The 112242-nt window shown below is 62.5% G+C and carries 105 protein-coding genes, 1 tRNA gene and 1 pseudogene (1 of these 107 running past the window's edge); 36 read left to right on the top strand and 71 right to left on the bottom strand.

The features are described 5' to 3' along the window. The first annotated feature begins 143 nt into the window (after nt 1-143). A complete protein-coding gene (locus AC0J5Z_RS20505) occupies nt 144-344 on the top strand; it encodes a hypothetical protein (RefSeq protein WP_475036038.1) in 201 nt (66 codons plus the stop codon). 538 nt (nt 345-882) lie between these two features. On the opposite strand, the gene AC0J5Z_RS20500 is transcribed toward AC0J5Z_RS20505, so the two are convergent. The 17 genes from AC0J5Z_RS20500 to AC0J5Z_RS20420 all read right to left on the bottom strand — a co-directional run bounded on the left by AC0J5Z_RS20500 (nt 883) and on the right by AC0J5Z_RS20420 (nt 14047). After that, complete coding sequence (locus AC0J5Z_RS20500) at nt 883-1965, bottom strand: hypothetical protein (protein WP_475036036.1); 1083 nt, start codon at nt 1963-1965, stop codon at nt 883-885. 567 nt (nt 1966-2532) lie between these two features. After that, on the bottom strand, nt 2533-2859 hold the full coding sequence (locus AC0J5Z_RS20495; RefSeq protein WP_475036034.1) for a hypothetical protein: 327 nt from the start codon (nt 2857-2859) through the stop codon (nt 2533-2535). Between the two features lie 20 nt (nt 2860-2879). After that, a complete protein-coding gene (locus AC0J5Z_RS20490; protein WP_475036032.1) occupies nt 2880-3581 on the bottom strand; it encodes a hypothetical protein in 702 nt (233 codons plus the stop codon). Nucleotides 3582-3636: 55 nt separating this feature from the next. Continuing rightward, nucleotides 3637-5019: an MFS transporter gene (locus tag AC0J5Z_RS20485; protein ID WP_475036029.1), complete on the bottom strand. Its 1383-nt coding sequence runs from the start codon at nt 5017-5019 to the stop codon at nt 3637-3639. Between the two features lie 2 nt (nt 5020-5021). Then, nucleotides 5022-5684: an HAD family hydrolase gene (locus tag AC0J5Z_RS20480; RefSeq protein ID WP_475036027.1), complete on the bottom strand. Its 663-nt coding sequence runs from the start codon at nt 5682-5684 to the stop codon at nt 5022-5024. After that, complete coding sequence (locus tag AC0J5Z_RS20475; RefSeq protein ID WP_475036026.1) at nt 5668-6600, bottom strand: pseudouridine-5'-phosphate glycosidase; 933 nt, start codon at nt 6598-6600, stop codon at nt 5668-5670. The genes AC0J5Z_RS20480 and AC0J5Z_RS20475 overlap by 17 nt, the downstream gene beginning before the upstream one ends. A gap of 278 nt (nt 6601-6878) precedes the next feature. Further along, a complete protein-coding gene (locus AC0J5Z_RS20470; protein ID WP_475036024.1) occupies nt 6879-7313 on the bottom strand; it encodes a DMT family transporter in 435 nt (144 codons plus the stop codon). A gap of 34 nt (nt 7314-7347) precedes the next feature. Next, nucleotides 7348-7668: a DMT family transporter gene (locus AC0J5Z_RS20465; protein ID WP_283532125.1), complete on the bottom strand. Its 321-nt coding sequence runs from the start codon at nt 7666-7668 to the stop codon at nt 7348-7350. Nucleotides 7669-7681: 13 nt separating this feature from the next. Further along, a complete protein-coding gene (locus tag AC0J5Z_RS20460; protein WP_475036023.1) occupies nt 7682-8197 on the bottom strand; it encodes a nucleoside deaminase in 516 nt (171 codons plus the stop codon). Beyond that, complete coding sequence (locus AC0J5Z_RS20455; RefSeq protein WP_475036020.1) at nt 8194-8817, bottom strand: DsbA family oxidoreductase; 624 nt, start codon at nt 8815-8817, stop codon at nt 8194-8196. The genes AC0J5Z_RS20460 and AC0J5Z_RS20455 overlap by 4 nt, the downstream gene beginning before the upstream one ends. Nucleotides 8818-8906: 89 nt before the next feature. Beyond that, the gene (locus tag AC0J5Z_RS20450; protein ID WP_475036018.1) at nt 8907-9389 is read right to left on the bottom strand and encodes a MarR family winged helix-turn-helix transcriptional regulator; all 483 of its coding nucleotides are present in this window, start codon (nt 9387-9389) and stop codon (nt 8907-8909) included. Nucleotides 9390-9421: 32 nt separating this feature from the next. Further along, on the bottom strand, nt 9422-10195 hold the full coding sequence (locus tag AC0J5Z_RS20445; RefSeq protein ID WP_475036016.1) for a maleate cis-trans isomerase family protein: 774 nt from the start codon (nt 10193-10195) through the stop codon (nt 9422-9424). Nucleotides 10196-10209: 14 nt separating this feature from the next. After that, nucleotides 10210-10875 (bottom strand): transglutaminase-like domain-containing protein, encoded by a 666-nt coding sequence (locus AC0J5Z_RS20440; RefSeq protein WP_475036014.1) that lies wholly within the window; start codon nt 10873-10875, stop codon nt 10210-10212. Then, on the bottom strand, nt 10872-12005 hold the full coding sequence (locus AC0J5Z_RS20435) for an acyl-CoA dehydrogenase family protein (RefSeq protein ID WP_475036012.1): 1134 nt from the start codon (nt 12003-12005) through the stop codon (nt 10872-10874). The genes AC0J5Z_RS20440 and AC0J5Z_RS20435 overlap by 4 nt, the downstream gene beginning before the upstream one ends. A gap of 10 nt (nt 12006-12015) precedes the next feature. After that, nucleotides 12016-12390, bottom strand: a complete 375-nt coding sequence (locus AC0J5Z_RS20430) for an ectoine synthase (protein WP_475036009.1) — start codon at nt 12388-12390, stop codon at nt 12016-12018. 19 nt (nt 12391-12409) lie between these two features. Further along, nucleotides 12410-12667, bottom strand: a complete 258-nt coding sequence (locus tag AC0J5Z_RS20425) for a hypothetical protein (RefSeq protein ID WP_475036007.1) — start codon at nt 12665-12667, stop codon at nt 12410-12412. A gap of 3 nt (nt 12668-12670) precedes the next feature. Further along, on the bottom strand, nt 12671-14047 hold the full coding sequence (locus AC0J5Z_RS20420; RefSeq protein WP_475036005.1) for an AMP-binding protein: 1377 nt from the start codon (nt 14045-14047) through the stop codon (nt 12671-12673). A gap of 56 nt (nt 14048-14103) precedes the next feature. Between AC0J5Z_RS20420 and AC0J5Z_RS20415 the strand changes: the two genes are divergently transcribed. From AC0J5Z_RS20415 to AC0J5Z_RS20405, 3 genes are all read left to right on the top strand, one after another. Next, nucleotides 14104-14865: a 4'-phosphopantetheinyl transferase family protein gene (locus tag AC0J5Z_RS20415; RefSeq protein WP_475036003.1), complete on the top strand. Its 762-nt coding sequence runs from the start codon at nt 14104-14106 to the stop codon at nt 14863-14865. 333 nt (nt 14866-15198) lie between these two features. Beyond that, nucleotides 15199-15795 (top strand): hypothetical protein, encoded by a 597-nt coding sequence (locus AC0J5Z_RS20410; RefSeq protein ID WP_475036001.1) that lies wholly within the window; start codon nt 15199-15201, stop codon nt 15793-15795. 143 nt (nt 15796-15938) lie between these two features. After that, entirely contained in the window at nt 15939-16094 is a 156-nt protein-coding gene (locus tag AC0J5Z_RS20405; protein WP_475036000.1) for a hypothetical protein, read from the top strand. Between the two features lie 261 nt (nt 16095-16355). On the opposite strand, the gene AC0J5Z_RS20400 is transcribed toward AC0J5Z_RS20405, so the two are convergent. From AC0J5Z_RS20400 to AC0J5Z_RS20345, 12 genes are all read right to left on the bottom strand, one after another. Continuing rightward, on the bottom strand, nt 16356-16832 hold the full coding sequence (locus tag AC0J5Z_RS20400; protein ID WP_475035998.1) for a heme-degrading domain-containing protein: 477 nt from the start codon (nt 16830-16832) through the stop codon (nt 16356-16358). After that, nucleotides 16825-17856: a Gfo/Idh/MocA family protein gene (locus AC0J5Z_RS20395; protein ID WP_475035996.1), complete on the bottom strand. Its 1032-nt coding sequence runs from the start codon at nt 17854-17856 to the stop codon at nt 16825-16827. Before AC0J5Z_RS20395 ends, AC0J5Z_RS20400 begins: the two co-directional genes overlap by 8 nt. Nucleotides 17857-17859: 3 nt before the next feature. Further along, entirely contained in the window at nt 17860-18744 is an 885-nt protein-coding gene (locus tag AC0J5Z_RS20390) for a TolB family protein (RefSeq protein WP_475035994.1), read from the bottom strand. Between the two features lie 12 nt (nt 18745-18756). After that, a complete protein-coding gene (locus AC0J5Z_RS20385; protein ID WP_475035992.1) occupies nt 18757-19758 on the bottom strand; it encodes a sugar phosphate isomerase/epimerase family protein in 1002 nt (333 codons plus the stop codon). Between the two features lies 1 nt (nt 19759). Next, on the bottom strand, nt 19760-20974 hold the full coding sequence (locus AC0J5Z_RS20380) for a Gfo/Idh/MocA family protein (protein WP_475035989.1): 1215 nt from the start codon (nt 20972-20974) through the stop codon (nt 19760-19762). A gap of 21 nt (nt 20975-20995) precedes the next feature. Further along, entirely contained in the window at nt 20996-22117 is a 1122-nt protein-coding gene (locus AC0J5Z_RS20375) for a Gfo/Idh/MocA family protein (protein ID WP_475035986.1), read from the bottom strand. Then, nucleotides 22114-22890, bottom strand: coding sequence for a sugar phosphate isomerase/epimerase family protein (locus AC0J5Z_RS20370; protein WP_475035984.1), 777 nt, complete (start codon nt 22888-22890; stop codon nt 22114-22116). The genes AC0J5Z_RS20375 and AC0J5Z_RS20370 overlap by 4 nt, the downstream gene beginning before the upstream one ends. A 90-nt stretch (nt 22891-22980) precedes the next feature. Beyond that, nucleotides 22981-23820 carry a carbohydrate ABC transporter permease gene (locus AC0J5Z_RS20365; protein ID WP_475035982.1) on the bottom strand — a complete coding sequence of 280 codons (840 nt, stop codon included), beginning with the start codon at nt 23818-23820 and terminating at the stop codon, nt 22981-22983. After that, nucleotides 23813-24826 carry a carbohydrate ABC transporter permease gene (locus tag AC0J5Z_RS20360; RefSeq protein WP_475035980.1) on the bottom strand — a complete coding sequence of 338 codons (1014 nt, stop codon included), beginning with the start codon at nt 24824-24826 and terminating at the stop codon, nt 23813-23815. Before AC0J5Z_RS20360 ends, AC0J5Z_RS20365 begins: the two co-directional genes overlap by 8 nt. Nucleotides 24827-24889: 63 nt before the next feature. Then, a complete protein-coding gene (locus AC0J5Z_RS20355) occupies nt 24890-26218 on the bottom strand; it encodes an ABC transporter substrate-binding protein (RefSeq protein WP_475035978.1) in 1329 nt (442 codons plus the stop codon). Nucleotides 26219-26263: 45 nt separating this feature from the next. Continuing rightward, nucleotides 26264-27406 carry a Gfo/Idh/MocA family protein gene (locus AC0J5Z_RS20350; protein WP_475035975.1) on the bottom strand — a complete coding sequence of 381 codons (1143 nt, stop codon included), beginning with the start codon at nt 27404-27406 and terminating at the stop codon, nt 26264-26266. Beyond that, complete coding sequence (locus AC0J5Z_RS20345; protein WP_475035973.1) at nt 27403-28143, bottom strand: sugar phosphate isomerase/epimerase family protein; 741 nt, start codon at nt 28141-28143, stop codon at nt 27403-27405. The genes AC0J5Z_RS20350 and AC0J5Z_RS20345 overlap by 4 nt, the downstream gene beginning before the upstream one ends. A gap of 182 nt (nt 28144-28325) precedes the next feature. On the opposite strand from AC0J5Z_RS20345, the gene AC0J5Z_RS20340 reads away from it, so the two are divergent. Next, nucleotides 28326-29543 (top strand): ROK family transcriptional regulator, encoded by a 1218-nt coding sequence (locus tag AC0J5Z_RS20340; protein WP_475035971.1) that lies wholly within the window; start codon nt 28326-28328, stop codon nt 29541-29543. 86 nt (nt 29544-29629) lie between these two features. Further along, nucleotides 29630-30823, top strand: coding sequence for an MFS transporter (locus tag AC0J5Z_RS20335; protein WP_475035969.1), 1194 nt, complete (start codon nt 29630-29632; stop codon nt 30821-30823). Between the two features lie 231 nt (nt 30824-31054). Here AC0J5Z_RS20335 and aceB read toward each other — a convergent pair whose 3' ends face one another. Beyond that, entirely contained in the window at nt 31055-32707 is a 1653-nt protein-coding gene (gene aceB, locus AC0J5Z_RS20330) for a malate synthase A (protein ID WP_475035967.1), read from the bottom strand. Between the two features lie 242 nt (nt 32708-32949). Continuing rightward, a complete protein-coding gene (aceA, locus tag AC0J5Z_RS20325) occupies nt 32950-34266 on the bottom strand; it encodes an isocitrate lyase (protein ID WP_475035963.1) in 1317 nt (438 codons plus the stop codon). Between the two features lie 145 nt (nt 34267-34411). Between aceA and AC0J5Z_RS20320 the strand changes: the two genes are divergently transcribed. Together AC0J5Z_RS20320 and AC0J5Z_RS20315 are read left to right on the top strand one after the other, a co-directional pair. Next, nucleotides 34412-35926 carry a helix-turn-helix domain-containing protein gene (locus AC0J5Z_RS20320; RefSeq protein ID WP_475035960.1) on the top strand — a complete coding sequence of 505 codons (1515 nt, stop codon included), beginning with the start codon at nt 34412-34414 and terminating at the stop codon, nt 35924-35926. A 140-nt stretch (nt 35927-36066) separates the two neighbouring features. Then, a complete protein-coding gene (locus AC0J5Z_RS20315; protein WP_475035958.1) occupies nt 36067-37371 on the top strand; it encodes a serpin family protein in 1305 nt (434 codons plus the stop codon). Here AC0J5Z_RS20315 and AC0J5Z_RS20310 read toward each other — a convergent pair. Then, complete coding sequence (locus tag AC0J5Z_RS20310; RefSeq protein ID WP_475035956.1) at nt 37368-37982, bottom strand: TetR/AcrR family transcriptional regulator; 615 nt, start codon at nt 37980-37982, stop codon at nt 37368-37370. The genes AC0J5Z_RS20315 and AC0J5Z_RS20310 overlap by 4 nt on opposite strands. Before the next feature lie 302 nt (nt 37983-38284). On the opposite strand from AC0J5Z_RS20310, the gene AC0J5Z_RS20305 reads away from it, so the two are divergent. Continuing rightward, nucleotides 38285-39214 carry a cytochrome b/b6 domain-containing protein gene (locus AC0J5Z_RS20305; RefSeq protein ID WP_475035954.1) on the top strand — a complete coding sequence of 310 codons (930 nt, stop codon included), beginning with the start codon at nt 38285-38287 and terminating at the stop codon, nt 39212-39214. Here AC0J5Z_RS20305 and AC0J5Z_RS20300 read toward each other — a convergent pair. The 5 genes from AC0J5Z_RS20300 to AC0J5Z_RS20280 all read right to left on the bottom strand — a co-directional run bounded on the left by AC0J5Z_RS20300 (nt 39211) and on the right by AC0J5Z_RS20280 (nt 44672). Next, nucleotides 39211-40044, bottom strand: a complete 834-nt coding sequence (locus tag AC0J5Z_RS20300; RefSeq protein ID WP_475035952.1) for a hydroxymethylpyrimidine/phosphomethylpyrimidine kinase — start codon at nt 40042-40044, stop codon at nt 39211-39213. The genes AC0J5Z_RS20305 and AC0J5Z_RS20300 overlap by 4 nt on opposite strands. 44 nt (nt 40045-40088) lie before the next feature. After that, nucleotides 40089-41078: a TAXI family TRAP transporter solute-binding subunit gene (locus AC0J5Z_RS20295; RefSeq protein ID WP_475035950.1), complete on the bottom strand. Its 990-nt coding sequence runs from the start codon at nt 41076-41078 to the stop codon at nt 40089-40091. Next, nucleotides 41071-42486, bottom strand: a complete 1416-nt coding sequence (locus AC0J5Z_RS20290; RefSeq protein WP_475035948.1) for a sensor histidine kinase — start codon at nt 42484-42486, stop codon at nt 41071-41073. Before AC0J5Z_RS20290 ends, AC0J5Z_RS20295 begins: the two co-directional genes overlap by 8 nt. After that, complete coding sequence (locus AC0J5Z_RS20285; RefSeq protein ID WP_475035946.1) at nt 42483-43145, bottom strand: response regulator transcription factor; 663 nt, start codon at nt 43143-43145, stop codon at nt 42483-42485. The genes AC0J5Z_RS20290 and AC0J5Z_RS20285 overlap by 4 nt, the downstream gene beginning before the upstream one ends. A gap of 117 nt (nt 43146-43262) precedes the next feature. Next, complete coding sequence (locus AC0J5Z_RS20280; RefSeq protein WP_475035944.1) at nt 43263-44672, bottom strand: MFS transporter; 1410 nt, start codon at nt 44670-44672, stop codon at nt 43263-43265. Nucleotides 44673-44982: 310 nt separating this feature from the next. Here AC0J5Z_RS20280 and AC0J5Z_RS20275 point away from each other — a divergent pair, with 310 nt between their 5' ends. Next, nucleotides 44983-45549: a methyltransferase family protein gene (locus AC0J5Z_RS20275; RefSeq protein WP_475035942.1), complete on the top strand. Its 567-nt coding sequence runs from the start codon at nt 44983-44985 to the stop codon at nt 45547-45549. Here the strand turns inward: AC0J5Z_RS20275 and AC0J5Z_RS20270 are convergent. Genes AC0J5Z_RS20270 through AC0J5Z_RS20260 form a run of 3 tightly spaced genes read right to left on the bottom strand, consistent with a single transcriptional unit; the run spans nt 45459 to nt 47557 of the window. Next, entirely contained in the window at nt 45459-45938 is a 480-nt protein-coding gene (locus tag AC0J5Z_RS20270; protein WP_475039851.1) for a hypothetical protein, read from the bottom strand. The two genes, AC0J5Z_RS20275 and AC0J5Z_RS20270, sit on opposite strands and share 91 nt — an antisense overlap. Nucleotides 45939-45983: 45 nt before the next feature. Further along, on the bottom strand, nt 45984-46898 hold the full coding sequence (locus AC0J5Z_RS20265) for a TIGR01777 family oxidoreductase (RefSeq protein WP_475035938.1): 915 nt from the start codon (nt 46896-46898) through the stop codon (nt 45984-45986). After that, on the bottom strand, nt 46895-47557 hold the full coding sequence (locus AC0J5Z_RS20260; RefSeq protein ID WP_475035935.1) for a TetR/AcrR family transcriptional regulator: 663 nt from the start codon (nt 47555-47557) through the stop codon (nt 46895-46897). Before AC0J5Z_RS20260 ends, AC0J5Z_RS20265 begins: the two co-directional genes overlap by 4 nt. A 254-nt stretch (nt 47558-47811) precedes the next feature. Here AC0J5Z_RS20260 and AC0J5Z_RS20255 point away from each other — a divergent pair, with 254 nt between their 5' ends. Further along, a complete protein-coding gene (locus tag AC0J5Z_RS20255; protein ID WP_475035933.1) occupies nt 47812-48522 on the top strand; it encodes a queuosine precursor transporter in 711 nt (236 codons plus the stop codon). Between the two features lie 72 nt (nt 48523-48594). Here the strand turns inward: AC0J5Z_RS20255 and tgt are convergent, their stop codons facing one another. From tgt to AC0J5Z_RS20230, 5 genes are all read right to left on the bottom strand, one after another. Beyond that, nucleotides 48595-49866 carry a tRNA guanosine(34) transglycosylase Tgt gene (gene tgt / locus AC0J5Z_RS20250; protein ID WP_475039817.1) on the bottom strand — a complete coding sequence of 424 codons (1272 nt, stop codon included), beginning with the start codon at nt 49864-49866 and terminating at the stop codon, nt 48595-48597. Nucleotides 49867-49985: 119 nt separating this feature from the next. After that, nucleotides 49986-50696, bottom strand: coding sequence for an SRPBCC family protein (locus AC0J5Z_RS20245; protein WP_475035931.1), 711 nt, complete (start codon nt 50694-50696; stop codon nt 49986-49988). 60 nt (nt 50697-50756) lie between these two features. Further along, nucleotides 50757-51794, bottom strand: coding sequence for a DUF6707 family protein (locus AC0J5Z_RS20240; RefSeq protein ID WP_475035929.1), 1038 nt, complete (start codon nt 51792-51794; stop codon nt 50757-50759). A 73-nt stretch (nt 51795-51867) separates the two neighbouring features. Continuing rightward, a complete protein-coding gene (locus AC0J5Z_RS20235; RefSeq protein WP_091465301.1) occupies nt 51868-52407 on the bottom strand; it encodes an NUDIX hydrolase family protein in 540 nt (179 codons plus the stop codon). Nucleotides 52408-52484: 77 nt separating this feature from the next. Beyond that, nucleotides 52485-53207: a hypothetical protein gene (locus AC0J5Z_RS20230; RefSeq protein WP_475035927.1), complete on the bottom strand. Its 723-nt coding sequence runs from the start codon at nt 53205-53207 to the stop codon at nt 52485-52487. Nucleotides 53208-53306: 99 nt separating this feature from the next. Between AC0J5Z_RS20230 and AC0J5Z_RS20225 the strand changes: the two genes are divergently transcribed. After that, nucleotides 53307-53912 (top strand): YdeI/OmpD-associated family protein, encoded by a 606-nt coding sequence (locus tag AC0J5Z_RS20225; protein WP_475035923.1) that lies wholly within the window; start codon nt 53307-53309, stop codon nt 53910-53912. Here the strand turns inward: AC0J5Z_RS20225 and AC0J5Z_RS20220 are convergent. Then, nucleotides 53909-55072, bottom strand: coding sequence for a glycoside hydrolase family 76 protein (locus AC0J5Z_RS20220; RefSeq protein WP_475035921.1), 1164 nt, complete (start codon nt 55070-55072; stop codon nt 53909-53911). The two genes, AC0J5Z_RS20225 and AC0J5Z_RS20220, sit on opposite strands and share 4 nt — an antisense overlap. Nucleotides 55073-55163: 91 nt before the next feature. On the opposite strand from AC0J5Z_RS20220, the gene AC0J5Z_RS20215 reads away from it, so the two are divergent. Beyond that, nucleotides 55164-55970: an SDR family NAD(P)-dependent oxidoreductase gene (locus tag AC0J5Z_RS20215; RefSeq protein ID WP_475035919.1), complete on the top strand. Its 807-nt coding sequence runs from the start codon at nt 55164-55166 to the stop codon at nt 55968-55970. Then, complete coding sequence (locus AC0J5Z_RS20210) at nt 55967-57268, top strand: acyl-CoA dehydrogenase family protein (protein ID WP_475035915.1); 1302 nt, start codon at nt 55967-55969, stop codon at nt 57266-57268. Before AC0J5Z_RS20215 ends, AC0J5Z_RS20210 begins: the two co-directional genes overlap by 4 nt. Before the next feature lie 24 nt (nt 57269-57292). On the opposite strand, the gene AC0J5Z_RS20205 is transcribed toward AC0J5Z_RS20210, so the two are convergent. From AC0J5Z_RS20205 to AC0J5Z_RS20195, 3 genes are all read right to left on the bottom strand, one after another. Then, nucleotides 57293-58120, bottom strand: coding sequence for a DUF1684 domain-containing protein (locus tag AC0J5Z_RS20205; RefSeq protein WP_475035913.1), 828 nt, complete (start codon nt 58118-58120; stop codon nt 57293-57295). Between the two features lie 247 nt (nt 58121-58367). Continuing rightward, nucleotides 58368-59723, bottom strand: a complete 1356-nt coding sequence (locus AC0J5Z_RS20200; protein ID WP_475035911.1) for an Ig-like domain-containing protein — start codon at nt 59721-59723, stop codon at nt 58368-58370. A 104-nt stretch (nt 59724-59827) separates the two neighbouring features. Then, nucleotides 59828-60586: a hypothetical protein gene (locus tag AC0J5Z_RS20195; protein ID WP_475035909.1), complete on the bottom strand. Its 759-nt coding sequence runs from the start codon at nt 60584-60586 to the stop codon at nt 59828-59830. A gap of 149 nt (nt 60587-60735) precedes the next feature. On the opposite strand from AC0J5Z_RS20195, the gene AC0J5Z_RS20190 reads away from it, so the two are divergent. The 4 genes from AC0J5Z_RS20190 (at nt 60736) to ppc (ending at nt 66605) form a co-directional block, all read left to right on the top strand. After that, on the top strand, nt 60736-62352 hold the full coding sequence (locus AC0J5Z_RS20190; RefSeq protein ID WP_475035905.1) for a sigma-70 family RNA polymerase sigma factor: 1617 nt from the start codon (nt 60736-60738) through the stop codon (nt 62350-62352). Nucleotides 62353-62641: 289 nt separating this feature from the next. After that, nucleotides 62642-63301, top strand: a complete 660-nt coding sequence (locus tag AC0J5Z_RS20185; RefSeq protein ID WP_475035903.1) for a glycosyltransferase family 2 protein — start codon at nt 62642-62644, stop codon at nt 63299-63301. A 49-nt stretch (nt 63302-63350) separates the two neighbouring features. Next, a complete protein-coding gene (locus AC0J5Z_RS20180; protein WP_475035901.1) occupies nt 63351-63689 on the top strand; it encodes a hypothetical protein in 339 nt (112 codons plus the stop codon). A 117-nt stretch (nt 63690-63806) separates the two neighbouring features. Further along, on the top strand, nt 63807-66605 hold the full coding sequence (gene ppc / locus AC0J5Z_RS20175; RefSeq protein WP_475035899.1) for a phosphoenolpyruvate carboxylase: 2799 nt from the start codon (nt 63807-63809) through the stop codon (nt 66603-66605). 74 nt (nt 66606-66679) lie between these two features. On the opposite strand, the pseudogene AC0J5Z_RS20170 reads toward ppc, so the two are convergent. Continuing rightward, nucleotides 66680-67908: pseudogene (locus AC0J5Z_RS20170) on the bottom strand (IS110 family RNA-guided transposase). A 263-nt stretch (nt 67909-68171) separates the two neighbouring features. On the opposite strand from AC0J5Z_RS20170, the gene AC0J5Z_RS20165 reads away from it, so the two are divergent. After that, nucleotides 68172-68477 carry a hypothetical protein gene (locus AC0J5Z_RS20165; RefSeq protein ID WP_475035897.1) on the top strand — a complete coding sequence of 102 codons (306 nt, stop codon included), beginning with the start codon at nt 68172-68174 and terminating at the stop codon, nt 68475-68477. 9 nt (nt 68478-68486) lie between these two features. Here AC0J5Z_RS20165 and AC0J5Z_RS20160 read toward each other — a convergent pair whose 3' ends face one another. Further along, nucleotides 68487-69131: a DedA family protein gene (locus tag AC0J5Z_RS20160; protein ID WP_475035895.1), complete on the bottom strand. Its 645-nt coding sequence runs from the start codon at nt 69129-69131 to the stop codon at nt 68487-68489. A 54-nt stretch (nt 69132-69185) separates the two neighbouring features. On the opposite strand from AC0J5Z_RS20160, the gene AC0J5Z_RS20155 reads away from it, so the two are divergent. Beyond that, a complete protein-coding gene (locus tag AC0J5Z_RS20155) occupies nt 69186-69740 on the top strand; it encodes an O-acetyl-ADP-ribose deacetylase (RefSeq protein WP_475035893.1) in 555 nt (184 codons plus the stop codon). A 17-nt stretch (nt 69741-69757) separates the two neighbouring features. On the opposite strand, the gene AC0J5Z_RS20150 is transcribed toward AC0J5Z_RS20155, so the two are convergent. Together AC0J5Z_RS20150 and AC0J5Z_RS20145 are read right to left on the bottom strand one after the other, a co-directional pair. Then, complete coding sequence (locus tag AC0J5Z_RS20150) at nt 69758-70417, bottom strand: hypothetical protein (RefSeq protein WP_475035891.1); 660 nt, start codon at nt 70415-70417, stop codon at nt 69758-69760. Nucleotides 70418-70493: 76 nt separating this feature from the next. Further along, nucleotides 70494-71423, bottom strand: a complete 930-nt coding sequence (locus AC0J5Z_RS20145) for a pseudouridine synthase (RefSeq protein ID WP_475039814.1) — start codon at nt 71421-71423, stop codon at nt 70494-70496. A gap of 151 nt (nt 71424-71574) precedes the next feature. On the opposite strand from AC0J5Z_RS20145, the gene AC0J5Z_RS20140 reads away from it, so the two are divergent. Then, nucleotides 71575-72210 (top strand): ArsR/SmtB family transcription factor, encoded by a 636-nt coding sequence (locus AC0J5Z_RS20140; protein ID WP_475035888.1) that lies wholly within the window; start codon nt 71575-71577, stop codon nt 72208-72210. Continuing rightward, nucleotides 72203-72895, top strand: coding sequence for an SRPBCC family protein (locus AC0J5Z_RS20135; RefSeq protein ID WP_475035886.1), 693 nt, complete (start codon nt 72203-72205; stop codon nt 72893-72895). The genes AC0J5Z_RS20140 and AC0J5Z_RS20135 overlap by 8 nt, the downstream gene beginning before the upstream one ends. A 9-nt stretch (nt 72896-72904) precedes the next feature. On the opposite strand, the gene AC0J5Z_RS20130 is transcribed toward AC0J5Z_RS20135, so the two are convergent. Continuing rightward, nucleotides 72905-73480: a TetR-like C-terminal domain-containing protein gene (locus tag AC0J5Z_RS20130; protein ID WP_475035882.1), complete on the bottom strand. Its 576-nt coding sequence runs from the start codon at nt 73478-73480 to the stop codon at nt 72905-72907. Between the two features lie 88 nt (nt 73481-73568). On the opposite strand from AC0J5Z_RS20130, the gene AC0J5Z_RS20125 reads away from it, so the two are divergent. Then, complete coding sequence (locus tag AC0J5Z_RS20125; protein ID WP_475035880.1) at nt 73569-74096, top strand: DUF4188 domain-containing protein; 528 nt, start codon at nt 73569-73571, stop codon at nt 74094-74096. Between the two features lie 65 nt (nt 74097-74161). On the opposite strand, the gene yczR is transcribed toward AC0J5Z_RS20125, so the two are convergent. After that, nucleotides 74162-75616, bottom strand: coding sequence for a MocR-like transcription factor YczR (yczR, locus tag AC0J5Z_RS20120; RefSeq protein ID WP_475035878.1), 1455 nt, complete (start codon nt 75614-75616; stop codon nt 74162-74164). A 61-nt stretch (nt 75617-75677) separates the two neighbouring features. On the opposite strand from yczR, the gene yczE reads away from it, so the two are divergent. Continuing rightward, nucleotides 75678-76307: a membrane protein YczE gene (yczE, locus tag AC0J5Z_RS20115; protein WP_475035876.1), complete on the top strand. Its 630-nt coding sequence runs from the start codon at nt 75678-75680 to the stop codon at nt 76305-76307. Nucleotides 76308-76316: 9 nt separating this feature from the next. On the opposite strand, the gene AC0J5Z_RS20110 is transcribed toward yczE, so the two are convergent. The 10 genes from AC0J5Z_RS20110 to AC0J5Z_RS20065 form a co-directional block, all read right to left on the bottom strand. Continuing rightward, the gene (locus AC0J5Z_RS20110) at nt 76317-77147 is read right to left on the bottom strand and encodes a DNA-formamidopyrimidine glycosylase family protein (protein WP_475035874.1); all 831 of its coding nucleotides are present in this window, start codon (nt 77145-77147) and stop codon (nt 76317-76319) included. Further along, nucleotides 77140-82086: an ATP-dependent helicase gene (locus AC0J5Z_RS20105; protein WP_475035872.1), complete on the bottom strand. Its 4947-nt coding sequence runs from the start codon at nt 82084-82086 to the stop codon at nt 77140-77142. Before AC0J5Z_RS20105 ends, AC0J5Z_RS20110 begins: the two co-directional genes overlap by 8 nt. Nucleotides 82087-82141: 55 nt before the next feature. Then, nucleotides 82142-82783 (bottom strand): DUF4232 domain-containing protein, encoded by a 642-nt coding sequence (locus AC0J5Z_RS20100; protein ID WP_475039809.1) that lies wholly within the window; start codon nt 82781-82783, stop codon nt 82142-82144. A gap of 103 nt (nt 82784-82886) precedes the next feature. After that, nucleotides 82887-83621 carry a YcnI family copper-binding membrane protein gene (locus AC0J5Z_RS20095; protein WP_475035870.1) on the bottom strand — a complete coding sequence of 245 codons (735 nt, stop codon included), beginning with the start codon at nt 83619-83621 and terminating at the stop codon, nt 82887-82889. 122 nt (nt 83622-83743) lie between these two features. After that, nucleotides 83744-84364 carry a hypothetical protein gene (locus AC0J5Z_RS20090; RefSeq protein ID WP_475035868.1) on the bottom strand — a complete coding sequence of 207 codons (621 nt, stop codon included), beginning with the start codon at nt 84362-84364 and terminating at the stop codon, nt 83744-83746. Nucleotides 84365-84512: 148 nt separating this feature from the next. Then, the gene (locus tag AC0J5Z_RS20085) at nt 84513-85061 is read right to left on the bottom strand and encodes an SRPBCC family protein (protein WP_475035866.1); all 549 of its coding nucleotides are present in this window, start codon (nt 85059-85061) and stop codon (nt 84513-84515) included. A gap of 36 nt (nt 85062-85097) precedes the next feature. Continuing rightward, entirely contained in the window at nt 85098-87080 is a 1983-nt protein-coding gene (locus AC0J5Z_RS20080; RefSeq protein ID WP_475035864.1) for a serine/threonine-protein kinase, read from the bottom strand. Between the two features lie 52 nt (nt 87081-87132). Beyond that, nucleotides 87133-91443 (bottom strand): FtsK/SpoIIIE domain-containing protein, encoded by a 4311-nt coding sequence (locus tag AC0J5Z_RS20075; protein ID WP_475035862.1) that lies wholly within the window; start codon nt 91441-91443, stop codon nt 87133-87135. 57 nt (nt 91444-91500) lie between these two features. Next, nucleotides 91501-92844 carry a type 1 periplasmic-binding domain-containing protein gene (locus tag AC0J5Z_RS20070; RefSeq protein WP_475035860.1) on the bottom strand — a complete coding sequence of 448 codons (1344 nt, stop codon included), beginning with the start codon at nt 92842-92844 and terminating at the stop codon, nt 91501-91503. After that, complete coding sequence (locus AC0J5Z_RS20065) at nt 92841-95702, bottom strand: hypothetical protein (protein WP_475035858.1); 2862 nt, start codon at nt 95700-95702, stop codon at nt 92841-92843. Before AC0J5Z_RS20065 ends, AC0J5Z_RS20070 begins: the two co-directional genes overlap by 4 nt. 228 nt (nt 95703-95930) lie before the next feature. Between AC0J5Z_RS20065 and AC0J5Z_RS20060 the strand changes: the two genes are divergently transcribed. The 3 genes from AC0J5Z_RS20060 to AC0J5Z_RS20050 all read left to right on the top strand — a co-directional run bounded on the left by AC0J5Z_RS20060 (nt 95931) and on the right by AC0J5Z_RS20050 (nt 102536). Then, nucleotides 95931-96212 carry a pyrophosphorylase gene (locus AC0J5Z_RS20060; RefSeq protein WP_089593717.1) on the top strand — a complete coding sequence of 94 codons (282 nt, stop codon included), beginning with the start codon at nt 95931-95933 and terminating at the stop codon, nt 96210-96212. Between the two features lie 181 nt (nt 96213-96393). Further along, nucleotides 96394-102021, top strand: coding sequence for a DUF6531 domain-containing protein (locus AC0J5Z_RS20055; RefSeq protein WP_475035855.1), 5628 nt, complete (start codon nt 96394-96396; stop codon nt 102019-102021). Continuing rightward, complete coding sequence (locus AC0J5Z_RS20050) at nt 102015-102536, top strand: Imm26 family immunity protein (protein ID WP_475035853.1); 522 nt, start codon at nt 102015-102017, stop codon at nt 102534-102536. The genes AC0J5Z_RS20055 and AC0J5Z_RS20050 overlap by 7 nt, the downstream gene beginning before the upstream one ends. Before the next feature lie 89 nt (nt 102537-102625). On the opposite strand, the gene AC0J5Z_RS20045 is transcribed toward AC0J5Z_RS20050, so the two are convergent. Further along, nucleotides 102626-102883 (bottom strand): hypothetical protein, encoded by a 258-nt coding sequence (locus AC0J5Z_RS20045; protein ID WP_475035851.1) that lies wholly within the window; start codon nt 102881-102883, stop codon nt 102626-102628. 88 nt (nt 102884-102971) lie between these two features. Here AC0J5Z_RS20045 and AC0J5Z_RS20040 point away from each other — a divergent pair, with 88 nt between their 5' ends. Continuing rightward, on the top strand, nt 102972-103829 hold the full coding sequence (locus tag AC0J5Z_RS20040) for a hypothetical protein (RefSeq protein WP_475035849.1): 858 nt from the start codon (nt 102972-102974) through the stop codon (nt 103827-103829). Beyond that, nucleotides 103820-104251: a hypothetical protein gene (locus tag AC0J5Z_RS20035; RefSeq protein WP_475035847.1), complete on the top strand. Its 432-nt coding sequence runs from the start codon at nt 103820-103822 to the stop codon at nt 104249-104251. The genes AC0J5Z_RS20040 and AC0J5Z_RS20035 overlap by 10 nt, the downstream gene beginning before the upstream one ends. A gap of 178 nt (nt 104252-104429) precedes the next feature. On the opposite strand, the gene AC0J5Z_RS20030 is transcribed toward AC0J5Z_RS20035, so the two are convergent. The 4 genes from AC0J5Z_RS20030 to AC0J5Z_RS20015 form a co-directional block, all read right to left on the bottom strand. After that, the gene (locus AC0J5Z_RS20030; protein ID WP_475035845.1) at nt 104430-104561 is read right to left on the bottom strand and encodes a hypothetical protein; all 132 of its coding nucleotides are present in this window, start codon (nt 104559-104561) and stop codon (nt 104430-104432) included. 4 nt (nt 104562-104565) lie between these two features. Continuing rightward, nucleotides 104566-104739, bottom strand: coding sequence for a hypothetical protein (locus AC0J5Z_RS20025; protein WP_475035843.1), 174 nt, complete (start codon nt 104737-104739; stop codon nt 104566-104568). Between the two features lie 435 nt (nt 104740-105174). After that, entirely contained in the window at nt 105175-105336 is a 162-nt protein-coding gene (locus AC0J5Z_RS20020; RefSeq protein WP_475035841.1) for a helix-turn-helix domain-containing protein, read from the bottom strand. A 243-nt stretch (nt 105337-105579) separates the two neighbouring features. After that, on the bottom strand, nt 105580-105714 hold the full coding sequence (locus AC0J5Z_RS20015; RefSeq protein WP_475035839.1) for a hypothetical protein: 135 nt from the start codon (nt 105712-105714) through the stop codon (nt 105580-105582). A gap of 65 nt (nt 105715-105779) precedes the next feature. Between AC0J5Z_RS20015 and AC0J5Z_RS20010 the strand changes: the two genes are divergently transcribed. The 3 genes from AC0J5Z_RS20010 to AC0J5Z_RS20000 all read left to right on the top strand — a co-directional run bounded on the left by AC0J5Z_RS20010 (nt 105780) and on the right by AC0J5Z_RS20000 (nt 108569). After that, nucleotides 105780-106235, top strand: coding sequence for a hypothetical protein (locus AC0J5Z_RS20010; RefSeq protein ID WP_475035837.1), 456 nt, complete (start codon nt 105780-105782; stop codon nt 106233-106235). A 665-nt stretch (nt 106236-106900) separates the two neighbouring features. After that, nucleotides 106901-107980 (top strand): alpha/beta hydrolase, encoded by a 1080-nt coding sequence (locus AC0J5Z_RS20005; RefSeq protein WP_475039806.1) that lies wholly within the window; start codon nt 106901-106903, stop codon nt 107978-107980. Nucleotides 107981-108071: 91 nt separating this feature from the next. After that, nucleotides 108072-108569, top strand: coding sequence for a hypothetical protein (locus AC0J5Z_RS20000; protein WP_475035835.1), 498 nt, complete (start codon nt 108072-108074; stop codon nt 108567-108569). Nucleotides 108570-108910: 341 nt separating this feature from the next. On the opposite strand, the gene AC0J5Z_RS19995 is transcribed toward AC0J5Z_RS20000, so the two are convergent. Then, nucleotides 108911-109000: transfer RNA gene (locus tag AC0J5Z_RS19995), tRNA-Ser, on the bottom strand. A 138-nt stretch (nt 109001-109138) separates the two neighbouring features. Between AC0J5Z_RS19995 and AC0J5Z_RS19990 the strand changes: the two genes are divergently transcribed. The 4 genes from AC0J5Z_RS19990 to AC0J5Z_RS19975 all read left to right on the top strand — a co-directional run. Next, the gene (locus tag AC0J5Z_RS19990; protein ID WP_475035833.1) at nt 109139-110140 is read left to right on the top strand and encodes a zinc-dependent alcohol dehydrogenase; all 1002 of its coding nucleotides are present in this window, start codon (nt 109139-109141) and stop codon (nt 110138-110140) included. 3 nt (nt 110141-110143) lie between these two features. After that, nucleotides 110144-110542, top strand: coding sequence for a 6-pyruvoyl trahydropterin synthase family protein (locus tag AC0J5Z_RS19985; protein ID WP_475035831.1), 399 nt, complete (start codon nt 110144-110146; stop codon nt 110540-110542). A gap of 178 nt (nt 110543-110720) precedes the next feature. Next, nucleotides 110721-111539, top strand: a complete 819-nt coding sequence (locus AC0J5Z_RS19980) for a glycosyltransferase family 4 protein (protein WP_475039803.1) — start codon at nt 110721-110723, stop codon at nt 111537-111539. Between the two features lie 2 nt (nt 111540-111541). Continuing rightward, nucleotides 111542-112242, top strand: partial view of a winged helix DNA-binding domain-containing protein gene (locus AC0J5Z_RS19975; protein ID WP_475035829.1) — the 5' portion only. It continues 343 nt past the right edge of the window; 701 of the gene's 1044 nt are visible here — the first part of the coding sequence; its start codon is at nt 111542-111544; its stop codon lies off the right edge, out of view.

The raw sequence follows: 112242 nt of genomic DNA, 5'->3' as shown, positions 1-112242 counted from the left end.
GGTTCACTCAGCAATTCATCGTCATCGCGGCTGACATGACTGGATCACTGATTCGCGGATGGATCCGCCCGTCATGCGTGGCCCAGGAACTGGCGCTGCGCTGCCTCTACGACCAAGTCGAAGTCATTTAGGACCTCTATGACTTGGACCTTCCGGACGGCTGGCGGGGCCGACTCGAAGACCACACGCTTGAGCACACAGACAGCGAAATGCTCTACCAGAACGCCACGGACGGCTTCGAAAACGACATCGAACTGAACCTGCAACTGGGCCTGGCACCCATGAAAATCGACGATTGGTTCGAGCCCTTCATCGAAGCCACCGTCCCTCCGTACGTTCGCTGAAACGGCCCACGGACCCTACGCCGCAGCATTGCTAAACGCCGATAAGCACCCATATGTCGGGCTGGACCGCAGGCAGGAGGTTTGGATCCGAGAGCGTGTCAACGCCTGTCCATGACGAGCGCTTCCGACCCTACCTGGCAAGGGTTTCGTTGCTAACCCGACGTCAACCGGGTTGCTCTAACTTCCGAAGAACTCATGGGCGGTGCACGGCCTGGTCCTGTAGCGTTGTTTCCGCCAGCAGGCTCAGAGCGCTTGTCCTCACTGTTAGGCGGAATTTTTAGCCTTCTGAGCGGAGACGCAGGCCGCCGTTCCTGGCCTGGTGCAAACCCTTCAAGGCCTTTCGTGCGGCCATCGCTAGAGCAACGAGACTGAAACTGCTGCCTAAGGCTATGAAAAGAAGCCTCTGACGGAGCGTTCGGTGGTGTCGGCGCCATCTGGAGTGCTTGGGGCATGAAGTGCCCGTACACCTGCTCAGTATCGGTCCTGTTTCTGGTCCGATTCTGGCAGTTGAAGTGGGAGGAACGCGACGAACGACTGGCTACCAACGGCTGACGGCAAGCCACATGATCAATATTATTGCAGCCAGCCCAATGGCACAGAGCAGGTAAACAACGATTACAATTTGGTGCCGCAACAGGAAGCCTTGGACTGCCTGAGCAGGGATGCAGACTGCGCGGGCAACTTTCTCGCCCAAGTGTTTCATGGGGTGCCGTTGGGTCCTGGACATCCAGGGACCCGGACCGATGCGAAGCTTGATGAGGCGTCGAGATAATCTGCGGGAGCCGGCATCGAGCACTATTCCGCGACCCTGCTTGCTCTGTCTGGTGAACCATACTGCGGCATATGGCGGCAGGAGAGAGACCGCCAAGTAGAGTGCAACGAACCTCGGCACTGAGGTGGCCCGTATCTCCGGAGACTTGTCAAGCAGCTCGAGCACCGCGAGAGTAAACACCGAGGCGAACAGCAGCCAGATTAGTAGGTCGAAAAACACCCCACCAACGACCCGCCATCGTTTTCCTGAATGCCAGCGAATGCTGGCAGTGCTCATTCGTCCAACCGCGCGCAGCGCCAGAATTGCAGCTCCGGCTGCCGACACGAGTGCAGCGGAAGGGTTAAACAGCAGCAGCGCAAGGAGCCCGCATGTCATCGGCACGGCCGCATAGAGAAGGATGCTTTGAAGTCGGCGTATGGCTGGTGACGGTTTACCGAGCGGAAGAGCGGCAGCTGCTGCTCTCATTGTGTCGATTTCCAATTGTTTGAAGCCCTGCTTCTGAGACTTTAGCAAGTCTGCTTGGGCTGCGGCGTCGCCTGCGAAAGCAGCAATGATTCCCGAAAACCCTAAGGTGCCGAGAACCAGTATCACATCGATCGTGGGCGGATTCGGCCACGGATTGACCTTGATTCCGGCCGAGGCCCCAACCATGAGAAGCCCGGCATCGAGGACGAGGAGCATGGCCGATATCCAGCCGATGAAGGCCGTCGGTCCCGGTCTGCGCATCTTCTCCTCGTTCTTCAGCGAACGAGCCAGAATTTGTACCGCCACCACCATCGACGCAAGAACGGCGAAACCACCAAGCAAGGAAGTGCCCGAAATCGAACGCACCCGGTAATGGGAGAACATTGCGCCGTTCGTGGCTACAGTGAGTGCTGCCAGCCCAAAAAGGAGTGCCCCCAGTCCAAAAGACCATCCGATATGTATGAGGACAGCCCGTGCGTAGGCCCTCACTTCGGCGGGAACCATCCCTGGGCTCGGGCCCTCGGTCGATCCTGCACCAACTTGCCTGGTGGCGAGGTCCGAGATCAAATACATCCCCCTTGTTCTTAGTTGCTATCTGATCGGTTTGATCCATGCTCGAATAACCCTGTATGAAAACGGCCACGTCGCATGCGGAGTTCCTCCGCGCAGAACTGTCCACACAGACACGAAGGACCGGTGGCATGTTTTAGAGAGCCACCAGCAACAGAGACTCCAACAATTCCGGGCGGCCTGGAGACTTGTCTCTGAAAAACGTGGGCTGCCCGGGCCGCGGCATAGTCCTTCACATCCGAGTGTGGGTCGTCCCAAGTCAACGGATTTGTTGAAGGTCCCGGCAGGACCGGTGAAAAAGCAAGCGTTCGGGTTGGGCATGAACGGTGGTATAGCCGATGCTTAGTCGCCCTGATGAATGATTGATCGACCCGTCGCGTGCTACATGGCCCAGGGCGAATCGGCCCCTGAGTAGGTGATGTGGAGGATTTCAATAGGCTGGTTTGCCTCCAGTAACAGGGTTTTCTCGCCGTTCGTTGGAGTGAGTACAACACCTGGCGCCAGAGCGTACCGGACCTCGCCTTCCCGGAGAGATGCCCATCCTTTCCCGTTAAGACAGTAAAAAGATGTACCGGGTAATAGTGATATCTCGGCGGTCGTATTTTTTGGGACGCGCACTTCGGCTACGGTGTAGCCGGTTTTGTGGTGGCTTGAGATGACCATTCCGGTGTCGGAGGCGGCCCGATCTGCCGTTGTTGAGTGCAGCATTTTTGGTTCCCTTTCGTTCCCTAATTTGCTTGGTGGAGGAGCTCGTTTAGGAGAGATTTGTTGGCGCTGAAAAGGGGGAGCGGGGGCTGGGCTGGGTTTCTGCTGAGGAGGTCCAGACTGGGGAATCCGCTGCCCGGAATGAGTACGGAGTCAGCGCCCATCAGGTTCCGGGAGTGCAGATCCTCGACTAGCTGGCGAGGCTGAATTTCCCATTTTGCTCCTAGGTCGAACCGATCTTGGCGCGGGTAGGCGTCCCATGCCGGCCCTAACTCGTGCTGGTGAAATCCGGGAGATCCTATGCCGTAGAGCTTCAGATAGGACATCAGGGCGTCGACGGTCGGACTTGTGAACCACGGCGGCACAACGATGTAAGGGCTGTTGGCACCCTTACGTTCCATGTCAGAAATGATTGCTCGTGCTGCTGTGGCAATGTTCCAATCTCCGTTGATCTGCAGCGCAGCGTCAATGAAGGCTTTGTCGAAAGTTTCCGGGTCGAAGATGCTGCTGCTGGTAAAGCAGAGACCGACAGCGTCAACTCCGATTCGGTTGAGTGTTTCTAAGGCGGCAACGAGGTGCGCTCCTGGCTGTTGCGTGGGGGCCTTGTCGCCGAGAAACTCTTCTCCGGTTTCCCGAGGAAGCCTGAATCGGCTGACATGTATGGATACCCCCGGCGGTGCCAGTCGGTTGATCTCCATTTCCGGAACTGGATCGTTGTCGACCACAACGATCCCTACCCGGTATCGGTCGTGTTGTCCTTCGGGGGTTTCCGGGGTGTTGTTAGGTGGCAATGGAGCGATCCTTAAGGGTGAGTGCCAAGACAACACCTATCAGGGCAAAGGCTGCGTTTATGCCGAATGCCAGCGGATAGCCAAGCTGGGGACCTGTCAAAGCTATGACGAGTACGAGCAAGGCAAGGCTTATGCCGCCCGCTACGTATTGAGATGTCGTGATCAGCGAGCCAGCGGAGCCTTGGCTCTCTTGCGGAGCGTCAGAGGTGCCGAGCACGAACATCGCGGTGTAGATGAGCCCGTGACCGAAGCCGCTCAAGAGGAATCCTGGCAATAGTCCTAACCAAAAGTTGTCGATTCCGAGGGAAACTGCGAGCAGTAGCAGTCCCCCGGCTGAAATTGCGAAACCCAGACCAAGGACGCGTTGGACACTGTTGCTGACGATGAGCTTGCCGGCAACCACATTGCCAACGGTAACCATGGCTGCGAGGGGGAGGAAAGCAATACCGGCGGCGAGGGCTGAGTAGCCTCGTTGTTCCTGGAGATAGAGGGTTACCAGGAAAAACTCGGTGCCGACACTGGCCATGTAGAGAGCTGCAGCGATTGTGCCTGCTCTCAATGCACGTAATTTACGCAGTGGCCTCTCTATGAGTGGTGAGCCGGAGCGGCGTTCGTTGAACAGGAATGCCAGGACGGCGAGGACGGCCAGGGCAGCCACTAACCAGAAGAGCCCCGCTGATGTTTCTGGGTCCGCCAGGAGAGTGAGGGTCAGTACGACAAAGAGTATGGCGGAAGTTCCGGCGATGCTGGACATCATAGGAATGGTGGTGGGTTCTGTCTGGGGGTTCCTACTGCGGAAGGTCTTAACGGCACCGATCACGCAGATGACAACGAGCGGGATATTGATCAGGAAGGTCCATCGCCAGGACAGCGTGGTTAGCAGTCCGCCCAAAACGACGCCCGCGGCCAGGCCTGAAGCTCCCACCGCGCCCCATATGGCGTAGGCATCGCTGCGCAGTTTACCGCCGGGAAAGGACTGGCTGAGCAGGGCAAGAACAGAGGGCAGTAACGCTGAGGCGGCAATGCCTTGGAGCGCTCTGGCGAGAAGGAGGAGGGTGGCGTTATCGGCGATACCGCCTAAGAGGCTGGCGAGCCCAAAAAGCAGGACGGATCCGATGAAGATACTCTTGCCGCCGAATTTATCAACGATTCGTCCGCCGAGGAGAAGGAGCCCGGCGAAGAGAAGTGCGTAGGAGCTGACCACCCACTGGAGTGATGCATCGTTCATTGCCAGCTCGGTTCCGATGCTGGGTAGTGCGACATAAACGATGGAGTAGTCCAGGGCGATGATGAACTGTGCAATCGATAACACGATGAGGGTCAGGGTTTGTACGCCCGTTCGCTTTTCGACAGGCGTGCTAGTCGTAGACAAGGTCAGACTTCCTTAGTGGTGAAGTGGCTGGGGAGAAGGGAACTGGGAATTTTGGTGGGGTCATCCCAGATAAGAGAAGCGCCTGCTACGGATAAATCGTGAGGCGTGTCGACACCCCAGGTCACTCCAACACCGGTCATTCCTGCGGAGACGGCCATCTTCATGTCATGGACAGAATCTCCTATAACAGTGCATGAATCTGGGGTGACGCTGAGGCGGCTTGCGACAAGCAGAGCCATGTCAGGAGCTGGTTTGGGGTTGGGGACGCTGTCAGCGCCGAGCACGACGTCGAAGTACTCGCGGATCCCCGCTGCTGTGAGTATTTCTTCGGCGCTCTGGAGGACTTTGCTGGTGGCGACAGCGAGGCGATGGTCCGATGTAAGAGCTTCGAGGGAGCGCCTTATTCCTTGAAAGACCAGGGATGGGGCCATGCTTACGACGTGTTCGGAGAACAGGGATCGGAAAGTAGCGAGGGATTGTTTGGACGTGGAGGCTGGCCAGCCGAAGGAGATGAACATCTCTTGGAGAGGTTTGCCGATCATGGCGCGAACGGCCGTGTCTGATGGGGCAGCAAGGCTGAGTTGTCCTGCAGTCAAGTTCACTACTTGGATGATTCCCTGTGGGGTATCCAGCAGGGTTCCGTCAAGATCAAATATGACTGCCACTGAGAACCCCAACCTGCAGACTGTTTGCTATTTCCGCAGCGGCCGCTGCTGTTGAGACGAGAACGGCCCTGTTAGCGTCCACGCTTGCCCCGTCGGTTGCCGTTGAGATGGCGGACAGCACCACGGGGGTCAGGGCCTGACCTTTGACGCCCTGTTCCCGCGCTTGGGCCAATGCTGCCTCGACTGCGTCATTGAGTATTTCCGGCGGTAGGGCAGCTTCGTCAGCAATGGGCTTGGTGACGAGGACGCCTCCGGGAAGGTTCAACGACAGATGCAGGTCGATGAATTTGGCCACTTCATCGACGCTATCTAATGTCCAGGGGACCTCCTGCCCGGAGGAGACTCCATAGTAGTTCGGGAACATCCGCGTTCCCAGTCCGACCACTGGAATGCCTTTGGTTTCCAGATACTCGAGGGTGAGTGCCGGGTCCAGGAGTGATTTGGCTCCGGCACAGACAACAGCAATCTGTTGCCGTGCCAATTCCTCAAGATCAGTGGAGATGTCCAGGGAGGTTTCGGCTCCTCGGTGGACGCCTCCAATTCCTGCGACGCTGAAGACCTTAATGCCGGCGCTGGCCGCCACAATCAGGCTGGATGAGACGGTTGTGCCGGCGGTCAGCTTCGTTGAGAGGGCCGCGGCAATGTCGCGGGTGCCGACTTTACGAGGGGAGTTTTCCTGTGCGAGACGTTCGAGTTCTCCTGGCGTTAGGCCTAGCTTGATCCGACCATCGATGAGAGCGACGCGTGCCGGTGCCGCTCCGGCTGCGTGGATGGCGTCATCGACGTCCTGGGCGGAGGAGAAATTGGTTGGATACTTCCCCCCGGAGACAACTGAAGTCTCCATCGCCACGACGGGTCTGTCCTCAGAAAGGGCGGATCGCACTTCATCAGAAATGTCTGTGTAGTCATTTAGCATTGTGAATTCCTAGGGTTTCTGCGGAGGCCGATACCGCTGCAGCGGTGGGTACAAGGCCCGTTTCATTGACTGTGAGCAGTGGCGTGTCTATATGAGGGCCACTAAGGACTCGTAGGACGGACAGCGCGGAATGTAAATTTGCGTAGGGAACGACATTTTCCACCGTGATTTGATTTCTGATGGATAGAGTCAGTGACAGCATTGAATTTGCTGACTGAAGCCCGTCCGCAGCGGCTGGAGTGCCGAGCACGCCGTGGGTCGAGGGGGAATTCTCTTCGTTACCGAGTTGGTTCAGGAGTGGTTTTCCCGGTGGTTTGCTTCCTGGCTTCGAGCGCGGGGCTGTCGGCGAGTTTGAGCCAGACGACACCCCCGATGATGACTGCCAGCCAGAACGCCTTGGTCAAGGTCAGAGTTTCGTCGAAGAAAACAGGGCCCAGAAGTGCGGCCCCCACTGCGCCGATCCCTGCCCAGACTGCGTAGCCGATCCCAACGTCGATTTTCTTTAGGGCCACGCTGAGGAAGAAGAGGGTGAAGAGGAAGAACACAATTGCAATCAGAGACCATGTGAGATTGGTAAACCCCTCGCTTCCGTTCACGCTGAGTGCGTAGCCGACCTCGAATACTCCGGCTAGCAGCAGGGCTGCCCATGGGCCTGTTTTCTTCTCGGCTGCAATCTTTGCCGAACTGTTTGAAGTGCCTGTTGTGGTGGTCATGTTAGGAGTCCTTTCAGGATGTGGGGAGTGGGGATCAGGCGGCGGCGCTGAGGTTCAGCCCTACGACACCGGCGATGACGACGGCGATGCCGATAAATTTCTTCCAAGTCAGGCGCTGGGAGAGGAAAAGGGCGCCGATGATGACAATCCCGACGCCTGCGACGCTGGTCCAGATCGCGTATCCCACTCCAACGTCGAACGTCAGGAGGGCAAGGCTGAGGAAGAAAGTAGCGATTGCGCCGCTGATGAGAGTGGCGATCGTCCACCAGAGTTTGGTAAAGCCTTGTGCTTTTCCGGCTAGGATGCCGACGGCAACCTCGAAGATGACGGCGATGCCCAGGTAGAGCCAGTTCATGATGGTGTTCCTTTCAGTTCAAGTGGTCGTGTGAGCGCAGATCTTTGCGCTCGGTGAGTCCTGGCGTATGCAGATGGCGTATGAATGGCTCGTTGCCATGCTCGACGGGGAGTGGATGGTAAAGCCCGGCGCGACGTTCATCGGATACCTCCAGTGACGAGTAGCTGGAGCGATAGTCGAAGCCCCACTCGGCCACTGTGTCGCGGTCGATGGCGACGTAGATGGTTTCGATGCCGTGGTCGATCGCGAACCGGTAACAAAGCCCGCACGGCTCGCCCGTTGCCAACAGCACTGCCCCGGTCAGGTCCGTGCGTCCCTGAACCGACATTGCGTCCCGCATTGCGACAATTTCGGCGTGCGCGGTCGGATCACGGGTCTCCCGAACCTGATTGACGCCAAACGTCGAAATGACGCGCTTGTCATCAACGACTACTCCCACGAAGGGCAATCCGCCGGCCTCAACGTGGGTAACGCAGCGCGCGACAGCTTCCTCCATTACTTTCAGCAGCTCTGGAGGATAGGTCTTCATGACTGAACCCCCGGAACGTCAGCGATAAGTCCGGCAAAGCTGTCAACCGCCCTCTTCAGTCGGTCAGCATCGGGAACGCCGCTAAGCAGGATTCCTTCGATCATGATTCCCGGCACTGAAGTGATCCCCACAGTGTTCACTGCATGATCCTGATCGGCGCGGTGTCTGGCGCGGCGTTCGTCGCTGTTCAGCGCCGCTTCCACCTCAGCTTTGGGGAGTCCAACAGAAACGGCGACGTCAGTAATGACAGCATCATCACCTATGTCACGATCGTCCTGGAAGAACGCTCTATACATGGCGTTGGAGTACACCTCCGCCTTGCCCGCTTCCTGCGCCAGTTGCAACACCATGAACGCTTTCTCCGTCCGCGGCTGTGGAGAGATCGAAGGGAGCCCAATGGGAACTCCTACACGGTTGGCCATCGGGTAGACCGAGGCATTCCAGATGCGCGGCAGGTAGTCGTCCTCCGGTCGTAGTGTGGGGACCGGGGTGGGCCTCAACTCGAACGGACGGATCCGCACCTCGACATCACGATCTCGTTTCAGTTCCTCAATCGCGTCCTCGGCCAGGAAGCAGAATGGACAGACATAGTCCACGAAGACATCTACCTTTGTGCTCATCGGAACGGTCTCTCTTTCTTTGTTGTTCCACATCATAAATCTGCATGTGCATACATGTATCGGATTAAAAAACCCCGCAGGGTTCGAGATCAGGAAATCAACTTACCGATCGTTTCGAAGGTGTGGTCCAAGTCCACAATGTCGAGTTGCGGGTAATGCTTTGCTGCATTCTGCAGCAGTTCACAGATCTTGGCCTCGTAGGGCTCGCGGATTTCCTTGATGGCATCCAGCCCCCGGTCAGTTATAACTGCATAGACACCCCTCCCATCGTCGGGACAGGTGTCGCGGACGACCAGATGCTTGCTCTCCATGCGACCCACCAGTCGAGTCACTGAGCTCTGAGTTAGGCCGACCCTGTGTGCAAGCTCCGTGATTCGCAGCTCTTTGCCCGAGGCCCTGCCGAGGAGGAGTGCTGCGCGGTACTCGGTAAGGCCGATACCGTAGTTTTCCGCGAGCCACTTACCGAGGGTAGTGTCTACCGCAGCCACTACCGCGGCAACCTGGCACCAGTCTGCGCTGAGGTCGCGCGTACGGACCCCCCCCGGCGAATCAGAAGAAGAATCCATGTACATGCATGTAATCATATCATATAGGGGTTCCTCGGTCACCCTTCCGTGAAGAGCCGCCCGTAGCCCGTGACCTTGTTTTGCAGGTTGGTACCAGCCAGAGTTGCCCACAGGAGGACCTGATTTGCCGTCAACACTGTGATGCCGAGATGGCGTTCGAGGTGGTCGATCGCACCAATGGCCCGCTGCCCATTGCCGGCTATGAACACCGCTTGCGCGCCGGTTGTATCGACAAGTTCCTTGACCGCATGCGCCGTGGCCTCCGCTGTGATTGCTCGAGGACCTCCGACCGGGCCGCTCGGTGTCGCGGAAATCACGTCTATTCCCTGGTCTACGAAGTAAGCAGCCCCCTCACGGCAGAGCTGATCATCGAACCAGGATGGCGCCATGACGGCGATCGAGGTCAAGCCAAGGTGTCTTATGGCTGCGGTAGCCGCTGTACCAGTAGTTTCCAGTCTGATTCCGTGGCTGACGGTGGCCAGCCGTGCAAGCAGCCCCTGCTCCCGTTCCGCACCGATTTTGAATGAAGAACTGGTGAATGCCAGTCCGATCGCGTCCAGGGGTGAGTGAGACAGGCTCTGAACGGTGCGGTCGATTACCTCTGGATGGATGAACCTCAGGACTGGATCGTGTGCAATTTTTTCGTCAATGGTTCCTCCCGGATGCATCGGGCTGAAGTCAGCCCGTGCACCGTGGACAGTTGCCCGAAGGCCGGAGAGCATTGCTTGGGCTTCCGCTTCGGGGCCAACGTCCGCGTGTGGCGTCAAAATCCCGAGTTTGAAATCGGATTCCCAGCCGTCGTATTTCCACATGTTGTTCGGCCTTTCTAGTTGGCGATTTTCGCCCCGGTCAGAGTGTGGGAAGCCGGGGTCCGTCCGGTGTCGCTAACCATTCTTGGGTGCTTGTCCCGGATGACCTGGATTAGTTCATCCATCGATGGATTCGGGTAAGAGTGCTGCTGGCCGCTGTAGATCATCTTCGAGCTGCTGCCGTTGCGTTGCTCAATGGAGTCCCCGACGGGGTTGAAGCGCAGGACGTCAATGCCGTAAATCATGCACAACAGACTGTTGAAGATTGGAGCCGCCTTGATCCATCGCCCGTTGAGATAGATCCGCGCGTACCAGTGCAGGAACTCTTCGCCGCCGACAAGTTCGAGCATCGCGGCATCGGCAACGTGATTGGTCACGACGTCCGAGCACAGCAGCGCCGGCACCCCCAGCTTCCGGCAGCCTGCGACGAAGAGAATGCTTTTATGCAGGCAGAAACCCGAAGATTCGGAAATAACTTCGGAGGCGGTGAGCCCTGGGTGGAGGGAGACGTTGAATACGTTGTAGTCAATGGTGTCGCGGACCTCATCGTGGAGCCTTTCGATCGCTTTGGCGATATTTGGCTCCACGTAGCAGCCGGAGTCCTTGATGAACTTTAAGACTGCAGGGTTCTCGAAGTCGAAGACTTGGGTTGAGTTGGTCAGGAGCGGGTCGATACGACTCATGTTGCCACTCCCAGCAGGGTGGCGATCTTCGTGCGCAGCAGGTCGTTCGAACCTGAATAGATCGCCCCTGGTACCGCATCTAGAAGATGAGTGGCAAGTGGAGAGGTCCTGAGATACCCGTTTCCACCGTGAACCTGAAGTGCATTGATCACGGATTGGACGTTGGCCTCGCTGATGAAGATCTTGGCCGCGGCAATGGGAATCGTCACGTCCTCGAACCCATCAAGGCGGTCAGTTATTGAGTTCAGTAGAGCTCCGCCGAGCTCGATGGCGATCTGTGTTTCAACAATGCGGTTTGCCACCAGCTGGTTGCTTCCGATCGTGACACCGAACTGTTTACGTTCGTTGACATACCGCACGGCATCGGCCACGACTTGTTCCATCTCTCCGAGGTTTGCGGCGAAGGCAAGGAGGATTTCACGTTTCATGACCTGATCGAGGATGAGCAATCCGGCGCCGGTGTGGCCAATCCTGTTCCCTACAGGCACCCTCACATGGTCCATGCTGACCGTACCAATGGGTGAGGTCCGCAGCCCCGCTGTTGGCATGGCGCCGGTGGTGTCCATTCCCTGCCACGACGTCTCCACAAGGAAAGCTGAAAGGCCCTTGTCAGCGCCATCCTCCTCAACGGTTTTGGCGTAAACCACCAGCGTCGAGGCCACCGGGGCGTTCGTGATAAATCGCTTCGTTCCCGTTAGGACGTAGTGGTCACCGTTCCGGGTCGCGGTAGTGGACATGTTCATCACGTCGGAGCCCGCCTCAGCTTCGGAGATCGCGTGGCCGCTGATGGCGGTTCCGGCCTCGGCCGCCGGAAGATAACGTTCCTGGAGGTCGCGGTCCGCGAAGGAGCGCAGGCAGTAAATTGTGCTGGCCAGTTGAGTTACCGCCGAGAATGTCAGCCCACGGTCCGGGCTTGTTCGTCCTAGTTCGCGCATGCGGCCGACAGCCGTTTTCAGTCCGACATGCTCTGTGTCGGCCTCGGCCAGGGTCGCGAAGACTCCGCTCTCGGACAACCGTGCCCATGCATCAAAGGCAAGACCATCGCTGCGGTGTTCAGCATCATCGCTGCCTGTGGCACCAAGCGCTTCAATGAAGCCGGACCATCGTGTGTTCGTCATCGTTGTTGTCATTGCCGATTCCTTAGTAGGTACTGAATCCGCTGTCGCTGAGAGTGTGCTTCTCATCTCCGCGGATCGGCGGGTTGAAGATGCTGACGAGTTCGAGGTCTTCTCCCTCGGATGCGCGCAGGTAGTGCGGTTCGTTGCCGTCCAGGGCGTAGACGACACCGGGGACGATCTCGAAGCGGTTGCCCTCGGTGTCCTCGATGTTGCCGGAGCCACGAATGCAATAGCAAGCCTCGAGGTTTCGGCGGTATTCCAGCCTGGACTCAGTGCCTGCTCTGACAACGGTGTGGGCGACCGCGAAGCCCATGTTGTCCGCTTCAACCAGCAGACGATGGCTGGTCCCGTTACCCCATTCGACGGGAGTGATTTCATTCTTTGACCGGGTGAACATGGTGAATTTCCTCTTCGGGTTAAGCGATTGCGTCAGTACGGTTTGACTCGATGAAACCCGCGATGCCATCGGGGGTTTTCAGGTCCTCAGGGTTGATGGAAATGGAGTTAATGGGGATCCTGTAAGTCCTCGCGCACCAGCCGAGCAGTTGGACCGTGGTTACGCTGGTCAGGATCCCGGTTGACAGCAGATCAATGTCCGAGGGCAATTCGTCCGGGGCGATGTCGGTGGCGAATTTGTCGACAATGTATTGCTTGACTTCCGTGACTGTGGACATGTCCTATTTGCTCTCTATTAGGGTCTTGATTGCGGGCAGGTCTGGCTTGCCGTTCCCGTTGAGCGGGAACGGGCGGTCAAAGGGATGCAGATGGTTGGGCATGGAAAAAGCGGGAAGGAGCTGGCTCATCTTCATCCGGAGCTGAAGTCCGGACGCCGGCGCTGTACCGCGCTCAAGTGAGGTGTAGGCAAGATGCAGTTGCTGCGTCGATGTGGATTCATCGAGCCATGCGCAGGTCATTGCCGTCAGATCCGTCTGACGTGCGGCATGTTCAATCTCGTCAAGATTGATGCGCTGGCCTCGCAGCTTGACCGTTCGATCGCTGCGCCCTAGGTACTCTAAACATCCCGCGGCCGAAATGGCCCTGTCTTTCATCGGGTAGAGAGCGCCGTAAGCATCGACCTGGGTGCGCGGCAGGGGTTGCAGCTCGCCCTCGGTGATGTAACCCAGCGCCATCCACGGTGCGCGGACCAACAGTTCACCCTCGCCGTCCTCCATCAATGGCGTTACCGGTTGAACTACACCGTTTGCCCTCAGAAAGATCTCACAGCCAGCAAGGGGGATCCCCAGGGGAAGGGTCTCCGATGAGGCGAACTGCTGAGCCGACATCGTCGCAATCAGGCAGTCATTGACCTCAGTTGCGCCGTAGACGTTATGAAAGGTCGCTGCGGGAAATAGCCGTGCAGCTACTGCACGGGTGGCTCGGGAGGCCACTCCACCCGTGAGCACAACGTTACGGACTGATCCGCAGACATCATCACCGGCTGCCTTGATCAGCGCGTCAAGGGTGGAGGGTACAACTTGGACGAAAGTTGGCTGTTGTTGCCGCAGTAGGCCCGCCAGATACTTGGTGTCGTGCAACCGTGAAGACTCTACGGGGACGACCGTCCCGCCTGCTGCCAGTACCGCCCAAGTGTCCAATAATGAGACATCGAAATTCCAAGGGCTCAGGCTGAGCGACACTGCTGAGCTACTGAAATCAAAGTAGTTCTTGCCCCAATCGAGGAACTGAGCGATGCCTCTGGCTGGAATAGCTACGAGTTTGGGAGATCCCGTTGAGCCGGAGGTGGGAAGCGCGAGGATCCCTCCGGCCTCGGGGCCAGAAGAGACCAAGTGCGCTCGGGCGAATTGCTCGACCTGGGTCGCAATCGTATCCAGGTAAGCATCAGACGCCGAAGTCGGCACGAGCGCAGCCACGCCGCCCTGGCTGATGACCTTGAAGCATTCCAAGAGAAGCTGCGGGTTCTTCGTGGCGCGGTATGTTCCAAAGCTTCTTTGAAAGCCGCCGCTAATACTCGCCTCGGGTCCCTCTCTGAGGCGATCTGTTGACAACGCCAGGTGAAAGGTTTCGGGGCCGCCCTTCAGCGCTGTTGCGATCATGGTGCTCCTTTCTGAACTTGTCCTCGGCGAAGGCGCCGAGGTCACGGCTGGGCTTCATGCGAGTTCCTTTGATGTACATGCATCAATTTAGAATACTGCATGTGCATACATCAAATCGGCGGAATACTCCGCTCGGAATCCGGCATGGCGCCGCACCTCCCGCAGCTTCGCTCTACACGATAAGCACGATGGCCGGGGACACCTCACGGCTCATCCAAGAAGTCTTGGGTCCTGAAGCGCTTGGTCACTACCGCAGTTCGGAACGGGTTTTCCCTTTACGACATGGCGACAAATGTTACTCGGTGTCCCATACCAGCGATGTAACCGTCCTTGCAGTAGCCACCACCTTGATAGGTGTTGATGTCGAGCGCCGGCTGTTTAGGGAAGCAGCGGCCGACCTCGCATGGGCACTATCACCCGAGGAGCGTTTCGAGGTTGCGATCAGTGAAGAAAGTCGCCTAACGGAGATTTGGACGGCGAAGGAAGCTTCGGGCAAAGCGTTAGGAGTGGGACTCGGAGCTGCTCCACGCCAGATCCTTACTACTCCCGTGCCCGACATGCCAGGCTTTCGGATAGCAGAGCTCCCTGGGCCTGACTTAGGCGTCACGCGGGTGCTGAGCTACGGATGGTGGTCCGGAAAACATCACGTCCGCCTCGCATGGCCCACGCCCCGCCCATGGAAGGACCGGCAAAGACCGAGCATGCTGGAAGGAGGTGGGGGCTGTCCGGATTGCGACTGGGTTTTCGGCGGGACACCGAGGCGCGCTGCGGCCGAAGCCTTTCCAACCCGGTCCTTCAATTGTCACTGCCAAGGATGAGTCCTTGAATTGATCACTCAGTGGCATCTGCGCCGCTCGGCAGCCGACTACGGCGTGATGCTAGGTTAGTTCGTTTCGGGCGAGTCCTTGGCAAGCTGCTGACGGTCCGTTCGTCCCACCGAGGTCGGCGGCGTCGACCATGGGATCGGCTGCGTCGGTGAGGCGGTCGCTATGACCGCCCTATTCCAGGAACGGGCTCTGGTCTGAAGACAGAGGCGTAATTCTCAGCTGGTGCTGGTGGCGAGCAACATTCGAAAGTCCTATTCGTGATCGATTGCCTACCCTGCGTGGGTCCACCTGAATCAATTGCTTTTCGCTACCTAGAATCAGGGCATGACCTTCGAGCAAATCTGGCCGGTTGCTGCGTTTCTCCTTGGTGTTCTCAGTACTCTGCTGGTGGAGTCATTCAAGTCCCAGAGAGCTCGGGGTGAAGAGACCAGGAAGATGTCGGCGATGCGCAGCCAGTTCTATCAGGATCGACGTGAGGCTTTCGAACTCGATCACCTGCTTAAGGTCAACGAGGCCCTTAGCGAGCTAACCCGCGCCAGCGTTGCGGCTCAGAATGCTTATCAGAGAACAGGAGAGGTTTCGCTCGAGGCGCTGCAAAGGATCGAGAGCGCGAACGGTGGAGTGGTGGCCGTTCGACACCTAATTTTGGACGATGAATTGCGGGAGAAGGTCAGAGCTGCTCACGGCGCACTCTTGCGAAGTGGGCGACGAGCTGGACAGCCGGACGAGAGTGCGTCGGATACTGCCGCTGATGCGCTTCGCATCGGGCGAGGGAATCGCCGTCCGGATACGACAGATCTATTTGCGGGCGCCGAACGTCGGACCAGACGAATCTCGAGCCGTCGGTCTGTCCGGGCCGGCTCGCGGCGGACCCGGGGGGACTTCCTGACCGCCCTCGGCGATATGCGGATGCTCCAATGAACAGTTTTTGCCTGCCGGAGTCCGGGCGCAGAGCGTCCATTGGGACCTACTACGTCTAGCTGGTGTGAGAAGGCAGTATTGACCCATGGGCAAGTTGAACCGGGAATGGGCAATCAAAGAGATTGGCCATTCGGAATCCTGGGATGCATCAACCCCAGGAAAGCGCCGGCGGTGAAGAGCAGCTTGCACTCGAGCAACTGGCGGCCTTCAGCCTGTTGGCTCATGGATTGATCAAGCCGAAGTCGAGGGTCGTGAAGATCCAGAATCTGTTTCTCCTGCTCTTCAAGCTGAGCCGGTAGAAATCAGGCGCGGCTTTCACCCATCTAATGCGGCACGGATCGAACGCCGATAACGAATCTTCCGTCAAGCTGTTTCGAAATCGCTGCCAAGCCGTCTGGGGGCTTCTCGCCGGGGGCTTTGTCTCCTCCCTTGGCCCGTGAGGAAGTCTGTGTGCCTCGCAGGTGGGACGGCATCAGATTCACCAATGCACCCCATGAAATCGTCCAATGGATCTGGGTGGGTGTCGCGGCAAAAGGTGAACGCCGCTGTCGATCCCGTGCCTAAGCGCCCACCGTCTTCAAGTAGTTCCGGATCCCATCCACTACCAATTGGTGGTCCTCATCCGAGGTCAGTCCGGATACCGTGATCGCCCCGATCACGCCTGCGCCGCGGACCCGAATGGGGAACGAACCGCCGGCCAAGGTGTAGTCCTCATGCGCGAGCCAGCCCCCGCCGAGGGGGCTGTGACTGCGCGCCGAAAACTGCTCGGACAGCAAGGCTGTGCTGTGCTCAAACCGCAGAACCGCGGCCGACTTCCGGCGGATCCACTCTTCCTGGTCAGACGTTGCTCCCGGGAGGACGCAACGGAAGAGCACGAGGTTGTGCCGGCGGATGTCGATCGCCACCCCGAAATCGGAAGCAATGGCGTGGTTGGCGATCAGCGAGCCGAGCCGCCAGGCGTCGTGGTTGTCGAAGCTGGCGAAGACCAGCTCTTCCTCCAGCTGGCGGAGTTCGGCGTGGCGCGGGGAATCAGTCATTGTCGGTTCCTTCCAGGACAGCGTCAGACTCGTAGCTCAGCCCGATCTGCCGACGGATTTCATCCATGGCCGCCATGATGGCCACGGTCTCACTAGGCGGCAGGATGGTGCCCGCTGTCTCGCCAGCGCGGACGAGGCGTTCCAGCTCGGCTGCCTGGTACTGCATTCCCCGGCTGTTGACGGGCTGCTCGTATCGTTTCACCACTTCACCATCAACACCGAAAACGGTGAAAGGCACCGGGTTGTACCAAGTGGACTCGATGTCGATCCAGCCTTCGGTTCCGATGACCATGGCGCGGTTGGCGCTGGCTGCGTCGAGTTCACAGTCCACCAATGCCTGCTGCCCGTCCGGGTAGTCAAAGATGGCTGCAGTTTGGCGATCCACGCCCGTTGCGGTCATGGAGGCACTCGCCCGCACAGCGGACGGAGTACCCAGGATGTCGAACGCGAAGGAAATCGGATAGATGCCCAGGTCCAGCAGGGCTCCACCGCCCAGGGCAGGATCGTTCAGCCGGTGGGCCGGGTCTTTCGGGAGGCTCTGGTTGTGGCTGGCCACCACCTTGCGGACCTCACCAATGGCACCGGCAGCGATGAGTTCGCGGAGGCGGACCATGTGCGGAAGGAAGCGGGTCCACATGGCTTCCAGTGCCACGAGCCCCTTGGACTCTGCGAGCTCAACGACGTCCTGTGCTTGGCGCGCGTTCATGGTGAACGCCTTCTCCACCAGCACGTGCTTGCCCGCATTCAACGCCAACAGGGCGTTCGCGTGGTGGAAGGGGTGGGGCGTGGCGATGTAGACCACGTCAACCATCGGGTCAGCCACCAAATCTTCATAGCTGCCGTGAGCGGTGGCCACTCCGTACTGCTCGGCGAACGCCTTGCTCGAGTCCAGTGAGCGTGAACCAACAGCCTGCACAGCAAAGCCGTTCTCGTTCAGGTCCTGCGTTTGCAGCCCCGCGATGAATCCGGTGCCGAGGATGCCCCAGCGGATCGTTCCGTCGGAGGTGCCATTGCTGAGGGTCACGTGCTAATCCTTTGTCGAGTCAGTGAGCGGGTACGCCACAAACGCAAAGCGCTCGGAATCCGGCGACCAGCTGTTGACGTTGAGGGTACCTTGGCCGCCGAAGAGTGGCCATGTATGGAGGGGAGTGGTCCAGTCCTCGGTCGAAACAAGGACGACGGCGACCGGCAAGTCGGCGGGGTGGCCAACAGTACCGCTGGGGAACCGAATGAACGTGGCGTAGCGGCCATCAGGGGAAAGGTGCGGGAACCAGTCGACGGTTTCTGAGCTGAGAAGCTGCTCGAATCCACGGCCGTCCACCTGCACACGGGCAAGCTGGGCGTGGCCCGGAAGGGAGCTGAAGGACTCTGTATTGAGGTAGAGCCACCTGCCATCCGGTGAGTACTCCGGACCGTCGCAGTGGCCGGATCCGACATCAACGCGGGCGCTAGCGCCGCCGTCGGACGCTATGGTCATCAGCCTGCCGGGCTGCGTGAAGTCGCCCGCCTCGATAGCGACGTAGGCGAGTTCCTTGCCGTCCGGGCTAACGCCGTGGAGGAAATGGAAGGAGTCGTCGTCCTCGGTGATGCGCGTGGCAGGTCCGCCTTCCAGCACAGCACGGTAGATATGGCCATCGTTGGCGGAGAGGAAGATGCTGGTGCCGTCGGGTGCCAGGACGTGGTCGTTGTTCAGCTTGGGAATGCCGTCGAGGGGGACCTCCCCGGGCTCACCACCGGACACGTCCAGCGTCCACAACTTCCCGTCCCCGTTGAGGACGAGTGCGGCGCCGTTGAGGGTCCAGTTGGGAGCTTCAAACAGCACACGGTCGGAGCTGTAGAGCAGCTCAGCCTCGCCGGTCACCGACGCGATCCGCACCTCACAGCGCTGGCCGGATTGAAGGGCGCGGATCACGTCGGTCCTTGCCTAGTCCTTGCTGCTGAAGGCGGCGTCGAAGCTGGTCTGCGAGGCGGGGAAGTCGAACTTCTTCAGGGCCGCAAGAGCTTCGGGGGCGCCGTGGAGGCGGTCCATGCCGGCGTCTTCCCATTCCACGGAGATGGGTCCGTCATAGCCGATTGCGGTCAGGGCGCGGAAGGACGATTCCCAGGGCACGTCACCGCGTCCGGCGGAGACGAAGTCCCAGCCGCGGCGCGGGTCGCCCCAGGGCAAGTGGGAGCCCATGACGGTGTTGCGGCCGGTGGGGCGGAGCTTGGTGTCCTTGCAGTCCACGTGGTAGATCCGGTCCTTGAAGTCCCAGATGAAGGAGACTGGGTCGATGCCTTGCCACATGAAGTGGGAGGGGTCCCAGTTCAGGCCGAACGCGGGCCGGTGGCCGATCGCTTCGAGGGTGCGGACGGTGGTCCAGTAGTCGTAGGCGATCTCGGAAGGGTGGACTTCGTGGGCGAAACGGACCCCGCATTCGTCGAAGACGTCCAGGATGGGGTTCCAGCGGTCGGCGAAGTCCTGGTAGCCGGCCTCGATGACTTTCTCCGGGACGGGCGGGAACATGGCGACGTATTGCCAGATGGAGGAGCCGGTGAACCCGACCACGGTGTCTACGCCCAACGCGCGGGCAAGGCGGGCTGTGTGCTTCATTTCCTCGGCGGCGCGTTGACGGACGCCTTCGGGGTCCCCGTCGCCCCAGACCTTGGATCCGACGATCGCTTCGTGGCGGAAGTCGATGGGGTCATCGCACACGGCTTGGCCCTTGAGGTGGTTGGAGATTGCCCAGACCTTCAAGTTGTACTTCTCCAGCACGGCGAGTTTGGATTCGACGTAGCCGGGTTCGTCCCAGCGCCAGGCGTCCAGGTGGTCTCCGGAGACGGCGATTTCCAGGCCGTCGTAGCCCCAGCCCGAGGCAAGCTTGGCGACTTCCTCGAAGGGGAGGTCGGCCCACTGGCCGGTGAACAGGGTGTACGGGCGGGGCATGTCAGGCTCCTTCAGTGGATGTGGTGTGCAGTTGGATCAGTGAGCTTTTGGCTGCCGCGGATTCTTCTACGGCCGCGAGGATGTGCTGGACCTTCAGGCCTTCTTCAAACGACGGCGACGGAGCCTCGCCGGAGGCGATGGCAGTCAGGAAGTCCCGGATTTGGTGCGTGAAGGTGTGCTCCCAGCCGATGATGTGACCCTGCGGCCACCACGCCTCAAGGTAGGGGTGCTCTGGCTCGTTGACCAGGATCCGCCGGAAACCCTGCTCACGGACTGGCACGGTGGCGTCCAGGAATCCGAGTTCGTTCAGGGCTTCGAGATCGAAGAGGATGGTGCCCTTGTCGCCGTAGATTTCGAGCTTGAGCGAGTTCTTCTGCCCCGTTGCCACGCGGGACACTTCCACAGAGGCGATTGCTCCGGAGGCGAGGGTCAGCGTGGCCCAGGCGGCGTCGTCGACTGTTACATCTTCCGGGCCGTCCGGTCCGGGCCGGCGGTCCACGAAGGTGTGCAGGCGGCCGGAGACCTCGGTGACGGTATCGCCCAGGAGGAACAGGACCTGATCGATGGCGTGGGAGGCGATGTCACCCAGCGCACCCGAGCCGGCGGTTTCCTTGCGGAGCCGCCACGTCATGGGGGATTCCGCGTCGGAGAGCCAGTCCTGCAGGTAAGCGGCGCGGACGTGCCGGACGGTACCGAGACGTCCTTCGGCGATCAGTTCGCGGGCCAGCGCCAGGGCCGGGACGCGGCGGTAGTTGAAGCCGATCATGGACTGCACGCCGCGCTCGCGAGCCTCTGCGGCAGCTGCCGTCATGGCTTCGGCTTCGGCAATGGTGTTGGCGAGCGGCTTCTCAACAAGGACATGCTTGCCCGCAGCCAGCGCGGCGGAGGCGATTTCGGCGTGCATCCAGCCGGGGGCGCAGATATCGACGATGTGGATGTCGTCCCGTTCGATCACGGAACGCCAGTCGGTGGAGGACTCGGCCCAACCGTACTTGGCTGCGGCTTCAGCTACCTGGGTGGCGTCCCGGCCCACGAGCACTTTCTGCTCGAAGGCCGGGACGTCGAAGAAACTGGCCACGTTCCGCCACGCATTCGAGTGTGCCTTCCCCATGAAGGCGTAGCCGATGGCGGCCACGCCCAGAGGGCGCGAGGCCAGTGAGGATGCCGGGCGGCTGGCCAGGGAAGGTGTCTGGTCAGGATGGGCGGGGGTGGTCATGTTGTGGTTCCTCGCTGTTTCTTAGAGCGTTGCGGTTTCCGGTGCCCAGTCCTCAGGAAGGGCGGCCGAGACGGGTGCGTTGCTGGTGACGTCCACGAACGAGCCCGATTCCACGGACTCCGCGATCGAGACCATGCTGTCCAGCACGTGGTAGGCGAGATCGCCGGTGGCACGGTGTGCGGTTCCGGCACGCAAGGCCCGGGCCATATCCAGCACACCCAGGCCGCGGCCATTGGCCGGACCGGTCGCAGGGATGATCTCCGGTTCGTCCGCGCCCGGACGCCACAGCTTCAGGTCGCCGTCGAAATAGTTCGGATCCGGCAGTGACAGCGTAGCCTCCGAGCCCGTGATCTCCACGAAACCCATCCGCAGGCGCGGCGACTCGAAGCTGAACACGCTGTGGGAGGACTGGCCGCCCTCGAACTGCGCCATCGCGGACACATGCGTGGGAACCTCGACGGCGAATTCCTCGCCCGCCTTGGGACCGGAACCAATGACGCGGGTCGCCTTTGCGGAGGAGCCGACGGCGGCCACCTTGCGGATCGATCCAAACGTCTGGATCAGGGCGGTGAGGTAGTACGGGCCCATGTCGAACAGGGGGCCGGCGCCGTGTTGGAACAAGAACGCCGGGTTCGGGTGCCAGGACTCCGGTCCGGGGGTCTGGAACGTTGTCATGCCGGTCAACGGGGTGCCGATGTCGCCGCGCTCGATGATTCGCCGGGCGGTCTGCAGGCCGGCACCTAGGAACGTGTCCGGGGCCGTGCCTAGGCGGATACCCGCCGCGTCCGCTGCCTTGAGCAGGCCAAGTCCGGACTCGCGGTCCAGGGAGAAGGGCTTCTCGGTCCAGACGTGCTTGCCGGCGTTGACCGCTGCGGTGGCAACCTCGACGTGCGCTGCCGGGATGGTCAGGTTGACGATGATTTCGACGTCGGGGTGGTTCAGAGCCAGCTCGGGTGTGCCGAATTCGGGGATGCCATATTCCTTGGCCCGGGCTTCGGCGGCCTCGACGAAGAGGTCCGCGATCACCAGGACCTTCAGGTCCGGGAAGACCGTGAGGTTGTCCAAGTACTGCTTGCTGATGTTGCCCGCGCCGATGACGGCGACACCGACGGGGCCCTTGCGGGTGGATGGTGCGAAGCTCATGCCCCTGCCTCCTCGGAAATAGTTCCCTCGGCTGCCTGAACGCTTGCCGCTGCTGTCAGATACCTCAGGCTTTCCGTGATGCCCTCAAAGATGTCGCCAGAGTAGTCATCGAACTCCACCACGCCGACTTCCAAGGACTTGGCCGCGGCAATCACATCCAGGACCGCGAGGGTGCCCTGTCCGGCAGGCTGCTGTGCCTTGGTATCGGTGTTGGCAGGGCCGTCCTTGATGTGGATGAACTTCACGCGGTCACCCAAACGGGCCAACAGTTCCACTGGATCCTGGCCGCCGACGGCAACCCAGTAGGTGTCCACCTCAAGGACTACTTCAGGATCCAGCAGTCCCTCAAAGTACTCCAGTGCGGTCTTGCCTTCGATGGTGGACTCCAGCTCCCACGCATGGTTGTGATAACCGACGCGGATGCCGTACTCAGAGCCCTTCTTCGCCGCTGCGTTCAGCTTGGCTGCGGTGCCTTGGATGGTCTCGGCATCCTGCCAGTGCTCGGCCGGAAGGAACGGATCGATGACCGTGGTGATGCCGAGTTCCTTGGCAGCGGCGAAGATCTCGTCTTGGTCCTGGCTCAACAGCGGGGCATGGCCTGAAGGGGCAGTGAGGCCGTTTTCCTTTAGGGCCGCACCGAGCTCCGTGGCGGTGGCCACGAAGTTGTACGGTTCAACCTGCGTGAAGCCGATCTCGGCAACCTTCTTGATGGTTCCAGGCAGATCCTCCTGGATGGCGTTGCGAACGGTGTAGAGCTGGAGTGAATACGACATGGATTCCTTCTGGGTGGTCGCCCGGATAAGGGCGTTGCTCGTACATGGCTGTTGCTTCCAGTTAACTGTCTATTCCACTTAACAGTGAACCTACTTAACTGCTCCTGACGACAGTCCTGCCACTAAGTGTTTTTGCACCAGGATGAATCCGATCAAAACGGGCAGGCTGACCACAACGGAAGCGGCCATGAGTTGGTTCCAAAACACATCGGATTCGCTGGCGTATGCCTTGAGCCCCAAGGACAGCGTTTTTGTGGCTTCGTTGGTCAGCACGGAGGCGAACAAAACCTCGCCCCATGCGGAGATGAATGAATATACGGCCACTGCGATGATGCCTGGTTTGGCAACCGGAAGGATCACACGGAACAGCGCTCCCATCCTGCCCGTTCCATCGATCATTGAAGCCTCTTCCAGTTCCTTGGGAATCGAGGCAAAGTAGCCGCTCAGCATCCAGATAGCGAAAGGCAAAGTGAACGTCATATACGTGATGATCAGCCCGAGGTAGGAGCCCTGCAACTGCAAGCCGGTCATATTGCGGATCTGGGTGAAGATCAGGTAGAGCGGCAGGAGGAACAGGATGCCGGGGAACATTTGCGTGGACAAGACAGTCAGGCTAAAAGCCCGCTTTCCCTTGAACTGCAGCCGGGCAATGGCGTACGCAGCCAGGACGGCAACCGTCACTGAACAGGCAGTCGCGCAGATGGTGATGATGAGGCTGTTCTGGAAGTACTTGGCCAGGGGCACTGTGGTCCAGATATCCAGGTATGGAGAAGCGGTAATTTCGCGGGGGATCCACTGGAACAGCCCGGAAACGTCCTTGAGCGGTTTCAGTGAGGTGGAGACCACCACGAAGAGCGGAACCGCCACCCAGAGGGACAGGATGGTCAGGACCACGTTCCTGAGGATCCGGAAGTTGCGTGTCTCAATCATTGTCGGCTCCCTTTGGCAGCACCATGCGGATGTAGAAAACGGAGGCAATGAACAGTGCGATCAGCAGCAGCACACTCATTGCGCCGCCTAGACCGAAGTTCCAACTGCCGAAGGAGTTTTGGTAGATCAGAGGGGAAATAAGGGTGGCTTCCTTGGGAGACGTGGCTCCGAACAGGACAAAGGGGACGTTGAACTGGTTGAAGGTCCACAGCGACATGACCATGAGCAACACACCGTTGGCAGGCCGGACCATGGGCAACGTGATGCGCCGGAACTGCTGCCAGAGTGATGCGCCGTCAATGGCCGCTGCCTCGTAGACGTCAGTGGGAACGTTCTGCAGGGCTGCCATCAGCATGAGGAACGCGAAGGGCCACAGCTGCCACACGTTCACAACCACCATGGCTCCGAAGGAGTTCTCGCCCAGCAGCCAGAAGGGGCGTTCGTCGCCGAAGAGGTGAAGAGTGTCCACCAGAATCTGGTTAACGGCACCGTCGCGCTGGTTGAACATGAAGGCCCAGGCGATGGTTCCGACGTATGCCGGGAGTGCGTACGGGACCAGGAAGAAGGTGCGAAGAAGTGCCCGTCCCCTGAAGTTGGAGGACAGGAAAACCGCGCCTGCCATGCCGAGCACCCACGAGAATCCGACCACCAAGATGGTGTAGCCCAGCGTGCGGCCCACCGTGCTGAAGAAGGCCTGCCCGATGGTGCTGTCCGGGTTGAGCCCGTTGATGAAGTTCTGTAGCCCCACGAACGGCGCGTTGAGCCAATTGGTGAGGTTGAGCTGCGTCAGGGAGATGAACGCGATCCAGATGCCAAGGATCATCGGCCCGATATGGATCAGGAGCTCAAGGATCGCGGCCGGAAGGATCAGGCCATAGGGGAGGAATGAGCGACGCCGTTTACGTACCGGCGGCGTGCTGCCGGCCTTTAGTTGGCCGGGCTCAGGATCAACGGCAGCAGGGCTGCCTGCAGCGGCCGGGCCGCTGTCCAATGCTGAATGGGACATGGAAACTCCTTTGCCGGAGCGGGGACACCACTTTGTGGTGGAGTCCCCGCTCACTGGGCCTGGTTACTGGGCCGCGGCCATCTGGTTATTGGCGTCCTTGAGGGCCGCCCGGATGTCGTCTTCGGAAACAGTTCCCGTCGCCGCCTTGGCAAAGAGGTTCTTGATTGCCGTGCCGGTAAGGGTCTCCATCTGACCCTCCTTTGCGATCAGCGGCATGGGCAGGGAGTGGTTGGCCAGGGCGTCGTTCTTGGCCTTGACTTCTTCAGTCTGGAAGGCTGCATCGCTCGACGCCGCGGTGACTACCGGCAAGGAGGAGTAGGCCTTGTTGAGGGCGACCTGCTCTTCGTCGCTGGTCAGGAAAGCTGCCAGCTTGATGGCGTTTGCCTTGTTGTCGCTGTTCTTGAAAACGCTGAGGTTGATGCCTGCGACGTGGCTTTGGGTGCCACGGTCACCGGTTGCGTCCGCCGTCATCATGGGGATCGGGGCTACGCCCCAGTCCTTGAAGTCGCGGGCGGCGAAGTTCTTCAGCGGGCTTTGGTCGAACATCATGGCTGCCTTGCCGTTGATGACGTTGTCCACCTTCTGGCTGCCTTGGCTAAGTTCAGCGTCCGACGGCGACATCACCTTGTGCGTGGCCATCAAGTCCACGAACTGCTTGACTCCCTCTACTTGGGGATCGCTGTCGAAGGTCGGCTTTCCGTCGTTGTCGAACAGCGTGCCGCCGTTCTGGAGGCCGCGAACGAATGCCTGGTGGGAGTTCGCCGACACGGATGCTCCTGCTGCCGTGAAGCCCCACTGATCGGGCTTTCCGTCGCCGTTGGTGTCCTTGGTGAGCTTCTTTGCGGTCTCAACGAATTCGTCCCAGGTTGTGGGAGCCTTCTCGATGCCGGCTTCCTGGAACATCTTGGTGTTGTAATACATGTTGTACGCCAGGCCGTACAGCGGTACGGACGTAGGGGTCTTGCCTTCGGCGCCGCCTGTGGACCAGCTGGTCTTCAGGAAGCGGTCCTTGCCGCCAACGGCTTCCAGGAGTTCACCTTCCACGGGCTCGAAGGCCCCGGTCTCCTGCAGGGTCACGGCCCAGGTGTTTCCGATGTTGAGGACGTCGGGACCGTCGCCGCTGGTGACTGCGGTGAGGATGCGGTTGTAGAGGTCGGTCCAGCTGATGACCTCAAGCTGGACCTTTACTCCGGTCTTTTCCGTGAAGCGGTCCAGTGTTGGCTTCAGCTTGGCAGCGGTGTCGTCCAGGCTGTTGCCTTGGTCCGATGCCCAGTAGGTGATGGTGTCGCTGCTCGCTTGGGGTGTGCTGCCTCCGCCGCCACAGGCGCTGAGGCTGAGTGCCAAGGCTGCGGTTGCGGCAACTGCAGACAGGACTTTCAAGGGATTTCTCATGATGCTCCGGTTTTCTCGTCGTCGAGCTCGGCTGGTGCAGGTGAATCAGGCTGTAAGCGTTGCTGCCGTGGGATCCCAGTCCTCAGGCAGGGCAGGGACCTTTGCGGCTGAACTTTCCACATCCACAAAGGCGCGGTTGTCGATGGATTCAGCGATGGAGGCCATGGTGTCCAGGATGTGGAAGGCGAGTTCGCCCTGGGCGCGGTGCGGCCGGCCCTCACGAATGGCGCGTGCCATTTCCAGCACGCCTGCACCGCGGCTCGCAGTCGAACCGACCGACGGGACAGTAGTCCAGTCATCGGAGCCGAGCGCGCAAATCCGGACGTCGCCGTCGAAGTTGTTCGGGTCCGGGAAAGCGATGGTGGCCTCGGAGCCGGTGATCTCCACGAATCCCGCGCGCTTGAGCGGGGAGTCGAAGCTGAAGATGCTCTGCGCCGACTCGCCGTTCTCAAACTCCAGGATGGAGCTGACGTGCGTGGGAACGGTGACCTCGAACGTCTCGCCGGCCTTGGGGCCTGAACCAATCACTCGGGTTTCGCGGGATTTGGAACCGAACGCGCCCACCTTGCGGACGCTGCCGAAGGTCTGGACGAGCGTGGTCAGGTAGTACGGGCCGATGTCGAAGAGGGGTCCGGCGCCGTCCTGGAAAAGGAAAGCAGGGTTCGGGTGCCACGATTCCGGGCCGGGGGACTGCATGAGGGTCAGGGCCGTGAGTGGAGTTCCGATGTCGCCGCGCTCGATCATCCGGCGGGCCGTTTGCAGCCCTGCGCCAAGGAACGTGTCCGGTGCGCAGCCGAGCCTGACACCGGCCGCATCCGCAGCTTTCAGCAGGCCCTGTCCGCTTTCGCGGTCAAGGGAGAACGGCTTTTCGCTCCAGACGTGTTTGCCGGCGTTGACCGCCTGGGTGGCTACTTCCACGTGCGCCGCGGGGATGGTCAGGTTGATGACGATCTCCACCTCCGGGTTGCCAAGTACAGCGTCTACCCCGCCGTGGACGGGGATGCCGTACTCCTGGGCGCGGCTGGCAGCGGCCTCTTCGAACAGATCGCCGATCGCAACGACGCGGATATCCGGGAAGCTCGTGAGGTTGTCGAGGTACTGCTTGCTGATGACACCGGCACCGATGATGCCCACACCTACGGGGCCGGACCCCAGCGGACCGAAGGCGATTCCTGCTGCGTGGCTCATGCGGAGACCTTTCCGGCGCTGAGGTAGTTGAAGCTGTCCTGCACGGCGTCGAACATGTCGCCTTGGAAGTCGTCCAGTTCAACGACTCCTGCTTCGAGGAAGTCAGCGGCGTTCAGGACATCCCAGATGGGCATCCGGCCGTCGCCGACAGCGAGTTGGCTGGACGGATCAGACGTGAGAGGACCGTCCTTGATGTGAATGAACTTCACGCGGTCGCCGAGCCGGGCCAGGAGGTCCGGAACGTTCTGGCCTCCAACAGCGGCCCAGTACGTGTCCAGTTCGATGACGACCCCGGGGTCGAGGTGGTCTGCAAGATGTTCGATGGCGGTCCTGCCGTCGATGACGGACTCAACTTCCCACCAGTGGTTGTGGTAGCCGACGCGGACACCGTAATCAGCGCCCTTGGCTGCAGCTGCGTTGAGCTGCCGGGCGGTTTCCTGGATGTCTTCGATGGTGTTCCAGCGCTCGATGGCGACGTGCGGATCAATGACCGTACCGATGCCCAGCTGCTGCGCGGCGGCGAAGATGGCGTCCTGGTCATCGCTGAGCAGGGGAGCGTGACCGGAAGGTGCGGTGAGATTGTTCTCTGCCAGGGCCTGCTTCAGTTCAGCAGCTTTGGCGACGAAGCGGTACGGCTCAACCATGGTGAAGCCGATTTCCGCCAGGCGCTGGATGGTTCCAGCCAGATCCTCTTCAAGGGCCTTTCGGACCGTGTAGAGCTGGATCGAATATGACACTGTCTCTCCTCGTCGTTGTGGTTAGAGCGTGATTGGCGCGGTGGATACTTCGCATTGATGCGAGCGATGTGGTGCTCCTCACAACCTAGGAGGACTTTTGTCGAGCGTCAAGCAAAAGTTGGAATATTGCCGACAAACTTCTGTTGCATGACACGCATAAGCAATCGTGCTTCACTAATGACATGAATTCAGCACCCGGAAACGACGCCGGAAATCCCGCCGCCCAGGAGGGCGGAAACCTTTCCCGTGCTGGTGACCTCTTTCAACTTCTCCGTGACGGCCAGGCCCGCACGCGCGCCGAGCTCGCCGTTACCACGGGACTCGCCCGTTCCACCGTCGCCTCCCGCATTGACGCCCTGATCAGTTCCGGACTCGTAGGACCCGCAGGCGAGGCGAGCTCCAGTGGTGGCAGGCCGCCGTCGCGCTTTGCCTTCAACCCCGCCGCCCGCGTGGTCCTGGCGGTCGACGTCGGAGCCACCCACGTGATCGTCGCCGTCACTGACCTGGGTGGCAGCATCCTCGCCGAGCGGCGCCTGGGACAGGAGGTCGCCGACGGCCCCGAAGTGGTGCTGGGCCGTGTGATTGCCGCGGGCCGTGAGCTCCTGGCCGAAGCCGGACGGAAGCCCGGCGACCTCGCCGGCATGGGGATCGGCCTGCCCGGCCCCGTTGAGCACGACACCGGGCGGCCGGTGAAGCCGCCGATCATGCCCGGTTGGGACGGATTCGACGTCGTCACCTACGTTCAGCGCTCGCTGCCCGTTCCCGTCCTGGTGGACAACGACGTCAACATCATGGCCCTCGGCGAACGGACCGCCTACTGGCCGGACCACCACAACTTCCTCTTCATCAAAGTGGCAACAGGCATCGGTGCCGGCATCATCAGCAGCGGTGAGCTGCAACGCGGCGCGAACGGCACCGCCGGCGACCTCGGGCACGTGCGGGTCCCGCGCGGCGATGACGTCCTCTGCCGTTGCGGCAACTACGGGTGCCTCGAAGCGCTCGCGTCAGGTCCCGCCGTCGCACGCCAACTCAAGGCGCAAGGGCTGGAAGCTGCCACCGGCGCGGACGTCCTGCGGCTTGTGGGCGAGGGAAACCTGCAGGCCATCCAAGCGCTGCGGCAGGCAGGACGCGACGTCGGCGACGTGCTGGCAACCGTGGTCAACCTGCTCAACCCGTCCATGATCATCATCGGCGGAAGCGTCGGGGAGGCCGGCGAGCACCTCGTGGCCGGCATCCGCGAAGTGGTCTACCGGCGGTCGCTGCCGTTGGCCACCACGCATCTGCGGATCGGCATCTCCATGGCCGGCGATCGCGCGGCCATTCTTGGGGCCAGCCAGATGGTCACCCATCACGTCCTGTCGCCGGCAGTGATTGAGGCCACGCTCCAAGCGACGGGCTAAGGGCTTCTTATGGCCTTTCGCGGGGTGGGGGCGTGATAGCAATGAAAGTGATGAAAACGCTTCCTGTCACTTTTCGGTCTGTCCCGATGAGCCAATTCCTCGCCAAAGTTCCCCGCGGCTGGCTGATCCTCGCATGCATCGGCCTCATCGCCCTCAATATGCGCGGGCCCTTCGTTGCCGTGGCGCCAGTGGTGGACTCCCTTCAGCAGGACCTCGGTTTTTCACCGGTGGAGCTTGGACTGCTGACCGGCATTCCCGTCCTGTGCTTCTCCCTTGCTTCGCCTTTGGCTTCACTGGCTGGACGCCGCCTCGGGGCCGAATTCGCCGTGATGCTCACGCTGCTTGGTGTGCTGGTGGGTGTGATCATCCGCTCCAGCGGCGGCGGCGTTTCGGTGATGGTGGGCACGGTCATCATTGGCGTGGCCATCACTATCGGCAACATCGCGGTGCCGCTGATCATCCGGCGCGACTTCGCACCCCGGCGGCAGGCAACCGCGATGGGCGTGTACACCGCCGCGCTCAACATCGGCTCGTTCCTCACGTCCGTGGCCACCGCACCGCTGGCTGAGCTGGTGGGTTGGCGGCTTGCTTTGGCCGCGAGCGCGTTGTTGGCCTTGGCTGCGATCCTGTTCTGGGTGCCCACCGTTGGTGCACGCAGGGCCTTTGTGCCGGCGGCTGTGCCCGCGCCTTCTTCGTCCGTCAATGGCCGGGTAGCCGGCGTGGGGTGGCTGACCGTGGGGCTGACACTCGGCTTCGCGGGCCAGGCCTTCTCCTATTACGGCGTCACCGCGTGGCTGCCCAGCTTCCTGTCCGACGAACTCGCCATGGGTACCGCAGAAGCCGGCGCAGGCTCCTCGCTGTTCCAGATCTTCGCGATTGTGGGCGGCTTGGGCGTGCCGCTCCTGGCGCGTTTCGCCAGTACGACGACGGTCGCGGTCACCTTGAGCGCGCTGTGGCTGACGGTTCCTGTGGGCTTGTTGCTGGCGCCCTCGCTGTGGTGGTTGTGGTCCGCGCTGGGTGGCATTGCCCAAGGCGGCGGCATCACGGTGATCTTCATTGCCATCATCAAGTTCGCGCAATCGCAGGCTGCCGCCGGGAAGATGTCTGCCGTAGTGCAGGGCGTGGGGTACTGCTTCGCCGCCCTGGCTCCGACTGTTGTGGGATACGTGCACAGCGTTACCGGCGGCTGGACTGTCCCGCTGCTCGTGATCCTCGGCTCGGTGCTCGCGTTCTGTGTGTGCACCACGTTGTCCGTGCGCTGGGTGGCGCAGCAGCGCTAGCTGAGCTTGAGACGGTAGGAGGGCGCCGCCGTCGTGCGTTGCCCGATTCGGGGGTTCCCTGCGGAACGTGCCGTGCGCACGGCATGCTGCGCAGCGGGCCATCGAAATGGAGGCGGGCCGGGCATGGGAAAGCCCCGTTGCTGGGCTGCCTCCCCGACGGTCGGGGTCACTTGTTGCGAAGAGTGCAGGCAGCCCAGCGTCGGGGCTTGATTGTGTCGCTACCCAGTAAATCTAGGCTGCGACGAGTTCCTCCTCCGTGGCCTCTTCACGGGCCTCGGTGAGGAAACGGGCGTACGCGGGGATGGTCAGGAAGGTGGGGAATTCTTCGGCCAAGGTGACTTCCTCGAAGATGGCGCGGGCGTCAGCGAAGCGGTCCCCGTCGAAGCGTTCCAGGCGCGCAAACTCCTCGTCCAGCATGTCCTCCACCCATTCGCGGGTGATGATGTCGCCGTGGTCGGTGATGGCGTGGGAGTGGATCCACTGCCAGAGCTGGGAGCGGGAGATCTCCGCGGTGGCGGCATCTTCCATGAGGTTGTGGATGGCCACAGCCCCGTTGCCCCGCAGCCAGGACTCGATGTAGCGGATGCCTACCTCGATGTTCAGGCGAACGCCACCTTCGGTGATGGTGCCCTCAGTGCTGGCAATGTCGATCAGCGCGCGATCATCGGGGGTGACATCCTCGCGGGAGCGGTCCAACTGGTTGGGACGGTCTCCCAGAACGGAGTCGAACACTTCGCGGCATACCGGCACCAGGTCCGGGTGGGCCACCCAGGAACCGTCAAAGCCGTCGTTGGCTTCGCGGGTCTTGTCCGCACGGACCTTCTCGAACGAAGCTTGGTTGGCGGCCTCATCCTTGCGGTTGGGAACAGCGGCAGCCATGCCGCCGATCGCCATGGCACCACGACGGTGGCAAGCCCGGACCAGCTGCTCGGTGTATGCACGCATGAATGGCTGGGTCATGGTCACCTGTCCGCGGTCCGGGAGCACGAACCGAGGCCCGCGGGTGCGGAAGTTCTTGATGAGCGAGAAGATGTAGTCCCAGCGGCCGGCATTCAGGCCAGAGGCGTGATCGCGCAGTTCGTACAGGATTTCTTCCATCTCGAACGCGGCCGTGATGGTTTCGATCAGCACCGTTGCGCGGATGGTTCCCTGCGGAATGCCGAGCAGATCCTGTGCCAGAACGAAGATGTCGTTCCACAGGCGTGCTTCGAGGTGGTTCTCGATCTTGGGCAGGTAGAAGTACGGGCCCTTACCTTGGGCGAGCAGGCGGCGGGCGTTGTGGAAGAAGAACAGGCCGAAGTCCACGATGCCGCCGGCGATCGGCTTGCCATCGATCAGCATGTGCTTCTCCGGCAGGTGCCAGCCACGGGGACGGACCACGATGGTGGGCAGGTCCTCGGCGGCCTTGAGCTTGTACTCCTTGCCCTCGGGGGAGGTGAAATTAATGCGACGCTCCAAGGCATCCGTCAGGTTCAGCTGCCCCTGGACCACGTTGCGCCACGTCGGTGTGGACGAGTCCTCCATGTCAGCCAGCCACACCTTGGCACCGGAGTTCAGGGCGTTGATGGTCATTTTCTTGTCCACCGGGCCCGTGATCTCCACGCGACGGTCCTCCAAACCAGGTGCCGGGGGAGCCACGCGCCACGACGGGTCATTGCGGATGCCCTCGGTTTCCGGCAGGAACCGCGGGTCCTGGCCACTGGAAATCTGGTTGCGGCGGGCATGCCGCGCCTGCATCAGCTCCTGACGACGATCTGCGACAGCACGGTGGAGCTTGCCGACGAACTCAAGCGCATCCGGAGTGAGGACCTCGTTCTGCCGCGAGATGGGCTGCGCGGTCAAAGTGATGCCATTAATAGTGAAGTTGTCAGTGAAGCTGTTCATTTCAAAACTCCTAAGAAAAAGTTCGACGGCGGCACTTGCCTGGGTGGGTACGTGGCCGGAGGTGCGGTGATGCGGCAGCCTGCGTAAAAGGGCCCTGCGTCCCGGTCCGTCCTCGCTCAGCGAGGTCGAAACCGGGACGGGGGGAATAGCAGGCAGAGCATTACCGCTCCGCAGGCCGGAGGCGACAACCGTCGTCGTGCCCTTCGGTGAGCGAAGCGAACAGCTCACCTTGGGCGTGGTGGTTAGTGGAACTGGCCCTCTTCGGTCGATCCGACCAGTGCGAGGGTGGATGCGTTCGGGTTGAGCGCGGTTGCGATGTCGTCGAAGTAGCCGGTGCCGACTTCGCGCTGGTGCTTGGTGGCGGTGTAGCCGCGGGACTCGGAGGCGAATTCCTTTTCCTGGAGCTCGACGTAGGCACTCATGCCTTCACGGGCGTAGCCGTGGGCGAGGTCGAACATCGAGTAGTTCAGGGCGTGGAATCCGGCCAGGGTGATGAACTGGAACGTGAAGCCCATGGCACCGAGTTCGCGCTGGAACTTGGCGATGGTGGTGTCGTCCAGGTGCTTGCGCCAGTTGAAGGACGGGGAGCAGTTGTAGGAGAGCATCTGGTCCGGGAACTCTGCCTTGACCGATTCAGCGAACTTGCGGGCCAGCTCCAGGTCCGGCGTGCCGGTCTCCATCCAGATGAGGTCGGAGTACGGTGCGTAGGCCTTGGCGCGGGCGATGCAGGGTTCGATGCCGTTGCGGACCTTGTAGAAGCCCTCCGCAGTGCGCTCGCCGGTGGTGAATTCCTGGTCGCGCTCGTCAACGTCGGAGGTGATCAGCGTTGCCGCTTCGGCGTCGGTGCGGGCAATGACCACCGTCGGGGTGCCAGCGACGTCGGCTGCCAGGCGGGCTGCGTTCAGGGTCCGGATGTGCTGCTGGGTGGGAATCAGGACCTTGCCGCCGAGGTGTCCGCACTTCTTTTCGGAAGCGAGCTGGTCTTCCCAGTGAACGCCGGAGGCACCTGCGGTGATCATGGATTTCATGAGTTCGTAGGCGTTGAGCGGGCCACCGAAGCCGGCTTCGGCGTCGGCGACGATCGGAACCAACCAGTCCTCAACGGTCTTGACGCCCTCGGCATATTCGATCTGGTCCGCGCGGAGCAGGGCGTTGTTGATGCGGCGGACAACCTGGGGGACCGAGTTGGCCGGGTACAAGGACTGGTCCGGGTAGGTCTGGCCGGAAAGGTTGGCGTCTGCGGCGACCTGCCAGCCGGAGAGGTAGATTGCGCGGAGGCCTGCCTTGACCTGCTGCACGGCCTGGTTGCCGGTCAGGGCGCCCAAAGCGTTGGTGTAACCGCCCGTGGGAGCTTCCTCGGTGAGCTGCTTCCACAGCTTCTCCGAGCCGCGGCGGGCCAGGGTGTGCTCTTCGGAGACGCGACCGCGGAGGCGGACGACATCAGTAGCCGAGTAATCGCGGGTGACGCCTTCCCAACGCGGGTTGGCGGACCATTCAAGTTCCAGCGCTGCGGCCTGCTGCTCTGCGGTCTGCTCTGCTGGTTCAAATGAAGCGGTCATCTTTGATCTCCTATGTGGTGCCCGGGCCGGCCTCCGCTGCGCCTTTGCTGCATCGGCCGGCTTGCCCGGGGTCTGTATTTCTTTTTCGTAAGACCTACTTTTCTGCACTTCCAAGAGGGTTACTAGAGGAAAACTATGGAAAGAAATGCACTTCTTCGCGTATTCTCAAGAAATGTCGCCTGTGAGCTGGAATCGCGAAGTCGCGTCGCCGTCGTTGTCCGCTGCGTCCCCTGAACTGGACGTCATCAGCCTTGGCCGCCGCGTGCGCCATCTGCGCAAGCAGGCCGGGCTGACCCTTGACGACTTGAGTGCCGCAGTCGGGACCGCACCGAGCCAGTTGAGCCTGATCGAAAACGGCAAGCGCGAGCCCAAGTTGGGGCTGCTGCAGCAGCTCGCTGCGTCACTGAACGTGACCATAGATCAGCTGCTCGGAGCCGAGCCGCCAAGTCGTCGAGCGGCCCTGGAAATTGAGCTCGAACGGTACCAGCGCGGACCGCTCTACGAGTCGCTGAACCTGCCTAAAATCCGCATCAGCTCGCGGCTTCCGCTGGATGTGCTGGAGTCGCAGGTGGGGCTGCTCCAGGAGCTCGAACGCAAACTTAATGAGCAGGTGGCGACACCGGAAGAAGCCCGCCGCGCGAACGGCGAGTTGCGTGCCATGATGCGCGAGCGGGGTAACTATTTCCCCGAGTATGAGGCGGAGGCGCAGAAGGTCCTCAAGGGGGTGGGTTACACCACCGGTCCGCTGAGCCAGCACGTCATTGCGGACATCGCCGAGAACCTCGGTTTCACCTTGCACCACGTGGGCGATCTGCCGCATTCCACGCGGTCTGTGACCGATTTGAAGAACCGCAGAATTTATCTGACGCAGAACCAGCGCCAGGATCACGACCCCCGCTCGGTGCTCCTTCAAGCCTTGGGTCACTACGTCCTGGGGCATGAAACTCCGCGCAATTACGGAGATTTCCTGGCCCAACGCGTAGCCACCAACTACTTCGCGGCCGCGCTGCTGCTGCCGGAGCAAGCCACAGTTGAATTCCTCCAGAACGCCAAGGCCGCCAAGGAAATCGCCGTGGAGGATATTCGGGATGCTTTCGCCGTGTCCTATGAAACCGCCGCGCACCGCTTCACCAACCTGGCCACCAAGCACCTGGGTATCACGACGCACTTCCAGAAGACCCACCAGTCCGGCATCATCTATAAGGCGTACGAAAACGACGGCGTGACCTTCCCGCAGGACCACACCGGCGCGATCGAGGGGCAGCCGTCGTGCAAGGCGTGGACTTCGCGCGCGGTGTTCGACGTGCCGGACAAGTTCAGCGCGTACAGCCAGTACACGGACACGCCATCGGGCACTTACTGGTGCACGGCCCGCACTGAGCGCTCGGCCAACGGGGAGTTCTCGCTCAGCATTGGCGTGCCGTACCAGCATGTGAAGTGGTTCCGTGGCCGGGAGACCACGGCACGTGCCACTTCCAACTGCCCGGACCCGAATTGCTGCAAACGTCCGCCGGAGTCTCTGGCGAACGAGTGGGCCGGAAACGCCTGGCCGTCTGCCCGCGCACACTCGCACTTGCTGGCCGCCATGCCTCCGGGCGCGTTCCCCGGCGTGGATGAGACTGAGGTGTACTCATTCCTGGCGGCGCACTCCGAACGCTGACGCTCTATCACATCCCTCGGACTTGAGCCTGACGCTCGCTCACGTTCCGGCAACATTTGGCGATCCCTCTCTCACTTCGCGTGAATTCCCTCCTCAAACGGAGCACCATGTGAGGACAACGCCAAGTAGGGGGATGCGTCATGAACCGAATCCGCAAAGTGACAACGCTGATCGCGGCAGCCGCGCTGGTGAGCGGCTCCGCGACCATCAGCGCCTGCGCGCCGCAACCAGCCGACGTCGGTCTCTTAACCGCCGACGGCGTGACGCGCGTTTCGGTCCATACAACGGACTACTCGGCGCAGCTTGAGGCGTTCAATGCGTCGGCGCACAAGCTCGGCGCCACGCTGCTGTCAGACGGAGGCGACGGGGAAAACGGCAACGTTGTGTCGTCGCCGGCCAGCCTGCTGATTGCGTTGAGCATGCTTCGGGCCGGGGCATCCGGTGACACGGCTGCGGAGATGGATACCGTCCTGGGATTTCCCGCCGAAGGGCGCGACGAAGCGATGAATGCGCTACTCGCCTCCCTTGAAAAATTCGACGGCGATCCCGGCTCAGTCGACGAAGAGAACCCGCCGCGTAAGCCGGTCATGCACGCCGCCAACGGGCTGTTCGTGGATAAAGGCGTACCCACGGGCGAGGGCTATCTGAGCACGCTCGCCAAGCATTTCGGCACGGGCGTCTACCCGGTGAACTTCGCTGACGAGGCTGCGACTAAACCGGCCATCGACCAGTGGGTCAGCAAGAATACCGGCGGCCGGATCAAGGAAGCCCCCGCAAAATACAGTCCGGACAACACCTTCAGCCTGCTCAACGCCCTCTACTTCGCCGCCGCCTGGCCAACGCCCTTCGACGCAAACGACACGTCGGACGGCCCCTTCACCAAGTCCGGCGGCGAAGTGATCAACGTGCCCACCATGCACTCTTCGCTCACCATGGCCTACGCCGAAGCTCCCGGATGGAAGGCTGTGGACCTGCCTTACACCGAGGGTTTTGTCATGCGGCTGGTACTGCCCGACGGCGGTGCGTCGGGTTCGGATGGTCCGGCTGCGGTTTCGGCTGAGGTGCTTGGTGATGTGGCGGACCAGCTTTCCGGGGCAAAGCAGGAGATGGTCCACATCAGCCTGCCCAAGTGGGACCACAAAACCACGTTCGAACTGCGGAAAGTGTTCGAAACCCTGGGGTTGAGGGAGACCCTGGCGACTTCCAAAGATTTCGACGCGATCCAGCAGGGCATGAAACTGACGCAGGCTGCCCAGGCAGCCAACATCACCGTTGCTGAAAAGGGGACCATTGCCTCCGCGGTGACCCAGATCAATGCGGAAGCCTCCAGCGCCGTGGTTCCGGAGCGGGAGATCGTCCTCGACCACCCCTTCCACTACCAGATCGTTCACGTCGAGACCGGAATGCCCCTGTTCATGGGATGGGTAGCGGACCCGCGAAGCTAGCGGGCCAGGCGCTGCACCAGCACCGCGGCTGCTTCGACAACCTCGTCGGCATCGCGCTTAGTGGGACTGAGGGCCACTTCCTGCCCGGCGACGGTGATGATGTCCGTAATCACCGCAACTGTGAGCCGCCCCAGGGTATCCTCGCTGGTGCCGAGGAGCACGGAATTCTGCCGCACCCACTCACGACCACGTTCCCGCCGGAGCACCTCGAATCCCGGGGGAGTGTCGCCCTCGATGAACACCCGCTCCAGATCGCGGTGCTTCCAGGTGTAGTCGAAGTAGCTGCGACTCCCCTCGTTGAACAGGGCCAGGGGATCGTTCTGGCCGGCCTTGCGCGCCTTGGCCACGGACCCAGTCACGAGGCGCTCGTGTTCGTTTTGGTAGTCGTCCCACAGGGCGAGGAAGAGTTCAGTCTTCCCACCGAAGTGGTGATAGAGGCTGCCTACGCTGGATCCGGCCCGTGCCACGATGTCCGAGATGCTCGCATCGGTAAAGCCATGTTCCACGAACACGCCGGCGGCCGCGTCCAATAACTTGCGTTGGGTGGCGGCGGTGCGGGTCCATTGCCAGGAGCCTGCGGTTGTGGCTGCATCGGATGTTTTCCGAACCACGCCTTCACTCCTATCGCAGACAGAACAAACACCGGAGTGTCGACCGGCCATTTTTTGGAATCCTACCTCTGAAAGAATCCACATGGCCAACAACAAGCCTTGACTGGCCCATGAAGGACAGGAAATAATTCTGGAAGTCTGTTCTAGAAATGTATGTTGCAGCGTGTATCCGAATGCTGCGATTTTTGACGTCGGACGCCCCGAAACCCGGGTGCCGTTTTCACCGTCGGGCTGCAACTGGTTGAATCGCTTTATAGCGCCAACTGGTCGCAGCCAAACAAGCCAGAGAGGAACGCGGCCTGATGTCCGTTTCAAGCAAGTCGTCCGGGATCACGTCGAACAGGTGGTTCAAACCCGTCGTCGTCACCGCTGGAGCCTTGGTGGTGGCACTGATCCTGGTGCTGGTCGCGCAATGGCTCCGGACTCTTCAGCCGGTCCAACAGTTCCTGGTGGACTACCCCGGGCACTCGGCCATTCCTGAAGGCACACCTACTGGCTTTCCCGCTTGGCTTGGCTGGCAGCACTTCCTCAACATGTTCTTCATCGTCCTGATCATCCGGTCGGGCTGGCATGTGCGGACCACCACGCGTCCGGCCGCCAACTGGACCAGGAACAACAAGGGCTTCATCAAGACCAAGAATCCGCCCACCAAGATCAGCTTGGACCTCTGGTTCCACCTGACACTGGATGCGCTCTGGGTCCTGAACGGCATCATCTTCATCGTGCTGCTCTTCGCGACTGGTCAATGGTTGAGGATCGTTCCCACCAACTGGGACGTCTTCCCGAACGCTGTTTCAGCCGGCCTGCAATACGCCTCGCTGAACTGGCCCGTTGAAAACGGCTGGAACAACTACAACAGCCTCCAGCTCCTGACTTACTTCATCACGGTCTTCGTCGCCGCGCCGCTGGCCATCATCACCGGCCTGCGGATGTCCGGTGCATGGCCCAAGAAGGCTGCGATCAACAAGTTCTACCCCATCGAACTGGCCCGGAAGATCCACTTTCCGGTGATGATCTACTTCGTGGCCTTCGTGATCGTCCATGTGACACTGGTGCTGGCTACGGGTGCCCTAAGAAACCTCAATCACATGTACGCCTCGAATGACGACAACAGTTGGTGGGGCTTCGGCATCTTCGCAGCCTCCATCGTTTTCACAGCAGCTGCGTGGTTCTTGGCCCGGCCGCTGTTCCTGCGCCCGATTGCCTCGCTCATGGGCAAGGTCTCGCGCTAAAGAGCCCCGCCCTGCCACAGGGCATCAAACGGAGCGCCCGAGGACACTCGGTTCTTGATACCGGCCGTGACGAAGGCCTTCGCCGTACGGGCCGCTTCCAGGGGCCTGGCACCCTTGGCCAGCTCTGCAGTCACCGCGGCAGCAAGCGAGCAGCCCGCACCGGACACGGCTACTTCGCCAATCTTCGGGGCGCGCAGGACTTCCAGCGTCTCGCCGTCGTAGTAAACGTCGACGGCGTCCGGGCCTTCCAGTCGCACCCCACCCTTGGCGAGGACTGCTGCGCCGCTGATCTCATGGATGCGGATGGCGGCAGCCTTGAGTGACTCTTCATCGGTAATGGTGAGGCCGGACAGCGACTCGGCTTCGAAGTGGTTGGGGGTGACGAAGGTAGCCAGCGGCAGAATCTGCGCTTTCAGGGCCTGGTCGGTGTCCAAAGCATGGCCGGGCTCCTGTCCCTTGCAGATCAGGACCGGATCAAGGACCACGTGAGCGAAGGAACCTTCTGACAGCGCCTTCTCCACGGTGCTGATGGTTGCCGGGCTTCCGAGCATTCCGATCTTCACCGTGTCCAGCACCGAAGGTGCGCCGGAAGCGGCACCATATGCCGCCGTCGTAGCTTCCAATTGGTCCGCGATGACCTGCTGGTCCACCGGGACAAAGCGGTGGTTCCAGTTGTCTGCCGGGTTGAAGGAAACGATGCACGTGAGGTTCGCGATGCCGAACACTCCGAGTTCCTGGAAGGTCTTGAGGTCGGCCTGCGCGCCGGCGCCACCGGTCGCTTCGGAGCCGGCGATGGTCAGGGCAATGGCAGGGGCAACGGCTGAAGTCATGTGTTCCATATTGCCAGTTGCCCGGCCGTGCACCGATTTCGGGCTTAGCCGTGCAGTGCCCGGTAGGCCATTGTCGCAGCTGGGTGCAACGGGATGCTCGAGGTGTTGATCAGTGTTTCCGGGCTAAGGAATTGCACGCCTGTGCTGGACGCGGGTACCAAGTCCTGGGCCTGTTCCACAAGGAGTTCCACGGTCTGCCGAACAACGTGGTGGGAGAGGTCGCTGCGGCACAGGAGCAGGTTAGCCACACCGATGGTCCATACGGCAGGCGCGTTCCCATAGCTGTTCGCGGGGACAAGGACGCGGTCGTAAAAGAACCCTGAGTCAGACCGAGTCGCCGGAATGAGTTCGGAAAGATCCAGGAGGCGGACGCCGGTGTCCCGAGCCGCCGCAGCGATGGGAGCCGTCGGAACCCCTCCCGACTGGATCATGACGTCAATCGAACCGTCCCTCAGGGATGCCAGTGCTTGATTCAACCCGAGGTTCACCTGCTTCAGTGCCTGGTCCGGCCCCGCCTTTTCTGCTGAAAGTCCCGCAGCTGCGATGATCCGCCCGGCCGTCAGCGTGGTCCCCGAGCCCACTTCGCCCACGCCCGCAGTCTTCCCTGCGAGGTCGGCGAAGGTTCTGATCCCGCTGTCCTCCCGCACGATGCAGTGGACGTAGTTCTGGTACACCTTGCCCAGCGCCACCAATTGGCCTTCGGGTTGGCTTGTCGCCGCGGCTTGGGCTGCTGCGTCGGCCAGCGCGACGGCGAACGTCGCCTCGCCGGATAAGACCCGCCGGATGTTCTCAAGGCTCCCGCCAGTGGTCAGAGCGACTGCCCGTTCGGCGACACGCTCCCGCTGCAGCAAGTCCGCAAGCAGGATGGCGAACTCCAAGTAGAAGCCACCGGATTCGCCTCCGGCAACAGTGAGCTCATGTGGCCGTTCCTCCGGTGAGCAGGCTGCTGTTGATGCGAGCAGGCCGCCGCCCAGGCCGAGCGAAACGGCTGCCTTGAGGGCATTTCGTCGGGAGATCGTAAGGAACTCAGGCATGCGCACCGTCCTGGGGCCGCGCGAACTCAATGCTGGCAGTCAGTCCGTGTGGCTCGTGCGGTTCCAGCACCAGCCGCGCGCCGTTCGCATGGGCCAGCCGCTCCACGATTGTCATGCCCAAGCCGTTACCTGGGATCTTGCTGTGCTGCGGTGCTCGCCAGAACCTGGTGGTGGACGCAGCGAGCTGTTCTGCCGGGAGGCCGGGTCCGTCGTCGGAAATGACGACGGCGGTGCCTCCTTCGGTGGGTTTGGTCGTCACGGTTATGTGGGCTTCGGGGGCGTACTTAATGGCATTGGCAAGGAGCTCACCCACCATGTGCGCGAGTTCATCGGGGTCGCAAACGATCTGGCTTTCGGACGCTGGGCCCTCCAACGTCAGCTTTGATCCGGCAAGGTGAGCGGCCGGCGTCGCCCTTTCCACTTCTCCCTGCAGGACCGGGAATGGATCGATGACGGCCAAGCGTTTGTGCTCGGATTCCAGTTCCAGACGGGTGGACCCTTCAGAGGCGCGGTGTTCAGCGGTTGCCAGCTTCAGCACGCCGTCGAGCATTTCTTCCACGCGCTCAAGTTCCGCCACTACGCCAGCTGCCGCTTCTTTCCCGGGTCCCGAATGCAAGGCCAGCTGCAGCAGATCGATCCGCAATCGCAGGGCGCCAACAGGGTTGCGTAGCTGGTGCGAAGTATCCGCAATGAGCCGGCGCTGGGACTCCATGCTCTCAGTCACCGTATCGGCCATGGCGGTGAAGGAACGGCTTAACTCGCGCAGTTCGGGCGGGCCGGCCTCGGGAAGCTGGCTCGTTTTGCCCGTGGCTTCGAGCTCGTGGACGGCCTTGCTCAGTCTGTGGACCGGGCGGAGGACCCAGCCCGTGATGTGCCACGCGGCCAGCAGGAGCAACGCACCAAGTGCCAACGCGGCAAGTCCGACGACGAGCCACCGCTCCCGTAGCTTCTGCCGGGCCGCGTCGAGGTCCACTTCAACAACCACCTCGCCGAGTACCTGGCTGGCCGTGCCAAAGGATCTGGAGATGATCTCGTTGCCGGAACCGAAGGCGCGGATGGGGTTCAGCGTTGTGTCGCTGAGGTTGAGGCTTGCACGGTTGAGGGCGTCCCGGACCTCGGGCTGGTCCGCGCTGAGGTCGCCGGAACTGATGGTTTGTTGCTGCAGCCGGATCAGGATTCCTTCACCGTACAGCTCGGAATACCGGTCCATTTCGCGCTGGAGCTGGGTGGTGTCGTTGTCTGCCGCAGCATCGCTGGCCAGCTGGGCGAAGCGGTTGAGGGCTGCGACGCGGTTGATCTGCAGTTCTTGGGTGAGTTCCCGGCTGGCCGATGTCAGGATCACGCTGGACACCGTCACCACAATGATCACCACCAACAGGCTCAGGATGCCCAGGACGCGGACTTTCACGGCTGCTCTACGCGGTAGCCGACGCCCCGGACGTTGATGATGAATCCGGGCAGTTGAAGCTTTGACCTGAGGCCTGTGAGGTGTACGTCAAGTGACCTTGAATGTGCCAGGAAAGCATCGCCCCAAAGCGCGTCCAGGATCTGCTCGCGGGTCACTACCGAGCCCGCGTTCCTGACGAGGAGGCTCAGGAGGTCGAATTCGGTTGCTGTGAGTGCGAGTTGTCTTTGGCCAATGGAAGCCAGGCGGCGGTCGAGGTCCACGTCCAAGTCCCCAAGGACGACGTTGTGGGGAGTGGTGTTGCCCGCCCTGTTGGTTCGACGTGTGACGGCCTCGATCCGGGCGAGCAACTCCACGAGCTTCACGGGTTTGACCAGATAGTCGTCAGCCCCTGAGCGGAGGCCCAGAACCACGCTGCGCTCGTCATCGCGGGCCGTCAGGATCAGGATGGGGATTTGCGTGACCTGGCGGAGCTTCCTCAGGACATCCAGTCCATCCACGTCGGGGAGGCCGAGGTCCAGCAGGATCACCTCGTGCTGCCGGTGGGCAAGGAGCGCGTCCTCGCCGCGGGATACACGGGTGTGCTTGTGGCCGGCGGAGGCCACAGCAGCGCTCAAGGCCGACGCCATCGCGTCGTCATCCTCGACGATGAGCACGTGCACTATCTGGTCCTTTGGCTTGCTGGGCTGGTTCGCTACTAGAGCTTAACGTTGTGAGGCCCCCTCTGCGCCCCTCGGAGTATCCAAAGGGCGCAGAGCGGGCCTCACAAGCCGGCCAGCTTAGGCGTTGACGAGGTCCTTCTTGTCGTCGTCGTCCTTTGCGGTGCCCTTGGCCGTACCCTTCGCGGCGAAGGCGTTGCCCTGCTCTGCGTCCAGGTGCGTGGCCTTCTTGTTCTTCAACGCGAAGATGTACACCAGCAGCGAGATGAAGATTGCGGCAGTGACGTAGGTGAAGAACATGTCCACCTGGCCGGACTTCTGCAGCGCAGCACCGATCAGGGGAACCGTGCCGCCGAACAGCGAGTTGGCAATCGCGTAACCGAGCCCGACGCCGAGCGCGCGGATGGATGCCGGGAACAGTTCAGCCTTCACCAGTGCGTTGATGGACGTGTAGCCGCCAACCATGAGCAGGCCGCCGAGCATCAGCAGGAACGCCGTGAACGGGTCCTTGGTGCCGGAAAGCGTGGAGAGCAGCGGCCACGTGAAGAGCACACCGGTCACGCCGAACCAGATGAGCAATGGCTTGCGGCCTACCTTGTCCGAGATCAGACCATAAACCGGCTGCAGCAGCATGAAGATGAACAGTGCCCAGAAGTTGATGACGGAAGTGTCGGTCTTGGCGATTCCGGACGTATCGTTCATGAACTTCAGGATGAAGTTGGTGTACGTGTAGAACGCCACGGTGCCGCCAAGGGTGATGCCGATGCAAATGAGCAGCGGCTTCCAGTGCTTGGTGAACAGCAGTTTCATGGTGCCAGGCTGTGCTTCGCCCTCAACCTTGACGTGGGCGGCGCGGAGCTGGTCGGCGGAGAGGGTTTCCTCCATTGAACGCCGGAGCCAGAGAACAACCAACGCGGCCACGCCACCGATGGCGAACGGAATCCTCCACCCCCATGCGGTCAGGTCTTCCTTACTCATGGTGTTCTGCAGGATCACGAGCACCAGGAGGGCCAGCATCTGCCCGCCGATAAGTGTCACGTACTGGAAGCTGGAGAAAAAGCCGCGGCGCTTGGCCGTTGCTGCCTCGGACATGTACGTTGCGCTGGTACCGTATTCGCCGCCGACAGAGAAGCCCTGCACAACGCGGATGAACACCAGCAGGATCAGTGCCCAGAGGCCGATCACGTCCTGCGTGGGCAGGATCGCGATGGCGAAGGAACCGGCCGACATCAGCGTCACACTGAGGGTCAGCGCAGCCTTGCGTCCCTTCCGGTCGGCATAGCGGCCGAAGAACCAGCTGCCGATGGGACGCATGAGGAACGACGTCGAGAAGACAGCCATGGCCTCAAGGCCAGCCTGAAGGTCGTCCGAGGAGTTGAAGAAGTGCGACTGGAAATACGCCGCGAAAACCGTATAGACGTAGAGGTCGAACCACTCCACGAGGTTGCCCGCGGAGCCCTTGAGGATGTTGCTCACGGCTTTACGTGTCTGGGCGGCTTCGCTCAGAGGTGCAGCTTGTTGGGTGCTCATCAATGAACCTTCCTGGACGGCGCCTCGTACGGCAGCCGTGTCTTGCATGAGTTCGTTCTGTCCATGAAGCTGGTGCTCATGGCGTCCTTGCGCATGGCTCTTCGTCGACTAAGAAAGGCCCTCCGGGGTGAAGAGGACATGATCCAAACTATGGGTGATGCACGGCACAGCCAACGTGGGAGCGGATTTCCTAACACTTCCTTAGGTTTTGGGTGATGTCGGTTAGAGCTCGACGGCGGCCGCCCGCCTTGGATTTTCGGCTGCAGCTTCCGCTGTGGCTTTCCTGAACGGCCGGAGTTATCTTCTTGGCATGGGTGCAGTTCGACGAACAGCCCGCGTCTTGAGGCGGGAAGCAGCCAGTGTTCCGCTGCCACCAGGGCAGGTTGTTGGTTTGGTGCTGGATGTCGTCCTCGATCGTCTGCATCCGGTTTCCGACCCTGGGAGGAGTGTCAGGCGTGCAGCGGCCGGTGCGGGCTTGGCTCTGGTTGGGGCAGGGATCACCGCTTGGGCAGTCTCGGAGCGCCGACGTAAGACGGCAGGTAGCTTTGCGCTGGGCCACCCCGAGGACCTCGTGACCAGCGGACCCTATGCCGTGAGCCGCCACCCGATGTATCTGGGATGGTGGCTGATTCACGCTGGGGTGGCTGTGGCCAGAGGTTCTGCCTGGGCTCTTGTGACTCTGCCTGCTGGAATGTTGGTGGAACATTTAGGCGCGCTGTGGGAAGAAGCCGTGCTCCGGGAGAGGTTCGGCCAGTCCTATGCCGACTACGAGAGAGATGTTCCCCGCTATATCGGCTCGCCCGTGTGGTTGATTCGCACCAGTCTCCACACGGAGAGCCGGCCGATTCCTGCTGCGAAGGCGATCGACAAGGGATAGGCCCACGCTGTTGGGCTCCAGAATCCCCCAAACGGGATGCATATGAGTGCCCCCGATGCGAAGAACGCCGCGACATGTACCCACTGGTTGCGTACGCGTCGGAGTGCCCTTTCCAAGGGCCATGCCACTGCTACTCCGACTGCGCCGATAGGGATAAGCCCTATGACCATCGCCATCATGGTCAGGGCATAGCTGGCATGGCTTGGGTTTGAGCTCCACGAGGGGATAGTCCAGGAGACGAAGAACACTACGTCAGCGACGACAATCCCCACAACCAGACCCTTCCAACCCAGCACTACCTGGTCAGAGGGCCCGTATCGCCACTCCCTGGACGGGCTCCTTGCTGCCAGCGCGTCCTCATCCCCGACTGACCACGGGTCCTGACTCATGACTACCTCCGAGTTATGTGACAGAGGGATCGGCTGAAAGGGCGATTATGTGAGAGCGCGATTGGGTTGGCCGTCGGCGATCTGGTTGAGCGCACCGGCCAGCGAGGGGTATTCAAACGCGAACCCCGAGTCGAGCAACTTCCGGGGCTCCACCCACCGGCTCTTCAGCACGAGCTCGGTCTGTGTCCGGATGAGGACAGCGCCGGCCTCGAGTAGCCAAGTAGGCGTCGGGATGCCAAACGGGATACCCATGCTTTGCCGAACCAATGACATCAGCTCGCGGTTGTCCACGGGGTAGGGTGACGCCGCGTTCACCGGTCCGGTAAGACCAAGCTGCTCATGGACGAACGCCACCGTCCGGTACAAGTCCTCCACATGGATCCAGCTGAACTTCTGAGTTCCCGGTCCCATGTGCCCACCCAAACCGAGCCGGGCAAGGTTCCGAAGAGGACTCATGACACCGCCTGCCCCCAACACAATGGAGATGCGAAGCGGCACCTTGCGAGTATCGGGCACGATGGCAGCCGCCAGCTCTTCCTCCCATGCACGGGCTACGTCGACGGAGAACCCGCTGCCCAATTCGCCTGAGTCCTCGGACTGCGGATGGTCCTCGGCGTGCCGGTAAATTGTTCCGGTGCTCGAGTTGATCCATGTTCTTGGCGGTTCGGCACACGCCGCCATGGCGCCGCCCAACGTTCGCGTCGTCAACACCCGGGAGTCCAGAATCTCCCGCCGGTGCCGCTGGTCGTATCGGCAATTCACGGAGCGTCCGGCGAGGTTCACCAGCAGTTCGGCACCGTCCAGCACTTTGGTGATGGCGCCGTCGTCGTTCCATTGCGCGTCAGCCGAAGGGTCCCGCCCAACTGTCCGGACCTGCCAGCCGTCGGCAACAAACCGCCGCTGGAAGTAGCTGCCAATGAAGCCGGTAGCACCGGCAATCACCACCGTCCGCGGGCTCATGAATCTTCCTTGACGCTGCGCACGAGTCCCAGGACGTCGTCGAACACTTTGCTCACGCCGGGGATTTTCGCCAGCGACAGGCCGCGTGCCACCAGCGGAGCAGCACCGTCGATCAGCTTTCGTGTGCGGCGTTGGCCCTCGGACCGGTCGTAAACCCAGAACAGCGCGACACCCATGTACGCCAGCCACAGCAGCTCGGGCAGATCCCCGCGCAGCTTCTTCGCGACGGCCGGCGAGGAACCTTCAACGGCGGAACGGAAGATCGCGAGCGACGCCTCGCGGGCGGCGGTGGACGCCTCGCCGAACGGGTTGACGGGCGACGTCGGCCGAATCGCCGTGGCGATGAAGTCGGACCCGAACTGGTGGTACGGAGACATGACATCGACGCCGGTGTGCAGCACTGCTTTCAGGCGCCCTGCGAGATCGTGGACGCCTTCGAGGGCCTGTGCCGCGACCACGGCGTGCTCATCCTGCACCTGGACGTAGAGCTCCTGGACGAGCTCGTCTTTGGACGCGAAGTAGTAGTAGGCATTTCCCACGGAGACGCCGGCCTCTTGGGCGATGGCGCGCATGGTCGTCTTCTCGAAGCCAACCTCACGGAACATCTTCAGTGCGACGTCGGCCACCAGCTGGCGGGTCTGCTCACTCTTTGCGGCCATGCGTGCTCCTCAGGGGAAGTTTTGAACGTGTTCAAGAATGAGTATGCCATGGTTTCTGAACGTGTTCAAAAGGGCGGGAGAGGGGAAAAGATGAGAGAGAGGGCGTCGCTGGAAACGGCTTGGGATGTGAGAGATCGTGGGCAAGTGGGAGAATGGAACCGGTGCCGGGCCGGATGCCCCACCAACCACAGTGCTAATACAGCGGGGTTCCCTCACCAAGGAGCCTGCGCGAACCACTACGAAATGGATGACCCATGCCCTCGCCCTCAGGCTCCAGTACTTTGAGCAAGCCCGCTCCGCGCTTCGCTTCGATCGGCTCCCCGTATTTCGGCATCATGCTGGCCATCATGGCCGTGGTGCTGATCCTGTCCAACATCGGCGCTTCCAAGGGCGTCGCACTCGGGCCAATCCTGACTGACGGCGGGTTCTTCCTGTTCCCCATCGCCTACATCCTGGGCGACGTGATGAGCGAGGTGTACGGCTTCAAAGTGGCGCGCAAGGCCATCATCACCTCGTTCGCACTCTCGGTCTTTGCATCCCTCTGCTACTGGATCATCATCGTGTTGCCCGGTTTCAATGACGACTACAGCACCGCCAAGCAGGCAGCCATCGAGGGCGCCCTTGGGCCCGTGCCGCTGATCGTCCTTGGTTCACTCCTTGCCTTCCTGGCAGGTCAGACCATCAACTCGTGGATCCTCGTGAAGATGAAGGCCCGCACCGGCGAGAAGTCCCTGTGGGCGCGCCTGATGGGCTCGTCCGTGGTGGGGGAATTCGTGGACACCCTGATCTTCTGCAGCATCGCGGCGTCGGTCATCGGCATCACGGACTTCGGCTCGTTCCTGAACTACGCCCTGGTTGGCTTCGTCTACAAGACCGCCGTGGAGTTCCTGTTCGTCCCGATCACTGTGCTGGTGGTCGGCTGGATCAAGAAGCGCGAGCCGAGCTACGGAATAGCCGCAGCGTAGGCTCCGGCCGGGTTCGCCGGAAGTTTCCGCACGCTCACGCACGCTCACGCACGCTTCCGGCGATCTCAGCGCCTACGAGTAGTACCGCCCCAGCGTCTCCGCCTTGAACTCGAAGAAGTCCCCGGATTCGATCGCCAGGCGCGCATCGTCCACCATCTTCACCACGAAGCGTTCGTTGTGAATGGAGATCAGGGTTGCAGAGAGCATTTCCTTGGCCTTGAACAGGTGGTGGATGTAGGCCCGTGAATAGTTCACGCAGGTGTAGCAGTCGCAGCCGTCCTGCAGCGGCCCGAAATCGGTTTTGTACTTAGCCCCGGACAGGTTGAACCGGCCGTACGGGGTGTAGAACGCCGAGTTCCGGGCCACGCGGGTGGGGGAGACGCAGTCGAATGTGTCGGCGCCGTTCTCGATGGCCGTGAAGATGTCGTCCGGTTCCGAGATGCCGAGCAGGTGCCGCGGCTTGTCTTCGGGAAGTTCCTCGTTGCACCAGCGCACAATTGTGCCCAGATTTTCCTTCTCCAGGGCACCACCGATCCCGTACCCATCAAAGGGCATGGCGCCCAAGTCCTGGCAGGCTTTGCGGCGAAGATCCTCGTACTGCGCGCCCTGGATCACGCCGAACAACGCCTGATACGGCTTGCCCACGCGGGAAGAAGTCAACGAAGCGTGCTCCTCCAGGCACCGCAAAGCCCACAGCCGGGTGCGCTCAAGGGATTCCTCCTGGTACGCCCGCGAGTTCTGCAGCGTGGTGAGCTCGTCGAAGGCGAACATGATGTCCGCGCCGATCTGGTGCTGGACCTGCATGGAGATTTCGGGGGAGAAGCGGTGCCTGTCCCCGTTGAGGTGCGACTTGAACCAGACACCGTCGTCGTCAATGTGGGCCAGCCGTTCTTTGCCCGGAGCCACGGCGTCATCCGGACCGGAGCTGTCCACGTTCTTCATGTCGATGACCTTCTTGAACCCCGAGCCCAGGCTCATCACCTGGAATCCGCCGGAGTCGGTGAACGTCGGCCCGGACCAGTTCATGAACGAGCCCAGCCCGCCCGCGGCGTCGAGGATTTCAGGTCCTGGCTGCAGGTACAGGTGGTAGGCGTTGGCCAGCACAGCCTGCGCACCGAGCTCGACGATCGACTCGGGCAACACGGCTTTAACGGTTGCCTTGGTTCCGACGGCGATAAACGCGGGCGTCTGGATGGTTCCGTGCGGCGTGCTGATGGTCCCGGTGCGGCCCAGGAAAGCGCCGCCGTTGGCATCAACCTGAGCATCCGACGGCGAACACGTTTCAGTCAGGCGCTTGCCCACCGAAAACGAGAACTCGGATTGCCGGTGGGACAAACCCGGCAACTCAGGCAGTGCAGGAGCAGAAGCAGGAGCGTAAGCGGATACAGGCGCGGAAGAAGGAACGGAAGCTGGCACGCTACCAAGTGTGCCAGCTTTACCGGGAGTAACCTGCCGATAAACTCCTACGAACCGTAGTTCTCAGCCTTCCAGTTGTCCCACGAGGAGCGGATGTCCGCCAGCGTGTGGGCCCCCAAATCGTAAGTGGAGGCAATCACCATGGAGCCGCCGTCGGGCCTTTTCTCCGGAATCGGCAGCTGCTCCGCGACGATCAGCAGTCCGTCTCCGTGCTCGGCGTAGCTGTGGACGGTGAGGCCTACTTGGTGCCGGCTCTTGAACCAGACCTTGCCGGAGATCTTCTCGCCGGTGGCAAGCGTGAGCGAGTATTCCTCCCCAACGGGCGGCAAATCTCCCAGGCCCAGCTTCTCAATGGCAGGACCGCCTTTGCCCGGGAGGGAGATGAAGTGCGTTCGCCGCTGTCCGTGGGGGTGCCGTTCCAGTGCGAAACGCAGCTGGTGCAGGAACGTGAGCCAGCCCTGGGTGATGTCCTCGTCCCACTCAGCCCATTCGGAATTGTGATCCAGCGCGGCCCTGGTGACCCTCACTTCCGTGCCCCCTGAGACGGGGTGGAGCTCAAAGACATCACCGCCATTGACGGTCAGGCTGGTGTGATCGGGCCCTTCCACAACGTCCGTGTTGAAGTAGATCTGTTTGATTTCGTCGGTGAGATCGTCGGCTTCCCAGCCATGCCATTGGGCCACCAACGACGGTTCACGCAGCATTGTCCAAACCTGCTGCGCGTCGGCATTAATCACAACGCTCAGATTGTTCGTCATGGCCCCGAATCTACCGCCGTTCGCGTCCACAGAACAGGCCTTGAATTTCCCGAAAAGGCGTTAGGCGCGCACCGACTCCAGTTCGTTGCCGATCCGGCGGGCCAGCTCTTCCTCATCAATGGTCTTGGACCCACCATGGGCGCGGAGGAACATCAGTGCTTCAAGGCGCAGGAATCGCCATTCACGCTCGGCCTCGTGGTTGCCGTTGTCGATCGCGCGGAAGATTTCCTTGTCGTACAGATTGGGTTCGTTGAGTGAACGCTGCCGGACCCGGGCATTGATGCGAGCTTTGAACGGGTCCTCTTCCTGGGACTCGGGAGCGCGCAGCAGCTTCTCGTAGACTGCGGCGCGTTCCGTCTGCCCGGCTTCGCGGCAGATGAAACTGGACAATGCCAACGCGCGCTCGATCGATGCCCACCGGTCCAGGTTGCCGTCAAACGGCAGCACATTCAACAGGTCCGCGACCGCCAAAGCATGGTCCGGATCGCGCAGGACGATGCACAGATCGAACGCGAGGTCGCTGAGGTCCCGCAAGCAGCTTCCGGACTTGGTGTTGATGCCCTTGGCAAGCCGGTCCGCCAGCACCTGCACGCCGTTCTTGCCCTTGTGGTTGGCGGCCGCGGCCCGCACTACGGCTTCCGGTGTGCCGTCGGGCTCGGGGATGAGGGCGAGTTCTTCGGCGCTCGGTCCGGTGTACGTCGGCGGCGTTTCGGGGCGCGGAGGCACGACGACGGCGGGTCCAGCGGGAGCCTCGGAGGCGGCTTCCACGGGGGTGCTTGGCTCGGGGGTGCTTGAGTCGGGGGTGCTCGGCTCGGGCGTGCTTGAGTTCGGGGTCGCAATGGTTGCTGAAGCGTCCGCACCAGAGCCAGCCGGAACTCCGTCGCCCACAGGAACACTGGACCCAACGGCGATCCGTACCGTGGCGCCGTCGACCATTGTCACCAGCAGCAGCGCGGCCACGCCGTAATCGTCATTCTCCACCTCGATGGTGGCGATTTGCTCGGCTGGCCCGTCGCCAGGCGGGAACACAAAATCTCCGGGCTGCAGGTCCCCAGCCTGCTTTTCTCTGTACTGCTGTGTGGCTGGGCTGTGAGTCATCGGAAGTCCTTTGGTTCTCGTGGGGTCCGCCGTCCAGTCTACAAAGACCAGTTGGTGCAGGGGCCGGGACCCGCTAGAGAACGATGCCCGAGAAAGCCAGAGCCTGCCGGACGAGGTTCCCGCGGCCGCCGTCGAATTCCTGCTGGACGTTCTCGCTCAGCACCTCTTGCGGCGTCATCCATGTGAGTTCCAAGGCGTCCTGGCGGGGTTCGCATTCGCCGGTCACAGGAATGATGTAGGCCAGCGAAACGGCGTGCTGGCGGTCATCCGTGAAGCCGGTCTGGGACGGGGCCGGGAAGTATTCTGCCACCGTGAAGGGGACCGGGCTGATGGGCAACTGCGGGAATGCCAGAGGACCGAGGTCCTTTTCCATGTGCCGCAGGAGCGCCGCGCGGATGGTCTCGCGGTAGAGAACGCGGCCGGAGACGAGGTAGCGGACCATGTTGCCATCGGCATCGCCCTGCAGGAGCGTGCCCACCTCATTCACGTACCCGAGCGGATCCAGCCTGACCGGAACGGCCTCCACGTAGACCATGGGGAGACGGCCGCGGGCTTCGAAGAGGTCTTCATCTGAAAGCCAGCCTGGATACGGGTCGGGTGTACGTACGCTCATGGTTAAGTTCTACCCCATCACCAGCCGAAGTTCTGTGGCAACGTCCCGGTGGTCACGCGGTTACGCTCTCGGCGGCATTACGAGTCGAGGATCGATTCCGCCGGAGCTTTGTCCACCACAATGGACGCCGGGGCTGCTCCACTCACAGCATCCGGGTTAGCGGCGTACAGGACGTTTTCGCTGATTCTGGCCTCAACGTCCGCTGTCTTGAGGCGCGCCAGCAAGGGTTCCAGATCGCCGTCGTACTCAAACGCGAGATCCCCGTTGGTGGCGTCCGCGCCGTGGATGACCTGAAGGATTCCACCGTTCTTGGTGGTGAACGTGGCCGACTCGTCGTCCTCCGCCCGCGGCCGGGCGCCGATGTTCCGGAGGTCGTTGGCCGCCAGGCCCACAAAGGGGCTGATCCAGGTGGCTACCACCGTGACTGCTGGGTCGGCATCGGTTGAGGATGCCCACGTGCCATCCGCTGCAGGCCGCGCGGGGAACGCGAAGAACTCGAAGCCGTCCTCGGTGGAGATTCGCACAGTTGTTCCGTCGGGTGATTCCTGCACTTCTGCCTGGGTGCCGTCGTCCTCGGTGCGGCGTGCGAATTCCTCCGGGTTCCCCACTTCGACGCCAAAAATCGTGGATCCGTCCAACGGGTGGCCGTGCTCCAGCCGGCCCAACGCGAGGCGACCCGAACCGGCGTCGAACTCCTGCCAGTCGCCGTCGTCCACCGTCTTCACCAAACCAAGCGCTTGCAGCAGCGTGGCCCATTGCTCGGGGTGCGACGTGTAGTGGATGGGGCGGGCTCGCAACATTGGTCCTCCTGGGCTGCATCCTGGCGGTACGGGTGTCCGCTCCCAGCCTATGCCGCGTGGCCTTGTCAGGGACCGTGCGTTTCACAGCAGAATAAACCCATGCCCATTGAACTTGAGGAACTGCTTGTCGCAGACGGCGCCGCGTGGCGCGCTTGGCTTTCGGAGCATGCCGCGGAGAGCCCCGGTGTGTGGCTGATCCTGCACAAGAAGGGCGGCAACGTCACGGAGTTGGACTACGACGCCGCCTTGGACGAGGCCCTGTGCTTTGGCTGGATCGACGGCCAAGCGAGGAGCCGCGACGCCGAAAGCTACTTCCAGCGAATGACGCCCCGTGGACGCAAGAGCATCTGGTCAGCGCGGAATGTAGGGCACATTGCCCGGCTGGAATCCGAGGGCAAGATGACCGAGGCCGGACGTGCCGCCGTCGAGGCCGCGAAAGCTGATGGACGCTGGGAAGCCGCCTACGCCGGACCAGCGGATTCCGTGGTCCCGGATGACCTCGCGGCAGCCATCGCAGCAGTCCCGGAGGCCCAGGCAATGTTCGACTGCCTCACGTCGCAGAACCGCTTCGCCCTCATTCACCGCACCAACGGGGTCAAGCGGGCAGACACCCGGGCGCGCAAGATCGCCGGTTTCGTGGAGATGCTTGCCCGGCACGAGGCCCCGTACCCACAAAGAAAGCGTCCCGCTTCCAGCGGCAGCTAGAGCGTTGCCGCAGCTTCCAGCGCCATCCAGGCTTGAAGCTGCGTGGAAAGCTCGACGGCGGCCCCCACAGGATATGTTTCGCCCGCCGGTCGCTGGGGGTCGAAAGAGAACACGATGGCTGGAGTTCCCTTGCGGCCCTTGGCCTGGTTCGGATCCTCGCGGCGGCCGGCCCAGAATGCTTCGGCTGTGCTGCGAACCAAGGACTTGGCCGTTTCCCGCGTTGTGGCCGGAAGCCTCGAGTCCCGGGCTGCCAGCGCGAGATAGCGAAGCAGGATGCCGGTAAAGAGGCCGCCGTCACCCGTGCCGTCACCGCGGATGACCTGCGTGCCGGGAAGCGTCAGCTCGCGTTTTACGGCGTCCACAAGCAGGACTGCCCGCCGCAGATTCTCATCACCGCCCAGTTCCAGCAGCGCACCCAGGACCGGGCCTTGGTTGTAGGTGTAAATGGCCTCATCCACCACCACCTTGCCCTGACTGATCCGAACCCCGTCCTGATACACGCCACGTTCCGGGTGGAGGAGCTTGCTGTTGAGCCAGTCCACCAACTTCTGTGCGCGCTCTGAGTGGTCGGTCCGGGCGTAATAAAGTGCCACGGGAGCTGTGGCGGGGGTGTTTTTGAAGTCCCGTTTGGTGCTCCAAAAGGTGCCGCCACCAAAGTCTTCTGTTGACGCTGAATCGAACTGCAACGTCAGGCTCTTGCGGACATACGCGTTGCGCCGCCGACCAGGTTTCTTGGTCTCCTCCGCCAGCTTTTCCAAGCGCAGCGTGGCGAGTGCCAGCCACGCCATGTCGTCGTAGTAGTCGTTGACGAAGCGCAGCAAATTCCGTAACCGGATGGTGGTGACCAGCCGCGAAGCGAGCCGACCCGCGCTCGGGCGGGAGTCGCCGTCGAACTTTGTTTTGCTCGCGAGTTCGCGGCGGCCCGCATCCACCAAGCAGTCGACGTAGTGCGCTTGCCACCAGTAGTGCCAAGGGCCGGAAACGTTCCTGACGGCGTTGCTGGGCAGGCTCACCGCGCCGATGTGGGTACCTGGCAGGAAGAACAGCCGCCTGCCGAAGCTTCGGGTCACTGATCGGGCCGCAAGGTTGGCGCGCGATGCCCATTCGGTGGCGTCTGTGGAGGGGGCCGGCTTCCCGGCTGGCTCGATCTGGCTGGACATGGAATTAGCCTATCGGGGCGGGGAGTGTGCGCTTGCCCACAATTCCAGTTAACATGCATTAACGGATTTGGGTCTGCATCAAGGAGGATGAATGGACATCAAGGGCACAGTCGCGCTGGTAACCGGCGGGGCATCAGGGCTAGGGGCCGCTACCGCGCAGCGCTTGTTCGACGCCGGGGCTTCGGTGGTGCTGGTAGATCTTCCGCAATCGACAGGGGCGGCATACGCAGCCGAGCTGAATGCCGCAGGTTCGGATGACGGGGTGCCGGGTCCGCGGGCGGTCTTCGCTCCCGCAGACGTCACCAACGAATCCCAAATCCAGGCCGCCGTCGACGCGGCAGCGTCTCTGGGGCCACTCCGGATCGTGGTCAATTGCGCAGGCATCGCCACACCCGGCAAGGTCCTGGGTCGCGAAGGCGTGCTTCCGCTCGAGAACTTCAACAAGGTCATCCAGATCAATCTCGTGGGCACCTTCAACGTGATCCGCCTGGCTGCCGCAGCCATGGTGGAAACCGAGCCTGTCTCTACGGAACTGGGTGGGCCCGAACGCGGTGTCATCATCAACACCGCTTCCGTTGCTGCTTTCGAAGGCCAGATCGGGCAGCCTGCCTACGCCGCATCGAAGGGCGCCGTAGCAGCCATGACACTCCCCTTGGCGAGGGAGTTTGCCCGTTCACTGATCAGGGTGGCCACCATCGCGCCCGGCATCTTTGAAACGCCCATGATGGCTGGACTTCCCCAGTCGGCCCAGGACTCGCTGGGGCAGCAGGTTCCGCATCCCGCCCGACTGGGTCGAGCAGCCGAGTACGCCAACCTTGCTGCCCACATCGTGGAAAACGCCATGCTTAACGGGGAAACCATCCGACTCGATGGCGCCATCCGTATGGGGCTCAAATGATGGGCGACTACAGCGAGACTCCGGGGTCAGTGCCTGCCGGGCCCGTTCCTGCTGGTTCCGGTTCCAAAGGGTCCCTTCCGCCGTCCGTGGCGGACCTTCCCACTGCTGATTTCTTTGATTTCGAGTCCCTGTTGAGCGTCCATGAACAGCGAAAACTCAACGAACTCCGGGCATTCCTCGCCTCCGAGATCGCCCCATACGCCGGGCAGTGGTGGGAGAAGGCAGAGTTCCCCGAACACATCCTCCCCAAGCTCGCGGCCCTTCGGCTCAGTGCCCCGGCTCAGCGTGGCTATACGCACCTGTTTGCCGGCCTGGTGATCGCCGAGATGACACGCGTTGACACCTCAATTGCGACGTTCTTCATGGTCCACCACGATCTCTTTGTGGAGTCGCTGTACGACTTCGGCAGCGACATCCAACAGCACCGCTACCTCGATGATGCCTCCAACCTCCGAACCACCGGGGCCTTCGCACTCACGGAGCCAGACCACGGGTCGGATGTCGCCGGCGGAATGGAGACCACTGCCCGCCGTGTTGAGCGGGCAGATTCCGACGGCGGCGATTACTGGGTGATCAATGGCGCCAAACGCTGGATTGGCAACGGGACGTTCTGCGACTACATGCTGGTATGGGCCAAGGACGAAGCCGACGGAGCGGTTCGTGCGTTCATCGTTGACGCATCCCTTCCGGGCATCACCCGGAGCCGCATCGAGAACAAGATTGCCCTGCGGACGGTGCAGAACGCCGACATCGTTTTTGTGGACGTCGAGGTAGCTGAGGCAGATCGTTTCGCTGGCATCAACAGTTTCGTAGATACCAACCACCTACTCCGTGGATCCCGCATCATGGTGGCCTGGCAGGCTGTGGGCCAACAACTGGCAGCCTTCGACGTCGCCCGGCAGTACGCCGTCGAACGCCTGCAGTTCGGCAAGCCACTCGCCAAGTTCCAGCTAATCCAGCAGCACCTGGTGGATATGCTCGGAAACGCGGTGGCCTGCATGGGGATGATGGTGAGGATCGCGCAGCTGCAGGAGGACATCTTCACAGATGCGCAAGGTGTACGGCACGGAGGCGCCGAAATGGCACAGGTGGCGCTCGCGAAGGCCTATTGCAGCGCCAGGATGCGGGAGACTGTGGCTTTGGGCCGGTCTATCCTGGGCGGGAACGGAATCGTCACGGACTACCGCATTGCGAAGATCTTCGCCGACGCCGAAGCCATCTATACGTACGAAGGCTCCTACGAAATCAACTCGCTGATCGTTGGCCGCGCAGTGACAGGGGTTTCAGCCATAGCCTAGGTCTGCTCCGCGGTTGACAAGGAGTTAGTCCTGGGGAAGCTTCTCTCCGGCTTCCACCCGCACGTCGATTGAATTGCCCCGGACAGGCATGGGACAGGTGCCATATGGAGTGAAGGCACTGGGGTAGTTGATGGCGCGGTTGAAATCGACCACCACGGACCCGTCGGGACGAGGCCGGGGGATGAACACCTTGCGCCATTCATCCGTGGTGTCGCCGTTGGTTTCATCGTGGAAGGTCACGTTAAGTGCACCCAGCTTCTCCTCTTCCGCATGGAGCCGGATTTCGTGGGGAACACCCGGTACGCGGAACGCGACCTCGCCCACTGACCGGTGCACGCCGTCCACCAAGGGGTTGGCCGTGCCGATGGGTACGTCCTTGGGCTCAGCGTAAGCTTCGAACCGGCCCTCGATAACCCAATCGGGGTCGTATTCGTAAGTGGGGACACCGTTGAACCCAGTCAGTACGGGGGAGCTGTTGTCGCGGGTGCGAACGGCGTACTTGTCCGCACGCATGGCGAGTTCCACCACAACTTGCTTGCCGTCGTCGCCTCCGTACTGCACCCACATGAGTGACTCTTCGTCCTGCAAAGTCGCGGTGATGGTCCCTTCGACGCCCTGTCCCGTCTCCACCAGGGTCATTCCATCCTCAGCGCTCGCCGTGAGGAAGACTGTGGTGGTGTCTGTGGACCAGAGGCCCGGGACAAGTTCCACCTCGGACGGTTGGGTCCCAAGCCACTGAAAAGATGTGAGTGTCAACCAACCATGCTCGGTGGCAAGCGCTGCATTTCGACCGGCACGGAACCGCTCCCAACGGGCGAGTTGGGCGTCGGTTGCGGTGGTGTGCGGGCTCATGGTTCTCCTCGGCTGGTGTTCGCGTCAGTTCGCGGCGGTTGCACTTGCCTCAACTATGCGCCGGGCTTGGGCATTCCCGGAATTCGCAGGACCCGAGCCGGGCGACCACTACCTTGGATCGGCTCGCGCTGGCCCGGAACCCATGCCAGCGCGAGCCGGGATTGATGGACGGCAACGATGGGCCGCGCACCAAGTGCCCAGCCCATCGTCGCCGTCTCGCCCCGAAGAGCGCTCTTCGATCGCCTACTTAGTGTGACCGCTGCCTATGCTTACGGGCGCCTGCAAAGGCGAGCAGGGATCCCACGGCAAGAAGCGCCGCAGCAATGAAGATGAACACCTGTCCTTGGGCGCCGGTGTTGGCCAGCTGCTCAGAGTTATCCACGTCGGTGTTATCCACGTCGGTGGGTTCCGACGGTTCCTCTGGAATCACAACAACGGGTCTGCTGGTGCTCGGGCTCGGGCTCGGCGTCGGTGTTGCGGGGGTTGTGCTGGTGCTCGGGCTGGGTGTCGGTGTTGCGGGGGTTGTGCTGGTGCTCGGGCTGGGTGTCGGTGTTGCGGGGGTTGTGCTGGTGCTCGGGCTGGGTGTCGGTGTTGCGGGGGTTGTGCTGGTGCTCGGGCTGGGTGTCGGAGTCGTGTCGACTGTTCCGTCGCCCGTTCCGCTGGCGACGCTTCGACGTGTCTGGGCACCAACGGTATTTTGCTCGCCCGAGATATCAACTGTTCCGTTGTTCTCGTATACATCCAGGGAAGAGTCTGTCACCTTCGTCACAACGAAGAGCTCCACATGCTCGCCCTCAGGGAGCTCTTTCCAACTGACCGTAAGCGACTGCGGGGTGCACTCGATGCTTGCCGGGTATTGCTCATTATCGAAAGGTTCAACAATGTTGCCGACGCTGCTTACTACCTGGCCAACGCGGGGTGTAACTTGGCTGCAGTCGATTTCCATGCCGGCTGCCGGGATATCCGTCACCACAACATCGTTGGTTTCGAACGCCATGGGCGGCATATAGAAGACCGACTCCAGTGTCGACTGGGCGGGGTCTGCCCACCACATTGACTTTCCGGCAGATGTTGGCACGCCTGGGCCGCAATCCTCCGTGCAGGGTTCAGTGGCCAGGGGAACGCGAACCACGCTGTCACCAACAATGAAGTTCAGCTCCTCCGATCCTCCGCTGGCGGGCTCAAGAGAGTACTGAGTAGTGAAGGAACACTTGCCGCCAACATTCAAGGGATGCGAAGCCACGAAATCCGTCAGGGTGAAGATCACCAAACCGGTGTCATCTGCGGCTGCGGTGGCAACTGTTAGGCCAGCCGGATTCCGCAGGTCAAAGGTGGTGTCACCAAACCAACGCAGTTCACTGGGAAGCCGAAGACTGAAGGTGTCCCCGGGTCGCGATTTGTCGGGAACAGACCATGAACATTTCACATCCACTTGGTCCCATTGCTTGGTAACTACTGACTCCGTGCTGATGGTGATCTCCGCGTCCGGGATATTTGCCGCACTGGCCGGAAGGGCGGTCAGGCCCAAGCCCAGGACAGCCATGACAGCGGCCAACAGCGCAGTCACCATCGACACAGTTTTTAGATGGATCTGATTGTTCATTTTCTGGATGGTCCTTCGAATCCTTGGTGAGGTGTTCCGTCAGAAGGTGAGTGTTGGCAGCGGACGGTTCGTGACGTTGCCGCTCGGATTCCGGACCGAAGTGGTCAGGAGGAGTCCTGCTCTGCGGCTGTGGAGACCGCTGCTGTCGGCGCTGCCGCTGCGGAAAGCGGGTAAAACACCATGCGCGCTGGGCTCAGCGTCCCATCACCCAAAGCCTCCAGCGCGGCCTTGCATCCCAGCAGCCCGGACAGACTGCGTTCTCCAAGAGGGAAGAGGATATGGACAGCAGAATTCTGGTACATGGCCATGGATCCGGTTCCGTGCAACTGGCCGTTGACGGCTTCCCCGAGCCGGGCAAGGAGTGTCCAGCAGTGGTTGCGGCTATTGCGGGGTCCGGGAAGCGAAATGATGGCCAAGGCATGTGAACCCTGGCACCCTGCCCCGAATGTGGACACCTCGTGGATGCGTCGTTGAAAGTGTGCTTGGGTGGCCAGCCCTGTGTAGACATCGGTGCAGGAAATGGGAGGGGCTGTTTCGGCCACCTCGGCCCAGCCTTCTGCGAGTGATTGGAGAGCATCGATGTCCAGTGCCTGCTCCGCGGCGGCGAACAGGGCGCGGAAATCATTCATGGTCTCACTGATGCTGACGCCATTCCTCGCGCGGGCAGCACCCAGCGATTTCGCCGTGGGAGCCGAGACCACTGCCCTGGTGGCGAGGGACGATACGACCGTCCGGACTTCCGGCAGGAACCAATCCGCGCGGAAGCGCCAACCGGTTTGGTAACTGGCGGTCTGCCATCTGCGCAGCAAAAGATGCCGCGAGAACGTGCAGTCGGCAATTGATTTCGTCCGGAACGATGTCATATCCGAACAGTGCACGCGGCAGCCGTTTCGTGACGAAGTGGTTTCCGCAAATATTGCTAAAGACTGTGTACAAACTGGCGTCACGACTCGGCGTCTGCCCCCACTCCATATATATGGGCAGGGTTCTTTACGGTTTACGGGTGCCATAGATGGCACACAGGTCACAGGCGAGCAGCAAATCGAACGTCGACGACGACGGACAACTTATTGAGTTGGTCCGCAGCGGAGACATGTCTGCCTTCGACGGACTCTACGAGCGCCACGTATCCATTGCATCCACCGTTGCCAGACGCAACGTGGACAATCAGAGTGACGCCGAGGACGTGGTGGCCGAGGCCTTCCAGTCGGTGCTGCAAAGCCTGATTGCAGGAAAAGGGCCCGATACGTTCTTCCGGGCATACCTTTTGTCGACGGTAACCCGGTTGTCCCACCAGCGGAATCGAAAAGCCGGCAAGGTCCTGCCCAGTGGCGACGATTCTGTCCTGGACCAAACTCTGGCAGACTCGGACGCAGCAATAAGCGCCTTCGAGTCGCACACGGTGGCCAGAGCATTCCGTGCACTGCCGGAACGGTGGCAGGCCGTGCTTTGGTACTTGGACGTCGAACGCATGAAACCTGCAGTAGTAGCGCCGATCCTGGGGCTGTCCGCCAACGCCGTTTCTGCTCTTGCCCTTCGCGCTCGTGAGGGCCTCAGGAGGCAGTACCTGCAGTGCCACATCGCGGAGCAAGCTGACGGCAATTGCTCCGAGTACGCTTCGAAGCTCGGCAATTACATCCGCGGTGGACTGTCCACTTCCGCTGAGCGCAAGGTCCGCGATCATCTGCACGGTTGCTCCACGTGCACGGCAGCCCTTGCGGAACTGAAAGACGTTCAAGGGAGCATGAGAGCCATACTCCTGCCCTTGGTGACGGGTGTTCCCCTCACATTGTGGGCGGGAAAAAGCACAGGGCTGGGCGTTCTAGGTGCAGTAATTCCCGCTAAGGCCGGCCTGATCGTACCTGTGCTGGCTCAACCGATAATCCTCGCCGTCGTCGCGGCAGCCGGAGTAGGGCTTGTCCTGGGGTCCATAGGAATCGTTGACCACCTGACTCCGGAAACTCATGCACAAGAGCGAGCTCTGCAATCTGGCGCTCCGCATCGGGGAAGCGAACCGGCGACGCCCACTCCTGCGCCTACACCAGGCAGCAGCACTACACTTCCTGTACTTCCCTCTCCTGAGGAGTCACCTCCAGCCGCGGTGGAGTTGCCTTCAGCAGCTGTGGAGTCGCCTTCAGCGGCACAGGTCCCCCCGCTGGCCGTGCCGGAGAAGCCCCCGGAGCCAGTTGTCGCCCCGTCCCCGATTGCACCACCCGCCCCCACGTCGGGTCCCGCACCCTCTGCGAGCCCGAAAACCACCGCTCAGGCGGACGTCGACGGTTCAGTCCGGGAAGACTCGAGCTGGAAAGCAGGAAACATCACCTTGGAAATTGACTTCCATATCTCAGGTGCCCAGTCTTTGGGCAGCGGCAAGGCGGTGTTCTCGGTGGCCGCGGATGCCTGGATAGTGGAAGATTCCCTTCAGGCTCCGCCTGGCTGGACCTGCACGCTGGAGAGCCGTCGCGTTGCTATCTGTGCCACCAGCTCTGTGCAACGGGACGATCTTCAATTCCATGTAGTGACGGACTCCAAAAGCCATAAGTCCAAAGGCCATAAGGACAACCGGGTCCTGACCTACACCTTGAGCGGCCCGGGGTTGGCTCCTAACACGTTCTCCTACAACTACTGACATCGATTCGTCGGGTGGATTGCGTCTTGAATTTCCATCCGGCAGACCCATCCATTGGCAATGCCCGGAGGCGGGTGACACACGCCCTATTCATAAAGGGGAGAAATGAAAACAACAGCGGACACCCGTGTGGCGGATCCCTCGATTCCCTTAGCTGCCGTGGGCGCACTCTGATGGCACGCGTCCTGATAACAGGCCTTGCCGGTCCTGCCAGTGCACCTTTGGAGCTTCAGCTCTTGAACAACGTTCCGGGCCGGTACGTGCCACGCCAACCGTTGGGAAGGTCTGCATGACGCTGTTGGAAGCTCCATTGTCCGGATATTTCGCTTGGCTGAAGCGCTTAAGGACCGGCAGTGCTCCATACTCCCTTATCGACGAGAGGCCCTTGGTCTCCGTGATTGTTCCAGGCCTGAACCAAGCCAAGGTCATCACTCAGTGTGTGGAGTCGATCCTCAGCAGCCGATATTTGCGGATGGAGGTAATTTTGGTGGACGGCGGCTCCGTGGACTCCACCGCCCGCATCATGGAGGGCTTGGCACAGCAACATGACCGAATACGGTTCCTGTCCGAAACCGCGGTAGGCAAAGCTGAGGCTTTCGCCCGCGGAATCGCGGCAGCCTGGGGTGATGTCCTGATGGTTGTGGACGCTGAGACACTCTGCGCTCCGGAAACCCTAATCCTCATGCTGGAGGGTTTTGACCACCCGAAAGTAGGCGCCGTGTGGCGAAGCAATGTCAGCGCTGGGCTCTTGCCCAGAGCGCTGTTGCTTCTGCAGGGCCCGCCGTTGTCCGGCAGTATCGGAGCTTTCCGGAATGAGCTTGTCAGCGAGGCCGGCAAGTTTCACGATGAAACTCACCGCCGGAGTCCCGGATTGATTCGACGCGTCTACAAAGCGGGTTACCGAGTCCGGGTCCAGCCGCTCGCCGCGGCATCAGCCGTGCCGGTTTAGGGCCGCACGAAAGCTGTGCTCCCATCCCCGTGAGGCGTACCCTGAGCGCATGGGGATTGATGCAGTGGTTCCGGCCGTGGTCAGTCTGGCGCTCGTCGTGGGGTCAATCTGGGCGGGCACGCGCCTGATGCGGAAGGGCGTTCCCGCGAAAGGAGCCACCGGCACCCTCGGGAGTGTTTTGTCCATGATCGAACCAGCTACGGGTGCGCCCACCAACCTGGCGGCGGCAGCTGCCATTGAAGAGATGAGGCAGCGCCGGCATGAGACGCTGTCCGCGGGTCCGGGTATGGCAGACGATCAGCTGTTTATCGGAAAGGCAATCCTGCCGGGGCCTGCCAGCAAGGTTGGACAAATTGACAAGGCTCGACAAGGCGACGCCAAATTCTGAGACGCATTCTTTTGGTTGAGTTCTGTGCGGGTAAGATCCCGTAGGAAACATTAGTAATCCGGCTCACAGTATCCAGCGCAGTGTACGAGCCAAACCAGATCCCGAAGGTAAGTATCTATGGTTCACACTGCCCATCAAGACACCGATCTCGCTGCCGAACTGCGTGCCGACGTGCGTCGCGTATCCACTCTTCTCGGCGAGTCACTGGTACGACAACACGGTCCGGAACTGCTTCAGCTCGTGGAACAGGTTCGCTTGCTGACCAAGGAGTCCAAGGAGGCCGCACGGGGCGGCGCAGATGCCACCGGCCCGTGGAGCGCGCACGACGTCGTTGCCCAGGTTCGCGAGTTGCTCGCCTCCCTGCCGCTGGACCAGGCGACCGATTTGGTCCGTGCCTTTGCGTTCTACTTCCACCTCAGCAACGCCGCCGAACAGGTCCATCGCGTCCGTGGACTCCGCACCCGTCAGGAAAAGGATGGCTGGCTGGCCAAAGCGGTCTCGGAGATAGCTGGCCAGGCGGGTCCTCAGGTTTTGCAGGATGTGATCAACGAACTCGACGTCCGCCCCATTTTCACGGCGCACCCCACAGAGGCTTCACGCCGCTCTGTGTTGGACAAGGTCCGCAAGCTATCGGACGTCCTCGCAGAGCCCACCACGGAGGGGACATCCGCGAGGCGCAGGCAGGACCGGCAGCTCGCCGAAATCATCGACCAAATGTGGCAGACCGATGAACTCCGCCAGGTTCGCCCCACGCCGGTGGATGAGGCTCGGAATGCCATCTACTACTTGAACAGCATCTTGACCGACGCCATGCCGGAAATGCTGACGGACCTTTCTGAGCTTCTGGCCGAGCACGGTGTCACCCTTCCCGCAGCCGCGGCACCCCTGAAGTTTGGGTCGTGGATCGGTGGAGACCGTGACGGCAACCCAAACGTTACCGCCGCTGTCACCAGGGAAATCCTGCAGTTGCAGAACCAGAATGCTATCCGGATCAGTATTGCCTTGATCGACGAGCTCATCTCGGTGCTATCCAACTCGACGGCGCTTTTTGGGGCCGACCAGGAGCTGCTCGACTCCATCACCGCGGACCTCAAGAACCTCCCCGGACTGGACAAGCGCATCCTCGAACTGAACGCGCAGGAGCCCTACCGGCTCAAGCTGACCTGTATCAAGGCAAAGCTCATCAACACCGGTCGCCGTATATCAGCTTCCACCTATCACGAGCCGGGCCGCGACTACGCCACCACTCCTGAGTTACTTGCGGAGTTCGGACTGTTGGAGGACTCGCTACGGAATCACTCCGCAGCGCTGGTTGCAGACGGCGCGCTGGCCCGCGTCCGCAGGGCGATCGCTGCTTTTGGTTTGCACCTGGCAACCCTGGATATCCGTGAACACGCCGATTACCACCACGACGCCGTGGGTCAGCTCGTGGACAGGCTCGGCGCCGAAAAGCCCTACGGCGAACTTACCCGTGAAGAACGCTTCAAGTTCCTGGGCGCCGAGCTGGCGTCCCGCCGCCCGCTCTCTGGCCACCCGATCAAGCTTGAGGGCACTGCAGACGGCACGTACGACGTTTTCCGGAGTATCCGCCAGGCACTGCACACCTACGGCCCGGACGTCGTGGAGACCTATATCATCTCCATGACCCGCGGCGCCGATGACGTTCTGGCTGCGGCAGTTCTTGCCCGCGAGGCGGGTCTGATAGATCTCTTCAGCGGCAAGCCCCATGCCAAGATCGGGTTCGCTCCGCTACTGGAAACGGTGGAGGAACTTCGAGCTTCGGCTGAGATCGTGGACCAGCTGCTGTCTGATCCGTCCTACCGGGAACTTGTCCGGCTCCGAGGCGACATCCAGGAGATCATGCTCGGTTACTCCGATTCCAACAAGGAATCCGGTGTAATGACCAGCCAATGGGAGATCCACAAGACCCAGCGCAAGCTGCGCGACGTGGCCGCCAAACATGGCGTCCGGGTCCGTCTCTTCCACGGCCGCGGAGGATCCGTAGGCCGCGGCGGCGGACCGACCTACGATGCCATCATGGCCCAGCCGAACGGTGTACTTGAAGGCGAGATCAAGTTTACCGAGCAGGGCGAGGTCATCTCGGATAAGTACTCGCTGCCCGAGCTCGCCCGAGAAAACCTGGAGCTTTCCCTGGCCGCCGTGATGCAGGGTTCGGCCCTGCACCGGACTCCGCGCACTTCGGATGACGAACGTGAGCGCTACGCCAACGTCATGGAAACCATCTCGGATGCAGCGTTTGCCCGCTACCGCACACTGATTGATGACCCCCAGCTTCCGGCCTATTTCCTTGCGTCTACACCTGTGGAGCAGCTGGGTTCTTTGAACATCGGCTCTCGCCCCTCCAAGCGCCCGGATTCCGGTGCGGGGCTTGGTGGCCTGCGGGCCATTCCGTGGGTCTTTGGCTGGACGCAGTCACGCCAGATCGTTCCCGGCTGGTTCGGCGTGGGCTCCGGCTTGAAAGCTGCCCGCGAGGCCGGCGACACGGATCAATTGCTGGAAATGATGGACCGCTGGCACTTCTTCCGCTCAGTCATCTCCAATGTGGAAATGACGCTGGCCAAGACGGACATGGAAATTGCGGGTCACTACGTTTCGTCGCTGGTCCCGGAGGAACTGCACCGGCTGTTCCACATGATCCGTGACGAGTACGAGCTCACTGTGGCCGAAATCGAACGGCTCACTGGCGAGATGGAGTTGCTGGATGCCCAGCCCACGCTGAAGCGTTCACTTGAAATCCGCGACCAGTACCTGGACCCGATCAGCTACCTGCAGGTGGAGCTCCTCCGCCGCGTGCGCGAGGAGCAGCTGTCCGGAGCGGAGATCGACGAGCGACTCCAGCGCGCCATGCTTATCACCGTCAACGGCGTGGCCGCCGGCTTGCGCAACACCGGCTAGCAAACCTTCACTCACATCCCTCGGGTTTCCCCGGATCCCTCTCTCACCCGGTGAGAGTGCCCCTATGTTTTTCGTCAAGGGGTTGTGGGTGTCGGGGGTTTGTAGAGGGTGCCGTCGCGGAGCATTGCGTAGAGGGTGTCGCAGCGTCGTCGTGCGAGGGCGATGAGTGCTTGGTTGTGGCGTTTGCCTTCGGCTCGTTTGCGGTCGTAGTAGGCCCGTGAGAGTGGGTCTTTGAGGGCTGCGAAGGCTGAGAGGAACAGGGTTCGTTTGAGGACTTTGTTGCCTTTTCTGGAGGAGTGGTCCCCGCGGATGGAGGATCCGGATCGCCAGGTCACGGGGGCCAGTCCTGCGTAGGAGGCCAAGTGCCCGGCGGTGGGGAAGTCTTTCCCGGCGACTTCGGTGAGGATTCGTGCGGCGGTCCTGATGCCCACGGCCGGCAGGGACATCAGGACCGGGTGAAGAGGGTGGGCCTCCACGAGAGCTTCGACCTGGGTCAGGACCATGGTGCGGCTTTCATGGAGACCGGCCAGCATGGTGGCGAGTTGGGGCAGCACGATGGTCGCGGCGTTCGTGCCGACAACAATGACTGTTTGCTGGCCCAGGGCCTCGATGATCTCATCGGCCAGGCGTTCGCCCATCCGTGGCGCGAGTTTAGTGAGCCGGTTCCCAATCTTGCGCCGGCCGGCGTGGCGGAGCGCTTCGGGGGTGGGCCAAGTCCGCAGCAGATCATGGACTGCGGGGTGGTCCATGTAAGGTCCCAGCACCCTTTCCAGGGCGGGGTGGATCTGGGTGAGCAGCCCACGGATCCGGTTCGAGGTCGCCGTTGCCTGTTTGGCCAAGTCATCATCGAACCCGCAAAGCATGCTCAGTTCAGCGAGCTGCTCATCGGCTAACCGGACCGAGCGCAGTGTATGGGGCATCGTCCTGGCGGCCTCGGCAATGATGAACGCGTCCCGGGCATCGGTCTTCGCCTCTCCAGGATGCAGGTCCGCGATCCGGCGCATCGCCAGCCCAGGCAGGTACCCGACCAACACACCCGCGTCCTGGGCCACAGCCACCGGCAACGCCCCGATCGTCGCGGGCTGGTCAACGACCAACAGGACCCGCCCGTTCTGCGCTAACCCGGCGAGGATGTCCCGGATACCGGCTTCATCGTTCGGTAAACGCTTGTCCAGCAGCTTCTTCCCGGCCCGGTCCAAGGCAACAGCGTGATGGACGCCCTTGCCCACATCCAAGCCAACGAAAATCTCTGCAGCGTCATGGTCCTTGATCACCTTCGGCACCTCCAACTCAGCGGACTCATTTCCAGCTGGCCTGCCACGGTGTCAGGACCCGGCACCCACGTTACGCACGACGATCACACTGTCCTGCCCCTATCAGCGGTCTCCCGGCACCTACCAACCCCGGTGACAACACTCTCAAGATCATCGATCAACAGAGGGACTCAACCATGCCAGGATCAGCAGACCAGCACACCCATATCCTGCACCAGGAAACAGGCTACGAAAAAGGTAACGAGGGATCCGTCCAAGGGCGTGGGATGTGAGCGAGCGTTAGGGTAGTGGGATGCCGTCGTTCCAGACCAAGTTGAAAATCACTGGCCTCAAACCGGGCAATGCACCCGAATCGGTGATGGCCGCGGCGGTGGAAGCGCTGGAAACCCGCCACCACGTCGAATCCAACCAACTCGACATCGTGGGCGGCGTCCCGCAGATCAGCCTCCGCTTCACGGTAGGGGACCGCGATTACTCGGGTGAAAACGACGAAGCCCGGACGTCGGCAGCCATGATGCGTGACGCCGTCGAGCGTGTTGCCGTGACCGGGAGCCTGTACGTGCTGCGGCGCAGCCGCGGCCGCTGGGCGCCGGTCTAAAGACCAGGGCTACTCGGGCTGCGGCACGTCGCCGGGCTTGTCGGCGTCGTAAGGCTCGTCTACGGGTGACCGGCTGCCGCGCCGCCGGGTGACGATTAAGCCGACCACCACGCCGATGACCAGGCCCAGTCCCACCCCAATAAGTGAGCTGGCCCAAAAGGGGAGCTTGGTGGTGGAGCCCGTGAAGTATCCCAGGCCAACCTGCCACACCGCCCACAGCACTGCACCCAAACCGGCGCAAAGGCTGAACCCTCGCACCGAAACGTTGGCGATGCCTGCCGCGGACGAGGTGGCGAGCCTGCCGCCAGGGATAAACCGGGCGCCGATGATGGCGCCGTAGGTTGACGAACGGCCGGCTTTGGCGATGGCCTCGTGGATTCCACGGTGGACACGGCGGCCCCACGACCACCGGTCCAGAACGTGGCTGATGCGCCGTTTAAACAGCAAGAACACTGCCATGTCGCCCAGCCAGGAAGCGAACGCCGCCAGGAACAGGATGAGCCAGAAGTTAGCGTGGCCGTCGGCTGCGAGCGCCCCGCCGGTGATCACCACCATCTCGGAGGGGATGGGCGGGAAAATGGCATCGCCCAACACAATGGGGACAATCCACAGGTAAATTGCGGATCCCCATGTCTCTGGAGCGATGATGTCCATGGGCACAAGGTACCGCACTTGCCGCGTCCCCCGCTCGGGGGTGAGACTGGCGCCATGCGAATCGAGATTCTGCGCGGTGACATCACCACCCGCCGCGTTGACGCGATCGTCAACGCCGCCAACTCGTCATTGCTCGGGGGAGGGGGAGTGGACGGTGCCATCCACAGGGCCGCGGGCACGGAACTGCTTGAGGCATGCCGCGAGCTGCGCCGGACGCAGCTGAAGGACGGACTGCCGGTGGGGGCAGCCGTCGCGACCCCTGGATTCGAGCTTCCCGCGCGCTGGGTGATCCACACGGTGGGACCCAACCGGCATGCCGGACAAAGCGATCCGGGGCTGCTCGCCTCATGCTTCCGGGAAAGCCTGAAGGCGGCGGCCGGGCTTGGTGCCCGATCCATCGCCTTCCCTGCGATCAGCGCCGGAATATACGGTTGGGACTCGCGTCAGGTCGCGGAAGTAGCGTTCGACGCCGTGAGGTCGTTTTCGTCGTCCTCGTCAGTGGATGCCCCTTCCGACAGCCCGCTTGAGTTGGTGGAGTTCGTGCTGTTTTCGGAGGATATGACGGCGGTCTTCCGGTCTGTGTTTGATGCCTCGCCGCGGTTCGACTGACTTTTGCAGGGGGAATGTCAGGCCGGTTCCGGAGTGGCACCCCGTGGGGCCTCAGCCCCACGCTTGTGGCCAAGGAACACGCCTGCCTTGAAGTACCAATACGGCCACACAGCCCACGATGATGCCCCGGCGACGAAACCCACGCCCATCACCGCGTAACGGAGCCACTCCGGTCCGGGAATCAGGAAACCGAAGCCCGCAACGGGTAGCCCGATCAAAAGTGCTGCGCCGATGAACCGGCCAAGCTTCGCGAGCCCTTTCGGGTAGTCCTCAACGTGGAGAAGCCTGTTGTTCGCCACGAGGAACCAGGCCCCTTGGATCAGGATTGCCGCCACGGAAACTGCTGTTGATGGCTCGAAGTCCAAGACCTTGAGCACCAGCAAGGCGGAACTCGTGGCCCCGGCGGCGCAGGCTGCCACCGTTACCCACTTCAGCGGCTTGGTCCAGGCTGCCTCGGGGAGGCGCTTGTGGACTTGGAGGATCACAGGGATGACCAGCACGTTGAACGCAGCACCTGTGGCGTCGTTGATGGCGCCGAAAACAAAAGGTCCGCCTTTGGGTACTTCCACGGCGTACATGGCCCCGAGTGTCAGGAGGCCGGCCACGCCCACGGCGGCTGCAGAGTAGGCGAGGGTCGAAGCGGTCCTGTCGCCCGGCATTTCAGTGAATTGCTCCATCGGAACTCCCGGAGTCTGCCCAGCAAACCCATGGTAGCCCTCCCGTCCAGCGGAAGGAACGGGCTCCGGAAAAGGGTCACGAGCGGGCTTCGCTGAGCTCCAATTGGCTCCGGTATTCCACTGGCCGCTTGCTGATGGGGTCCACGAAAGTGATGCCGCGGGCAAGTAGTTGGAGCGGCTTGCTGTAATCATCCGGGGCTTTGTCCAAAAGGTCCGGGTAGAAGGCGTCGTTGACGATTCCCAACCCGAGCGAAGCCATGTGGACGCGGAGCTGGTGCGTCTTTCCGGTGTGCGGGTCCAGCCGGTACAACGCGCGCTGGTGAGTGCCGGCGTCGAACGTTTTTGTCTGTTCAATGCGCGTTTCCGCGTTCGGTTCGCCGTCGATGACTTCGGCGAGCAGGTAACTGCGGGACTTGGTCATGCGGTTGCGGACCACTACGGGGAACTCGACGACGGGAAAACCGGCGGCGGGCGTCGCTGCGGACACACACTCGTATTCCTTTTGGACCTGGCGCTTCTCGAAGAGCACCTGGTATTTGCCGCGCGTTTCCGGGTTGGTGGAGAGCAGCAGCAGCCCGGCGGTCATGCGATCCAGCCGGTGCATGGGGATGAGGTCCGGGAGATTCAGCAGGTTTCGGAGCCGGACCAGCGCCGACTCCTGGATGTAAGTGCCGCCGGGGGTGGTTGGGAGGAAATGGGGCTTGTCCACCACCAGGATGTGCTCGTCCTGATGGAGGATGTTGATTTCGACGGGCAGACGGGTCTCCGGCGGGAGGGTGCGGTAGTACCAAATGAAGGTGTGATCCTCCAGCTTGGTGCTGCGATCAAGCGGCACGCCGCCTTCGCCCACGATTTCGCCGGCGTCGAATCGGTCCTCAATGCCTTGGGGGTCGATGTGGCCCCAGCGGTGCATCATGTAGTCCATTGCGGTGGTCCATGGGCCCTCGTCCGGCAGGCGCAAACGGGTCGCGTTCACGCCGTCGCGCACGGGGAGGGGGGATTGCATCACCGAACAATTCTACTGGCCCCGCCTTGAGAGGCCCGCTCTGCACCTCAAATCGCTCTCAGAACACGCAGAGTAGGCCTGGCAACGCGAGGATCTTCCGACGGAAAAAAAGTTCTTGACAAGAAAAGTTGTCGGTGAGCATACTTGAATCATGTTGGACATCGAAGTGATCGAGGACCCCGCCGCGGCGGAAGCGTCGCTGGACCCGATCCGCACACGCATCCTGCAGGAGCTTTCCGAGCCGGCGTCCGCCACGCAACTGGCCGCGAAGGTTGGGCTGCCCCGGCAGAAGGTGAACTACCACCTGAAAGCCCTCGAACGCCATGGTTTGGTGGAGCTGGTGGAAGAGCGCAGAAAAGGCAATGTCACCGAGCGCGTACTGCGTGCGACGGCGGCCTCGTACCTGATCTCGCCGGTCGCCTTGGCGTCTGTGGCGCCCGATCCTCGTCGTTTTTCGGACCGTTTCTCTGCCTTCTGGTTGCTGTCGTTGGCCTCCCGCACCGTGCAGGAAATGGGCAAGCTCATCGCAGGCGCTGCCGTGGCCAAAAAGAAACTGGCCAGCTTCGCGATCGACGGGGAGATCACCTTCCGCTCTGCCGCGGAACGCGCAGCATTCGCGGAGGAGCTCGGCGTAGCGGTGACGCAACTCGTGGATAAGTACCACGACGGCGGTGCTGCCGCAGTGGCGAGCGGCGCACGCAAACACCGCCTCGTCGTCGTGCTTCATCCCGCACTGAAAGCACCCTCAACTCAGCACTCAGTAGAAAAGGACCAAAGCAATGACTGATAACCGGAAATTCGAAATTGAGACGGACGTCGAACTGCCCGGCACCCCGGAGCGGGTGTGGGAGGCGGTCACCAAGGACGCGCCGGCTTGGATGTTCCCCACGGATCAGTGGCCCGACGTCAAGACCACTGAGGAGTACCCCAGCCACCTGGTGTCCCGGATGGACGGCCCGGATGGATGGTTCAACCAGTTGGAGCACATCCTTGAGCCGCTGGAGGGTGGCCGCGCCAAGCTGCACTACGTTCACAGCGGGATCTTTGCCGAGAACTGGGATGAGCAATACGACGGCGCCAGCAAGCACACGGAGTTCTACCTGCACACGTTGGGTCAGTACCTTCAGTACTTCGACGGCAAGCCCGTGGTTTTCACGGACATTCAGGCGCCTGCTTCTTCGCAGACGGTGGATGGATTCGCTCAGCTGAAAAAGGCCTTGAATGTGGACGGTGTAGCCGCCGGTACCGCAGTGGATGTGGACGTCGACGGCGTGGGGCGGCTGGCCGGGGTAGTGGACTTCTCCAACGAGAACTTCCTGGGCCTCCGGACCGCGGATACGATGTACCGCTTCTTCGGCCGGAACGTCTTTGGTGCGCCAGTGGGTATGACGGTGCACGAGTTCAGCGGCTCCGGCGATGCAGAACTTACGGCCAAGGCCTGGGGTGCGTTCCTGGAGAAGGTGTACGCATAGCAGTTGCGGTTAGGCCGCCCAGGCCCGGGCCACGGATTCCAGGGCGGCCTCGTAGATCGTGGCCCAGTCGGTGGCGGGATCATTCATCTGCGCAAGTTCCAGGCTGACGAGCCCATGGACCTGTCCCCAGATGGCCGTTGCCATGAGCGCGGGGTCGTCCTTGCCCAGAGCGCCCGCTGACTGGGCGGCGACTACCGCCTCCACCAGGGGGAGCATTGAATCGGAAGCGACTGCCGGCGTCGGGCTGCAATCAACATAGGCGGCCAGCGCGCCACCAAACATGAGGCGGTAAAGGGCTGGGTGCTCCAGTGCCCAGATGCGGTAAGCCCGACCCAATCCCAGCAGTCCGTCCTTGGCCGCAGCGCGTTGGGACTCACCAAAGGACCGGAAACCGTCGTCGACGGCGGCCGTCAACAGTTGCGCTTTCCCGCCGAAGAGGGAGTAGATGGCCGTGGTGGACGTTTCTGCCGCTGCTGCTACGTCGCGAAGGGTGACGCGGGCCGGGCCCTCACGGTCCACCAGTTCGGCGGTAACCGCAAGGAGTCGATCCTGGACGTGTTGATCATGAACCACAGGTCTTGCCATGCCCTCCAGTGTTCCATAACATTGTTTCATAACAACGTTATGAAACTCCGATTCAGGAACTCGAGGGTTCCCCAACTGAAGGATTCACATGGCACAGGAGATCTTCCCCGGCCGCTTCACCGCGGATATCGGGCGCGATGCAGTGACCGTCTTCCTCATCGGGATGCGGGCAAACCGGTGGTGGAAGCTGGGCCGCGTCGCCAAGGTGGCGTCGGCCATGCCCACCATGATGCAGCACCTAGCCAAGAACCCGGACGCCGGTCTCCTCGGCAGCGAGCAGTGGTTCGGGCGGACTACCATCCTGCTCAGCTACTGGGAAAGTCCGGAGCATCTGAGGCGCTTTGCCGCAGACCGGGATTCGCCGCATCTGGTCCCATGGCGGAAATTCATGAAGGAGGTCGCGGGCAGCGGCGACGTTGGGGTGTGGCACGAGACGTACCAAGTCCCGGCGACGGGCATTGAAGTGGTGTACAACGGCATGCCACTGTTCGGCTTGGCGAAGGCAACCTCGCATACACCGGTGGGGCCGGGCAGCAACACGGCGAAGCAACGCATGAGCGCGAGGGTGCGATCCGCAGACCCGGCCCCAACTAAGTCGCAGCACATGTCGTTTTGAGCCCTCAAAACGGCCTCAACTGCGACTCAGTTGGGTCGGATGGGCGGGAGCAAGCGGGCGGCGGCCTAGGCGACCGCGACGGCGGTTGACCGCTCGGTCCTGAGCGTCCGGCGGAGGTGGGGCGAGGCGTTGAGCTTGTCCTGGGCGGCGCGGAGCGCACCGACGGCGAATTCCAACTGTGCGGCGGGCAGGGTGTAGGGAACGCGCAGGTAGTGCTCGAACGCGCCTCCCACCCCGAAGCGGGGTCCAGCTGCCAAGCGCACGCCGAAGTCGGGTGCGAGAACGGTCAGGGCAGTGCTGCACGCACTCGGGAGTCGGCACCACACCGTGAGTCCGCCCCGGGGCCGTTCCGCCTCCCACTCCGGCAAGTGCTCCGCGAGCAACCCCAGCAGTGATTCCCGGTTGTGCCGGAGCTCCTCAAGCCGGGCATCAAGCGGTTCGGCGAAGGATTGCACCAGGCGCGCTGCCGCCAGTTGTTCAACCACTGGCCCGCCCAGATCCATGACTGTCCTCGTGGCGATAAAGCGGGCAATCAGGGACTCGTCTGCCCGGATCCACCCGGTCCTGAGTCCCGCCCAATGCGATTTGCTCAGCGACCCGATGGAAACCACGGCGGCACTGAAAGACGACATCGGCGCTGTGCGGACGCCGTCGAGGTTCAGTCCCCGCAGCGTTTCATCCACCACCAGCACGGTTCCGGAAGCAGCGGCCGCCCGCGTGAGGCGTCTGCGTTGCAGGTCGGACATGATGCGCCCGGTCGGATTGTGGAAGTCCGGCACCAAGTATGCCATTGCGGGCCTCTGCTGATTCATCGTGGCCACCATGGCATCGATGTCCCAGGCTGGCGAGGTGCCCGAGGGCAGCGCCACCGGCAGTGGCTTGCAGCCGGCGGCGCGGATGGCGTCCAGGGCGTTGGGGTACGTGGGGTGTTCCACTAGAACCCGGTCCTGTTTTCCGGCCAGGGCGCGCAGCACGATGTTGAGCGCATGCTGCGCACCGGAAGTGACGAGGATCTGGCGAGGCGTCGTGGGCACCCCTTCCGCCGTGTACTTCTCTGCGATGGCTTCGCGGAGGGCCGGCACTCCCACGGCGTCGTACCCAAATCCGGGCAGGAGCGCAGGCAACTCGGTCAGTGCGTCAGCGAATGCCCGATGCACTACCTCGCCCGCCGCTGGCAGTGATGCATAAGCGAGATCCAGGAGCCCTTCGGGAACCGCGAGTCCAGGTGCGCTTGCTGGTGAGGTTCGGTGGGGAATGCACGTCCGTCCGCGGCTGCCTTGGCCCGCCGTGAGGAATCCCTGATCGCGCAGGCTCGCATACGCGGCAGTGACCGTGGTCCGGCTGAGTCCGAGTGTCTGGGCGAGTGCCCGCTCGCTTGGCAGCGCGACGTCCAAGGGGATGCGTCCGTCCATCACCAGCAAACGCACGACGTCGGCCAGCTCGCGGTAGGCGGGCAGGGCGCCGGAGTTCCAAGAGCCGAGGAGGCGAATGAGCGCGGTGGGATTCAGGGAGTCGGACATAAGACCAGTATTCCGAACTGGCTATGGAATTCAAGGCCAGTTCTTTTGGATGATGTACATCATGATGACCCGAAGAATCTCTCAACTCCTGATCGGCCTCGCGATGTACGGCATCTCCTTGGCCATGTTCATCCGGGCCGGGCTTGGCCTGGACCCTTGGGATGTGTTTCACCAAGGCGTATCCGAAAAGACCGGCTTAAGCATCGGTGTTGTGGTCATCGCGGTCAGCTTCCTTGTTCTTCTCCTGTGGATCCCGCTTCGGCAAATGCCAGGGATCGGAACCATCGCGAACGCAGTCCTAGTGGGACTCTTCGCCGATCTGGGGCTGTGGCTCATCCCGGAGTTCTCACATCTGGGCGGACAGATCGCCATGCTTGCCGGCGCTGTGATCCTCAACGGCATCGCCTCCGCTTGCTACATCGGTGCCCGCCTTGGACCCGGTGCCCGGGATGGCCTGATGACTGGACTTGTCCGACGCACTGGTTGGTCAGTCCGCTTGGTCCGCACTGGAATCGAAGTAGTTGTCCTGGCTGTTGGCTTCCTGCTGGGCGGCTCCGTCGGAGTGGGTACCGTGGTCTACGCCTTGGCCATCGGCCCGATCGTGCAGGCACTGCTTCCGAAGTTCATGGTCCCGGAACGTGCAAAGGCAACGGCCCCCACGGAAGTGGTGGAGGCCGCGCCGGCTGCCTGATCCGTCTGCCTACGGAGCCGGTTGGCAGCGCGGACAGAAGTAGATGTCCCGTTCTTCAGTGCCGTCCGGTCCTGCAAGGAGGCCGCGGCGGACAGCAGTGCCGCAGCGCCTGCAGGGTTGGCGTTCCCGGCCGTACACCCAATACCCGGGACGCATGGCGCGCGGCCCGAGGGTGGTCCTCCGCCCGGGACCCAGATTTTCGCCGAGGAGGCGTTTGGCGTCATTGACTGTCTTGGCGAGGTCAGGAACTTCGCCAACAGGCAGGGCAGGGTGAATGCCGGACAAGAAGCACGACTCGCATCGGTAGATATTGCCAATGCCCGCAAGCTTCCGCTGGTCCAGCAACGCGAATCCCACGGTGGCGTCCGGTTCGGCACGAAGCCTGCGCAGCGCTTCTTCCTCGTCCCAGTCGGGGCCGAGCAGGTCCGGCCCGAGGTGTCCGACGATCTTGTCTTCCTCAGCGGTGGGCACCACTTCCAGGATGCCCAGCGAGAACCCGGCGGCGTCAACGGAGTCCGTGCGGAGCACGCACCGGGCAGTGTGGCCGGGTTTAGTCCAGCGACCACCCGGTGGGTAGATCATCCAGTTCCCTTCCATTTTGAGATGGGAGTGGATGGTCAGTGCCCGGGGTTTCCTGCTGGCGCCGGGTTCCTCGTCAGCAGGTCCAGTCAGGCGCATGAGCAGGTGCTTTCCCCTGGGAACAACCTCGGCCATGGTCCAGCCCGCCAGGTTCAGGGTAGCGAAGCGGGGAACACGGAAGTCTGAGGCCGTGATGATCGTCCCAGCCAACGCCTCGTTCAGCCGCGACGCAGCCCGCCATATGGAATCGCCTTCAGGCACGGATACGGAGTCCCTTCGGAGTGGAATATGCCCCTGCGGCCGCCAGGGCAACGGCGATGGGAGTTTCCAAGAGATCGTGGCCGTTGACTTTCTCCATAAACAGTTTGTCCACGGCGCCGCGGCGCACCACATCCACCAGCGCCTGGGCGGCGACTGTCAGCACGGCGTCGTCCTGGCTGAAGGTGAGCAGCGTCTTGCCGCCGCGTTCCACGTAAAGGACCAACGCGCCGTCGACCATCACCACCAGCGCGCCGGCTTTGCGCCCCGGGCGGTGCCCGGAACCGGCGTCGACAGAAAGCGCAGGCCACGGAAGGGCAGCGCCGTAGGGGTTGGCGGGGTCTGTCGCGGCGAGGGCGAGCGCGGATGGCTCAGCTTTGGAGATGCGTGCATCCTCGGTGAAAGACCGTAGACGGTCCACCGTGGCAGGGACGGCGAACTGGGCTGCCCCCAAATGCTCGATGAAGTAGCCGCGGCGGCAACGGCCGGCTTCCTCCAAGCGGGCCAGCACTTTATACATGAGCCCGAAGCCACCGATGATGTTCTCCGCCATGACCGAACCACGCGTCACCACGCCGTAGCGGTCCAACAAAAGCTCGGCCGTGCCGCGGGCGTGGATGGTGGGGTCCAGTTCCGGGGCGGGAAGCGCTGACCAGCGGCCCACTGCCGACGGCGGTGCAGGTGCAACGCCACCTGTCGCCGAGCCGTAGCGACCCCCCGTTAGCCCCGGCGAGCCCAGTAGGCCCGTTCCATGGGAACGGCCCAGCCTGCTCATGCGCGGTGCCCGGGCCCTCGGCGCTTTGGCTACTTGCCGGTGCGCGGTTTTCCCGCCGGCGATCATTGCCCTCACGGGAGCGAAAGTATCGCCTGTTACACGGCCGGCCCAGACGAGGTCCCAGAGGGCAGACACCACGGCGTCGTCACTGAGGACCGCATCCATGCCACCAGCTACATCCGTCAGTTGCCGGAAGAAGTAACCACCGCCCGCACTGAAATGTTCCAGAAGCCGCTGCTGGGCATCACCGGGTTCGAACTCGGGGTCCGGGTTGAGCGTCAGCTCAGCGGAATCGGCTACATGGAGGCTGATCCAGCCGTCATTTCCGGGCAGGGAGCCTGCGCCGGACCAAAGGAGTTCGCCGGCGGCCATGAGTTCGTCCAGCATTGCCGGTTTGTAGTCCGCCACCCTGCTCGCGAGCACCAAGGGTTCCCATGCGGATGCCGGGATGGGCACACCGGACAGTTGGTCCACGGCCGTGATGATCCCGTCCAGCCCCCTAAGCGCCTGGCTTCGGGACTTACCTGGTGAGGTCACGTTCTGCCAGGCCGGCAGGAACCGGCCGTAGGCGGCGGTGTCCACTGGCTCCACTTCGGCCCGCAGCGCAGCGAGCGAGCGACGCCGCAGTTTCCGGAGTACCTCGGCATCGCACCACTCGCTGGACGGTGGGGCGTCAATGGTCATGAGCTCTGCGTCGGGTGCGTCCGCAGGCTGCTCCGCGACGGCGTGCGGGCGGAATTCGCCTTCCACCACGCGACCGTCGCCAGCCAACCGCTTCAAGGCGGTGTTGACTACCGCGACGCCAAGCCCCAGCCTCGCCGCAGCTTCAGCGGCAGTGAAGGGGCCGTGGGTGCGCGCGTACCGGGAAACGAGGTCGCCCAAGGGATCGTGGACTGGCTCAATGAAAGCGAGCGGTACGCCCATGGGCAACGGAACACCGATTGCGTCACGCAGCCGCGCCGCGTCCTCAACTGCGGCAAAACGCTCGACGCCGCCGATGGTTACCTTGAGTGCGCGGTTGGCTTTCTGCAATGCCGTGACGTGGGAACCGGCGTCGGTGACGCTGCCGTGCGGCGCGGCCGAGGAGAGTTCCTCGAGGTGTTCCGGACCCTCCAATTCAGCCGACTCCACCCCTTGGAGCCGCTCAGCTACTTCTTCAATACTGAGCGGACCGAGCAACCGCAGCAGATCCGCGACGCCTTCCATGCCACGAACCCGTCTGTCCGGGGCAAGGCGCTGCAGCTCGTGTTCCGTTGAGTCGATAACCGCTGCGTCCAGGAGTTCGCGCAGTTCCACGCGCCCCAGGAGTTCGTTGAGGAGCGTGGAATCCAGGGCGAGGGCAGCGGCCCGACGCTCCGCCAAGGGAGAGTCGCCCTCGTAGAGGAACTGGGCCACGTACCCGAACAACAGGGATTTCGCGAAAGGGGAGGGCTGCTGCGTGGTGGTTTCCACGATCCTGAGTTCCCTGCGCTCCACGGATGCCGCAATGTCTTTCAGCGCGGGCAGATCGTAGACATCCTGCAAGCATTCCCGCACCGTTTCGAGCACGATGGGGAACGAGGGATACTTCCGGGCGACATCCAGCAACTGGGCAGACCGCTGGCGTTGCTGCCACAGCGGTTGACGCTTGGCCGGATTTTGGCGAGGGAGAAGCAAGGCACGGGCGGCGCATTCGCGGAACCGGGATGCGAACAGTGCGCTGCCACCTACCTCTGCGGTGACGATTTGTTCGAGTTCGTCCGGATCAAAGAGGAACAGCTCAGCACCGGGTGGTTCATCTTCCATCATGGGCACGCGTAGCACGATGCCGTCATCGGCCGCCATGGCCGATCCGTCCAAGCCATAGCGCTGCTGCAGGCGTTGCCCAACTGCAAGTGCCCACGGGGCATGAACGGGCATGCCGAATGGGCTGTGGAGGACTACTCGCCAGTCGCCGAGTTCGTCATGGAAGCGCTCCACCACCAGCGTTCGATCACTGGGGACGATCTCGGTGGCTTCCTTTTGCTCCCTGAGGTATTGGATCAGGTTGCTGGCGGCGAAGGCATCCAATCCGCTGGCCTGGCAGCGCTCCATGGCAGGGGTTTCGTCTGCGGCCGAGAGTTCCCGGATGAAGGCACCCAGCGCGCGGCCCAGATCTACGGGCCTGCCAAGGGAATCGCCCTTCCAGAAGGGAAGCTTGCCGGGTTGGCCAAAGGCGGGGGAGACCAGCACGCGATCGTGGGTGATGTCCTCGATCTTCCAACTGGTGGCACCGAGCGCGAAGACATCACCCACCCGGGATTCGTAGACCATCTCTTCGTCGAGCTCGCCTACGCGGCGTCCTCCCTTGGCAGCACGGACGGAAGCGGTGGGCTCGGCTCCGTCCGCAGTTCCCGGGGAGGATGAGCCTTCAACTTCCGTACCGATGATGTACACGCCGAACAGCCCACGGTCAGGGATGGTACCGCCCGACGTGACAGCAAGGCGCTGCGCTCCCGGCCTGCCCTCGATGGTCCCGGCGTGCCGGTCCCAGATAATGCGAGGCCTGAGTTCGGCGAATTCATCCGAAGGATACCTGCCGGCCAGGAGGTCCAGCGTGGCTTCAAATGCGGAGCGCGGCAAGCTCGCGAACGGCGCTGATCGCCGTACAGTACTGAACCAGTCCTCGACGTCGATGCTGCCCAACGCGGTGGCTGCGACAGTTTGCTGGGCCAGGATATCGAGCGGGTTGGCAGGAACGCTCAAACGTTCGATCTGCCCGCTGAGCATGCGTTCCACTGTGACACTGGTGTGAAGCAGATCCGCCCGGTGCTTGGGGAAGAGCACGCCCTCGGATATCTCACCCACTTGGTGTCCGGCACGCCCGACGCGCTGCAGCCCACTGGCCACAGACGGTGGCGACTCCACTTGGACTACCAGGTCCACCGCACCCATATCGATGCCAAGTTCCAGCGATGACGTGGCAACAACGCAGCGGAGCCTGCCGGACTTGAGATCGTCCTCGATCATGGCGCGCTGGTCCTTGGACACCGATCCGTGGTGGGCTCGGGCCAAGACAGGATCGGCACCGGTAGTGCTTCCGGCCTGCGCCATCATGTGCGCTGGAGTGGCCGTGGAGGCCGGCACTCCGGGGTTGGCCTTGGCGGCCGCCTCAGGAGCTGCCCACTCGCTGCCGCCCACCGCCATCAACTGGCGTTCGGCGTAGATCTCGTTGAGTCGGGCTGTCAGGCGCTCCGCCAAGCGACGGGAATTAGCGAAGACTATGGTGGACTGCTTGGACAGGACCAGATCCACGATCTGCTCCTCCACATGCGGCCAGATGGAAGCCTGAGGCTGCAGACCCGAGGCTGGCCCGGAGTCGAACGCTCCGGCAGCACCCTGCAAATCCGACATGTCCTCCACGGGGACAGTGACGGTGAGGTTCCAGTTCTTCTTGGATGGCGGAGCGACAATTTCCACCGGAGCTTGCCCTGCCAGGAACTGGGCCACCAACTCGCGGGGCTGGACTGTGGCGGAGAGCCCGATGCGCTGGGCTGGCTTCGGAAGCAGGGCATCCAGGCGCTCCAAGGAAACGGCCAGGTGCGCGCCGCGCTTGGTGCCGGCTACGGCATGCACTTCGTCGATGATGATCGTGTCCACTTCGCTGAGCGTTTCCCGGGCACGGGACGTCAGCATAAGGAACAAGGATTCCGGGGTGGTGATGAGGATATCCGGCGGGTTGGTCAACAGCGTACGGCGATCTGCCGCCGTCGTATCTCCTGAACGCACGCCGACTGTCACCAGTGGTGCGGGGAGTCCCAAACGTTTGGCAGTTTGGGTGATGCCGATCAGGGGTGAACGGAGGTTTCGCTCCACATCCACACCCAGCGCCTTCAGCGGCGAGATATAGAGGACGCGTGTCTTGGTTTTGGGGCGCTTTGCCCGACCTTTGCCATTGGCCGGGATGGTCTCAAGCCCAGGCAGCGTGTCAGCGGGCGTGGAGTGCAGGCGATCGAGGGCCCAAAGAAAAGCAGCGAGGGTTTTACCGGAACCTGTGGGAGCCACGACGAGGGCATGAGAGCCCGAGGAGATCGCGTTCCACGCGCCATCCTGCGCGGGTGTGGGCTCGGAAAAAGCGCCGAGGAACCATTCCCTGGTTGCCTGGCTGAAACGACTGATGGCGCCATCCGACGCCTGCGGCTCCTGCATTCCTCCATCATGCCCCACGGCTCCGACAGAATAAGCCGGCGCCGTGGGAAAGGGGTCAGACTGCCTGGAACGCCGTGATGGTCAGGAGCTTGATGCCGGCGTTGCTGCACGCGTCGTGTGGTTCCGGGATGAACAGCGACGCCGTGTCGTTCGGCGGGTAGATCCGGAAACCGGCGGCGGGGACCTTGGTGCAGTCGCCGTAGTTACCAGCTTGCGTGTACCGGATCTCCGCCCATGCCGACTTCCCCGGAGCCAGTTCGATCTTGGTCACCGGAGTTGTGGTTTCGCGGGTTGCCGGCTCGCCGATCGGTTCCCCATTGGCGTCGGCAGTCAGGGAGACGCCGGCGAAGCCTTCCAAGACGCAGGGAGCGGTGCCGGAGTTGGTCACGATCAACTTCTCGTAAATGCTGCCAGCCGCACCGCCGCCGGTCGCGTCGGTTGCAGCAGTGAGGGTCGCCGACTTGCACAGCGCGGGTGCTGCGGGTGCCACGGACGTAGCTGTCGCTGAGGGTGACGGCGTCGTCGTGGCCGTGGCAGAAGGCGAGCTTGACGTCGCCGAGGCCGTCGGCGTCGAGGAGGTTGGTGGGGCACTGCTTGTTCCCGACGGGCTGGGGCTTGGCCCACAAGCAGCAAGAAGCAGCAGCGCAGCGGCCGCCGTAGTCGTCACAAGACCTGTTTTGATGCGCTGAGTCCACATGGGCACCAGCCTTGCTCCGGCCGTGATGTGAGTCAATTCAGCCACGGCTGGAAGAGCGGATTGGCGCCCGGATCGTGATCTTCCGGGCGCCAATCCCAGGTGGCTACTTGGTGTCGGCCTTGGCCACGGCCGGCTTGGCGGAGCGGCTGCGGAAGAGGGCAGCGCCGCCCAGGCCCAAGCCAGCGATGCCTGCGATCAGGCCGGCCCAGCTGCGCGCCTGCGAGCCGTCGTCGGATACTGCGGACGCCTGCTCGGTGGAGACGGCGTCTGCAGAGTGGTGCTCGCCCGCCGCGTCGGCGGGAGTGATGGTGACCGACGGTGCCGGAGCCTTGAGCTCGTCTGGGTCCTGGCCTTCCTTAGCGATCTCGGACCAGTCAGTCTGGCCCTGTTCGCAGGTCTGCAGCGTGGGGAAGTAGATGGTCTTGCCCGCCGTGTCCGGCAGCTTGACCGACAAAACCAAGGCGTCACGCAGGTGCGGATCCAGTGGTGCCTTGGCCGTGTACACGATCTGGCTTGTGCGCTTGGTGATGGAAGTGCCGTCATCCAGCTTCTTGGGCTCGGCAAGGTTCTCCGTGACCTTCTCAACGGTCCAGTTCGGGTTCACCGTCGGCTGGGCGTCGTTCAGTTCCTCGGGCAGGGAGATGGCCACTTTGGTGGTGCCGGAGGTGTCGCAGCCGTGGGGGATGCCGAACGTCACCAGCGCGTACGAGTTGGCGGCGGTCTTGTTCGGATCAGCCGAAACGTGCGCGGATGCTCCAGCCAGGCCGGCCATCATCAGGGCAGCGGTTCCACCGGCGACGGCGGTAGCGGAAAGGGTGCGGCGAATCGAGGATTTCATGGGAAGTGCCTTTCGGAGGCGCCGGCTTATGCGGCGCGGGTACGGGTTTGGGGCCCGTCACCAAGCAAAGGCTCTGCTGTTGCGGCGCGCGATGTGTTGCGCGCAGAAGGTGCCGGGCGGAACTAGGAAAGTACGACGACGGCGGGCGGGCCGCGGCGGCTGTCTTGCCTAAGATTCCGCCAAGGGCGGGGGATGAAGACGTCGGGTGCGCCGACTTCGACAGGCGAGGCACCGGCGTCGGGCCTGAACACCAAAGTGGGCAGGGCGAGCAGCGGCCGCAACCATGCGGCGAGTTGCCACAGGGCGTCCTCACCCCTGGCCAGGAGGACGGCAGAAGCAATGGTGGCGAGGACGTGGCCCACAAACATCATGGTGCCAAAGGCTGTGCCGAGCTCATGGGTGTGCGTCGCGGCAATGTCCAGCCCGGCGCTCAAAGGTTCAGAGCCGACATGGTGGTTTGTTCCCTGCACGCTGGCCGTTATCGGGCTCAAGGCCGTGAAAGCTTCGTGAAGTGCCAACTGTCCGGCCCCTAGGAGGCCTGCCATGGTGAAGAGGTTCAGCTTGAACCTTGTCGCGAGGGTGGCCGCCAGAGCCGTCAGCGCTGCGAGTGCCAGCAGGACCGGTGTTGTGGGAAGTTCTCCACCTCCCACGATGTGCGCCCCTGCAGCCAGAAGGACCACCACAATCGAGATGGCGCCCGACCGCAAAGCATGAAAGGGTGCCCGGGACTGCGATGTGCGCACGGGTCCTCCCTCATCTCTGGCTGCTGATTGTCGGCGTCTTGATTCTATCGGGAGTTCGGTGCCGGGCAGGACGCGGATGGGTGCGTATGTGGATAGCTCCGTCGAGGAGCGGGATCTCGGCACTTTGTGCCCTTGAAAAGGCCGAGACCTAACCCCTCGAGGACCGGACGAAAGTTGGTTTCGGTGGCTCCGGCACATTTGCTGCGGCTCCGGAACGTCGACGGCGGAGCTCTAGTTTCAGGCTTTCCTCACCGCGGGCCATGGCCCAATGATGATTGGCAGAGAAGGCAGGTTTGAAAAGCCAACTCAGGCGTCGAAGCAGGGGCTTGGCCGCACCGACCCGCCAGTCGTAGGTGATGACGACCTCGGGCCCGTCGGTCTTAAAAGTCCAACGGCCGGTGCCGTTGAGGTCCCCTTCAGCGGTGAGCGCGAAGCCATCGAGGGTCACCGGTTCGGTAATGGTGAGCCGCCAACGCAAGGTGTATGGGAGCCAGCCCTTGGTATGGAGGTCGAAGCATGCCCCCACACCACCCGGGCCGCCTTGAACTACCGGCGTCACCGTGAGGTAGACGGAGGGCCACCACTGCTTGAGAGCCGCGGCGTCGCCCAGGACGTTGACTACTTCCTCGCGTGTTCCCGCCACACGCCACACTGTGACGAACGCGTAGTCGGTGCTTTTGCCTGCTCGCTTGGCCATGGTCGCCTCCGACTCCCATGGTACCGAGGGAGCCCGCTACTCGCCCGAGTTCTCACGGGACGTGATGCCGAATGGCGGGGACTGGAGCTCGGTAAAGTTACCGACGCTGGCCCGCACGGTGCACTGGGGCGTGATCTGCAGGGCTGTAACGGTGAGTCCTGAACTGTCTACTGCCAACGCACCGCCACAGCCATCGGCAAACCGCACCCCCTTCTCACCGCCGGTTACCGCGGCGAGCATCTGCGATGGTTTACCTGAGGCCGGGCTCACGTAGAGCGGATTGAGCTCATCGGCACCGCCGGCCCACACTGGGACCAGCGTGATTTTCAAGGGGCTTGGCGTGACAACACGGGCAGGCGTCCGCACCTCCACACCCTTCAGGCGTTGCACGGGGTAGGCCGTTCCCTTGACGGCAGGGTCCTGCATAGCGGCAGAGGTGGCCTCGGAACCGGACCGCAGCCATGCGTCGATGGCTTTCTGGTCCGCGGGTGCCACCGGGACCTTGGCTGTCAGCTGCACTGATCCTCCGGCGGGAATCTCGACCCCGGACAGCTTCCAGCCGCAATCAACATCAAGGCCGGTAATGGAGGCCTGGTTCCGGCTCACAGTGCCGCCATCCCACGTCACGGAGGGGCATGTTTCTCCATCAGCAAGCCCGGGGACGACCTCAAGGAATTCACCGGACAGGGGCGCCTTCTGCGCCGCGTAGGAAACCGTCAATCGGACCTGGCCGGAGGAGGGCTCGTACACGGCACTCCTGGAAATGGTCAGACCGGTGGGGAGGGCGGGGTCCTGCAGCTGCGCTGACAGCTGTTGCCCGGGAGGCGTGGGTGCTGCCTGCTGGGTGGTGGGGGACAGGAGGATGAAACCCGCCACCATTGCCACGATCAGGAAAACCGCGCCAGCGGCCAGAAGGAGCGCTTTACGTGTCCGCCAAAAGGGGGTCCCGTCCTTTTCCTCTGACCGTTCCTCCGCCTGGGTGCGGAGTTCGCGGCGCGGCATGGGGCGGGCAATGGTGGCGCTGCCTGCCTGCCCAAGGTCTGGAGCTTCGTCATCGAGGCTGTCAGGCGCGGCGGCTGCAAACGCAGTGAGTTCGTCCTCGGTAAAGGCGCCGCGGACAACGGTGGCGGGGCGTTCGACGTCGTCGAAGTCCTCCGGGGCTTCCCCGCGCGGAAGTGGTGGGCTGTCGACAAGGTGGGGTGCCAGGCGCCGCAGCGTCGACGCGGCCTCGCGAGCTGTTGGGCGTTGGGCCGGATCCTTCGACAACAGTTGGTCGAGGACGTCCCAGAGTGCGTCGTCTACGGGAATCCGCGGCGGACGCGAAGAAACATGCCGGTACGCAACGCTGAAATCTGTTCCCGGACCCGCGAACGGTGTGCGGCCCGCCAACAGTTCGTAGAGCAGGACACCCGCTGAATACACATCGCCCTGGGGGCCGGACCGGCCTTGGCTGATGAGCTCGGGAGGCATGTACTGGGGAGTCCCGATGAGACCGGTGGTCTGGCGGATTTTCTCGCCCACAACGTCGGAGATGCCGAAGTCGGAGACGCGGATGTCTCCGGGACCGCACTCCGGCCAAGGGCGGGCGAGGAGTACGTTGTCAGGCTTGATGTCGCGGTGCGTCACTCCCCGCGAGTGGGCAAAGGCCAGGGCGTCGAATACTTCCGTGGCGACGTTGAGCGCATCTTCGGGCCGCAATGGACCGGAATCGTTTACTGCGTCACGCAGCGAGCCGCCCACGATGTAGTCCATGACGATGGCCAGCCGTGCACCCTCCACCACCATGTCGCGCACCGTGACAATGTGGGAGTCCTGCAGCCCCAGCAGCACGGACCGCTCGCGGACGAACCGCTCCACCAAGGAAGGATCGTCAGCATGCTCCGGGCGCAGCACCTTGGCCGCCAACGTCCTGCCGTCCGTCGAGGTGACGGTCCAGACCTCGCCAACAGCACCCGAGCCCACCCGCTCGCCGAAGCGATAGGACGCGCCCAACGCCTGACCCGTTTGTGCCAATTGCATGTCCGTACTCTCCAAAGCTATCGATCTGATTCCCAGGCCGTCCCGCGGACCCCTATGACGCGTCTATCGTCGGCTTGGCTCCGGGGCTTATGGACTGGATGAGCGACACTTGCCCGCCCACACCGAGGTATCCGCGTCCGGCGGTCAGCGTTACGGGTGCCTTCCGCGGAAGGGTGGCACCCAGCAGTTCGCCGTCGTAGTTGACGTCGGGCTGTAGCAACACGCCCAGGCGGGACTTTCGGATTGACTTGGTCCAGTGGCTGTACAGTCCACGGAGGTCAGTGGCCCGCCCGGAGGCAATGATGCAGAGACCCGGCGGCCCGGAGGCGACGATCCCCGCGATGGACTGATCGGTATCCTCGAAGCGTTCGGCGTCATCGATCAACAGGAACACCGGGCCCCGCTCGATCCGCAGCGAGGCCAACAACGCAGGCACCTCGTCCACGCCCACGGCTACCCGGTCCAAATCAGCAGTGGCCAGCGGCGAGCGGCGGTCGCAGATGCCCCAGACCTGGGCCGGCCCGCGGGAAGTGGCTACGCCACGAACGGCCTCGGCCAAGGCCAGCAGCAAGGTGGACTTACCGGAACGGGCCGGCCCGGCAACCAAGGCATGTTCGCCCTCATAGATTTCCAGGAAGGCCGGTGAGAGGTCCGTTTCGCGGATCCCCACGGGGATGTGCCAGGGCTCGGTCTCCAGTTGCGGCTTTACGCCCAGATCCGCCATGGCGACGTTAGTGGGGAGGCTCCTGATCGCGGTGGTCTTCGCGGGTGCATCTGTCCAGGCTTGGCGGACACGATCCACAGCAGCCTCCATCCCGATGCCGGGAGTCGCAACGTGCATCTGCAGGGAGGTCCGCGGATCTACGCAGCGCCCGGGGAGCGCCGCAGGGACATGTTTTGCCCGAACGCCGAGCGAGGAGTAGTCGTAGTTATCGGCGAGCCGGAAGAGCCACTTCTGCAGCGTTACTTCATTCATCACAGAAGGAACTGCTTTGGCGCGGGTGGTGGTCACGGCGAAGGAGAGCCCCAGCGCCGGCCCGTCAGCATATGCCCGGTACAGCAGGCCCAAGAGTTGCTGCCCTTCGAAGTCCTGGAATTCGTCACGCAGGGATGCCAGGCCGTCAAGCAGGACCACCGTGCGGCGGTGCGTTCCTGGTGCTGCACGGCGGCTCTCCAGTTCGGTATTCAGGTGCCGCAGGAAACGCGCTTGTTGCTCCTTGGCACCGGCTCCCGTTCCCACATATGCCACGGTGTGCGGCAGGCGTTTCAGCATCTCAAGGTCGCCGGAGCCCATGTCCAGAATCATCAGGTCCAGTTCGGCTGGATCTGCGTCCTTGGCCAGGGCCAACGCGATGGACGCCAACGTGGTGCTTGTGCCCGAGCCTGCCACACCCATCAGCATCAGGTTGCCCACGGACATATCCCATCCGGAAGCGGACTGGCGCTGCAGTTCAGGCTCGTCCACCAGGGTCACCAGCACGGAGTTGCCACGGACAAGGCCAACCGTTGGAAGGATCCGGGGAGACGTATTCACAGGAGCGGCTTCCGCCGCGAAACCCTCCAGGTCCACGCGCTCGCCCAAGGCCTCGGGCCAGACCTGCCGCGGCGGGGCGTAGCCGGCTTCGGCATTGGCATCGACAACGGCGTCGATGAGGAGATCAAGGTCGTTCTCGTCCATCGCCGCCGACTGCGGCAGTGACGATGCGGGGGCGGGAACACCGAACTGGCGGATGTCGCGCACATCGACGGCGGGACCGCCGTCGAGCTGCGCCTGTCCGGTCACAAGCGCCGTCTGTACAGGCGTGATGTCGTCTTGGCCCAGCTTTACAAAGGCGCGGCCCATCTGGGCCCTGCCGATGGCAGAAGCGGCGGGTACGCCGATGACGTTATTGGAGTCATCACGGCTCTGGACACGCAACGCCACCCGGAGGTTGGTGTTGGCGAGGATGTCATCGCTCACCACACCGGCCGGACGCTGCGTGGCCAGGATCATGTGGACTCCCAAGGTGCGGCCTACGGCGCCAATGCTGACGAGGGCGGTGAGCACGTCCGGGAAGTCCTTGGCCAGCATCGCGAACTCGTCCACCACCAGCAGCAACCGGGGCATCGGCTCGGCCGGGTTCGTTGCCAAATAGGCGTTCAGGTTGTCGATGCCCTCGCCTGCCTCCGCAAAAACCCGCTGGCGACGTTCCATCTCAGCTTCCAAAGCAATCAGGGCCCTGTCTGCAAGTTGCTCATCCAGGTTGGAGATGGTTCCGATGGTGTGCGGAAGGCGTTCGCAGGCCTTGAATGCGGCGCCCCCCTTGAAGTCAACCAGGATGAAGTTGAGACGGGTCGGATCATTGCGGGCAGCGAGGCCGGCCACGAGCGAGCGCAGGAACTCGGACTTTCCGGAGCCAGTGGTGCCGCCCACCAGCCCGTGCGGGCCGTCCTTTACGAGGTCCAGGGTCAGTGGCCCGTTTTCGCCGGTGCCGATGGGAGTGGAGACACCGGTGGGAGCCTGCCACATGCGGCGAATCGTGGCCGGGTCTGGGCGTTCGTAGCCCAGAAGCGCAGGCAGCCGCACCAGTGAGGGCAGGGAGGCTCCGGGCACGCTGAGCTCCGGATCGTCGAAATGCGCCAGACGCGTGGCACAGCGCAGGGCTTCTTCCTGGTCGAGGCCTGCCAGGATGACGTCCTCCACCCGGGTCAGGTCTTCCGGCTGTTCCACCGTGGCTGCAGCATCGGTCCCGACCCTGATGATCGTGGTGCAGGAAGCCGGCAGTTGCTCCTCGGACGTTGCGATGACGATGCCCGCTACTCGCGGCGGGCGCTGCTGCGGATTGATGTGGCCTCCCGGGACGGAGCGGCCCATGCCGAGCAGTGCCCGTGCCGGGGCGTCCCTGCCTTCCGTGAGAACGTCGGAATCGAGGACCACCATAAGGGCCGGTGTGGGCAGTTCTTCCACAGAGTCTTTAAGGGCGCGCAGCATGGCCAGGCTCGTCTCGCGGTGGGCGGACATCCAACGCTCGCCCGTGCTGCTGCCCGTTTGGCGGGTGTGGGGAAGCCATGAGGCCCATTCCCACTCATCGGCCCGGCCGGCGTCGCAGAAAACACCGACTGTCAGATCCGCAGGACCCACATGCACGGCGGCCTGGGCTAGAAGGGACCGCGCCAGCGCCAAAGCCCCATCCCGGGAGCCAACGATGCCCACCACGCCCGCATCGGTCAGGTCCACCAGCACTGGTGCAGCAAGGAGGCGGGCTGCCGCGAGGGATTCCTTGACTTTCCCGTCAGGCCGCGATCCAGCCGCCCGGTCCACCTCGGGCTTCCACGGGACGTCACCGGTGCCGGCGTGCAGGGCCAGGAAGTCGTCCGAATCGGCACGGCGCTGCCACAGTGAAGTAGCAGGGATAGCCGGACGACGGATAGCCGTAGCGGGATCGGGTACCATCCGGTGCCTGCGGGCGGTTTCCACCTCGGCGGCTGCACGGACCTGCTGCTCGAACTCCTTGAGCGCTCCATCGAAGCGCTCTGCCTCTTCCTTGAGGCCGCGGGCATGGCGGCGCTTCTGCTCGAACCACATGCCCACCGCCATCACCGGACTGAGCATGGCGAACATGGCGAAGCGCATGTCCCTGAGGATCATCACCATCGCAACCGCCATGACCAGCGGGGCCAACACCGTGATGTAACTGAACTTGTTGGCGGGCGGTACGTCTTTGCGGCTCGGCGGGACCAGAGGGTCGCCGGCCGGGGCCCGGCCGGGGCGCGGAGGCCTGTTGAAGGGAGCCGTCGCTGCCGGTGTGAGGTTATTCAAGCTGCCGGGCGGCGGGGCGGGTGTCTCATCCAGGGTCGGACGCAGGAGAAGCACCGTTCCGCCTGCAGTGATCGTGGCCGTTTGCGTGACGAGGATTCCCTCCTCGCCCACCACTTCGCCGTTGACAAGGGTGCCGTTGGTTGAACCGCCATCCAGAACCCGCAGTCCGTCTTCCTCGCGGCGAATGCGGCAGTGATCCCACGATGCACTTTCGGTGGGAAGGCTGAGATCGGCATGGGGCGACCTGCCGATAAGCATGTCGCGGCCTTGGGGAACGTCCACCACACCACCGGTACGCTGACCGCCTGCCAGCGTCAGGCTCCAATCCCGGACACGGTGCGGCACCGGCCACGGCGCGCGTGAGATGCGGCTGCCTTCCAGCAGAATCAACTCGGACAGCGGCGTGGCACCACAGACCTCTGTTTCATTGACGAACAACGGCTCCTCAGGCGCAAGCCGGGGGCCGCCTGCCGCCTCCACTAAGTCGGACAACGTGGTGGCGGGCGCAGCGTGGGCCACCTCGCACTCGAAACGACGATCGTCCAGGTCGATCAGCACACGCACCGGGCGCTCCTCCTGTAGTGGAACTGTTCCCCTCAGGTGTGGGGACAGAAAGGGTGGTTAAGGGCTGGCTGGTGCCGGTACCCAGACGAGCCGTGGGGCGTTCTCATCCGCCGGACGAAGGCCGAGGTCCTGAGGGGAAGCGTAGACCGGAGTTGCCTCGGCAGTCAGCGCCTGGTTTTGCGTGAAGTCCAGCGCCGGTCCGGCGATGCCTTCCCCTGGGCCGAACGACATGGTCCGCAGCGTCGCCCCCACCTTCGACGGATCGCCGCTCCCCGCCAGAGCACCTGCGCGCACCAACGCCACCACGGCATCATGGCTGCGCGCGTCCGCGGCCCAGGCATCTGCCGAGAACGGGGTGTCGTCGGTAAGGTTCTTGATCTCCGGATTCCCGCCAGCCAATCTTATGCCGGAGAGGAAAGCGGACATGCCCCGCCCTTGCGCGTCTTGCTGAAGTGCGATTGCATCGCCCGTGGCCGGGGCGACGCTGACCAGTTGTCCTGAAGCGGTGCCGTCCAGCTCCGAAAGCGAGGAGGCGAACGCGGGGGTGGTGGCGCCGTCGGGAAGTATCAGCGGTACTGACACATCGCGTGACTGGAGGGCCTGGACAAGCCGTGCCAGGCGCTGCGGCGTTGCCGCCGACACCACAACAGCGTCCGCGGGGTTGGCAGTCCGTGTGCCTTCAGCCTCCGCCGGCGCATCCTTGGACGGCGGGCGGAGCTGGTCGCCTGTACGGATGGCTGCTTCCTGGGCAAGGTCAGCCACCTCGGAGAAACCATCGAGAGCCAGCGTGTCAGAGATCGTGACGGACGCGGGGACCTGACCGCCGTCGTTAACCAACAGCACCCGGGTCTTGCCGTTCAGTGCGGTCTGAAGTGCGGCCTCCACAGATGCTCCCGTTGGACCTGTGGTCCAGGTGGCTTCCCCGGGTTCAGACGCCTCGGCGTACGGCAGGATGACCGGAAGGGCCAGCTCCTCAGCTGCCTTCGCTGCTGCACGGGCTTGCGGCCCTGTACTTGCCACGACAACGCCGGACACGCCCTGCTCCGCAAGAGCGACGACGGCGGCACGGGCGCCGTCCTCCGTGCCCCGGTCGTTTTGGGTCGGGAGGGCGACTGTCGCCCCGCTTTGGGCGAAGCGCTGGGCGGCGACAATCGCGCCCTGTGCTGCGCGGTTGTACTCGGAGCCTGGTTCGCCGGACTGGCCGAACGTCATGACGACGCCGATCGAAAAGTCTGCCGGCAGGCCGTCAGCCTTCAGGGCGACAGGGACTGTTGCGGCTACCGGATCCGGACGGGGGGCTTCGGTGGGGCGGTTCAGCGTCATGGCCAGGACTACCGCAGCAGCAACGACGACGGCGACTCCCGCAGCGATCAGGGTGAAGAGACGGGTGCGGGGGTTCATGCGGTGCCGCCGATCTTCAGTGTGTACAGGGTCTGCGACGTGGCGCCGGCCGGCACCTCAAGCTGGAACGGTGGCAGTTCATCCACGGCCGTGAGCGAGGCCTTGAATTGTGCCTGGCGCAGCAGGAGTCCTGCCACGTCCCGGGAGCGGATGTTGGCGTAGCCTTCAGCATTCTGGGAGGCCAACGCAAGCTGGAAGTCCGCAGTGTCTGCTTTGGCTGCGCTGGTGGCCATGGAGCCGAGCAGGCCCGAGCCGTTTACGGAGCGGTCACCAAGATCCAGCATCACTTTGTTAAGGCTGGAGGCGAGAAGGGCGCTGGCACCTTCAACGTCGCGGGTGGAACCTGACGTGCTGGAGGCGATGTTGTCCAAGGACGCCTGGGTGCTCTTGGACACTGCAGCTGTGAGGTCGCCGCTCTGCCCCAGGAGCTCGTCCCGCTGTTTGTTGACCGTTCCCTCGGCGTCTTTCACGACGTCGTCCGACGTTGACTTCAGTCCGGAAATGGAGCGGTTGAACGCCGTGGTGACGGCCTCGGAGCTGGCGTCGCCGATTTCGGCAACCTGCCGCACTTGTTCGCCTACGGTCTTGTAGACCTCGGCAGCGGTTTCGGCGGAAACGTCCCGGAGGGATTCCTTGATCTTTTCGCCCAGTCCGTCTTGCTGCTCTTTCAATTTCGCGAGTGCCGTAGTTACCGTGCCGGAGGAGTCGATCGCGTCAGCGAGGGCAGCATCCAGCGCTTCCAGTCCCCGTTTGGTGCCATTGACGTTTCCTGTTGCGGCGCCGTCGAGCGTCTTGACTGCTGTCTTGATCGCTTCCAGTTTGGTGTCGGCGTCGTCGAATGTCGTCTCCAGGGCAGTGAAAGCCTGACCGATCGACTGGTCGGCAGCAGTGGTGTCGGTGGCTGCAAGAACTTCGTCCCAGACAGCTGACTGGCCTTCCAACCTGGCATCAAGGGGTTCCTTGAAGCCCGGGGGCGGCGTCAGCTGGGGTGAAGGGTTGCCCTCATCATCCGTCGGCTCGCAGGGAACTGCGGTCAGGTAGGAGCGCAGCCGCTCAACGTCTTTGGCGGACAGTTTGCCCTTGCCGGGGATGAGGCCGTCGTCCGACAGCTTGCACAGCTCGTCAGCCAGCTTTTGGTTCTGCTGCATCATGGAGCCGCTCAGCCATGATCCTTGGCCCAGTTCGCTCTTGGCTGCCTTGGCATTTGTCGCGATGGCAAGCAGTTTCTGCCGAAGGGCGTCAACACTGTTTTGCGCTGCGGTGGCTGCTTTGCGGGTTGCGGCTGCGGAGTCGGCGGCGGACTTGATGGCCGTGTCCAGTGCTGCGAGTGCCTTGGTGTAATCCTCGGAAGTTCCGGAGCCGTCAAGCATGGCACCGAGGTCGGTGCGCACTTTTTCAAGTGCGACGGCGGAAGTCGCCTGATCTTTGATGGCACCTTCTATCACCTGCGGCTGGAGTCCGGAGACGAGTTCATCGCCCTTCTGCACCAAGCCCAACAGCGCTCCGGTGACAGTCACAGCGGAACCGTACAGTGAACACGTCATGGAACCCTGTTCTGCGCACTCCGCGGGCGTTGGGTTTTCGGGTCCCATGGTGGCTTTGAGGGCGCTGGCAACCGTGTCCCGGCAACTTGCGCTGACTTTCGCGTAGGCATCCAGCTGTGAGGACATGGTGAGGACGCTGGAATACACGGTGGCCGCCGGCGCCGCTTTGGCCACCTCAGCGGTGCAACCGTCACCCGTGATGGGAGCGACCGGGGGCGTGGCGGAGGTGTCGCCCAGCATCGCGTCCACCGCAGAGACCGTCAGCTTCAGCTGGGACATGGTGGTGGATTGAGTAGCGTTTGTTGAGGCCTCCAGGTCAGAGCCCAGAACCTTCAGTTGCTGCTTCAGGTCCGACATCGTCGCGGCCAGGGCCTGGGAGTTGTCGCGCAGCTCGCCGGCTGTCTTGGCACCGAGGGTCTGGGACGTTGCCTGAAGGTTGCGGCGGACCTCGGTGATGGTGGATCCGGCCTTCGCCAGAACCGTGTTGACGTCCGACACCACGGAGATGGTGCGCCGCTGCAGCTCCATCTCCGAACCGGTTCCGGACGAGAACGCGCTGGCGAGCACTCCGTTGGCACTGAGGTCTGTATTGAGGCCCGGCTGGACTGCGACGTCGAATTCGGGAACCTGGAAGTCCTTCACGTCCGCGGAAAGGCGCAGCGTGGTGCTGGCGCCGGAACGCGGGGGAGCGAGGACAGTAGCCCACTGGACTACGGTGGCGCCGTCTTCGGTGCTGCTCAGGACGCCGTTGGTACCTGTGGCGCCGTCGGCTGAGCCGGGGGTAACGTCGTCCGCCCGGATGCCGGGGAGTTTCGTCGAGGCGGCGATTGTCAGCGGGGCGCCTACCAGAGCGGTGTCGGAGCGGGCCTGGCCCGCGGCATCGTACTGGATGTTCTGCGGTTTGACGGTGAGGTTCTCGAGCGTCAGGTTGATCTCCACCGGACCGGTGTGGCCTTTCAGCTCGGAGAGGTCGGAGCCCGACTTCTCTCCGGCACGGTATTGAAGGCTCACGCGCACCGGCAACTCGCCCACCACTTGGGCGGTGTCGTACTTGGTGTTTTCCGCCGAGGAGTCGCCTGCCGCGGATACCGAGATGGTGGTGCCCTCGATCGTCTGTACTCCGGCAGCCGAGGACAGACCCACGCGCACGCTCTGCAGGAGCTTGATGGGGTCCGAAACCGGCTCGGGTTCTGGTGTCTGGGTGCACGACGTCGTCGCGATCAACCCCATAGCGACCAGGATGACGCCCAGTGCGCGGCCCGGTGGGATGCGACGCCCCGGATTGTGCTCATTAAAACTAGCCTGCCTGGGCATGGATGGTCCCCTCATTCCGTTCACTGTGCCTTGAGTATCATAAGGGGTTGCGCTCCCGAATGGACTAATCCCCGCTGTCGGAGTATCGCCGTAGGTCACAGTCGGGCGGTGTTTTACCAACTTATTTGTCTATTTGTTGGATTTATTCCTTGGTGTTGGTAGTTTAGGCAGCGTCTGGTCGCCGGGGTTTTCCGGTGTTGCGATTGTTCTTATTGGGAGGAAAGTTCTATGTCGCGTGTGTTGTCTACTGAGCAAGCCAAGGCTGCTATTGGTCAGGTGCAGTCGATTATTACTGGTGGTTTCACGGATCAGATTTCGGCGTTGGATGCGCAGGGTCGTTTGTTGTCGGATCCGAATGTGTGGGATGGGCCGTTGGCTGCTGAGTTCCGTGGTTCGACGTGGCCGGAGACGAAGGCTGCGTTGGATAAGGCCAAGGAAGAGTTGGAGCAGTTGCGGGGTCAGTTGCAGAAGATTTCGCAGGATATTTTCTCTGCTGGTGGCGGGGCCTGATTCTTTGTTGGTTTGAGTGTGGGGGCCGGGTGATCGTGCCGCGTTAGTGCGGTGTGGTTGCCCGGCCGTTGCGCTGTGTTCTTGTGGTGCCGCGTGGTTGTGGTGCCGTCTTCGTGTGGTGCTGGTGTTTTGTGGGTTGCTGGGTTTTGTTCGCGTTCTTGTTCTGTGGGGGGCTTTGGTTGTGACCGAGTTCGTTGAGATGCCGTTGTTGCCGGATTCCGATGCTGGCCATGGTGGCCGGTTTGTGTATGGGGTTGCCGAGTCGGTGAAGGGTGCTTTTGAGTCCGCAGCGTCGCGGGTTGATGAGCATTCGGGTTCGCGTGCTCCGTTGGTGACCGGGGCGGGGGAGGATTTCCGGGGGCATTTTTCGGAGGTGTTCGCGGCGAACGCGGCCACGGCGGCCAGGGACGCGTCGGGGTTGGCGGCGGCGTTGCGGAAAGTCGCGGAGTACGTGGGGACCATGATCGAAAAGGCGCGGGAAGAGGATGACCGGCGGCGGCGGAATAACGAGTGGGTCCGGCGGCATAACAATCGGAACTGGCTCGAAGAGGGCTGGGACAACATTTGGGGTGAGGAGGCCCGGCCGAACATGGAGCCCGGGAGTGCGCCGTCGTTCCCGTCCGAGTCCCCGGCGTCGGGGTCGCGGGAGACCCCGGGCCCGGGTGGCGGGTATGGGGGCGGGGTGTCTTCGGCGCGTCCGGAGTCGTTGCGGAGTTTCGCTGCCGGGTCCCGTGGCCTGGATGATGGGGTCGCGTCGGTGCCGGGGTCCTTGGAGGGGGAACTGTCGTCGTTCGCGGACCGGTGCGGGTGGGGCCGGATCGACGCTGCGGGTGTGGTGACGGCGTTCCGGCAGTATTTGCGGGCTAATGAGAATGACGCGGCGTGGGCGGTGGTGGTCGCGGACGCGTTCGCTGCTGCCGGTAGCGAGGGGGCGGTCTCGACCCTGTCGGACGCTGCGGTGAACGAGGCGTTGGCAGCGGCGGGGGTCTCGGGGCACCGGACGGGCCTGGTCATTGATCCGCCCACGGCGGCCGGGGCGATGCCCACGAGCGGGTATGCGAATGATCCGGTGAACACGGCGACGGGGAATTTCATTGAACCCGAAACCGATCTGGGGTTCGCCGGGGCGTGCTCGGACCTGGTGCTGACGCGGATGTATAACTCGTTGGGCTCTGGCCTGGACACCCCCGGGGTGTTTGGTCCGGGGTGGGCGTCGGTGTTGGACCAGCACCTGGTCTTGTCGGATGAGGGTTGCCGCTGGGTGATGGCTGATGGCCGGGCGGTGGATTTCCCCCGTGAGGGTACCGGCTGGGCCCGTGCGGTCGGAGAGAACTTCTGGCTCACCCGCAAAGATGCCAGCACACCGTGGTTGGCGGAGCTGTCCTCCGTCCCGGAGGGTGTCACTGAGGTGTTGGTGGTATCGGATAACCAGGGCGGTTGGTGGGCTTACACCACCGCCGGGGTGTGGCTCGGGACCGGGGCAGGCCCAGGCCGGACCGTCTCGGCCCACCGCCACACACCATCAGAGACCGTATCCGGTGTTGTGGACCCCGGCAGCGCGGATGCCAGCGCGGATGCCAGCGCGGACGCCACCGGTGAAGCGGTCGGGGGCGGGGCTGGTGTGGTGCACCGGTTGGTGCATGTGCGGGGCCGGTTCCTGGAGATCGATTATGTCGGTGGTGTGGTCGCGGTGGTCCGTGGTTCGGACGGGCGCCGGGTTCAATACGGCTACGATGCCACGGGCCGTTTGGTCACGGTGGGCACGGAGACCGGTACGAGGGTGTATCGGTGGAACGAGCAGGGCCTGATCGCCTCGGTGGTCTCGGCTGCGGGTGTGGTGGAGGCCGAAAACAGCTATGACGAGGCCGGCCGTGTGGTTTTGCAGGTCACTGCGCATGGGCGGCGGACGAGGTTCGCGTATTTGCCGGGCCGGGTCACGGTGGTTTCGGATGAGGACGGGTCCCGGTCGAATTCGTGGGTCGCCGATTCGAAGGGCCGTCTGGTGGGGGTGCTGGACGCGGAGGACCAGCGCCAGTCCATGGCGTATGACGCGCACGGGAACCTGGTGTCTTTGACCGAGCGTGACGGCGCGGTCACGGTCCACGGCTACGACACCCGCGGCCGGAAAACCCGCACGCTCACCCCGGAGGGCGCGGACCTGACTTACGGGTGGGACGAGCAGGACCGCATCACTACCCTGGTCACCGCGTCCGGTGCCGTGGTGACGTATGAGTACGCCGATGAGGTCTCGAGGGACCCGTCGGTGATCCTGGACCCGCTGGGCGGGCGCACCGAGCTGGAATGGCGGGACGGGCTCCTGACCCAGGTCACGGACCCGGCCGGGGTCACGATCGGCTTTGAGTACGACAAGTTCGGGGACCTCATCGCAACCCGCAACGCCGCAGGAGACGTGGCGAGGATCATCCGGGACCAGGCCGGCAGACCGGTCACCGCGTACACCCCCTCGGGGGCCGCGACCCGGTTCAGTTATGACGGTGCCGGGGTGTTGGTCCGTCGGGTGGACCCGGACGGGGCGGTGTGGGCGTTCGAGCACGACCCCGCGGGACGGGTCACCGCAATGGTTGCCCCGGATGGGGGTCGGACCGTGTTCGAGTACGCCCCCAACGGTGAACTGGTCCGGACCACCGACCCGCTGGGCAGGGTCGTGGAGCGGGTGTTCGATGAGCTTGGGAACCTCACTGGTGCGGTGTTGCCGGACGGGGCGAGGTGGGGTTTCACCCATGACAACCTCTCCCGGCTCGTGGGGATCACGGATCCTGCCGGTCATGACTGGATGCGGGAGTACGACACGGTCGGTGCCCTGACCGCCGTCGTTGATCCGGCCGGGGTCCGGACCGGGGCCGTCACCGACCGCGGGAACGGCACCGCCACTGTCGCGGACGCGTTCACCACCGCCAAGTACAGTTTTGATGAGTACGGCCGCCCCACGAAAGTGGAGGCCGCGGACGGGTCCGCGGAGCTGGTCAGCTATGACGCGGCGGGGAACCCGGTCGAGTTGGTCGATGGTGAGGGCGGGTTGACGGTCCTGGGCCGCGACATTGCCGGGAAGATCACCTCGATCACCTCCCCGGCCGGGGCGGTGACCAGGTTCGAATACGACCACTGCGGCCGCCCGTTCCGCAGTATTGACCCGGTCGGGGCGGTCACGGAACTGTCCTACGACCCCGATCAGCGCCTCACCTCCAGGACCCTGCCCACCGGCGAGGTCGAAACCTTCGCCTACGACCCGTGCGGGCGGTTGACCGCCCGGCACACCCCGGGGGAGGGGACGGCCCGGTACGGGTACGACAAGGTTGGGCGGCTGAGCTTCGCCCAGGATTCCTGGTACGGGACCCGCCGCTTTGAATACAACCTGGCCGGGGAACTGACCGAAACCATCAACGGGGTCGGGGGCCGGACCCGGTTCGAGTACGACACCCGCGGCCGCCTGGTCCGGATCACCGACCCTCTGGGTGGGGTCACCACCCGCACCTACACGGCCACGGACCAGGTCGACACGGTCACTGACCCGCTCGGCCGTGTCACCACCGCCACCTACGATCCCGCGGGACGGCAACTGTCCCAAACGGACCCGGACGGGCACACCACCACCTGGACCTACGACCGTGCGGGCCGGGAAGCGACCACCTCGGTGGACGGGACACTGATCGCCGCCATCGAACGCGACGTTACCGGCCGCCGGGTCGTCATCACCGATCACACCGGCGGGGCCGGGTACGCGGTGGAGCACGAACTGGTCTTTGACCGGCGCGGACTCCTCACCAGAAAGTCCAACGGGACGCAGGCGCTGGGGTGGGAGTACGACGCCGACGGGAACCGCGCCGCGATCACCGACCCCACCGGGACCACCACCCGCTACACCCGCGATCCCGCCGGGCGGGTCGTGAAGGTCTCCAACCCGTTGCTCGGGGACGCGTCCTTCACCCACGACCCCTCCGGTCGGATCGTTTCGGCGACCGCCGGGAACTACACCCAGGAATGGGCGTACCGGGACGGAAACCTTGCAGAACACACCCGCACCACCACCGAAAACCCCGGCACAGCTGATGTGACCCTCATCGGCCGTGAGGACGGCGGGCGGATCACCGGCCTGACCCGGAACGGGGTCGTGACCCGGTACGGGTACGACACCGCCGGGCAAATGGTCACCGCCACCACCACCGAAACAGGAACCACCGCGGCGGTGTCGGGTTCGGTGTTGGGGTGGGAGTACGACGCCGGTGGGCGGCTTCTCCGCGAAACCACCGGCACCGGGGCCCGCACCTACAGCTACGACGCCGCGGGCCAGCTCCTTACTGCCACGGAACCTGATGGTTCGGTCACCGAGTTTGTGTATGACGGGCTGGGCCGGCGGGTCCGGGTGATCGGGGCCGACGGGTCCTGGACCGAATACGCCTGGGCCCCCACCGGGTTCCTGGCCGGAGCGGTCGAAAAGGATCGGGACGGGGCCGAACGTTCCCGGCACCGGCTCCACGTCGACGCGCTCGGTGAACTCGCCACCGTGGACGGGACGCCGTTGTGGTGGGACACCGCAGCGCCCGTGCCGACCCTGGCCGGGATCAACACCACCCAGGTAGTGTCCCTGCCCGGCGGAGTCACAGGTATCGGGCAAGCGTGGACCGCGCCGGGCTGGCGTGCCGCCCGCCCCACCGACCAGCACGACCCCTGGGCCGTCCTCGGAACCCCCACCACCCCACACCCCACCCCCGGAGCCAGCGCGGGGTTGGGTTTGGGTGGTGTGTTGCCCGCCGGGGTCACCCTGACCGCCGGCGGCGGGATCGACATCGCCGGGCTCGAATGGCTCGGCAAACGCGCCTACGACCCGTCCACCCGGGCCTTCCTCTCCACCGACCCCCTCGCCCCCGTCCTCGGAGCCGGCTGGGACGGCAACCCCTACGCCTACGCCGGAAACAACCCCCTCAACACCACTGACCCCACCGGCCTGCGACCCCTCACCGACGCCGACCTGAAAGCCTACGACGGCTCCTCCCGCGGCGCGTTCGCCGCAGCAGGCGACTGGCTCGGAGACAACTGGGAATACGTCGTCGGCGGCCTTGCCGTCGTGGGCGGGGCGGCGTTGATGTTCGTCCCCGGCGGCCAGATCGTCGGTATGGGATTGATGAGCTTCGGCGCCGACGTCGTCATCCAAAAAGCAACCACCGGCGAAGTCAACTGGGGCCAAGCAGCCATCTCCGGCGGCCTCGGCATGGTCGGCGGTGGTGCGGGATTGCTGGCCGGGAAACTCGCGACTAAGGCGGCTACGAACCCTGTGGTCCGGATGGCCGTCGAGAACGGTGTCGAAGGGGCGATCAGCGGAGCCGGGGGCTACCTCACCGGACCAGGACCCCACACCCCAACAGGACTTCTCGGCGCAACAGCCCTCGGCGGCGGCACAGGCGCACTACCCATCGGTGGCGCTGCCAATAGGCATGACCTGCCACCATCACCGACGACGAAGCTCGGTGATCTGCAACCGGTACCAGACGGTGTGGTCTACCATCGAGTGGATCTGTTGGGTGATGTGAAGCCATACGTCGGGCAAGCGAAGAATGAGTTGAGGTATTCTTTGCGACAAGCAGAGCACGCCCGAGACTATCCTGATGCCGCGTTCGAGTTCACAGTCTTGGACCGTGCAGAACCCGGGATTGCATTAGATAGAGCTGAGGAGTACTGGATCAGGCAACACGGGGGGCCAACTAATAAGGGCAACCCCGATGGTCAGCTCTCGAACAAACGGCATCAGATGAGTGAAGCAAGGTATGCGAATGCCGGAGGAGATCCATGGTAAACAGTGAGAAGATGGTCGTTCCCAGAGAGGGCGATGTATTTAAGATCCCGTTGGGCGACGGGAATGCAGCGGTTGGGCTCGTTGTATCTTCCTACCTTTCGTCCTATTACGTGGTGATCTTCGATTTCGTGGCCCCAGAGACTGAGGTCAATTCCAAAGTTTCAGATGCGCTTAGGACGGAACCGGTTTTTGGGGGACTGACTCTGGATGCGCTCTTCCGCCCTGGACGTTGGGAAGTGCTCGAAAACCAAGCGGTGGACGGCAGCAAGTATCTCCCGGCTTATAAGACCGGGACCAGCGAGCTTGGAAACTGCATGGTCGAGGATTTCAGAGCTGAACGGCGTAGAGCGGCAACCGAGTCGGAAACTCAGAGGATTCCGTTCCGAAAAACAACTTCCCCGATTGTTTTTGAGCGCGCAATGAAGGCCCACCTAGGCTTGGAACCGTGGCTCGCAGCCTTCGACGGCGTCAGGTTGGGGGAGGTGATTACAACAGCAGAGGTCTTCGGAAATTGACCTCTGGAAGGTGCTGGTAATGGCCCTTGTCCGGTCGCCGGGGTCGGAGTCAAAATGTGGTGCGCCCGGTCTGCATGAAGGCACGTAGCCTACTGGCTCGAAATTTCGGAAGCAATGGCGGCGAGACGCCTTGTGTTCATTCCGGTCGCCACGAACCTGACTAGTGGTTCTGCGTCGTCCAAAAGCGACGCAATCACAGTCTTGGGAGTGTCAGGATTCAGAGCGACGAGCAAGGCCAAATCGATGCTCTGGGCTGCTAGTTCTATGAACACGTTCGTCGGCGTTGACCCATTGAAAGCGACGGCTTGACGCACTTGCTCATCGTCGTCATCAGCGAGGGCGGCCAAAACTAGAAGATGCGTTTGGATTTGCCGCGACGGCCCGGCGCACGAGTATTTGGCTGGTGGTGCGATGGTGATTGCTGGTGGTGTTTTGATGGCTACCGGTGTGGGTGGGCCCGTTGGTTTGGCGTTGGTTGGTGCGGGTTTGGACACGGTTATCCAGAAAGCTACGACGGGCTCTGTGAACTGGGGTCAGGTGGCGTTGACGGGTGCTGTTGGTGTGGTGGCAGGACCGTTGGCCGGCAAGGTTAGCAGTGCTGTTACGGCAGGGCTCGGTCGGGCAGGTACGGCGGTGAGTACGCAGTTGCTGCCGGCCATGGGGCGTGCGGGCTCGGTGGCTGCGTCGGGCGCGGCCAGGGCAGGGTCTGCGGTGTCGGCTGTGGGTTCGCGTGTCGGAACAGCAGTGACCTCGGGGGTGTCGCGTGTCAGTACCGGTGCGGGTAGCTATTTGTCGCGGTTGCACCCACAGCAGATGGGCAGGGCGGCACTGACCAATGGAATATCGGGCAGTATCGGGAACACGGGCATGTACCACCTCCAAAGATCTCCGGATAACAAGTGGACTCTCGAGGGTGCAATCGGAGCAGCGACGGGTGGATTCGTCAGCGGCGCAATCGGCTCCCAAGCCGGGTATCTTGCAACTCCATTGTCCGGCATGTATTCGAAGGCAGTTCAGCTCGGTGTTGGAGCGGGAGGCTCATTGGCTGGTGGTGCAGTAGACCACGCCATTCGCCGCGAAGACTATGGCATCGCCGAGATGACATTTGACGGCGCGGGCGGTGCACTTCTCACGCGTTTCCCCGGCGCCGCGGAACTGAGTCCCAATCCAGGATGGATGACCCACAGTATGGCAGCGTACGGCGGAGCGCATGCTGTGGCTATCGTTGAAAGCGTGAAATTTGTGGGAAATGAACTTGTAGAGCAAGGAACGGGGGCACCGCTGTGGGGCTAAACGATGGAGATTGCCCTTCAACCGGAGATAGTGACTCGGAAGGTGAGTTCACGCAAGAAGACCTGCTGTTGGGAAAGAAGGCAGTCCGCTTCATCCGTCTCCTTTGTGTGGTTTCCTTTGTGGCCTGTGTCGGGATCGCTGTCTTCGTCTTTTTGAATGTTCCTTGGGATACTCGAATGCCATATAACGGACAATTCAACAGAAGTGGAGGGGGTATTCCCATGCAGATAGCTATGCTGCCGATACTTGCTGTGTTGTTTGCATTTTGGCGTTCGGGAAAGAAGTCTGATGCCCATCAAATGCGTAAAGGTTCGCGAGTTGGTCTCTATATACTCGGAACTGCCATTGTGGTGGCGTGTACCGCGGGACAGTGGGCCATGGGTGAATCGATTCTTACTGCGGGCGGCTATTTCGGCAACTAGGAGTCCTGGCCTGTGGTGCTGTCCGGCGGGCCATGGGTGCACCGGTTCTTAGGGCGGGCGGCTATTTTGGCCGCTAGCACCTGCGGCAAGTCAGAGAATTGCGATGGCAAGCAGGTCGCTAACTTGAACTAGCAGCGTAGCTTGGCCCCGTGCGCCCCACTCTGGCTGGGATAGCGGATCAGATGTTGGCCTTGGCGGCGCCCTCACCGCCGTCGTTGATCCGACCGTCGGCCGTGAGGACGGCGGGCGGATCACCGGCCTGACCCGGAACGGGGTCGTGACCCGGTACGGGTACGACACCGCCGGGCAAATGGTCACCGCCACCACCACAACAGCCACAGCGCTGGGGCCTCGCCTTCGGTGTTGGGGTAGGAGTACGACGCCGGTGGCCGGCTGCTCCGCGAAACCACCCCCACCGGGTCGCGCACGTTTGAGTATGACGCCGCGGGCCAGCTCCTTACTGTCACGGAACCTGATGGTTCAGTCACCGAGTTTGTGTATGACGGGTTGGGTCGTCGGGTGCGGGTGATCGGGTGCGGGTGCGGGTGATCGGGGCGGAGGGGTCCTGGACCGAATACGCCAAGGCGGTCGGCGCCCCGCTCCAGACATGAAGAAAGGCCCCGTCTCCCTTGTAAACAAAGGGAAGCAGGGCCTTTCTATGTGGCGGTGACGGTGGGATTTGAAACCTCTCCGGCAACACTCGTGGCGGAGTAATCCTCGAGATAACTCGGATTTGCATCACTCGATCCCACCTGGATTCACCGGGGGTGCGCCCAAAACGTGCCCAGAATGTGTCATCTGGTATATCCGTTCCGGAAGTTGCGTGAACGGGATAGTGCTTGAGTTCGCTGCGTCCCAACCATGGGGCGCCTACCCGGCCCACTGGGCCCCGGATCCTCTTTGCGGTATAGAGCTTGGATCTTTTAGAGCTCTTCCGCCGTGAAACGGAACTCGGACCCAACCTTCAACCCCGGCCAGTTGCCCTCTTTGCGTCTGCGGTAGATCGTTGACCTCGACAATTTGAAGAGTTCCCCGATTTCCTCCAACGTGTACAGCTCACCTGGCTGCTTGTTTTCTATCGTCATTTGTGGAGCATAGACACGCGCTGACATATCGCGGCAACTCTGCGGGTAAGGAGATCCGTCAAGGAGGACATATATACCTGCAACCACCTCAAGATACTTGATTAGAAAGCAGAAAGGGTCCGTAGCCACCACAGCTACGGACCCTATAAGAGCTTCACCAACAACCAAGTTGATCTGGTATTAGATTAAACAGAAATGCAGACTAGTGCAAGTACACCGCTCAGTGATCTGCAAAAATGTGCATCAAGTCTTCTGTGGCAGGTACTCCGGATCGGGCTCCACGTCCTCATACGGGCTGCGCACAACCACGCCGGCGTGGTCCTCCGCGTTCAGCTCGGCCATGTTCTCCTGGAAACCATCACGGTCAAACTTCGCCATGACGCAGACAGTTCGCGCAGGCAGGGACAAGGTTTGAAAATCACACCCTAGGCCCTGGGGGGCAAATGAGTTCCACCGTTACCGCTTGCTCCGGGGCTGTATCGGTGATCGAGATTTCCTGGAGACATGCAATTTCACCATTTGTTGGATTTATTGGTTTGGTGTTGGTAGTGTCGGGCATGTCCGGCCCCGGTGGTGTTCCCGCCGTCGGTTTTATGGTTGTTACTTTGGGGGTTTGTATGTCGCGTGTGTTGTCTACTGAGCAGGCCAAGGCTGCTATTGGTCAGGTGCAGTCGATTATTACTGGTGGTTTCACGGATCAGATTTCGGCGTTGGATGCGCAGGGTCGTTTGTTGTCGGATCCGAATGTGTGGGATGGGCCGTTGGCTGCTGAGTTCCGTGGTTCGACGTGGCCGGAGACGAAGGCTGCGTTGGATAAGGCCAAGGAAGAGTTGGAGCAGTTGCGGGGTCAGTTGCAGAAGATTTCGCAGGACATCTTCTCTGCCGGCGGCGGCGCGTAGCCGTCCTTGGTGGAAGGGCCCAGCAGCCCTTCCTGAGCAGTTCGTAGGGTTTTCGTTGGGGGAGTAAGCATTGGCCGTTTCGTTTGATGATGATGCTGCCACTTCGTTGGTCAGGGTTGCCCGCGATGTGGATGGGCGGCTTCGTGATGTGGGTGTGTTGCGTCGCGGCGCGGTGGAGACTGCGCTGGAGGACTTCGCTGGTGGTTATGCGGACTTGTTCAAGGAGGCTGCCTCCATTGAGGCTGAGGATCGCGGGAAGCTGGCCTCAGTGCTTGACGATCTTGCCGGGCAGGTCGAAGAAGCACAACAAAAGGCGCGGGAGGAACGTGACCGCCAGTCCCGGCTGTCCGATTGGCGGGAGCGGGAGGCCGAGCGTGAAAGCAGGCGCGATAACTTCATCGGAGACGTTGGCACCGCGGTAGAGGGCCTCTTTGATCCAAAACCCTCTGAGACGCCGGTGGCGCCTCCAACCATCTCGGCGGTGTTCTCTCCCCGCCAACGCATCCGCACCTCAGGCGGTGGGTCTTCTAACGGGAAAAGTTCAGCTGTTCCGGACCATCTCCGGACGTTCGTGTCCCAGGCCAGGGCAGGTAATACGGGCATGCAGCAAGACCTCATGCAGCTGGGCAACGCGTGGGTGTCGTTCACCTCATCGTGTGGAAGGAATGCCCTACAAGGCTCGGGACCACGCCAACCAAACCGCGCTCAAGGCAGCGGTAACCGATGTGAAGGCCCAAATCGCCCAACTACAGGCCATGGTGGACGAGACGACAGTGGGCTATGGCGAGGTGCCTCCGGTGGCGGCCGTGTTGAAGAAATCGCTCACCGACCTGCAGAAACGACTCGACGTGCTGAACAACATCCAAAAGGCGCAATTCACCCCTGAGGGCTGGGAGAAGCGGCATTTGATTTCCTTCACCCAGGACAACCCTCCATTGGCCGCCGTGTCGATCGGGGACCTCGATTCTGCGAGCAGTGTCACTTACGCGGTTCCGGGCATGAATACCACCACCGGTGACATGACGGGGTGGACGAAAGTAGCCCAAAACCTGCATGACCTGCTTCCAGAGGGAAGTGCTGTGGTGTCCTGGATCGGGTACGAGACCCCGCCCGCGCCCGCACTGGATAACAACATCAACCTCGGCGTTCTTGATGTGAATCGAGCAGTAGCGGGTGGGCAGAAACTCGCCGGGGCGCTCGGTGGCTTGGCCGCAGTCCGCGGTGAGAGCGCGCCGCAACTCAATATTGTGGCTCACTCCTACGGGACGACCACCGCTGCGGTGGCACTGACGCAGCCGGGTATCAAGGTGGATAACTTCATCACGCTCGGCTCGGCAGGACTGCCCGACAACGTCCATACCGCCGCTGACCTCAACGCAGGACACGTATACTCCGGACATGCGCGCGATAAGATCCCTGGCGAAACCGAAAGCGGGGACCAGTGGGCTTGGACTGGCCGGGAAGGCAGCCGTGACCACCACGTGAACCCCATCGAACCTGAGTTTGGTTCCCACGCTTTCGGCACCGATAGCGGCGGTGACGCCGGACGGCCCGTCACCGACCACAACGGTCTCATGCCTGATGGCGGCGAACAGGCGGGATACTTTGACGAGCGAACAGAGTCTCTAAAAAACGTAGCCTGGGCAATCAGGGGAGAAACCGAGAAGATCACCCCGTATGTCCCGCTAGGGCCGACTGATCTGCAAGAGGCCCTACTGGAAGGAATGTCAAATGCCAGCGGTTAAGACGCATATTAGGATCCTCATGGCCGCGACGGCCGTGCTAATGATGGGAATGACAATAACCGCATGCGCTGAGAAGGAGCCAAACGCGACAATGTCAGACAAGCCGACGCCGGAGAAGACAACCAGTGCCAGAGAAGGACGGGACCGCGTGGTCGAACTCGTCATCAACACCACCAAGCAACTCGACGTCACCGGCTGGTGGCCCCGCAACGGCGTCGCCGGAGCACAGGAGTGCTCCCTCGGAAAGGGCGAGAAGGGAGCCAGCTATGGTTACGACCACTGGGCACCCCAAGGAACCGACCACATCGAGGACGCCAAACGCGTAGCCGAGTATTGGAAATCCCTGGGGATGACCGTACGCACCGTGAATCCAACGACACACCCGACCGTCTTCGCAGAGGGTGGTCCAGTCCTTCGGGCTGAGTTCGATACCGATGCATCTGACAAGTCGTACAGCGTTGGTGCCACTGCTCCCTGCTCGCCGGGAGACGCTTGGGAGCTCAACGTTGAGGATCAAGCCGAGCGGGATCAGGGCAAAGTACTCCCCGGGGACGAAGGCGTTGTCGTTCGGAAAGACCCGCCACAATAACTCCACGGCGTAGCCACGCCGAGGACCCGGTTCCTGACGATTGAGCAGGTCGCGGCGGAGCTGGAAACGAGTGAGGTTCAGATCCGCGCGATGCTCAAGACGGGTCAGCTCAAGGGCATCCAAATCGGTGGGGCGAGGCGACCGGCTCGGCCACAGCTCGGCCGCGATGACGCTGGATGTCTACGCAGACCTGTTTGATGGCGACCTGGACTCAGTTTCAGACGCTCTAGATCACGCAGTTTCACAGTCGAGTGTGGGCAAAATGTGGGCAGACGCTTAGCCAGAAGATGAGAAAAGGCCCCGCCTCCCTTGTAAACAAAGGGAAGCAGGGCCTTTCTCATTGGCGGTGACGGTGGGATTTGAACCCACGTTGGCTTTTACACCAAACAACATTTCGAGTGTTGCACCTTCGGCCGCTCGGACACGTCACCAACTGAAATAGGCTACCCGAGATTGGCCCCGTTCCCCAAAACGAGCGCCGCTGGTCCCGCCCCGAAATGCAGGTGGCGCGCCGTTCGATCCGCGTCAACTTCCGTCCGCAGCGCCCCACCGATAGATTCGTAAGCACCATGACTATCTCGCACGAACAAGAACACGAAGCCCACGCCTACTGGGTAACGAAGGATGGCCGCGGCGAACTCCGCAGCCAGCACCTCGCCGCTCCCCAAACAGGAGAGTCCCTCGTCAGGACCTTGTACTCAGGCGTCAGCCGAGGCACGGAGCGCGTGGTCCACGAAGGCCGGGTCCCGGAACGCGTGGCTGAACTGATGCAGGCCCCGCACCAGGAGGGCGACTTCCCGGGCCCGGTGAAGTACGGCTACCTTAGCGTGGGCATTGTGGAAGAAGGCCCGGACGAATGGCGAGGAAGAACAGTCTTCAGCCTCCACCCGCACCAAGACTTCTATGTGGTCCCCACGAGCCAACTCACGGCCATCCCGGAGGACGTCCCTGCCCGCCGCGCTGTGCTCACGGGCATCGTGGAAGTTGCCATCAACGCCCTCTGGGAAGCCGGGCCGAGGCTGGGTGACCGTGTCGCCGTCGTCGGTGGTGGCCTGGTGGGTGGCGTCCTGGCGACGCTCCTGCGGAAGTATCCGCTCGGTCGCCTGCAGTTGGTGGATGCGGACCCGGAGAAGCAGAAGCTGGCGGAAACCATCAACGTAGACTTCGCGCTGCCCAACGAAGCACAGGACGATTGCGACATCGTCTTCCACTGCTCCGCCTCCAACGATGGACTCAAGCTGAGCCTGCAATTGGCAGGCGACGACTCGGACGTCATCGAACTTTCCTGGTTCGCGGACAAGGAAGTCACCCTCCCACTCGGGGAGGACTTCCATGCCCGCAGGCTGAACATCCGCTCCAGCCAGGTCGGCGCAGTTGCCCTTCCAAGAAGGCACCGACGCACCAACGCCCAGCGCCTGCAGGAAGCAGCGAACCAGTTGAAGGACCCGCTGTTCGACACGTTCCTGACCAGCGAATGCCAGTTCCAGAATCTGCCCACCACCCTCGCTAGATTGTTCGAACAGCCCGGCGGCTTCTGCCATGTGGTCGCATATCCCAACCCGGAGGATTAATACATGTTCAGCCTGACCGTCCGACGCCACTTCATGGTCGCCCACAGCCTTCCCCGCGAAGCCTTCGGCCCAGCGCAGGGCCTCCATGGGGCCACGTTCGTTGCCGAAGTCAGCTTCCGCCGCCCCAACCTCAACGACGACGCGATCGTCCTGGACATTGGCGCCGCGGGCGGCATCCTTGAGGAAATCCTGGAAGACCTGAACTACAGGAACCTGGATGAGCACCCGGCGTTCAAGGGCAAGCTTTCCACCACTGAGGCTCTCGCGAAGCATATCGCCGACGCCATGGCCACCCGTATCCAGGACACTGAGGATGGCCCGGCCCTTACCGGCATCGACGTCGTCCTCCGCGAAAACCCTGACGCCTGGGCCGGCTACTCGCTCGAACTCCCGCGCAGCTAACCAGGTGACTGCCATCCGCTTCCTGGTCCCGGGAAACGTCCGTCACGGCTCGGGCGGGAACAAGTACAACGCCAAGCTCGCCGAGCACCTGACCGCCTTGGGAGCGGACGTCGAGATGGTAGTTGTCGACGGCGACTGGCCGGTTGGGAGCCCGACGGACCGGCAGCGGTTCGGTGACATGCTCGACGGCGGCACAACAGTGATTGCCGACGGTTTGGTGGCGAGCGGGGCGCCGGAGGAGATCGCCGGCGCCGCGGGTCAAGGAACCAAGGTCTGGATCCTGTCCCACATGGCGTTGGCGGACCACCGTGACCTCGAAGCCAAATCGTTGGCAGCCGCTACGGGGATCATCTGCCCTAGTGCCCACGCCGCAGCTGAGCTTGCGACGAAGCATGGGACGCAGAACATTGTCATTGCCACGCCCGGTGCTGAAAAGGCAACCCTCGCCGAGGGATCGCAACCACAGCACATCGTGGCCGTCGCCGCGTTGCTGCCCAACAAGAGCCAGACACTCTTGGTTGAGGCCCTCAGCCAGTTACAAGATCTGCCGTGGACCGCCGCCCTGGTTGGCTCGGACGACGCTGACCCCGCGTACGCCGCCGAGGTGAGGGCCGCCGTCGGGCATCACGGGCTGCAGGGCCGTATCAGTGTCACTGGCGAGCTGACCGGCAGGGCCTTCGAAGACCAGTGGCACAAGGCCGACCTCAGTATCCTCCTGTCCCATTCCGAATCATTTGGGATGGTGGTGACGGAATCCTTGGCCCATGGTGTCCCCGTCCTTGTCCGGGAGGGGACCGGTGCAGTCGAAGCCCTGGACAACACCGGAGCGGGTGCCGCCCTGGACGTCGCCACCGGAGAAGAACCAGCCAACACACTCCGGGCGTGGCTCACCGACCCCGTACTGCGACAGCAGTGGCGCCGAGCAGCCATTACAGCCAGGGATAGCCTTCAGAACTGGGACGCAACTGCGTCAACGGTCCTGAAAGCCATCACCTAGCAGTGTCTGAGGGTGCAGAATGGGCGCATGACCACCGCCGTCCAGCCGCAGCCACCCTCACTCCGGAGCGCCTTCGAGCGTGGGCCTGGCACCGGCAGGGCTACGTCGTAGGACACGCCGACTATGCTTGGGCCCTCCAGATTGGCCGCGACGCCGCGATTGCCCCGTTCAAGGTGTTGGCACAGCTGGGTGTGGAACGCGGCGAAATCGAACTCCTCGAGGACGAGGTCTTGCACGCCCTCAAGGAATCCAGCAGCCCCATGGACCCCAAACAGCTGAGGGACACACTCGGCGATTCGGTCCGTAGCCTGGGCGAGGAAGGCAAGAAAAAGGGCGCCTCCACCACGCTTCCCACCGCCTTGGGACTCCTGCAAGCGGACGGCCGCATCCGCCGCGTCCCCGTCAACGGCCGCCTCGACCAACAGCGCTATGCCTACACCTCTTGGGATCTGCCGCCGGGCAAACTAGACGACGACGGCGCCCGCCGCCTTTTGCTGGAACGGTACCTGCGCTGGACTGGTGGAGCGACGTTCCAGTGGTTCACCGCGTTTACAGTGGCCCAGAGCAAAGCCGCGCTCGGTGGCATCGGGGCAGTGGAGGTGCCCACGGCGAACGGAGAGGTCCTGTGGATGCTGACCGCCGACGTCGAACGTTTGGCCGATTTTGATCAGCCCGGCGACGAGCAGATCCAGCTGCTGGCAGG

Source organism: Paenarthrobacter sp. TRD_SC_7 (assembly GCF_056156245.1).
The sequence above is the reverse complement of the archived record's forward strand: the minus strand, read 5'-3'. Positions and strand labels throughout refer to the sequence as shown.

What these genes read in the sequence shown, in the direction of transcription:
- AC0J5Z_RS20500 (WP_475036036.1), bottom strand. Translation starts at nt 1,965, where the DNA reads ATGTTCTCCCATTACCGGGTGCGTTCGATTTCGGGCACTTCCTTGCTT.
- AC0J5Z_RS20495 (WP_475036034.1), bottom strand. Translation starts at nt 2,859, where the DNA reads ATGCTGCACTCAACAACGGCAGATCGGGCCGCCTCCGACACCGGAATG.
- AC0J5Z_RS20475 (WP_475036026.1), bottom strand. Translation starts at nt 6,600, where the DNA reads ATGCTAAATGACTACACAGACATTTCTGATGAAGTGCGATCCGCCCTT.
- AC0J5Z_RS20470 (WP_475036024.1), bottom strand. Translation starts at nt 7,313, where the DNA reads ATGACCACCACAACAGGCACTTCAAACAGTTCGGCAAAGATTGCAGCC.
- AC0J5Z_RS20465 (WP_283532125.1), bottom strand. Translation starts at nt 7,668, where the DNA reads ATGAACTGGCTCTACCTGGGCATCGCCGTCATCTTCGAGGTTGCCGTC.
- AC0J5Z_RS20460 (WP_475036023.1), bottom strand. Translation starts at nt 8,197, where the DNA reads ATGAAGACCTATCCTCCAGAGCTGCTGAAAGTAATGGAGGAAGCTGTC.
- AC0J5Z_RS20455 (WP_475036020.1), bottom strand. Translation starts at nt 8,817, where the DNA reads ATGAGCACAAAGGTAGATGTCTTCGTGGACTATGTCTGTCCATTCTGC.
- AC0J5Z_RS20450 (WP_475036018.1), bottom strand. Translation starts at nt 9,389, where the DNA reads ATGTACATGGATTCTTCTTCTGATTCGCCGGGGGGGGTCCGTACGCGC.
- AC0J5Z_RS20445 (WP_475036016.1), bottom strand. Translation starts at nt 10,195, where the DNA reads ATGTGGAAATACGACGGCTGGGAATCCGATTTCAAACTCGGGATTTTG.
- AC0J5Z_RS20440 (WP_475036014.1), bottom strand. Translation starts at nt 10,875, where the DNA reads ATGAGTCGTATCGACCCGCTCCTGACCAACTCAACCCAAGTCTTCGAC.
- AC0J5Z_RS20435 (WP_475036012.1), bottom strand. Translation starts at nt 12,005, where the DNA reads ATGACAACAACGATGACGAACACACGATGGTCCGGCTTCATTGAAGCG.
- AC0J5Z_RS20430 (WP_475036009.1), bottom strand. Translation starts at nt 12,390, where the DNA reads ATGTTCACCCGGTCAAAGAATGAAATCACTCCCGTCGAATGGGGTAAC.
- AC0J5Z_RS20425 (WP_475036007.1), bottom strand. Translation starts at nt 12,667, where the DNA reads ATGTCCACAGTCACGGAAGTCAAGCAATACATTGTCGACAAATTCGCC.
- AC0J5Z_RS20420 (WP_475036005.1), bottom strand. Translation starts at nt 14,047, where the DNA reads ATGATCGCAACAGCGCTGAAGGGCGGCCCCGAAACCTTTCACCTGGCG.
- AC0J5Z_RS20415 (WP_475036003.1), top strand. Translation starts at nt 14,104, where the DNA reads ATGCGAGTTCCTTTGATGTACATGCATCAATTTAGAATACTGCATGTG.
- AC0J5Z_RS20410 (WP_475036001.1), top strand. Translation starts at nt 15,199, where the DNA reads ATGACCTTCGAGCAAATCTGGCCGGTTGCTGCGTTTCTCCTTGGTGTT.
- AC0J5Z_RS20405 (WP_475036000.1), top strand. Translation starts at nt 15,939, where the DNA reads ATGCATCAACCCCAGGAAAGCGCCGGCGGTGAAGAGCAGCTTGCACTC.
- AC0J5Z_RS20400 (WP_475035998.1), bottom strand. Translation starts at nt 16,832, where the DNA reads ATGACTGATTCCCCGCGCCACGCCGAACTCCGCCAGCTGGAGGAAGAG.
- AC0J5Z_RS20385 (WP_475035992.1), bottom strand. Translation starts at nt 19,758, where the DNA reads ATGCCCCGCCCGTACACCCTGTTCACCGGCCAGTGGGCCGACCTCCCC.
- AC0J5Z_RS20380 (WP_475035989.1), bottom strand. Translation starts at nt 20,974, where the DNA reads ATGACCACCCCCGCCCATCCTGACCAGACACCTTCCCTGGCCAGCCGC.
- AC0J5Z_RS20375 (WP_475035986.1), bottom strand. Translation starts at nt 22,117, where the DNA reads ATGAGCTTCGCACCATCCACCCGCAAGGGCCCCGTCGGTGTCGCCGTC.
- AC0J5Z_RS20370 (WP_475035984.1), bottom strand. Translation starts at nt 22,890, where the DNA reads ATGTCGTATTCACTCCAGCTCTACACCGTTCGCAACGCCATCCAGGAG.
- AC0J5Z_RS20365 (WP_475035982.1), bottom strand. Translation starts at nt 23,820, where the DNA reads ATGATTGAGACACGCAACTTCCGGATCCTCAGGAACGTGGTCCTGACC.
- AC0J5Z_RS20360 (WP_475035980.1), bottom strand. Translation starts at nt 24,826, where the DNA reads ATGTCCCATTCAGCATTGGACAGCGGCCCGGCCGCTGCAGGCAGCCCT.
- AC0J5Z_RS20355 (WP_475035978.1), bottom strand. Translation starts at nt 26,218, where the DNA reads ATGAGAAATCCCTTGAAAGTCCTGTCTGCAGTTGCCGCAACCGCAGCC.
- AC0J5Z_RS20350 (WP_475035975.1), bottom strand. Translation starts at nt 27,406, where the DNA reads ATGAGCCACGCAGCAGGAATCGCCTTCGGTCCGCTGGGGTCCGGCCCC.
- AC0J5Z_RS20340 (WP_475035971.1), top strand. Translation starts at nt 28,326, where the DNA reads ATGAATTCAGCACCCGGAAACGACGCCGGAAATCCCGCCGCCCAGGAG.
- AC0J5Z_RS20335 (WP_475035969.1), top strand. Translation starts at nt 29,630, where the DNA reads ATGAGCCAATTCCTCGCCAAAGTTCCCCGCGGCTGGCTGATCCTCGCA.
- aceB (WP_475035967.1), bottom strand. Translation starts at nt 32,707, where the DNA reads ATGAACAGCTTCACTGACAACTTCACTATTAATGGCATCACTTTGACC.
- aceA (WP_475035963.1), bottom strand. Translation starts at nt 34,266, where the DNA reads ATGACCGCTTCATTTGAACCAGCAGAGCAGACCGCAGAGCAGCAGGCC.
- AC0J5Z_RS20320 (WP_475035960.1), top strand. Translation starts at nt 34,412, where the DNA reads ATGCACTTCTTCGCGTATTCTCAAGAAATGTCGCCTGTGAGCTGGAAT.
- AC0J5Z_RS20315 (WP_475035958.1), top strand. Translation starts at nt 36,067, where the DNA reads ATGAACCGAATCCGCAAAGTGACAACGCTGATCGCGGCAGCCGCGCTG.
- AC0J5Z_RS20305 (WP_475035954.1), top strand. Translation starts at nt 38,285, where the DNA reads ATGTCCGTTTCAAGCAAGTCGTCCGGGATCACGTCGAACAGGTGGTTC.
- AC0J5Z_RS20300 (WP_475035952.1), bottom strand. Translation starts at nt 40,044, where the DNA reads ATGACTTCAGCCGTTGCCCCTGCCATTGCCCTGACCATCGCCGGCTCC.
- AC0J5Z_RS20295 (WP_475035950.1), bottom strand. Translation starts at nt 41,078, where the DNA reads ATGCCTGAGTTCCTTACGATCTCCCGACGAAATGCCCTCAAGGCAGCC.
- AC0J5Z_RS20280 (WP_475035944.1), bottom strand. Translation starts at nt 44,672, where the DNA reads ATGAGCACCCAACAAGCTGCACCTCTGAGCGAAGCCGCCCAGACACGT.
- AC0J5Z_RS20275 (WP_475035942.1), top strand. Translation starts at nt 44,983, where the DNA reads ATGGGTGCAGTTCGACGAACAGCCCGCGTCTTGAGGCGGGAAGCAGCC.
- AC0J5Z_RS20270 (WP_475039851.1), bottom strand. Translation starts at nt 45,938, where the DNA reads ATGAGTCAGGACCCGTGGTCAGTCGGGGATGAGGACGCGCTGGCAGCA.
- AC0J5Z_RS20265 (WP_475035938.1), bottom strand. Translation starts at nt 46,898, where the DNA reads ATGAGCCCGCGGACGGTGGTGATTGCCGGTGCTACCGGCTTCATTGGC.
- AC0J5Z_RS20260 (WP_475035935.1), bottom strand. Translation starts at nt 47,557, where the DNA reads ATGGCCGCAAAGAGTGAGCAGACCCGCCAGCTGGTGGCCGACGTCGCA.
- AC0J5Z_RS20255 (WP_475035933.1), top strand. Translation starts at nt 47,812, where the DNA reads ATGCCCTCGCCCTCAGGCTCCAGTACTTTGAGCAAGCCCGCTCCGCGC.
- AC0J5Z_RS20245 (WP_475035931.1), bottom strand. Translation starts at nt 50,696, where the DNA reads ATGACGAACAATCTGAGCGTTGTGATTAATGCCGACGCGCAGCAGGTT.
- AC0J5Z_RS20240 (WP_475035929.1), bottom strand. Translation starts at nt 51,794, where the DNA reads ATGACTCACAGCCCAGCCACACAGCAGTACAGAGAAAAGCAGGCTGGG.
- AC0J5Z_RS20235 (WP_091465301.1), bottom strand. Translation starts at nt 52,407, where the DNA reads ATGAGCGTACGTACACCCGACCCGTATCCAGGCTGGCTTTCAGATGAA.
- AC0J5Z_RS20230 (WP_475035927.1), bottom strand. Translation starts at nt 53,207, where the DNA reads ATGTTGCGAGCCCGCCCCATCCACTACACGTCGCACCCCGAGCAATGG.
- AC0J5Z_RS20225 (WP_475035923.1), top strand. Translation starts at nt 53,307, where the DNA reads ATGCCCATTGAACTTGAGGAACTGCTTGTCGCAGACGGCGCCGCGTGG.
- AC0J5Z_RS20220 (WP_475035921.1), bottom strand. Translation starts at nt 55,072, where the DNA reads ATGTCCAGCCAGATCGAGCCAGCCGGGAAGCCGGCCCCCTCCACAGAC.
- AC0J5Z_RS20215 (WP_475035919.1), top strand. Translation starts at nt 55,164, where the DNA reads ATGGACATCAAGGGCACAGTCGCGCTGGTAACCGGCGGGGCATCAGGG.
- AC0J5Z_RS20210 (WP_475035915.1), top strand. Translation starts at nt 55,967, where the DNA reads ATGATGGGCGACTACAGCGAGACTCCGGGGTCAGTGCCTGCCGGGCCC.
- AC0J5Z_RS20205 (WP_475035913.1), bottom strand. Translation starts at nt 58,120, where the DNA reads ATGAGCCCGCACACCACCGCAACCGACGCCCAACTCGCCCGTTGGGAG.
- AC0J5Z_RS20200 (WP_475035911.1), bottom strand. Translation starts at nt 59,723, where the DNA reads ATGAACAATCAGATCCATCTAAAAACTGTGTCGATGGTGACTGCGCTG.
- AC0J5Z_RS20195 (WP_475035909.1), bottom strand. Translation starts at nt 60,586, where the DNA reads ATGACATCGTTCCGGACGAAATCAATTGCCGACTGCACGTTCTCGCGG.
- AC0J5Z_RS20190 (WP_475035905.1), top strand. Translation starts at nt 60,736, where the DNA reads ATGGCACACAGGTCACAGGCGAGCAGCAAATCGAACGTCGACGACGAC.
- AC0J5Z_RS20185 (WP_475035903.1), top strand. Translation starts at nt 62,642, where the DNA reads ATGACGCTGTTGGAAGCTCCATTGTCCGGATATTTCGCTTGGCTGAAG.
- AC0J5Z_RS20180 (WP_475035901.1), top strand. Translation starts at nt 63,351, where the DNA reads ATGGGGATTGATGCAGTGGTTCCGGCCGTGGTCAGTCTGGCGCTCGTC.
- ppc (WP_475035899.1), top strand. Translation starts at nt 63,807, where the DNA reads ATGGTTCACACTGCCCATCAAGACACCGATCTCGCTGCCGAACTGCGT.
- AC0J5Z_RS20165 (WP_475035897.1), top strand. Translation starts at nt 68,172, where the DNA reads ATGCCGTCGTTCCAGACCAAGTTGAAAATCACTGGCCTCAAACCGGGC.
- AC0J5Z_RS20160 (WP_475035895.1), bottom strand. Translation starts at nt 69,131, where the DNA reads ATGGACATCATCGCTCCAGAGACATGGGGATCCGCAATTTACCTGTGG.
- AC0J5Z_RS20155 (WP_475035893.1), top strand. Translation starts at nt 69,186, where the DNA reads ATGCGAATCGAGATTCTGCGCGGTGACATCACCACCCGCCGCGTTGAC.
- AC0J5Z_RS20150 (WP_475035891.1), bottom strand. Translation starts at nt 70,417, where the DNA reads ATGGAGCAATTCACTGAAATGCCGGGCGACAGGACCGCTTCGACCCTC.
- AC0J5Z_RS20145 (WP_475039814.1), bottom strand. Translation starts at nt 71,423, where the DNA reads ATGCAATCCCCCCTCCCCGTGCGCGACGGCGTGAACGCGACCCGTTTG.
- AC0J5Z_RS20140 (WP_475035888.1), top strand. Translation starts at nt 71,575, where the DNA reads ATGTTGGACATCGAAGTGATCGAGGACCCCGCCGCGGCGGAAGCGTCG.
- AC0J5Z_RS20135 (WP_475035886.1), top strand. Translation starts at nt 72,203, where the DNA reads ATGACTGATAACCGGAAATTCGAAATTGAGACGGACGTCGAACTGCCC.
- AC0J5Z_RS20130 (WP_475035882.1), bottom strand. Translation starts at nt 73,480, where the DNA reads ATGGCAAGACCTGTGGTTCATGATCAACACGTCCAGGATCGACTCCTT.
- AC0J5Z_RS20125 (WP_475035880.1), top strand. Translation starts at nt 73,569, where the DNA reads ATGGCACAGGAGATCTTCCCCGGCCGCTTCACCGCGGATATCGGGCGC.
- yczR (WP_475035878.1), bottom strand. Translation starts at nt 75,616, where the DNA reads ATGTCCGACTCCCTGAATCCCACCGCGCTCATTCGCCTCCTCGGCTCT.
- yczE (WP_475035876.1), top strand. Translation starts at nt 75,678, where the DNA reads ATGATGACCCGAAGAATCTCTCAACTCCTGATCGGCCTCGCGATGTAC.
- AC0J5Z_RS20105 (WP_475035872.1), bottom strand. Translation starts at nt 82,086, where the DNA reads ATGCAGGAGCCGCAGGCGTCGGATGGCGCCATCAGTCGTTTCAGCCAG.
- AC0J5Z_RS20100 (WP_475039809.1), bottom strand. Translation starts at nt 82,783, where the DNA reads ATGTGGACTCAGCGCATCAAAACAGGTCTTGTGACGACTACGGCGGCC.
- AC0J5Z_RS20095 (WP_475035870.1), bottom strand. Translation starts at nt 83,621, where the DNA reads ATGAAATCCTCGATTCGCCGCACCCTTTCCGCTACCGCCGTCGCCGGT.
- AC0J5Z_RS20085 (WP_475035866.1), bottom strand. Translation starts at nt 85,061, where the DNA reads ATGGCCAAGCGAGCAGGCAAAAGCACCGACTACGCGTTCGTCACAGTG.
- AC0J5Z_RS20080 (WP_475035864.1), bottom strand. Translation starts at nt 87,080, where the DNA reads ATGCAATTGGCACAAACGGGTCAGGCGTTGGGCGCGTCCTATCGCTTC.
- AC0J5Z_RS20070 (WP_475035860.1), bottom strand. Translation starts at nt 92,844, where the DNA reads ATGAACCCCCGCACCCGTCTCTTCACCCTGATCGCTGCGGGAGTCGCC.
- AC0J5Z_RS20065 (WP_475035858.1), bottom strand. Translation starts at nt 95,702, where the DNA reads ATGCCCAGGCAGGCTAGTTTTAATGAGCACAATCCGGGGCGTCGCATC.
- AC0J5Z_RS20060 (WP_089593717.1), top strand. Translation starts at nt 95,931, where the DNA reads ATGTCGCGTGTGTTGTCTACTGAGCAAGCCAAGGCTGCTATTGGTCAG.
- AC0J5Z_RS20050 (WP_475035853.1), top strand. Translation starts at nt 102,015, where the DNA reads ATGGTAAACAGTGAGAAGATGGTCGTTCCCAGAGAGGGCGATGTATTT.
- AC0J5Z_RS20040 (WP_475035849.1), top strand. Translation starts at nt 102,972, where the DNA reads ATGGCTACCGGTGTGGGTGGGCCCGTTGGTTTGGCGTTGGTTGGTGCG.
- AC0J5Z_RS20020 (WP_475035841.1), bottom strand. Translation starts at nt 105,336, where the DNA reads ATGACGATAGAAAACAAGCAGCCAGGTGAGCTGTACACGTTGGAGGAA.
- AC0J5Z_RS20015 (WP_475035839.1), bottom strand. Translation starts at nt 105,714, where the DNA reads ATGGCGAAGTTTGACCGTGATGGTTTCCAGGAGAACATGGCCGAGCTG.
- AC0J5Z_RS20010 (WP_475035837.1), top strand. Translation starts at nt 105,780, where the DNA reads ATGAGTTCCACCGTTACCGCTTGCTCCGGGGCTGTATCGGTGATCGAG.
- AC0J5Z_RS20005 (WP_475039806.1), top strand. Translation starts at nt 106,901, where the DNA reads ATGCCCTACAAGGCTCGGGACCACGCCAACCAAACCGCGCTCAAGGCA.
- AC0J5Z_RS20000 (WP_475035835.1), top strand. Translation starts at nt 108,072, where the DNA reads ATGTCAGACAAGCCGACGCCGGAGAAGACAACCAGTGCCAGAGAAGGA.
- AC0J5Z_RS19990 (WP_475035833.1), top strand. Translation starts at nt 109,139, where the DNA reads ATGACTATCTCGCACGAACAAGAACACGAAGCCCACGCCTACTGGGTA.
- AC0J5Z_RS19985 (WP_475035831.1), top strand. Translation starts at nt 110,144, where the DNA reads ATGTTCAGCCTGACCGTCCGACGCCACTTCATGGTCGCCCACAGCCTT.
- AC0J5Z_RS19980 (WP_475039803.1), top strand. Translation starts at nt 110,721, where the DNA reads ATGCTCGACGGCGGCACAACAGTGATTGCCGACGGTTTGGTGGCGAGC.